Source organism: Oleidesulfovibrio vietnamensis (genome assembly GCF_055388115.1).
In genome coordinates this window covers 1,287,501-1,402,843 of sequence record NZ_AP042419.1, presented here as the reverse complement: position 1 = coordinate 1,402,843, position 115,343 = coordinate 1,287,501, and the positions used below count along the sequence as shown (strand labels likewise).

Below are 115,343 nucleotides of genomic sequence, written 5' to 3'. Positions count from 1 at the left end.
TTCATGCTGTTTCACCTCATTCCACAGCGCGTCTTTTTCTTCAAAGCTCAGTGCCGGAAAATCAAGACCGCGCTGGCGGCACAACGCTTCCATCGCCTCAAACCGTCTCAGAAAACGGGCATTGGTTCCGGCGATGGCCGCATTGGCTTTAATACCTTTGCGCCTTCCCAGCTCCACCAGCGAAAAAAGGTAATCGCCGAATTCAGCTTCCTGCTGCTCTTTAGCACCGTTCTGCAGGGCTTCTTCCCACTCGCGGCGCTCCGAATCAACCTGACGCTCCACGGCACTGTCATCCGGCCAGGTAAAGCCCACACGGGCAGCCTTGGAATGCAGGCGATACGCCTTCAGCAGGGGCGGCAGTCCGGCGGGCAGACTATCGAACACCCCTTTGGGGCGGCCGTCTGCATCACTCTTTTCTCCGCGCTTGATGGCTTCCCAGGCTTTGAGCTGTTCTTCCTTGTTGCGGAAGGTGACCTCGTCAAACACATGAGGATGACGGCGCACCATTTTGGCCGCAACATCCGCCACGGCATCTTCAAGCGAAAATCCGGCGCGGTCCTGATACAGGCGGCCGATAAACGCCATCAGAAACATGACGTCTCCCAGCTCTTCACGCACATCCGCGGCATTGCCGGAACGGATGGCGTCCACCAGTTCAAAAGCCTCTTCCAGCACATAGTCGCACAAAGATTCCGGAGTCTGTTCCCTGTCCCACGGGCACCCGTCGGGGCCTATCAGAGTCTCAAGCACCTGAGTCAGTTCATCCAGCGCCGCAGGTGCGGTATTGCTGCTCATTGAAAATCACCGTTTTTTTAATGCGCTTCCGGCAGACGCCGCAGGTGCGGCCGCACGGCTAGAACGCGTTTTCAGGAATATGTCTGTCGATAAGTTCGGCGGCACGGGCAAGATAGGGCGCCACTCTGGATTCGCGGAGAAACTGCATGTCGGGTACGAATTTGTTCAGCACCGCAAAAATGACCAGGCAGATGATAAGCGCTTTTGCCAGTCCCGCAATGCCGCCGCCCACGCTGTCCAGCAGTCCCCCGCCGGAGGCTTCAAGCAGTTTGCGCAGCCCTACGGCAGCCAGCGTGCACAGCACCATGACGCCCAGAAAAATAAGCACATACGAGACAATTTCGGCCCATCCGGCGGAAACAAACCGCCCCACATACGGCACAGCCTGCATGTAATAGGCATTGGCCAGAAAAAAACCGCCCACAAGCCCCGCAACCGCGGCAACCTCGATCATAAGGCCGCGAAAAAGCCCGCGTATAAGAAAAAAACCACCGATGAGTGCAAAAACAACGTCGAGGATATTCATAGGGGCCCCTGTCGTACTTGCTGAGTTTCACGCACCGGCACCGCGCCGGATGCTCTGGCACGTCTACCAGAATCCGGAAGAAACCGGAAGAATGGAAAAGCACTGCGCATGAAAAATGCCCCTCTTGCCACAACCGGCTGGCTCGGTTACTATGGGTAGATACACTTTCGCGGCGGCGCAGGTGCATGCACAAACACTAACAGTATGCATTGTCTGTAATAACACACTCTATCCGGCCGGTTCAGCAGTCATGAGCAGAGTAAACGTCTCACTACTTCAATCGGGAATGATCCTATCTGAAGACGTAACGGACAGTAACGGCAGAAAACTGCTATGCGCCGGTGATGCAATTACTGAAAAACACCTGCGGATTCTGAAGATATGGGGTGTTGCCGAAGTTGATGTGGAAGGGATTGAACCCGCCGATGCCGCCCGCAGCGCACTGGACGGCCTTGACCCGCTGCGGGTGGAGGCCGCCGCAGCAAGGGCAACGGCCCGGTTTGCCCTGAATGATCTGCAGTACGAACCGGTCTGCATGCTCATGCAGTGTTCCGTTGCCGCGCTGGCAAAAGGCGCGGACCCCGTCGCCCCGCTGCCCGACTATTCGGTGCTTCCTGCTGCGCCCATGCCCTCCGCCCCGCCGGCGCTGGCCGACATGCTGCGCGACGACATGCGGCTGGGTTCGCTGCCGCCGGTATTCCACCGTCTTGTGGATGTGGTCAACGACCCGCGCAGTTCCGCCACAGACATGGCCGAAGTAATTGCCAACGACACAGACCTGAGCGCACGGCTGCTGCGGCTGGTGAACAGTACTTTTTACGGCCTGCGGGCCAAGGTGGACACCATAACCCGCGCTGTTACCATCATCGGCAGCAACCAGCTCGTTTCGCTTGCCATGGGCGCGGTGATGACAACTTTTTTCAAGGGTCTGCCCAACAGCATTGTGGACATGCGCTCTTTCTGGGAGCATTCTGTAGCGTGCGGTGTAGCCGCACGGCTGCTTGCCAGCCTGCACCGCATGCCCAACACCGAACGCTTTTTTGTAGCCGGCCTGCTGCACGACATAGGGCGCCTGGCCGTATACCGGCTGCTGCCTGAGCATTCGCTGTATATGCTGACCGAGTCGCGCCGCAGAGGTATTTCCATGCGGGCCATGGAACGCGAAGTACTGGGGTTCAGCCACGACAGACTGGGCGGCAGGCTGCTGAAGGAATGGCGCTGCCCCGTGTCGCTGGAGCGCAATGTGGCGCTGCACCACACCCCCGGCAGCGGGCACGGCGGTCTGGAGTCGGCCATCATCAATGTGGCCGACATTCTGGCACATACACTGGAATTCGGCACCAGCGGTGAAGTACTTGTCCCACGGCTGCAACAGGCCGTATGGGACGCGCTGGCCCTGCCCGCAGGCACACTGGAACAGGCTGCGGCGCAGATGGATTATCAGGTTCATGAAATTATAAGATTCTTTGAATTGGATGAATAACGAAACGCCATTCAGTCAGGCCAACCTCAAGGCCCGTCTGCGCAGTCTGGAGGAACAGGCCAGATTCACGCTTGATGTTCTGGAAATGGCCTCCACTCTGGGGGACTTTCAGACCAGCATCAACAAGTTGCATGAGCCGTCTTCGCTGCTGCGCGAAGCCATGGAACGCGTGGAGGAACTGGTACGTTTTTCCGCCACTGCCTTCTATCTTGTGGATGAATCGTCATCCGATTTTTCGCTTGCCCTGTGTGCACCCGATACATACGGCGCCATGGTGGACGATGAGCTGGAACATTTGATAGAAACCGGTGTTTTTGCACTGGCCCTGCGCGAAAACAGACCCATCACTGTTTATTCGCGCGACAACAATCACCGCCTTGTGCTGCACGCGCTGGCCACATCCTCGCGCACGCGCGGCATGTTTGTGGGCATTATGCCCCGTTCCGAACGCAACCTTTCGGGTATCCTGCTGTCGCTGCTGTCCATCACGCTCAAGCACTGTGCCAACGCCATAGAAAGTTTCGAGCTGTACCGGCTGTTCCGTGAAAACGAGGCCCTGCAACGTGCCAGGCTGGACCAGCTGCCCGTGGGCATTGTGGATGCCGCACCGGACGGCGCCATTCTTTCCGCCACCGGCGCCCTTATGCAGCAGTTCGGGTTTGCGGCGGAAACCAGCCTCTCTTCACTTACATTGGCAGACCTGCTGTGTCCCGCCTCGCAAAAACAATTACAGGAAGCCATGCAGAACCTGCTGGCATCCGGTGAAACAGGCTCACCGCCACAGATACCGCACCGGCGCCTGAGTCTTACCAGCCGCGAAACCTCTCAGGGTGCTTTTCCGGTAGTGCTGCATCTCACCTTGCAGCATGACGCCAGCGGCTCCTTCTTCCGCGCTGTTTTAGCCTGACCTCCCTGTCCCGTATTGCGTTATCAGGCAGGCGCATATACCATATTTTCAATTCTGCACCCCTAGCCTGCGACGGACCCATGACCACAGAATCCATTGCCGTTCTTGTGATCGATGACGATCCCGCCATTCTTCAGAATATCGTCTGCTATCTGGAAGACTCTGATTTTATCTGCTTCGGAGCCGCCGACGGTGCCGCCGGTATCGAAACATTTGAAAGAGAAAGACCTGACGCCGTCATTGTGGACCTGAACATGCCCGGCATGAACGGACGCGATGTCATCGCACGCATCAACGCACAATCGCCCACCACGCCGGTCATCGTGGTTTCCGGCACCGGTGTCATTGATGAAGCGGTCGAATCCATGCGTGTCGGCGCGTGGGACTTTCTTTCAAAGCCCGTGCGCCGCATGGAAGAGCTGGAAAACGCGGTGCGCGCCGGACTGCGCCGTGCCCGCACCATGCGCGAAAGCAATGAATACAAAGAAACGCTGGAGCGCATGGTTAAACGACGCACCCGCGAACTGCAGCTGGCAAACGACCGGACCGAAGCCATTCTGCTTGCCACCGTGCAGTCGCTCAGCACCGTCATCAACCTGAAAGACGCCTATACCGGCACCCACCAGCAGCGTGTGGCGCTGATAGCCCCGGCCATTGCCGAAGAACTGGGCATGGAACAACGCGCGGTGGAAGCCGTACGGCTGGCGGCACTGCTGCACGATGTGGGAAAAATGGGACTGCCGTCGGAATTTCTTACCAAACCATCGCGGCTGGACGCCAACGAGATGCAGTTTATCCGCCAGCACCCGCAGCTGGGGTATGATATCCTCAAAGACATTCCCTTTGAACTGCCCATACCCGAAATGGTTCTGCAGCACCATGAACGGCTGGACGGCTCGGGGTATCCGCGCGGGCTTGCCGGCGACGACATACTGCCCGAGGCACGCATTCTGGCGGTTGCCGACACCGTGGAAGCCATCTGTTCGCACAGACCATGGCGTCCGGCCCATCCGTTCAGCCATGCGCTGCACGAGCTGACAGCGGGTAAAAACACGCTGTATTGCCCCGATGCAGTGAACAGCTGCATTGACCTGATAACACGGGGCGACCCCCGCCTGACAACTTTCACCGCAACCATCAAGGGACTGCCGTCATGAAGATAGAAGTGAAATGCTTTGCCACGCTGGCCCCGCATACCCCGGCGGAGGGCACCATGGACGTGCCGCCGCAGACATCTGTAAACGACATCATGCGCCAGCTGGGCATAGCGCGTGACGATGTGAAAATAATCTTTATAAACGGCGCTCATGTAGAGCCGGAAGCCCTGCTGAACGAAGGTGACAGGCTCGGACTTTTTCCCGCCGTGGGCGGAGGCTGATCATGACGAGTGCCGATGCCCGTCACGCCGGAGCGCCGCGGGACGACGCTCCTCTGCACACACTTATCATGCAGCACGCTGTCAACGGCAGACTGCGCATGCGGGCGGTGCAGGGCATAGCGCAGGAATGCGGCTGCCATATCCGCCACGTGGAATGTGCTGCACTACTTTCCGGAATCCTGCCGGAACGTTACGCGCGCAACACAAAGCAGTTTTCTCTGGAAGACCAGCGGGCGCTGCTGTTGTCGCGGGTACTGCTTGTGGGACTGGGGGGACTGGGAGGCCATGTTCTCGATATGCTTGTCAGGCTGGGTGTGGGACACATCACGGCAGCGGACGGAGACGTTTTCGAGCCCAGCAACCTGAACAGACAACTGCTCAGTTCCATGTCACGGGTGGGCACGTCCAAGGCGCAGGCGGCCAGAGACCACGCCCGCAATACCAACCCCGCAACCGAACTCACGGTTGTCGATCACTACGTGGATGCTCTTTCGCTGCCGCCGCTGTTGCAGCAATGCCATCTGGTCATCGACGCGCTGGGCGGACTGCAGTCACGTCTTATGCTCCAGAAAGCCGCACAGAACGCCGGAGTGCCGCTGGTAACGGCCGCCGTGGGCGGTTTGACAGGGTATGTGGCCACAGTATTGCCGGACCAGACAGGCCCCGCCGAACTGCTGGGGTCGGGCGGCACCGGTGAACCGGTGGAAGATACGCTGGGCACTCCCGCTCCTGTTGTGGCCTGTGCCGCGGCCCTGCAATGCACAGAAGCGGCAAAAATTCTTACCGGCAAACCGCCGTCGCGCGGTGTACTGTTTTTCGACCTGAACGACAGGACATTTCAGACAGTCATGCTCTGATGAACTACATACCGGACACCGGCTGGAATGACTTCTGGCCACACCAGAAACCACGTCACAGTCCGCACGCCTTGCTCCCCGCTTTTCCCGGCATACCTCATACGCAGCTGCCGCCCTGCATGTCCGGCTTACCGCACAGCCGCAGGGTAGCGTCAGCCATCCCGCCCTGCCGCTTATCCTGCGGCACAACGCCGCGCCGGACAATACCGGCAATAACACTGCAACGGAAAAACAACCACGCTGCTGGCGTCCGGAGCCGGGCAGATACAATTTGCGGCCACCTGCCGCCCTGCCCGGCCGGACATGCAGTATGCAGAACGGCAAAAACAAAGGGCCGGCAAAGCCGGCCCCTTGTGTTGTCATCTGTTCTGCGACGTTTACTGCACCTTGGCAGCCTGAAGCTCTTCCACGGAAAAGTCCCAGACCACGCCGTGGGGGTTCAGTTTTTCCTTCATCATGAAGGCGGGCAGCTGGTCATCCGCAGCGGTAAAGCCTGCTGCGGTGTTAAAGCTGATTTCGTCTTTCAGGGTGGCTATACCCAGCGCGCCGAAATCATCGGGAGTGAACTCGATGCCGTGGCGGGCAGAAACCATATCGCAGATGCACTGCACCGCGTCGGCGGTATCCAGAACGGCAAAAGCCACAAACAGGCACAGCCCGAGCGAATCCACCGTGGCGGTGGCAATCTGCAGCGCCTTGGAGGTTTCCACCTGACCTTCCTTGCCCAGCGGGTTCACGTCACCGCCCACCTTGAGCATGTTCTGGCAGATGGCGTAACCGGCGGTGTGGTCGGCGCCCTGTGTGGTGGTGGCGTAAGTTACACCAACGCCCTTGGCGGCGCGGGGGTCGTATGCGGGCATTGACTGGTTCTTGACGGTAGGCACACGGGTAACCCCGAATGCCTGTGCCGTAAAGCCCACACCGTTGCCGATAATCTTGCCGAGATGGTCTTTTTTGTCGCGGATGCGGTTCACAAGCTCATAAGCGGCTTCGCCGTCGCCCCACGGAATAACTCCGCCGTCCATGGCTATGGCCACGGTGTTGCCTATTTCAATGGTGTCCACACCAAGGTCGTCGCACAGGCGGTCCAGCTTGGCTATCTGGTCGATGTCCTTGATAAGTGCGTTACCGCCGAATGCCCACACGGTTTCGTATTCAAAACCGGAGGTCAGATACTCGCCCTTTTCATCCACGTAGTTCTGCGAGCACTGGATAAGGCAGCCGGCGTGGCAGCCTTCCTTGGTTTTGCCGCCGCGCTTGGAAATGAACTCGGCGATGGTTTCTCCGCTGATGCCTGCCACATGATCACAGCGGCCTTCGCGGAAGTTTTTGGTGGGAAACGCGCCGGCTTCGTTGATGATGTTTACCAGAATAGCAGTTCCGAAGCCGGGCAGCCCCTGACCGGTAACCGGGTGGGCGCGCAGAATTTCGGCCCAGCGCTTGGAAGCAGCCTTGAACTTTTCGGGATCCGCATAGGTGAAGCGCTCTCCGCCGGTGTCGTCCAGCACAACGGCCTTAACTTTTTTAGATCCCATCACAGCGCCCAGACCACCACGACCGGCGGCACGGGCGGTACGGCCCCACGGGTCGGAAAACTGAATGGAAGCGCCGGTCAGACATGCTTCGCCCGCGGGCCCGATAATCATGCCCGAAGCTTTTTTGCCGTACTGTCCGGCAATCATGTCCATGCTTTCGTATGTGCCTTTGCCCACCATATCGGCGGCATCAACAAACTGCACACCGTCTTTGGTGATGATAATGTTGCAGAAAGGTGCATCCGCTTCCGGCTTGTCTTCCAGCACCATAGCAAGAATGTCCAGACGGGCGAGCTTCTGGCAGAAGGTGCCGCCGGAGTTTGATTCCTTGATGGTGCCGGTGAGCGGCGACTTGGCCCCCAGCGAAATACGGCCGGAGTTTGCCGCTGCTGTGCCGGAAAGCAGCCCGATGGCGGCGACAATCTTGTTGTCGGCACTCAGGGCATGGGTATCGGCGGGAACTTCGTCCAGCACCATGCGCGAGGTGAGATTGCGGCCGCCCAGACCGGCGTATTTGCCGGGCTCTTCATAACGGAAGGTCCGCTCTTTAGTGTTGATTCGCAGAATCTTCGGCATTTCATAGCCCCTTAGTTCGAAAGTGTTAGTCCAAGCACACTAATGGTCGGAACAGCCCACAGTTCCGTTTTCCCGTTGCCCCACACAGGGGATATGGGATACCTCTAGGGTTAGCAGAACACTACAACCGCGTGAAATATCATGTCAAAGAGATTATCAAGGCGCACAGGTACTATTAAGTTATTTTTAACCTAAAAGACAGCAAAACAGCCCCGCACAAACCAGAAATAACCAGGAGAAACCAAAATGAACATCGTACTGAGCATTCCGGAGTCAGCAAACAGTTACTGGCGGCAGCTGGGGCAATCCGGTCTGGTGGTAGACGCCCGCATAAACTGTACCGTGCGCGATGTTCTGGAAAAAAGTATCGGTTTTTCAAATGACTACATTGAAAAACGTATTGAGACGGTATTTCTGGACGGACACCCTGTGGACGACATAGACAGCGCTCTTGTACCGGACGGGGCACGCATGGCGCTGGCATCCGCCCTGCCGGGAGCCGCCGGTATAGCCATGCGGCGCAACAGTCCGTATGCGGCGCTGCGGGGCGGCATAACCCATACGCACAGCCGCAACGCTCCGGCAGCGTCAGGCAGCATCGAGCTGGCGCTGTTCAATCTGGTCATGCACGAGCACGCCATACGCATACTGACCGCCGGTGCAAAAGTAAAAACAGACATGCTGGCCGCCATGCTGGAACGCCGCCCCGAAAACAGCGTACGCAGCGTACTGGCAAACGGTGAGCCGCTGACACCGCAGCAGGCCGTACACAAGCTGAACGCACTTGCGGCAGACCGTGTTTACCTGCAACTGGAAGTCACAGGCGGATGCTGAAAAAACGCCGCGGCAGCGTACGAAAAAAGCCGCGGGCGGCAGACCCGGCCCGCGGCATACATGCTGGTTGTTCCGCTGGATGTTCAGTCGGCGGAACCGGGTTCATATCCGGGCAGCACCACGGTGGAAGCACTTTTGTCACCGTTGCCCTTGGGACAGTCGGGCAGCAGATAGCAAATTTCACAGCCGCCCTTAAAGGGATGATGGGTCACCACCGCATATCTGCGGGTAAGCGCCGTGACACTGAGGTTATAAGGAATGCCTTCCGCTTCCAGAGCATCCTGAAGGGCCTCTGTGGGTTTGGGGGCCGGAGCACATCCGGCGTCCTGCACTTCGGGCAGCACGTCCTGAATGGTTGCCATGACAATGGCCTGAGCCAGAGAATTGAACAGGTGCGCATCAGAGGGCGCGGTGTCCCACATGGCATCCACTTCGTTTTCCACGGCTTCGGAAAGCCATGCCACAAGGTATTCTATCTTTCCGGCTTTCACGCGCCGCACAGTCAGTTCTTTGCACCATTTTTCCCAGTTCTCCACCAGACGGTCCATTACCTGACCGCCTATGCGGGTCTCCTGAGCGACGCCCATGAACATTTCAACGTCGAAGTACGGGGTCACTTCAACTGCTTCGCTGGTATATTCAGCCATAATAGGGTCTCCCGAGGCTTGTGTTGTTGCAGGATTCAGAAGGGCGACTTTGCGCGAATAGCGCAGGGCAGTCAAGCCTCAGCGCTGCCGCGGCAGTCTGCAACGCTTTACTTGGCAAAATGAGTGCCGTAGACTATGGATGCCTCCGGATGAAGCGGATGCTCCGGCTGCAGCCGGAACCCCGCGCAGACAGGATACAGCATGAAGCAAGACATCCACCCGCTCATACTGCACAACGTGCCGGAGACCTATCCGCCCGCGCGCCTGTACCTGCTGCCTGTTGTCAGAATTCCCCGCGGTCCTTTCCGCGACCCGCCGTACCTGCCGCAGCCGTATTCACCGCTCACCGCCGACGCAGCCGCCATCACACGCGACACGGTGGCAGACGCGGCGGCAGTGCACGAAGCCGGTTTTGCACAGCGCACCCGACAAGGCCAGCTGCCCGGACATTCCGGCCCGCTCACCCGCCCGGCACCGGCGCCGTCACCCGAACTGTACACAGGCAGACTGGTTGACACATCGTTGTGAACAACGGCATTGCCGTATGCATATTTTTCACCGCAAGGAGCATCAATGACCCACGACTCGCGTTTTCCCGTCAAAATCCGCTATGAATACAAACAGGACGACAAAACAAGCCTGCAGTATGCCCATGGTGTCTGGGGCGGAATCAATCCGCATGGCGAAATCGAAATGAATTTTTATTCGGAAAGTGACAAAATTCCGGAATGGTCGGAACGCGTTGTCATGCAGGACGGCGCACTGGGGCATGAAATGGTTCCGGCAGAATCCGACAGCAAAACCGTGGTCCGTCATATCCACTCAAAGGTGCTTATCAATTACGATACGGCACGCGCCATCTACGACTGGCTTGATGAAAAGCTTTCTGCCCTTGAAATGGAAGAAGATCAGCAAGTTATGTACAGCGCGGGCAAAGGCGGACTGGAGCAGTAACGTGTTGCGGCTTCGCTGAACGCACCGCACGGCGGTATAAGCGCGCCGCGCGGCCCGACACACGTTCTCACCGCCCGCATAAACATAACCGGTTCAGATGCACAAAAAGCGTCCGGAATTTTTCCGGACGCTTTTTTGCGCTGTATCTGCCGTCTGCCCTCCGGAAACGGCGGTTACTGCGGACCGCGGAAACAGAGGGTCAGCTCGTCAGCAGACAGCCGTACCGCAATGCCGGACATTCTGCCACTGGCAGCCCGACCGGCACCGACTGGCACGGACCGGCACCGACAGGCACCGACTGGCACCGACCGGTCTCAGGCCAGCCGGGCAGCCACTGCCGCAGCCACTTTTTCGCCATCCATGGCGGCAGAAACTATACCGCCGGCATAGCCTGCGCCTTCTCCGCACGGAAAAAGTCCGCGCACTGCGGGGTGCTCCAGTGTCTGTCCGTCACGGAGTATCCGCACAGGAGAGCTGGTCCGCGACTCCACCGCCAGCACTTTGGCCTCTGCGGAATCATAGCCTTTGTATCTGCGGCCCAGTTCGGACAAAGCCGCCCGCAGACGCGCGGCAACGAACTCAGGCAGCAGATCATGCAACGGTGCGGAATATATACCCGGAATGTACGATGTGGGCGGTAACACTTCAGAAACGACTCCCCGTACGAAATCGGGTACGCGCTGTGCCGGAGCCTTCTGTGTCACTCCGTCGCCGCAGGCGAACACCGCTTTTTCCGCTGCCGCCTGAAACGCCAGAGCCTGCAGCGGATCGTCCGACGTACACATATCTTCCAGCCGCAGTTCCACCACCAGCCCCGCATTGGCAAAAGGCGCGTTACGCGATGCCAGACTCATGCCGTTAAGCACCAGTTCACCGGGTGCTGTGGAAGCCGGAACCACAAACCCGCCGGGGCACATGCAGAACGAAAAAACGCCGCGCCCCGATGCCTGCGTGGTTATACGGTAACTGGCGGCAGGCAGGGCCGGATGGCGGGGAGTATGGTGATAAAAAATTTCGTCGATGAGCGGCTGCGGGTGTTCGATGCGCACCCCCATGGCAAAGGGCTTGGCTTCCATGGCTATGTTTCTGGCTGCCAGCAGATGAAAAACATCACGCGCAGAATGCCCCGTGGCCAGAATCACGGCATCGGCATAAACAGCTTCACCGCCGGAAAGCCGAACGCCGGTCACACGGTCACCGGACAGCAGCAGGTCAGCCACATGCGCGCCAAAATGGACTTCACCGCCGCAGTCCTGCACGGCTGCACGCATTGCACGCACTATTCCGGGCAGAACATTGGATCCCAGATGCGGGTGTGCGTCTATGCGGATGTCGGGCGAAGCGCCGAACTGCACCAGCAGATCCAGCACGCGGGACACATTGCCCCGTTTGGTGGCCCGGGTGTACAGCTTGCCGTCCGAATAGGTGCCCGCCCCCCCCTCGCCGAAGCAGTAGTTGGAATGAGGATCAATCAACCCTTCGGTGTAGATCTTTTTCAAATCCTTGCGGCGGGCATTCACATCCTTGCCGCGTTCAAGCACCACAGGCTTTATGCCATGCTCCAGCAGCGAAAGTGCGGCAAAATATCCGGCAGGACCGGCCCCCACCACAATAACGCGCTTTGCACCCGGCGGGGCGGGACAAAAAACCTCCGCCGCAGCATCAGGCAGATCTGTGCCCACCTCGACCTGAAAGGTAAACCGCGGGCGGCGCGGACGGGCATCCACCGAACGACGGCGCACACGGATCATGACCGCTGCATCATCAGGCAGACCTGCCTTTTTCAATGCCGCGGCGCGCAGAGCGCCTTGTACATGAACCAGATCCGGATCGAGGGACACTTCAAAAAAAGCTGATTTCATATTGTATTCCTGCCGCTGAAAAAAACATGGAAGCCACCGGTGCACTGCGGAATGTGACGCCACCGGAAAGGCATTCTGAAAGCACATGACCGGCATGCCGGATTATATGACACAGGTACTGATCCGTTTTTGTAACGGAAAGCTGCCGGACCGTCTGCATTGCCGGCTGTGCAGCGGGGGCGCACCTCGGCGCGCAACCGTAATCCCGCGACGGGTCAAACGGGAGGCACCCTATATACATATGCAGCCGCAGAGTCAAAGCCTGCGCCCCGCCGCAGAGGATTGCGCCGCGGGCGAATCGTCCCGCGCGCGGCATCTCCGGCCTGTATCAGCCGGCCCCCTGACACTTTGCACCCTGACACTTTGCACCCTGACACTTTGCACCATGACACTCTGCGCCAATGTATACAGCCCGCAAACACGCGGCCTGAACAGATTGCCGGAATAAAAGTTGCCGGGCAGGCCGAAAGTGGCGCGTTCAGGCGCGGCGCAGCACCCTGCGCAAAATGCCGGTCACCATCTGCAATGCTTCCGGCGCCACAAAACGCGCTACCCCCAGAAAAACCGCCCCAAAGGCCAGCCCGCTGAAAATCAGCCGCACAAACGCCTCCAGCAGGGGGCTGCCGGACAAAGACTGTGCCCACGGCAACACCACAGGGCCGTATATCATGGCACACCAGCCTGCGGCGCAGGCCGGCACGCACGCGGCACCGGTGCGCAGAGCCGTCTGCCCCAGTCCGGCGAACGCGGCACAGCCGTTCCTGCGCATCCATACCGTGCTCAAAGCCAGCGTGTACAACCCCACAGACAATCCTCCTGCCAGTGCCACCCCCACAGCCCCGCCCAGCGGGCCGTCCCAGCGGGCCAGCAGCCAGTACAGCGGCAGACCGCATGCTGTGGCCAGTGTACCGGTCACAGCGGGTGTCACCGTGTCCTGCCGGGCATAAAAAGCCCTGCCCACCACCTGCTGAATACCCCACAGCGGCACGGCGGCCAGCATGACCATCAGCAACGGCGCCGAAGCCTGCGTCTGTGCGGCAGTAAAGCTGCCCTGCTGAAAAATCAGTCGCATGGTCGGTTCCGCGGCTATAATCATCCACGCTGTAACCGGCAGAATGACAAGCAGCGTATTACGCAGCGCGGCCGAAAGTGTCTGCGAAAAACGTGCTTCATCACCACCGGCGGCCAGACTGGCCAGAAAAGGATACGAGGCAACGCCTGCAGCCTGCGCCACAACCCCCACCGGAACCAGCATGATACGCCGCGCGTAGTTAAGCAGACTTACGGCACCCTCTCCGGCCATCGAGCCGAAAATACGGACAAACTGCTCGTCCAGAACCACCACGGACTGCCCTATCATCAAAGGCAGTGCCAGCAGGGCAAACCGCAGCACGCTGCCATGGCGCAGCACGGCATACAGACGCAATCCGCCTGCCCGTACAGCCCATACGGGCAGGGCAAAACTGCCCAGCGCGGCACCGGCAAGCACCCCCCAGCAGAATCCTTCCATACCCGAGCGGATGCCTGCAAGCCCGCCTAGAATTATACAGGCATTATACACCAGCGGGGTAAGCGCAGGAACAGCAAACTGCCGCCGCATGTAGAGCATGGCGGTAAAACAGCTGCCTGCCAGAAAAAAAACCTGAGCGGGCAGTATAATGCGCAGAAAATATGCCAGCCGCCGTGCAGACTCCGCATCAAAACCCGGTGCGGCCAGCGCCGCAAGCCACGGGGCGGCCAGCCACGCCACCCCCGTAAGCAACGCGGCAAAAAGCGTTATCCAGCCGGTGACAGCCGAAAAAAAACGCCAGCCGTCCTGCTCGTCATGCTCAAAACGGGCTGCCAGCAGCGGAATAAGCGTGATGGAAAAATACCCGCCGGCCAGCAGGTAGTTAAGAAAATCCGGAACCACAAACGATGCGAAGTAGATATCCGACTCCAGACTGGCGCCATGAAAATAGGAAATAACTTTATCGCGTATAAGTCCCATGAACCGTGAAAGAAAAATGCTGCCGGCCATAATGGCCGCGGCCAGCCCCATCCGCTGTCTGCCTGATAATATACTCATGCGTTTGCTGCGCCTTATGCTGACAATGCTTATTAGGGGGAACAACACGGCCCGCCCGCAGCGGTTATGCCGCACCCCGCCACGTACCGCAAGCGCACTGCCACGTGATTGCTCCGTTGCGGCACCGTGTCATGAACGCGGCAAAGCCGCAGACAGCTGCCGGACGACATTGTCACAACATGCCGACTGGTTACACAACCATATAAAGTAACGCTCTCTTTGTGGCAGTGTTTCTTATCACAACTACTACTCTTTACACAAAAATCAGCTTTTCCGGATTTAGTGCTTGACTTTTTTATTCACTTTTGGAAAAAAAAGACAACTCATGAAGAGGACGAGAGGGGTCTGGCCCGATGACCGTCCGGCAACCTGCCCGCAAGGCAAGGTGCCAAAGCCAGCCACGGTGAGATGCCGCGGTGCCATGAGGTCGACAGCTGCGACCGGTACCGTTCTGCCTCTCACCATTGTGAGAGGTTTTTTTTATGCAGAGCCTTTGCTCGGCAGTGGGTGGATTTACGGAGTTTGCACGCCCACACAAAAAACAATGATGCTAAAATCCGGAAGCAATGCTTCCCGTGGTCCGCGCCGGAGCGGACACAGCAGGAGAAAACACATGAAGGATTATCTCGGACAGGCTTCAGGCAGCAACGCGCAGGGTGTTGTATACTTTTTGTACCACGATAACTGCGCCGAACAGATGCCCCGCACATATTCCGACCCTCTGGAACTGCTGGGAGACATGACCCTGCTGCGCCTTTCGGAAGAACAGAAAGCCGCCCTGCGTACCATCCTTCATCGGGAAATTGCAGAAAACGGTGCAGAAGCTGTCTGGCGCTCGCGTGCGTATCGCAAGAACATCATTCATTCTTTCGGCAGAATCGTCTAGCACAAGAGCGCTGTACATACGCCAAAGGCGAAGGGCCGGCAGGAAGGTGCTGCCGGCCCTTGTCCATACTCCCGAAAAACATCCCCGCACAACGGTTTCAGGCGCACTCCGGACTGTCAAAGCCCATATCTGCCAGCAACGCAGGCAGTTCGCGGAAATCGTGCATCGTTCTCACCAGCTCCGCCTCCCTGCGCTCTTCAGTACGCCGGTTAAACCATACTCCGCGTATGCCCAGCTGGTTGGCCCCCCAGATATCCGCCATATAGTCATCGCCCACCATCACCACGCAGCCGGCATCCAGCTTCAGGTCGCGCAGCACATGGCTCCAGAATCCGGCCTGCGGCTTGGGGCGGCCGATAAAGCGATAGGTGTAGATTCTGTCCAGCACCTGCCCCAGTCCCATGGTGTCCAAAGAAGCCCGCACCTCATGTTCTTCCGATTCCGCGGCATTGGAAGCAAGCCCCGTTGTCCAGCACGGTGCCAGACTCATGACCACTTCACGGGCATGCGGTGTGGCAGGCACGCCGGACCACCCTTTCTCCCTGCCCAAATACCACGGCATGCTCTCCATCAGCGTACCGCCCCAGTCAAACAGCAGCGCTCGTTTATGCATTGTCGCCTCCTCGGCTTTCAGTGCCCGCGTCGGGGCATCGCGTCAAGCCTGCGGCAGTCATGATGTCTGCACGGCAGGACACGGCACAGCGGGGCGCTCCGGCATACCATAACGGAAAGCATGGGCGTGAAGATGCGGCGGCAGCCGCCCCCTGCCCTTCAGATAGCCGCATCAGAAGATCACCATCGTCACGTCTGCCCGGAATGCACCGACTGCCCATAATGCCCTGACTGCACTGACGGTTCTGGCTGCCTGAGCGAAACAGGACAGAAGCCCCGCCCCGGCACGCCCCTGAAAATCCGCACAGGGTCGATACCCGCGTGGCACCCCATGAGTACACCCACGAGTACACCCCACGATTACCCCCCCACGATTACCCCCATGATCTGGCCGCTGCATTGCAGCATACGGGCAGTGCACACCGGCACTGACTTTCAGGTGGTGGCGGGCATGCCGCGGTACGCGGACAGACAGGACGACAGGTAAGAACGTCGGGCAGCAGAAACAACAAAAGCGCACAGCGAACGCAAAAAAAGGGCCGGAGTAAACTCCGGCCCTGAAGGTTCGGTTGGTGCGACCAGTCGTAGCGACTAGTACATGCCGCCCATACCGCCCATGCCGCCCATGCCGCCCATGGCGGGAGCAGCGGGAGCGTCTTCTTTGGGCTTTTCTGCAATGGCGCACTCGGTGGTGAGCAGCAGAGAAGCAACGGAAGCGGCGTTCTGCAGAGCGATACGGCTTACCTTTTTGGGGTCGATAACGCCGGCGGCGATGAGGTCTTCGAACTCACCGGTGGCAGCGTTAAAGCCGAAAGCGTCTTTGCCTTCCTTCACCTTTTCGCAGATGATGGAGCCTTCGAAACCGGCGTTGGCAGCAATCTGACGCAGGGGCTCTTCGATTGCGCGGCGGATGATGGTGACACCTGCTGCTTCGTCGTCATCAGCGGGCTTCACGTCGTCCAGCACCTTGCAGCAACGGACCAGAGCGGTACCGCCACCGGGGACGATGCCTTCTTCCACTGCAGCGCGGGTAGCGTTCAGAGCGTCTTCCACGCGGTCTTTCTTTTCCTTCATTTCGGTTTCGGTAGCTGCGCCCACATTGATCACGGCAACACCGCCGACGATCTTTGCCAGACGTTCCTGCAGCTTTTCACGATCGTAATCGGAGGAAGTTTCTTCGATCTGAGCGCGGATCATTTTCACGCGGGCCTTGATGGCTTCGCTTTCACCGGCGCCGTCAACGATGGTGGTGTTTTCTTTGTCCACCACGATGCGCTTTGCGTTACCCAGATCGGCAACGGTGGCGTTTTCAAGCTTGATGCCCATTTCTTCGGAGATCACACGGCCGCCGGTAAGGGTGGCGATGTCTTCGAGCATGGCCTTGCGGCGTTCGCCGAAGCCGGGAGCCTTGACGGCCACAACCTGCAGGGTGCCGCGCAGCTTGTTCACAACCAGAGTGGCCAGAGCTTCGCCGTCCACATCTTCAGCGATGATCACGAGCGGACGGTTCATCTTGGCAACCTGCTCAAGCACGGGCAGCATGTCTTTCATGCTGGAAATCTTCTTCTCGTTGATGAGAATCAGAGGCTCGTCCATTTCGCAGACCATCTTTTCAGGATCGGTCACGAAGTAGGGGGACAGGTAGCCGCGGTCGAACTGCATGCCTTCCACGACTTCGAGAGTGGTTTCGAGGCCTTTGGCTTCTTCAACGGTGATAACGCCTTCCTTGCCCACTTTGCTCATGGCTTCGGCAATGATGTTGCCGATGGTGGTGTCGGAGTTGGCGGAAATGGTGCCGACCTGAGCAATTTCCTTCTGGTCGCGGGTGGGCTTTGCAAGGTTGCCCAGTTCCTTCACCAGAGCTTCAACGGCCTTGTCCACGCCACGCTTGATGGCCATGGGGTTACGGCCTGCGGCCACCAGCTTTACGCCTTCTTTGTAGATGGCCTGAGCCAGAATGGTTGCAGTGGTGGTGCCGTCACCGGCGATGTCGGAGGTTTTGGAAGCAACTTCCTTAACCATCTGAGCGCCCATGTTTTCGAACTTGTCTTCCAGCTCGATTTCCTTGGCTACGGAAACACCGTCCTTGGTGATGACGGGTGCGCCGAAGGACTTTTCGATGACAACGTTACGGCCTTTGGGGCCGAGGGTCACCTTGACAGCGTTGGCCAGTTTGTCCACGCCGCGGGCCAGTCTTTCACGGGCCTTGGTATCAAAAACGATTTCTTTGGAAGCCATATTTCTTCTCCTCCTGAAAGGATAGGACTAAGTCAGTGGGAAAGTCAGTTACTGAATGATAGCCAGAATGTCGTCTTCACGCATGACCAGATGGTCAACGCCGTCCAGCTTCACTTCGGTGCCTGCGTACTTGTTGAACAGCACCACGTCGCCGGTCTTCACGGTCATGGCAATTACCTTGCCGTCGTCTGCGGTCTTGCCGGGGCCGACTGCGATCACTTCACCACGGGAAGGCTTTTCCTTCGCGGTGTCGGGAATGTACAGGCCGCCTGCGGTCTTTTCTTCGGACTCAAGGCGCTTAACCAGCACACGATCGTTCAAAGGCTTCAGGTTCATACTCTCCTAACCTCCAGATTATTTAACTCTTTTTGCCCTTTTTTAGCACTCTCTTCACGCGAGTGCCAAAGGAAAGCAGCACATTCACCCACGCACCTGCGGGGGCAGACACGTTAAAAAGCGGCCGGGCAGCCGCGGATGAAGCACCGCATGTTATTCCAATTACCGCAACATGCAGCGGTGCTTAGCTGCAGGGATAATAATCCCCGTTTCCGGTTTGAAAAGGGGTAAATTGCATTTTTTTTGCGGGCACAGCCCCTCAAAGATGTTAACACTCTGTTTTTCAAAATTATTTTTTTATATTTTCCATAAAAAAATGCCACCCCGGGCGGGGGGTGGCACATACACATTCAGGAACAATTCCTGATATTAAGATTTAATCCGGGGCCTGCCCGTCATGATGGCCAGCAGCCCCACAACGGCAAGAATAAAGCAGTAGTAGTTACCGCCGACAACTTCCAGCGGCGATATGCCCGCTATGGAACCGGCAAGCAGCACCTGCGCCGCGTACGGCATGATTCCTTGAAAAACACAGGAGAAAATATCAAGTATGCTTGCGCTGCGGCGGGGGTCTATGCCGTTCTTGTCGGCAATCTCTTTTGCCAGACCGCCGGAAAGAATGATGGCCACGGTGTTGTTTGCCGTGCAGGCATCCGCCACCGAGACAAGCCCCGCAATGCTCAACTCGCCGGTACGGGCCTGATTGTCGCTACGCGAGCGTGCAGTAAGCGCATCTATACGGCCCAGCAGCCACTTGATACCGCCCTGCACTCTGATCAGTTCGCCCAGACCGCCGATCAGCATGGAAAGAACCATGATTTCCTGCATTCCCTTGAAGCCGTTAAAAATGTCCTGCGAAAATCCTATCAGCGAATATTCCGGCATTGTCAGCAGCCCCACAGCGCCCGTAAACACGATGCCGCACGCCAGCACCACAAAGACGTTTACCCCGGCCACGGCCATGCCCAGAATAACCATATAGGGAAGCGCTTTGATAACGCTGTAATCACCGGAAACAGTCACCGCGCCGTCGGCACCCAGCAGGGCGAATCCGGCCACTGCCAGCACGGCCGCGGGCAGGGCTATGTACAGGTTTACACGGAATTTATCTTTCATCTCGCAGCCCTGCGTACGCGTGGCGGCGATGGTGGTATCAGAAATCATGGAAAGGTTGTCGCCGAACATGGCGCCGCCCAGCACAGCGCCCATAAGCAGCGGCAGGCCGATGGTTGTCTGTTCGCCCACGCCCACGGCAATAGGGGCAATGGCGGCTATGGTGCCCATGGATGTGCCCATGGCAGTGGAGACAAAAGCCCCGATAAGAAACAGGCCGGGCAGCACAAAGGCCGGCGGCACAAGATCAAGCCCGAGATTGACCGTGGAACTGACGCCGCCGATGGCCGTAGCCACCGAAGCAAAGGCACCGGCAAGCAGATAGATGAGGCACATGGTGATGATGTTGCCGTCACCCACGCCGCTGATGAAAACCCCGAGCTGCTTGTCCAGACGCTGGCCGCCGCGCAGTTTGCCCAGCAGCAGGCTGAAGGCGATGGCAGGCAGTATGGCTACGGCGGCGGACAGCTGGTAAAAAGCCATTTTCGTGCCGTTGGCCGTCAGCACGGCACCGGTGCCGATAAACAGCGCAAGAAAAAACACAAGCGGCAGCAGGGCCGAAAAAGACGGTTTACTGTTCAAGGTGGTATCCTCCCCCGTTCAGGAATGGCAACGCGGCAGCCCCTTCACTGCTGCTCGCCGGTCGGCGCAACCGGAGCGCTGGCACGATGATGACACACGCCGTGAATCACTATATCAAACTAAGTTGATAAACTGATATATGAGCACTGCCCCCCTGTCAATGAAAAAGCCGCTCCGGAACACCGGAACGGCCACAGGGGATTTTTTGATACAAAAGCAATGGCAATGCGCCATGGCGCATGCGCGCACGGGTGGATGTCAGAACCATGCTCCTGCCCGTGCCGCCCGCGCAGCAGAACCGTTACTGACCGGGCATGCCGCGCAGGTCGGCGGCACGCTGTTCCGCCTCTTCCCAGCGGGTCAGCAGCTCCATGAGTTCTTCTTCAATGGCGGGCAGCCTTGCGGAAAGCACGGCAAAGCGCTCTGGATTGCCGGTATACAATGCAGGGTCTGACAGTTCGGCTTCCGCGGCCGCCTGCTCTTTTTCCAGCGCTTCCATGCGGAGCGGCAGTTCCTGCAGTTCTTCTTCCAGCTGTTTCAGTTCGCGCTGTTCATTAAACGTCAGCTTGCGCGGTTTTTCCTGCTGCCGCTCCGTTCTGGACTGCCGGGAGGCTGCAGGCTTTTCTTCCTGCACCGGCTGCGGGCGCTGGCGCAGCCAGTCATCGTAGCCGCCCACATATTCATTCACGCACCCGCCGCCCTCGAATGCCAGCGTAGAGGTCACCACATTGTTCAGAAAAGCTCTGTCGTGGCTGACGATGAGCACGGTACCCGAATATTCACCCAGCAGTTCCTCCAGCAGCTCCAGCGTTTCCATGTCCAGATCGTTGGTGGGTTCGTCCATCACCAGCAGGTTGGAAGGACGCGCAAACAACCTGGCCAGCAGCAACCTGTTGCGCTCGCCACCCGAAAGCACTTTTACCGGCAGCATGGTCCGCTCCGGTTCAAAAAGAAATTCTTTCAGATATCCCACCACGTGCTTGCGCACGCCGTTGATCTCCAGGGTGTCGTTACCGCCTGCCACGCTTTCGCGTACGCTGGCCTCATCATCCAGAACATTGCGCAGCTGGTCAAAATAGGCGATTTCCAGTCTGGTGCCGTGCCGGATGCTGCCGCAGTCCGGCTTCAGATCGCCCAGCAGCAGCCGCAGCAGCGTTGTCTTACCCGCTCCGTTGGGGCCGATGATGCCCACTTTGTCGCCTCTGGTAACCAGCACCGAGGCATCGCGGATGACCGGCGCCGTGCCTGCCGGAGCGTCGGGCCAGGTGTAGGATATGCCGTCAGCCTCGATAACCAGCTTGCCGCTGCGTTCAGCCTCCTGCATCTGCATGGTCACGGTGCCCTGCCGCTCACGGCGCTTTCTCCGCTCGTCCCGCATGGCCTGCAGCGCGCGTACACGCCCCATGTTTCTGGTACGCCGAGCCTTTATGCCCTGCCGGATCCACACTTCTTCCTGCGCCAGCTTTTTATCAAAGTTGGCCCATTCCTTTTCCTCTATTTCCAGCTGGGCCTGTTTGCGCTCCAGAAAGGTGTCATAATCACAGCTCCAGTCGGCCATGCGGCCCCTGTCCAGCTCGATGATGCGTTTTGCCACCCTGCCCAGAAAGGCCCTGTCGTGTGTCACAAACACAAGCGCTCTGGCCCTGCGCAGCAGAAAATCTTCAAGCCATGCTATGGAACTGATGTCCAGATGGTTTGTGGGTTCGTCCAGCAGCAGCAGGTCCGGATCGCTGACCAGTGCGCGTGCCAGCATGGCACGGCGTTTCATCCCGCCAGAAAGACACGAAAAATCGGCATACGGATCAAGCTGAAGGTGGTTGAGCGCGCTCATGATGTCGCCATGCCGCTCCCAGCCGGAGGCAGCATCCACCGCGGCCTGAGCGGCAGAAACCATGCCGTCGTCGTCCGCGGTTCCGGTCTGGCGCATGGCCCCGTGAAATGCGGCCAGCGCCCTGCCTTCTTCGCCCAGCCCCCCGCATACCACGGAATAGACATCGCCCGTGATATCCTGCGGCACGTCCTGTGCCAGAAAGGCCGTACGCACCCCCTGTCCGCGCACGATCTGCCCCGAGTCAGGCTGCATCACACCGGCAAGCAGCTTGAGAAAGGTGGACTTGCCCTGTCCGTTGCGCCCCATAAGGCAAACCCGTTCGCCCTGCTCTATCTGCACAGTCACCTGATCGAGCAGTTGCGGGCCGTAAAGATTCAATGAAACATCGCGTACGCTGATAAGCGCCATACTATCTCCTTGCGCGGCATGCGCGGGCAGGTTGTAGCGCGTGCGGCCCTCCGGGGCAAGCGCACCTGCATGTGCAGCGTTGCTAACGCTTGCCGCACATGCGGCGAACGATTACGATTACTCCGTGAACCCATCAACCAGAGGAAGGACGCCATGAACACCAGCGATAACGGATCAACGCGCCCGCGGCATCCCGTAGACGCCCTGTCGACTTTTCTTGAAGATACGGCTCGGCAGATACGCCGGCTGGAGCAACAAGCGGAACACGCGCTGCACGAAAAAAACGATCAGCAGGAGTATCGCAGGCTGCTGGCCGAAAAAGCCACAGTGCTCAGCGAACTGCCCGCTCTGGCGGAAGCCCGCGTGGCGGCCCTGCCCGACTCCGTCGCCGGAGCCGTACGGGAACGGCTGGAACGTTTTGCCCAGAGTGCTTCCAACGCGCTGCGCATCGGCTCCATTTTTTACATGTCTGCACTGCTGTATCCGGAACACCACAAGGAAGGCGATAAAAACGATCTTGAACGCTACGCCGACGAAGTACGTGATATCCGCTACTGAAACGGTAGCAGCCAAAAACGGCGCGGCCCCTGCATACACAGCCGGCCGCGCCGTTTATCGCCTTACCTTGCCTCCGCACCGGCGCGGATGCAGCATGTGCAGTGCTATGAACGCATGTTGATAAACTGGAGAGGCACTCCGAAATCGTCATCGCGCAGCAGCTGTATCACATCCTGCAGATCGTCTATTTTTTTACCGGTCACACGCACCTGATCATCCTGAATGGCGGCCTGCACCTTCAGTTTGCTTGCCTTGATTTTCTTTACTATCTTCTGGGCGGTTTCTTTGGAAATACCGTCCTTTACAGCAACACTGCGTTTGACCATGCCCTTTGAGGCTGCCTCAACCTTGCCGAAATCCAGAAACTTGGGATCGACTTTGCGGCGCACACAGTTTGCCAGCAGCATTTCCTGCACGGCACGCATCTTCATGTCATCCGAGGCAAGAATGCTGATGGACGCCCCGCCCTTGTCAAAGCTCAGTTCCGTATTGGACCCGCGGAAATCGTAGCGCGTGTCCACTTCCTTCTTCACGTTGTTGACCACGTTGTCCACTTCCTGCAGGTCAACCTTGCTTACCACGTCAAAAGACGGCATGGCGTTCCTCCCTTATGCTGATGCGCCGCGTTCCTGTCAGGCCGCGGCGTTGTTCTTTTTTTACTGTTGATTGTGCTTCCGGCGCCGGTTCAGGCACCACCGCGTCTTTTGCGGATAATCACCGGCGGCTGGGGTTTCATCACATACTGCCCCGGTTTAGGCTTAAGCGGCGCGGGAGCTTCTCTGGGGACAATACGGAACGCAGGCTTCACCGGCTGCCCGTCCTGATGCATGTCACCCCCGTGCCCCGCATGCGAAGCGACCTTTCTGGCGGCCGCCATCTGTTCGCGCGCTGCATCTTCAAGCAGGCGGCGCACGCGCTGCACACGCTGCGGGCGGGGCTCGCGGCGCAGGCGGGCCGGACGTGCGGCCTCCGTGCGCTGCAACGCGCTGTAGTCAAAGCCTTCCGCGTGCCAACGCGACAACGCACCGCCAAGCACCCGTTCCAGCGTGCGCACCTGCGGTTCATCTTCCTGCGTCACAAAGGTCAGCGCCACTCCGGAATTGCTGGCTCTGCCGGTGCGCCCTGCCCTGTGCACGCAGGCTTCTACCGAGGGCGGAAAATCGTAATTGATCACGTACCCCACCTGCGAGACATCTATACCCCGCGCGGCGATATCCGTGGCCACCATAACGCGGAAAGTCCCCCTGCGAAAACCTTCCAGCGCGGCCCTGCGACGCCCCTGCGAAAGGTTGCCCTGCAGGCAGGTCGCCTCTATGCCCGATTTGACCAGCTGCTGCCACAGGCGGCGTGCACCGTGTCTTGTGCGCACAAAAACCAGCACGGAATCGCGGGCAAAAGCACGCAGAACATATTTGAGCAGCGGAGTTTTAAGATGTTTGGGCACCGGACACAGGCTGTGCCGCACCGTGGGGGCTATGGCGCAGGTGTCAAGCTCTATGCGCACAGGCTGCCGCAGACATTCCTCCGCCAGTTCGCGCAGCGGCGCCGGCATGGTTGCAGAAAACAGCATGGTCTGTTTCCGGACGCGGGTGCAATGCAGAATTTCGCGCACATCGGACAGAAAGCCCATGTCAAACATCATATCGGCTTCATCCAGCACAAGCATGTCCACATGAGACAGATCGGCATGACCTCTGCGTACGTGGTCCAGAAGTCTGCCGGGACAGGCCAGCACAATGTCCACTCCGGTGCGCAGCTGCACGGTCTGAGCGTGCATGCCCACACCGCCGTACACAGTGGCAGAACGCAACCGGCAGAAACGGGCCAGAGTTTTCACTTCTTCATGAATCTGCGCCACCAGCTCGCGCGTAGGGGCCACAACCAGCGCACGCAAGGTGCCGCGGGCACTTTCGCCCTGCAAAAGAAGACGGTGCAGCAGCGGCAGCACAAAGGCCGCGGTCTTCCCTGTTCCCGTTGCCGCCAGTCCCAGTATGTCCTGACCTGCCAGTGCGGGCGGCAAGGCTTTTTCCTGTATCGGCGTAGGGTTGACAAAACCTCTGGCCGACACCGCTTCAATCAGCGCAGGATGCAGGGAAAAACGGGCAAAGCTCACAGCAGCTCCTGTTTTGACATGATCAAGTTCATGAGCGGAAGACCGGCAGCATACCCCGTCGGGCCTCCGGACGCAACGCACCACGTCTGCGGTTCTTTTTTCTGGACACCCGCCGCAACGCAGGGCACTGTGGGCACGCTGGAACCTCCGGCAGGAAAATATCATGAACGACATCCTGAACCAGTGGAATATCACTGCCGCACGCATAGCGGACGAACATGCCATACCGGGCAGTCCGGAACGCTGCATAGAACGCACCGTCATAGAAGACACCCTCGGCAGACTGTGGCTGCTTGAACGTCTGGCAGCCGCGCAGGCACCGCACAGAGAATCCGTGGCCGCACTGCTGCATTCTCTGCATGCGGCTGGAACATGTGCCGTGCACAGTCCGGCTGCGCTGGCGGCAGGCAGAAAAAACGCTCCGTCATTCATAGCCCGCGTCCGCGGTGCCGCATGGCAGCTCAGTCCGTTCATCACCGGCAGTCCTCTGCCCAGACCTGAATACATTGACCACGCATGGCGCGGAGAGGCAGCCGCGGCCTTCATACATGGTCTGCAGACTGCAGGTAAGCAGTCAGAATCCGTCATGGCGGCGCCCACTCCTCCGTTATCCGCCTACATCGATTCGCTGATGCGAACCATGGCCGCCCGCCATCCCCGGTGCCACCGGTCGCTGGCGGAACCTGCCCGGCACGCGGCCGCGGCGGCTGCACGTCCGGTGCGGCCCGCGCTGGCCCACGGCGACCTGCATCCGGTGAACATCATATGGAATACGCGGCCACAGGCAGATGCCCCCTGTGTGCAGGCCATCGCCGGTGTTATAGACTGGGAATTCTGCGGTCTCAAGGACGTGCTGTACGATGTGTCAAACTGTGCCGGCTGCGCTGGTTTCGAGCACCCGAGCGCTCTGGAAAAAGATTTTGTGCTGGCGCTGATGGCCGGTCTGCTGCGCAACAACGTGCTTTCCGCCGAAGAAATAAAAAGCCTGCCTGCCCATATGGTAGCCCTGCGCTTTGCATGGGTAAGCGAATGGCTGCGCCGTAACGACATGGAAATGCTGCACATGGAAACAGAGTACCTGAACATTCTGCTGGATAACGGAGCAAGGCTGGGCAGGCTGTGGGCAGGCTAGCATCTGCCTGTGCAGGCGTGCAAAAAACAACCTCGTGTGGTACATACGGGTACCCTCTGACCACACAAGGCAGAATTTTGCCGCCGCAACCGCAGGAGGACTCATGCTCCGTCATTTCCCGGGAATAATACTGGCTGCCGCACTCATCATCATACCGCTCACGACGCTGTACGCCACAGCAAAACTGCCGCCCGGCAAGCTGCCGGACTCTCCGCCGGAGGGGCTGGCGTATGCCACATTTGCCGGCGGATGCTTCTGGTGCATGGAACCGCCCTTTGACCGGACGCCCGGAGTGATTGAAACAATTTCAGGCTATACCGGCGGCCACACGGAACATCCGAGCTATGAACAGGTTTCCGCAGGCGGCACAGGACACTACGAAGCGCTGCGTGTGGTCTTTGATCCGCGTCAGGTCAGCTATGACACACTGCTGACCATTTTCTGGCGTAACATAGACCCTTATGATGCATCGGGCCAGTTCTGCGACAGAGGCGATCAATACCGGTCCGCCGTTTTCTGGCACGACGACGGGCAGAAAGAAGCAGCCCTGCGTTCCGTGGCGCACGGTCTGCAGGACGGCAGCCTTGACAAAGCCCCCGCCACTGAAATCCTGCCCGCACAGGATTTCTGGCAGGCCGAAGACTACCATCAGGACTACTACCGCAAGAACCCCGTGCGTTATAAGTTCTACCGCTTCAGCTGCGGACGCAACCAACGGCTGGAAGAACTGCACGACAAACGCTGAGCGACAAAAAAAGCAGGCCGGAGAGATATGCCTCCGGCCTGCGTCTGTTACGATGGCAGCTGCGGCGATTCCGCACGCAGCGTGCAAAACGTCGGCAACTGCAGCAGACTGTGTCCTGCGCCGCTCACACCGGACCCGATGGACGCAGCAACGCGGCAGCATTCAGCCGCCGGTCGCCGCTGAAAACCGTAAATACTCCAGTCGTCGCACCGGAACGGCTACTCGTCATAATACTCCGCACGTTCCGCACACGCCGCGTCACGGTCTTCAGCATCTTCATCCGCCCACATATCTCCGGCTGCGCATTTGGGATACAGCCACGACATAAGCAGGTACTCTTCATTACGGTTCAGTTTCCAGTCAGCCAGACTGAGCAGGTCGTATGCATTGCGGATGGCGGACTTGGCCATTTCCTTCACGCTTTCGGGCGAATGTTCGCCGAACCGGTACCCCCCGCGGGCAATGCCCACCAGCAGCCAGTTGACATGTGAGCGTGCCACGGGCAGCCCCTTGCGGACACAACGGTCACGCACATTGCGCGATGTCTGCGTCAGCGAGAAGGCATTTTCCTCCAGTTCATCGGCAATACAGTGCAGCAGGCCCATGAAATGCTCGGGCATCAGTACGGGGTGGTCTGTCTTGCGATGTACCTTTTGCGCAAAATCATAAAGATCCGGATATTTGCTCCTGAACGCGGCGATATTTTCGTCTTCATCCGGCGGTTCGTGTCGCTGCGGGTCGTACAGGTAGCCGGGCACCTGCTGTGAATGCGTGTATTCCGTCAGATTCATGCGTTCAAGAAACGGCATGAATTTACCCAATCCCATCCATTCATGGTCCAGTCCCAGCTCTTTACGCACCAGATAGGCAAGCACCGCCAACGGTACGGGTTTGGGCTGCTTCTGCATATAGTTACGCACCACCTGAGCTCCGCGCCGCACCATCTCATCCACATCAGCCGGGCGCACCACTCTGGCCGGATAGCTTTCCGGCTCGGCATCGCGCAGGGCTTCGCCGATAAACATGTCTTCACGTATGCGCCAGGCACTGGCGGCCGCATACGCCGGCGATGTGAACCCCACCGAGAGCACCAGCGTTTTGCGCGCATGTTCGCGCAAGCGTATAAGCAGCGGGGTAAAATCGGCATCGCCGGACAGAATGATGAACTCATCAAAATAGGTGGGGTGCGACAGAGCATCCAGAGCATCTATGACCAGATGGATGTCCGCGCTGGTCTTACCCTGTTTCGTCAGGGGAGGACAGTCTGTGACGCTGAAGGCATTACGAACAAAATGCGGCCTGAAATCTTGAAATATCTGCGGATTAAGATAACAGCACCGTTTAAGTATGCGCCGCCGCACGCCATCGCCATGCAGCATGCGCAGCGCATGGTGCTCCAGCCAGCGCATCCAGCGCTGCGGGTCGGTGGCAAAAAGATACCCGTACTGGGGGTCCTGTTCTGCAAGGCGGGTGTAAATGTTATCAAAGTCAACAAACAAAGCACTGTAAACTTCTTTAATACTACCAGATGTTTTCATCGACACTCCAGACAAATAAAAAATAAGCAAGCAACATACATAAGCGGGGGCGTATGCTTATATCAAAGCATATACACCGGGCAAGCGTAAAACAGATACATACCATAACAGTGTTCCGCCGTCATGACAAACATATCTGCGATACCGCCTGTATCTGCCGGTGGCACCACTGCCCGCGGCTTATGCTGACTGCCGCTCCGCATTCCCGCAACCGGCAGCCTTGTACAGCAATCATGGCCGCAGTGCATCCGGTGCTGTAAGCAACCGCACGCTGACAACATTACTGCAGTGCAACCCGTTATAAAATGACCGGACACTCTCATACAGAGTTTCCGCCCCCGCCGGACTGCCATATTATATCATATGCAGCCTGCCCTGCAGCACACACTCTGCACGGCAGGCTTTCTTCAGCTGTTTTTTACACACAGCCCGCACGCTGCAATGAAATCCACCCGCGCGTCCCTTTTCTGCAGCACACAAAAAAGCGCCGCAGCGGAATTTCCGCTGCGGCGCCGGATTACGCCGGAACACAGACAGGCGGGCCGCTAGCGCCCTGCCGCCTTGACCGCCACGGCCTCGTGCTTCAAAAAACTTCCTGTAACAGAAGCCGGATCGGCCATGATTTCTTCGGGAGTACCGCTGGAAACAATACGCCCTCCGTATTCACCCCCGCCCGGCCCCAGATCGATGACAGTGTCCGCCGCCATGATGACATCGGTGTTATGCTCGATGACAACCACCGTGGCGCCTCTGTCCACCAGCTGATGCAGCACCCGGATAAGTTTGCCGACCTCGTGCATGTGCAGACCTGTTGTCGGTTCGTCAAGAATATACAGCGTGCCGGGCAGACTGCGTTTGCCCAGTTCCCGCGAAATCTTGATCCGCTGGGCCTCGCCGCCGGACAACGTGGTGGCAGGCTGCCCCAGCCGCAGATATTCAAGCCCCACATCCTCAAGCACGGCAAGCCGTCTTTCAAGCGCAGGGTAATTTTCAAAAAACGCCTTTGCCTGACGCACAGTCATGCCCAGCACATCGGCAATGTTCATACCCTTGTAACGGACTTCAAGCGTTTCATGGTTATAGCGCTTGCCACCGCATACATCGCAGGTCACATAGATATCGGGCAGAAAATGCATCTCCACACGTATCTGCCCGTCGCCGCCGCAGGCTTCGCACCGCCCGCCGCGCACGTTGAAGCTGAACCGCCCCGGTTTGTAACCGCGTTTGCGGGCATCGGGCGTCATGGCAAAAATATTGCGGATTTCATCAAATATCTTTGTGTAGGTGGCGGGGTTGGAGCGTGGAGTACGCCCGATGGGCGTCTGGTCGATGGCCACCAGCCGTTCGATGTTCTCCAGCCCGTCTATGCCCCGTATCTGCCCGGGGCTGTCCACTTTGATGGACTGATGCAGCGCGATATGCTTGTACAGCGAATCAACCACAAGCGAGCTTTTGCCCGATCCGGAAGGACCGGTGACGCAGGTAAGCGCCCCCAGAGGAATTTCACAATCGATATCCTGCAGATTGTTGGTGGTCACCCCGCGCAGGACAATGCTGCCGCTGCCCTGCCGCCGCTTTTCCGGCAGCGGGATGGTCATCTCGCCCCGCAGATAGCGGGCCGTCAGCGAATCCGAATCGCTCAGCAACGACTTCACACTGCCGTTGAACACTATTTCGCCGCCGAGCATTCCCGAACCGGGGCCCAGTTCCACCACCGTGTCGGCTTCCAGAATGGTGGCTTCGTCGTGTTCCACCACAAGTACGGTATTGCCCCTCTGCTGCAGGCTGCGCAGCGTACGGATGAGCCGCTCATTATCCTTGGGGTGCAGGCCGATGGAGGGTTCGTCCAGCACATAGGTAACCCCCACGAGACCGGATCCCAGCTGCGAAGCCAGCCTGATGCGCTGAGCTTCTCCGCCGGACAGCGTGGACATGTTGCGGCCCAGCGAAATATAATCAAGCCCCACATTCTCCATGAACCCGAGGCGGTGAGTCAGTTCCTTGAGCAGCGGCTCGGCAATGACCGCCTGCGATTGTCTGAAATCACGCCCGCGCAGCCATTCAAGCGCACGGGTTATGGACAATGAGCAGAACTGCGAAATATTCAGATCGTCCACTCGGACGGCCAGCGCTTCCGGTTTCAGCCGCGCGCCGTCACATGCCGGACACGGATGCGACTGCCGGTACCGCGAAAGTTCGTCACGCCACTGGCTGCCCAGCTGCATTCCCCTTTCCAGCAGCAGAACCACTCCCGGCCAGCCGGTCTCCTTTTCTCCGTGAAACAATGCATTCCACGCCTTTTCGGAATACTCGCGAAACGGCGTGTCGGCAGCAAACCCCAGTTCTTTGCCCAACGCTTTAAGAGCAGGCTTGTACCGCTCGAATACTTTAGGATTTTTCCACGGCAGCAGGCCACCGGACGCAAGCGACAGGCCCTTGTTGGGGGCGAGAAGATTGGGCTCGAAATAATCGATGCTGCCTATACCGGAACACCGCGGACACGCCCCTTGCGGGCTGTTGAATGAAAAAAGCTGCGGGCTGAGCGGCGGCAGGCTGAGCTTGCAGGTGGGGCACACAGATTCGGTGCTGTGCACCTGTTCTGCCCCGCCGGGAATACTGACGATAAGTCGCCCCTCGCCAAAACGCAGAGCCAGTTCCACAGAATCCGCAAGGCGTCCCCGTATGCCGTCTTTAAGCACCAGCCGGTCCACCACCAGATCAATGGAATGCTTTTTGTTTTTTTCAAGAGCCGGCACCTCGTCCAGCGTCATAACTTCGCCGTTCAGCCGGATACGCACAAAACCTTGTGCTTTCAGCCTTTTAAGCCTGTCTGCATGCGTTCCCTTCTGGTGTTCCACCAAAGGCGCCATGACCATGAACTTGGTGCCCTGCTCCATGGACAGAATATCGGCGATGATCTCGTCCGCGGCACGCGCGGCAATGGGCTTGCCGCACTTGGGGCAATACATCATGCCCAGCCGGGCATAAAAAACACGCAGAAAGTCGTACACCTCGGTCACTGTTCCCACTGTGGAACGCGGGTTACGCGAAGTGGACTGCTGTTCCAGCGATATGGCCGGAGACAACCCCTCGATCTTATCCACATCAGGCTTGTCCATCTGGGGCAGAAACTGACGCGCATAGGCGGAAAGCGATTCCACATAACGCCGCTGCCCTTCGGCATAGACAAGGTCGAACGCAAGGGTGGATTTGCCCGAACCGGACGGACCGCAGACTACGACCAGTTCGTCTCTGGGAATATCCAGCGTCAGGTTTTTCAGGTTGTGCTGACGGGCACCTTCTATATGAATGCAGGGTTTGCTCATGAATTCTCCGTGTGCGCATTAAGCGGCGCCCTGAGAATATTCCGGCGCCGGACGCTTAATGATAATGCCTTACAATAGAAGAGCAAGGGATGAATGTTTTTTATTTGTGTCCGCCATCAAAAGCCCGCACCACAGGGACTCCGGCCTGTCCCGTGCCGGTGCACCGCATCGGACGGCACGCAAAAAACTGTACAGCGCGCAGAAAGACACGGGCGCGCAATACGCGCGCCCGTGAGCATAGCAGAAAGTTCAGCCGCCGCACCAGCGGCGCTACATGAAAAAGTAGGAAAGAACGCCTGCGTAAACCAGCGAAGGCAACAGGTTGGAAAGGGGGATACGCTTGACGTCCAGAAGACCCAGCGCAATGCCCAGAATCATCAGGCCTCCGGTCGCAATAATCTCATTCATCATTGCCGGAGTGAGCATGGGCTGGAGCACACCCGCAAACAGGGTGAGCGCCCCCTGATAAAGAAAAACGGGAACGGCGGAAAATAAAACGCCGGAACCGAAACTGGCCGCCAGCGGTACAGAGGCAAAGCAATCCAGAATGGACTTGGTGTACAGCAGCGTCCGGTCTCCGCGCAGTGCCTCGTCAAACGGCCCCAGTATGGCCATGGAGCCGATGACAAAAAGCAGCGTGGCAGAAACAAACCCGTCAACAAAACGTAAATTGTTTGATTTCAGGCGCTTTTTAAGACGCTCGCCCAGACTGTTCAGTCCCCGTTCAATCTGGAGCAGTTCTCCCGTGATGCCACCCAGAAGAATACTGAACACCAGAATCAGAGGGTTCTGGGTTTTCAGCGCCATCTGCATGCCGATAACCAGCGTCGCCAGCCCCAGACCACAGAAAACAATGTACCGCACCCTCTCGGGCAGACGGTTTCCCAGCAGCATGCCGGCGCAGCTGCCCAGCACTATGGCAATAAGGTTAACCAGCGAACCAGTAGGAAAAACCACGTCGAGCCCCCGCAGTTAAAAAATGGCACATTCAGCCTGCCCGCATGCAGAATCAACGAGTTCTGATAGCGCAAACCATCGGGGAAGTAAACAGGAAATCCCTGCAGCCGCGGCGGACAACCGCAGAAGACCTCTCCACGACAGGCCATGCGGCAAACAAACCGGCCCCGGTCTGATGCCGCACCGTTTCGGTTTTATATCACCTTTTGCACAGCTATAAGACAACAACATGTTATTCTTATCCTTTCCACAGCGCGAGCGGCGTCTCCGGCCCTGAAGCCGAATTACATACAACACGCGTTCCCTGCCTTTTTTACCATCCGGTTATTGACAGCTGCATGCTCTCCATCCTATTAGAACCGTCTCACATTTGCCGGGATGGTGGAATTGGTAGACGCAGCGGACTCAAAATCCGCCGGTGGCAACACCTTGCGAGTTCGAGTCTCGCTCCCGGTACCAGAAATGAAATAAGGCACTTACAGTCAAAAACTGTAGGTGCCTTTTTCTGTTCCACGGAGTAAAACAGCAACATTGCCATTTTGCCCCGCATTTTTATGGAAGGCAGTCACATCAACTGCAGATCCGGCAGACATATCTGCCGGCTGTCAGCGGCTATGGCGCAAACTGCGCCAGTACGTGGTCGACAAACAGACGCACCCGCATGGGGAGCTGTCTTGATCCCATCACCAGATTCACATCATGAACAAACCCGCCGCTCCAGTCGGGAAGCAGGCGTACAAGCCGCCCCGCCTTTTCATCAGGCCGGGCGCGCTCTTTACGCAGCAGGGCCACTCCGTGACCGGCCAGCAGAAAATCGCGGCACATCTCTACAGAGCTGAAACTGTATCGGGGCACAACATCCACAGTCACCTGCCGGCTGCCATTGTGCATGGGCCACCGCCCGCCGAAACGCTGCAGCACAATGCAGGGCATGCGGTGCAGGTCGTCGGGTTCGCTGGGCATCGGATAGCGTTCAAGCAATAAAGGCGAAGCATACAGAAAAGGTTCTATGGTCAGCAGCTTGCGTGTGACCAGAGCAGGCGCAATGGCGTTTCCGGTAACAAAAGCCACATCAAAGGGGGCGGTGCGCATATCCACGGGATGGTCCTGAAACGTCAGCTCAAGACTGATGTCCGGCCATCTGGCTGCAAAATCAAGAAGCACTTTTTTAAGCAGTCCGTCGTAAAGATCAAGAAACATGCATACCCGCACCAGTCCGGAAGGCTTTTGCATATTCAGCACCACAGAATCATACGCCTTCTGCACTTCTTCCAGCACAAAACCGCAGCGGTCCAGCAGGTACGCACCGTTGTCCGTCAATTCGACATTACGCGTATCGCGGTAAAAAAGCAGAACCCCCATACGCTTTTCCAGCAATTTGATACGCCTTGAAAGCGTGGAAACACCTATGCCCAGCGCCTCAGCTGCCTTGGAAAAACTTTTCTGCCGGGCCACTTCCACCAGCAACGGCACGTCGTTCAAAAAGTCCTGCACCATTATGCCCACCATCGGAAAAGAGTTTTCTGCAAGCGTTGTTTATTTTATCCATGAGCATGGTATGAAAGGGCATACTGAAAAGCAATCATCTCCGGAGCCAACTTTCACAATAAAACAAGGAGACGATATGACGATGCAACAGGTACTCGACGGCACAGCCACCTTCATGGAACATCTCGGTCTGAATGAAGAGCCTCTGGGAGTATATTACTCTGATGATAAGCCGGAGAATGCGTTCGGCCCTAAAACGGGTGTTCCCATTTCGCGCGAACTGGAAGAAAGCGGAAAGCTGGATATGCGGGAAGTTATGAAGTCGTTCACCTGTGTCATGGGCAGCATATGGCTGGCCAGAAAAAAGCACGGCGCGGCTTTCATCTCGCAGACAGAGTACGGCTGTCCGGGCGGAGTGTATTACTGCGCCATGCTTCAGCCTCATCTGCGGTTCATTGAGCACTATGTTTCCACGGGGTTTGAAGGCACCCCGCTGCAGGGGGAGCGGTATATGCCCGACCCCGACGCCATGCGCAACTTCATTCTTCGTGTGGCACCACGCAAAGCTCCTGCCCACTACTGCATATTCAAACCGCTGTCACTGTTCAGTGCTCAAGAAAAACCTGAGTTCATCATATTCTTTGCCCGCCCTGAAGTGCTGACCGGCCTGTTCACACAGACTGTTTTCACCACAGGTGATATGGATTGCGTGGCCTCACCTTTCGGCGCAGGCTGCACCAACATACTCGGATGGCCCTTGTACTATAAAGAAAAAGGCATCGAAAAAGCTGTCATCGGCGGATTTGATCCTTCAGCACGAAAATTTATGAAAACAGATGAGCTGACATTCACCGTTCCGCTGAGCTTATACGAAAAGATGCTGGCTGCGCTTCCGGAGTCCATGTTTACCCATGAGACAGACTGGAAAAACGTCCGCAAAAAAGTAGCCCGCAGTGCAAAAGCATGGGGCGAAGAAGAGTAGAACACGGGTCTTGCCCGCAAACGCGCTATATCCGTGCAGGCCTGCACCACAGTGGTGCAGGCCTGCATCAACCGCCCACGGTATAGGTTTTTCTTATATCATCAACCACCATATAACATTCAGGGTCCACATTGCGGGCAATGCGGGCCACTTCACCGGCCTGACGTCTGCGCACCTGCACAAACAGCAGATTTACAACACCATCCCGCCCCTGTCCGTCAAAAACCGTCACGCGAAAACCGGCATCGCGCAGCGTGCAGGCAACCGGCCCACCTTCGCGTGTAAACACGCGCACCACCTGTTCGCCAATCTTAAACACCCCCTCCAGCGTGATGCCTGCATAAGTACCCGACGCAAACCCCAAGGCAAACGCCAGAGATGTCACCGGATCGCTGACCGCACCGATGACGCGTGAAACGGCATACACCCAGATAACGGCTTCGAAAAACGCCACGCTGAACGCCAGCAGACGGCGGCCGCGTATAATCATTACATGTCTGATGGTGCCCAGACATACATCGCACAGACGTGCGATGAAAACAGCCAGCGCAGTCAGCAGACTTGCTGCGGTAATCATATTCACTCCTTCTGCCTGCATTCTCGGCCGCACAAAACCCCGCTGCCTGAAATGCAGCCGGAATGCATAACGCTCTGCAATGTACATAGAAAAACAAAAAGGAAAAAGACGAGAAGTCTTTTCGCGGGCAAAAGACTTAATCTGCATGATATCATCAGGCAACAATCATGGCAACACCGCGCAATGTTTTATCCCGAAACCGGTATAAAACTCTGTGTAGCATTCCTTGAACGTCTGAAACTGTCACCATCGTGAATCACTTTTAAAAACAAAAAAAGCGTGTGTTGATTATTTTTCATGAAAGCTAGCAAAATATTTTTCATATTCTATATCGATATCAAATCAACAGAAACACCATAATGACTACATATCATTTTATCATATGCTGCCAGTCTTTTTGCAAAGCAGAACGTGTCATACAAATGATACAACCAAGACTTTGCGTTAATCATCTGCAATGCATAAGTGCCCGCCATCCATAAAGCACACAGCCATAACCACCGTCATCTCCTTCTCCATGGTACTGTCCTTCAGCCGGGCATCCCCCCCCCCGCACAAACAGCACAAAGTCTGAATCCGGTCCGGCCCGTACAGAACCGCCCCTCTGAGTGCAGCGCATGCCCCGCCATGCGGCACAACCATGCCAGACTCTCATCACCAAACCTGTTCAGCAAGTAATGGCAGTTTGCGCCTCATCTGCCCTGACTGCCCCCTTTTCCATGCCCGAAATAAAAACGTTCCACGACCACAACAGGCAGCACACAACAACAGCAACAAAGCGTCAATACAATGCACTTTGCACAATTCTTACCATACAACACATGTACAACAACCTAAAACCATATCATAACGAATCTAAAAGAACTTATGTATGCAAATGCACACCAAAAACAAAAGCTCCCTCAGTATTATGAAGCCACACTCCACGATAAGAAACCATACGTTAAAAAAATCACAATCAAAAAAGAGTCTTCACCTTGAACATCAAAACTTTAAAAACTTGTCCCACTATTGCCACAACATAAAAAGAGGAGTAGACATGCCAGCCTCTGCGTTCATCGCATATCATTTCAGGAGGCCTTAAATGCATTCTCAAAATGTGGCCTCGGACAGGGAAGGGTTCCTGCCCAAGGCCATTTCTGTTCTCCGTCAGGGATATTCCCGCCAGAACTTCCTGCGCGACCTCGGCTCCGGTGCCACCGTGGGCATAGTCGCCCTGCCGCTGGCCATGGCGTTTGCCATCGCTTCCGGCACCACGCCCGAAAAAGGACTTTTTACCGCCATCGTCGCAGGCTTTCTTATCTCTGCGCTGGGCGGCAGCCGCTATCAGATAGGCGGCCCCACGGGTGCGTTTGTCGTCATCATTTTCAACATCATCTCCAGACACGGTTTTGACGGCCTGCTGCTGACCACCATAATGGCCGGAATCATCCTTATTATTTTCGGTGTGTTGCGACTCGAAACCCTGATCACATTCATTCCCTATCCTGTGACCACCGGCTTTACCGCAGGCATCGCACTGCTCATATTTTCATCACAGATAAACGATTTTCTGGGCATGCGGCTTGATGTGATACCCCCGGACTTTATCGGAAAATGGCAGGCATACTTCGGACATGCTGGTGCCATTGATCCGGTAACCGCAGCTGCCGCCCTGCTGACGCTGGGTATCATCATCGGCGTACGGCAGTTTGTTCCCCGCATTCCCGCTCCGGTTGCGGCCGTGGCAGCCGTATCAGTGCTAGCAGCCGCGTGCGGCGCGCCTGTGGAAACAATCGGCAGCAGATTCGGCGGCATACCGCAGACACTGCCGTCATTTGCCCTGCCCGACTTTTCATGGGCGCAAGTACGCATACTGCTGCCCGACGCGCTTACCGTGGCACTGCTGGCCGGCATTGAATCGTTGTTGTCGTGCGTGGTGGCCGACGGCATGACAGGCAGCCGGCACAACGCCAACACTGAACTGGTAGCACAGGGCACGGCAAACATCGCATCCGCACTTTTCGGTGGCATTCCCGCCACAGGCGCCATTGCCAGAACAGCCACAAACATCAGATCGGGGGCTTTCTCACCTGTCTCGGGCATGATTCACTCTGCGGTACTGGTACTGTTTGTACTACTGCTGGCTCCGGCCGCGGGGTACATTCCGCTGGCATGCCTCGCCGCCGTACTTGTTGTGGTGGCGTGGGACATGAGCGAAATTCACAAATTCATGCGCCTGCTGCGCGCCCCGAAGCCTGATGTGCTGGTCATGTGCCTTACATTCGGACTTACGGTGGCCGTCGACCTTACCGTGGCCGTCAATGTGGGAGTTGTTCTGGCTTCTTTGCTCTTCATGCAGCGCATGAGCAAAGTCACGCGCATCCGCGAATCAGATGGCGAGCCTGCCGCCGAGACATGGGCTGAAGAAGAACCCGTAAGTGATGTCCCGCAGGGGGTGCGCATCTATGAAATTGACGGGCCATTCTTCTTCGGTGTGGCTGATAGGTTTAAAAGCGTTCTTGATATCATGGAAAAATCACCGGCCGTCTTTATATTGCGCCTGCGCAAAGTGCCCACAGTAGACTCCACGGCCATCAACGCTCTGGAACTGCTGCATGCCCGCTGCAAAGCCAACGGAACAGTGCTGCTGCTTTCCGGCCTGCGCAAGGCCCCGCTGCAGGAATTACAGCGGCTCGGAACACTGGACATTATCGGCCGCCGCAACATTATGCCGGACATAAACGCAGCCCTTGAACGGGCACGCGCCATCACCGGCACACATGACAGGACACGCAGGCAGCCGGACCGGCACAGCTCATCCGGCCGCACCGCTTCTTCTCTTTCCTGACAATAATAAAGCGCTCCTTACGGGGCGCTTTATTATTACAGTCCGCTCCGCGGCATCCGGCAGCATATCTCTGCGCACTGCACTCGCCGGCATAAGACCTCCGGCACGCCTGCTGGATATCCGCCCGAAAGCACAACAGCATTTTTCCGGCGGGAATGCACTGCGCAAAAAAAGCAGGCCCTGTTTCCAGAGCCTGCCGTTTGCTGTCCGATATACGCGCTGAAAAATGTTACGCGTTTTTCTTTTTCATGCGGGAATAAACCCCGAGAGCAAGTATGCCCATACCCATGAGGCCCAGAGTGGCGGGTTCGGGCGCAGGAGTGGGTTGCTGACGATGGCTGATGGAAAAATACGAATCCACGGAGGTTTTAGAATTTTCCGGTGTAAGCCAGCCATAGTAGGTTATGCTTTTGTCCAGCTTCAGTGCTTCGACATACGAATCGGGTATGATGCCGTAGCTGCTGCTGAAATCCAGCGTATACCACTCGCCGTCGTATTCAAACCCTTCTGTTGTCACCCCGGGATTGGTCAGGATGAACACATCACTGGTAAGTCCGCCGTTGTTAGGTGTTTCGTAAAAGTCAAATTCAAGAAAGGTGGTAAGAGCTTTTTTCTCTCCGTAATACGGATCCAGAGCCCACAGAGCCAGTTCGGCTTTCACCCTGCCGGAGGTCAGAGTATCAGTTGTCACGGGCATGTTGGTATGGGTCATGGTGGTTGCATAGGCAGCATCACCATCAGTATCAACATTTCCCCATGTATAACTTTTCAGTTCGATGCTGCTGCGCTTTTCCCAAGAACCCCAGCTGAGATAGGTGTAGGCTTTTTCGCCATCAATCTTCTGGCGCCCCCAGTAACCCACGTTTCCGTTACGGCCGGACATTTCCCAGTCGGTGAAACCGATATGGTATGAGTATTGCCAGCTGTTGACCACAGCTGCAGACGCAGCAGATGCCACAAGAATACCCGCCACAAAGACGGCGCACGCAAAAAGAGCACGAATTTTCATGAGCTGATTCCCCCCAGCTTTTAGTAGCCACCCGTTGCAGGCGGCATATCTGACAAGCAATCGCCGTGCCTGTATATTTTTTCCATATAGCGTCAACAGGTTACCACTATGTACTACATCGGAAAACCCATCGGAAACTGTAATACTTTTCGACACCTTCGCCTGCATTATACCACAAATTGACAGCCCGGCAATACCTGAGACTTGTTGGTCAGGCAGTGGCGGTGACAGCCCGGCACCGCCTGCGGGAAAAAGTACGCGCGTTACAGCCTGCACCGGCCTTACGGGCTTCTTACAGCACTGCTCCCGCCTGTCACCACACATAACGCCTGCTGTTCCGGAAAAAACGGCATCAAACGCACACCGCATTGTACCGGTGTATCTCCATGGTTTCGCGCACATGGCAGCAGCATAAAAAAAGGCAGGCTCTGCCATCAGAGCCTGCCGGTATGCGGTGCGACAGGTTCATCAGGAACGCTTCGCAACATTTCTTTTCATACGGGAATACACGCCAAGAGCCACCAGCCCCAGCCCCATGAGCCCGAGCGTTGCAGGCTCCGGCGCAGGTGTGGGTTGCGGCCGATGCGTGATGGTAAAGCTGGTGTCCACCGTAGTGTCTGCATTTTCAGGAGTCAGCCAGCCGTAGTACGTGATGGATGTGTCCAGCCCCAGAGCTTCGATGTAGGACTCGGGGATGACACCGTAACTGCTGCCGAAATCAAGCGTGTACCACTCGCCGCCGTATTCGAAGCCTTCGGTGGTCACCCCGGGGTTGGTCAGAATGAACACGTCATCAGTAAGCAGCCCGTTATTGGGGGTCTCATAAAATGCAAATTCCAGAGCCGTGGACAACGCTATTTCTGAGCCATGGTACGGATCAAGAGCTCTCAGTTCGAGCATGGCCTTGACGGTACCGGATACCAGCGACCCGCCGTAAGTGGGCGAGTTGCTGTGCGTCATGGACATGGCATGCGCGGCATCACCGTTGGTGTGCACAATACCGCTGGTTCCGCTGTCCAGCGAGATTCCGCTCCAGCCGTTCCAGTTATCGCCCCAGTACAGATTCTTGTAGGCCTTCTCGCCATCTATCCAGGTTTTTCCCCACTTAGAAGGTCTGGTCCAGCGGTCGGACATTTTCCAGTCGGTAAAACCGGCGTTGTAGGTGTAGCCCCACGAAGTAACCACGGCAGCAGAAGCAACGGCCGCAAAAAGAAGATTGAAAACAAGAATACCAGTTATTGTAACAATACGAGTGTGCATAACAGCTTCCTTACACAAATAGTAATGAGTTCTTTCCTCGGTAGAGGCACACTGGTTAAGCAAACAGCGTTCCATGCAATCTAACACAATCTAATCTAACATGTTAGGCAAAACCCTACCCATGATTGACTGTATTTTAACTGTAAATAAATCCGACACCAGTTATAACTACCGACATCACCCCCGACAGGAGCAGACACTCATTCCGGATTTTGTGCACAAAAAAAGCGGCCCGCAGGCGGACCGCTTGGCAGATTCAGCACTTGCAGCAACTCAGCTTTTTTTGCGGCGCTGCCACAGGGCGTATCCGCCCATGGCCAGCATACCCAGTCCCATAAGCCCCATTGTTGCGGGCTCCGGAGCATGCGCGGGCTGGGGCATCACATGCGAAATTGAAAAGCTGGTGTCCACCACGGTACTGTCAAATTCCGAGGTAACCCATCCATAATATGTAAGTCCCGTATCCAGCCCGATCCGCTGAATGTAATATTCCGGAATAACGCCGAAGCTCCCGCCGAAGTCCAGCGTGTACCACTCACCGTCATACTCAAAACCTTCAAAGGTGACCTGCGGATTGTTCAAAATAAACACATCGCGGCTCATTCCTTCAAATATAGACTTTTCATAAAAGCTGAAATCAAGTTCGGTGGAAAGCGTTGCAGGCTCACCCGCCACAGGCTCCAGCGCCTGAAGTTCAAGTACGGCTTTCACCGTGCCGGAGACAAGCGCGCTTGTTGTCCATCTGTTGTAGTGCGTCATGGTCATGGCTGCGGCAGGCGCACCGCCTGTGTTCACCACACCGGAAACAGGTGCGTTGAGTTCAATGCGGGACTGAAACAAGGGAAGCAGGCTGGAGCCCCACCAGAGGGTATGGTAGCCGGTCTCGCCGTTCAGATTGACCGGTCCCTTCACCCCGCCGGAGTCTCCGGACTGTGCCCATGTCCAGTCCACAAAACCGGCATCATAAGAATACTGCCAGGAAGTTACCACCCCGGCCGATGCTGACGAAACAAAGATAAGCGTCGCAACAAGCACCATTGCAATCCGACAGACAGTTTTCATGATTCACTCCTGTTACCCTGTACTCTAACGCTACCAAGCCTTCGATATAACAGAAGCAATAGCGGTTCCAAATCGACAATACAAAATTAAAACAACATGTTAACCTTGGAATCGACAAAGAACAAAAAAATGTAAAAAAAAGCGACACATCTTATAATATAAAATAGCCCTTACATTACAGACTGATAACAAACTGAGAAGATAAAGACAGCTGTCGATTATAATTACACCAGTAAAAATACCTGACACTGCCCTGCCTGTACCCGCAGCAAAAACAAAAAGCCCCCGCCGCAAAAACGGCAGGGGCTTACAGAGCTTGTCTTGGCTGTCTGGTGTCACCGGAGGTACTGGCCGCCCGGTGGCGCCGACAGGAGCACATCCAGACTGGCCTGTAAAACTATTCGAGGGTGATGACAGGGCCGTTGAAGCTTACAGAAACGATTTCGTAATGTATTTTTCCTCTCGGGGCGTCCACCACAACTTCGTCGCCTTCCTCTTTGCCCAGAACAGCTTTGGCAACAGGAGAAAGAACCGAGATGCTGCCTTTCACATAGTCAGTCTCGTCGGGACCCACCAGAGTATACACCCGCATTTCACCGGTTTCGAGGTCTTCCAGCTCTATGGTGGCACCATAGGTCACACGCTCGCCGCCAAGCGTTCTCATATCAATGACATTGAAGCGGGCCATGCGGGATTCGATGTTGCCGATACGCGCTTCAAGCATGCCCTGACGCTCACGGGCGGCATCATAGCCTGCGTTTTCGCTCAGGTCGCCTTCTTCGCGTGCTTCCTTGATGGCCTGAATCACTGCGGGACGTTCCTGCTTCAGCCTTTCAAGATCTCGTTTAACCAGTTCAAAGCCTTCAACTGAAATCGGGATGCTGCTCATGTTTGATTCCTTGACATTTCTCGATAGTTTTTTGCCAACGACAATAAGAAAAAACGCCACGCGGCCCATGGGTCGCGAGGCTGTTCGACACTGTCCGAAACAGGTGTTGGCAACCTGAGGGGTAGAACAGAGTTCACCGGAGGTCAAGCCCCGTTCGCAAAATATTTCCTCTAACAGTAAACCGTTTTTCCTGTTTGCGCAGGCAATTCATGGCTGTTCAGGGCATATGATTCATGTTACGTCACAGCCGTAACCGTCGCTTTTTGCAACACGCCTGCGTGCAGCGGCCCGGAGCCGCGCCGCTGACCTTCCACACATGAGGCAAACCGCCGTGACCGGCCCGGACTCGTTATTGCCGCTTATCAAGCTGGCTGCCGCTTTCATCATCATGCTGCTCGCCATCCGCTTCAGGGTGAATCTGGGGCTTTCCATTATCAGCGGCGGTGCCGCCGTAGGGCTGTTTTTCGGTCTGGCTCCTGATATGTGGCTGCCCACGGTATTCACGGGGCTGACCAGCCCGCAGACCCTCATGCTGGCGGCCATAGTGCTGCTTATCCTGCTGCTCAGCGATGTTCTGGAAAAATCAGGCCAGACCCTGCGTCTTATGGATGCGCTGTCCGGCTATCTGAAAAACCCGCGCCTGCGGCTGGTTTTCTTCCCCATGCTTATAGGACTGCTGCCCATGCCGGGCGGTGCTGTTTTTTCGGCCCCCATGATAGGTGCCGTGGCCAGCCGCATGCAGGTTTCAAAAGACACGCTGGCTGCGCTCAACTACTGGTACCGGCATGTATGGGAAACATGGTGGCCGCTGTATCCGGGCATCATTCTGGCGGCATCGCTCTCGGGCATTCCCATAACCACCATCTGCGCCTTCGGTTTGCCGGGCATGGCAATCATGCTGGCCGCAGGATGGTTTTTCATGCTGAGACCGGCGGTACTTTCTCTTCCGCCTGCCACGGTGCAGACAGACAGTACCGTGACGGCAAGCACGCCGAAAGCGGTTCTGCGTCAGGGGCTGCCTTTGCTGGTGGCCATCGGCGGTTCTGTGCTGCTTGAAACGGTACTGGCTTTTTCAGCGCAGGGCATTCCTTTTGAATCAGGCGTCATTGCCGCACTGGCTGCAGGCATACTGACTGCAGCCGTACAGAATAAAGGCAGCGCCGGTATTCTGGCGGCATCGCTGCGCCACAGACATCTGTGGCAGATGGTGCTCGTCATTGCCGCCATATTTGTTTTCAAGGAGATGCTGAACACCACAGGGGCGGTACATCAGCTGGCGCAGCTGGCAGGCGGACGCACAGCCCTTACGGTAAGCTGTATTTTCATGCCTTTTATTGTCGGGGCGGTATCGGGCATTACCATGGCCTATGTGGGGGCCACATTTCCTCTTATCGTGTCACTGGCCGTTCAGGCCGGTCTGCAGGATTCTCTGACAGCCTATGTCATGCTGGCCATATTTTCCGGATTCACCGGCATCATGGCAACGCCGCTGCATGTCTGCTTTGTGCTCACATGCCAGTATTTTCACTGCACCCTGAGCAAAGCGTGGCGCCATGTGGCACTGCCCTGCCTGCTGCTGTTCTGCAGCGGACTTGTATACCATGGCCTGCTGCTTTTATGGCTCAAGCCCTGAACCTCAGCGCCACGAACGCCGCTGCATGCGCCGCAGGATAACTCTGCTTTTGGCTGTGACATAACCGGAATCCGAAACCGGAGAATACCGCCGCGGCGCCGGAAGCACTGATGCCAGACGGGCGCTTTGCGCCGGTGAGAGCGCCGCCGGTTCGACACCGAAAAAATGCCGTGACGCCGCATTGATTCCGTAGATGCCGTCGCCCCATTCTATGACATTCAGGTAAATTTCCAGTATACGCCGTTTTGACAGCGTGGCTTCAAGCCGCCATGTAAGCAGGGCTTCTTTCAGCTTGCGGCTCAGGGTTCTGTCGGGTGACAGATACAGATTTTTGGCAAGCTGCTGAGAAATGGAGCTGCCCCCCGCGGCAAGCCGCCCCTCCCGCAGGTTGCGCAGAAAAGCCTGACGCATGCCTTCCGTATCAAACCCCTCATGATCCCAGAAGCGGTCATCTTCGGCTATGGTCACAGCCCGTACCAACCACGGAGAAATCTGCCCCAGAGGTACCCACCGCAGCTTGGGAACCGGACGCTCCGCCAGCGACTCTCTGAATCTCATGTATTCAGTTGCTGCGGGATTTTCTTTTTTCAGCACGGCAACATCCGGCCAGAAAGCGAAACGCAGCACATCGGCGGCCATCACCGGCAGCACCACCAGCGCAGCCAGCACAAACGTTTTCAGCACACGGCGAACTGTCACCCCCGCATCACCCATACACGCTCCTGCATAAAAGGCGTTGCACACGCACACGGCGTAGCGTACTTTCCCTGTAGTATAGCATAGTTTTGAATATACGCCACCATCAGCCATCCGGACGCAAAAAAAGCCCCGCGCAAAAAAAAGCCCCGGTTGAGGACGGGGCTTTTCTGCGGCACCTTCGTGACCGGGATTATGACACTCAGGATGCGCGTTGCAGCACCGGAGGAGGATCCGCGCTGCCGGTAATATGGATGACAGGATCGCGTCGGGCTGCGCTGTCCGGACAAGGCGGAAGCGCAGCCGGCACAGTTGCTTCACAATCCGGCTGTCACGCTTTCGTTATATGGCATATCAACACACCAAAGCAACAAAAAAGAAAGTCAAACTTTCATTTTTTTTCATTTTCACACATTCAAGCCCTGTTATAGTTCACAAACGAAAAACAGCGCTTACTTGTGCCGGAAACTAATCATTTTCCGGAAGCCGGCACACGGCTAGTATCATGACAGCACTGCTTCCATTCCAGATGCGGCTATTTTTTATGAAAAAACACTTTTTTCCGGTAATCATGGGGCTGGTCAGCCTCATCGCCTTTGTGGCAGCCATGGCGGGGTTCGATTTCACCACCGCCTCGGAATACGCTGCGCAGTTCAGCCGGCAGCAGGCTCTGCAGGTGCGCGTGGCAACCAACGCCATAGAAGACCAGCTGGACATGATCTCCGCATCCGGCGCATCACTTGCTGGGCATGCCCGCTTTGCCATCGACTACGGTGCCACATACCAGGCAAAGCTGCTCAGCGCGCACATCACAAGACAGCCGAACATCCTTGCCTATGTTCTTATGGATACCCCGCACAGCCTTAAAAGCGTGGAGCTGGCTTCCGTCCCGCTTTCCATGGAAGCCGCGGCATACGCGCAGGAATGGATAACGCAAAACTGGAGCAACGCCCCCGAACAACTGGCCGGCAACCTGCTCAAAGCTCCCCTGCACATCACCCCCGAACACCAGCTTGCAGGACTGCTTTATCCTTTTTCGGACGGCAAAAAGCTGCTGGGCATGTCTGCCACGGTTGTCAGCCTCACACGGATAATCAAGCGGTATGTGGCCGACCTGCATGTGGACAACATAGGGCAAGGCTACCTGCTGGCGGATGACGGCACACTGCTTTTCGACCCTGACAGCAACAACATCGGCAAAAACATATTTACCCATATCTATGAAAACGCACCGGAACGGATGCATGTTTTCCGGGAAGTGCTGGCAGCCAGATCCGGCAGCGGCATCTTTGACTTTCCCGACACGGAAAACAGCAAAGCCCAGCAGATGCTGCTGGCGTGGGACACGGTCGATTTCGCAGGACGCAGGCTCAAGGTCTGTCTGGCCGTATCGGGCGATACCGTCAACGAGGTAATGCAGCGTCAGGCCCGCTGGCGCATCGCCGCGGGGGTACTGTTTCTGGTGGGGCTGGTGCTGGCAAGCACACTCATCATCTACCGGTCGGGGCTTGCCAAAGTGCGGGAAAATGAAGAGCGCCTGCAGATGGCTCTTACCGGCAATCAGGACGGGCTGTGGGACTGGAACATACCGGACGGCAGAGTTTACTATTCTCCCCGCTGGAAAGAAATAATGGGACTTGAAACCGACCAGCAGCTGTCATCGCCCGAAGAATGGTCATCGCGCATTCACCGCGCCGACAAAGAAGAGGTGACAGCCCACCTGCAGGAGCATCTGCGGGGCGGTGTCCCTTACTTTCAGACAGAGCACCGTGCGGTGCGCGCCGACGGGGCTGTCATCTGGGTGCTGGAACGCGGAGCCGTCATAAGCCACGACCGCGAAGGGAAACCCGCCCGTCTGGTAGGCACCACCACCGATGTAACAGCGCGGCGGCAGGCCATGATGGAACGCGACATGCTGTTCCGCAACTCCATAGACCTGCTGGCCATCACGGATGTTGAAGGCAACATACTTGAAGCCAATCCGGCATGGGAAAACATGCTGGGCTGGACCGCTGAAGAGCTGCGCCTGCCGCCCTGTTTCGATTATGTGCACCCCGATGATGTACCCAAGGCTGCGGAAAATTTTGCTTTGCTGATGAAAGGCATTCCCGTACGGGCGCATGAAGGCCGTTTTTTAAAAAAAGAAGGCAGCTGGATTTGGCTTTCGTGGAACGTGCTGCCCGACATGCAGCACCGGCGCATCTATGTAACCGCACGTGACATCAGCAGGCAGAAGGCACACGAGCGCAGGCTGCATGAACAGGCATCCACGGACGAGTTGACAGGCATATTCAACCGACGCCGCGTGCTGGACATCGGCAAAGCCGAAATGGCCCGTTCACGGCGCTTCGGACGCCCGCTGGCATGCCTCATGATAGACATAGACCACTTTAAACAGATCAATGACACATACGGACACGTGGCGGGTGATGCCGTGCTGCGGGGGGTCACGGCCACGCTTTCGGCCGGCCTGCGCCAGAGCGATACGCTGGGCCGGCTGGGGGGCGAAGAGTTCATTGTCTTCATGCCCGAAACAGATGCCGAGGGGGCAATGCATACAGCGGAAAGGCTGCGGCAGGCCGTGGAACAGAGCTCGGTGCTGATGGACGGCGAAGGAGCCAGTCCCGGCATTACCGTCAGTCTGGGCGTAACCGTGCTGGCGCCGGAAACGGCATCGCTGGATGCATTCATTGCTGCCGCCGATGCAGCCCTGTACCGTGCCAAGGAAAACGGAAGAAACAGAGTCGAATTTCAGAAATGAACGCAGCCCGCACTGCACTTTTATCTTGACGTTGGCGCTGTAATATGATGCTAGGCTTTTTTTAAATTGATATCCCCCCGGATATGCCAAGGAGAACCACATGCCCGATATGTTCGATCAGGCCAGCGATCTGGAAACGCGGGAGCGTGAAGCCGCCATTTCCATGGCCCGCAGCAGACTGTCCGGCGGTCCCGGTCCGGAATGGATCGACGGCCGTCCTCACTGCCGCGAGTGCGGAGAAGAAATTCCTGCCGCACGTATCAATGCCCTGCCCAACTGCAGCCTGTGCCGCGATTGTCAGCAGGAAATGGAAAATAACTGATTCACAGACGACAATACCGCTGCGCCCTGAGGCTTTTCAGAATGCTCTGTTTTTAAAAGCGCCTTGCCCGATCATTGCATTTCCTGTATTGCCAATATTCTGAAGTCCGTTATCATGGATTTTGGCACACAGCGGGGAACAATGCTCAGCAAACGTTCGCACCATGTGCGACCAGGCATCCTGACAAGGCTTATGCGTAACAGAGATTTTTTCTATTCGGTTGTATGGAACCTGCTGCTCATCACAGCAGGTTCCTGTATTTTTGCGGTTTCTCTCAAAAGTCTGGCCACGCCTCAGCAATTTGTACCGGGCGGGGTTTTCGGCTTTGCTTCGCTTATCTATTACAAAACGGGATGGCTGGACACAGGTACGCTCAACCTGCTTCTGAATATTCCCATTTTTCTTTTCGGGTATTTCAAAATCAGCAAGCGTTTTGTGCTGTACAGCCTGTACGCAACAGTACTCACATCGGTACTGTTTTCGCTGACAAACTTCACCATTCCCATTCATAACCAGCTGTATGCAGCCGTGGCCGCGGGTGCGCTCAGCGGTTTCGGTGCCGGCATAGTGCTGCGCTCGGTGGGGTCCAACGGCGGCATGGACATCGTATCCATCCACCTGATGCAGAAGTATAATATCGGCGTGGGCAAGACGTCGTTTGCCTACAACCTTGTGCTGTACCTCATCACGGCCACGTATATGAATCCCGATGTGGTGGTGGCATCCATCATCATGGTTTTCATCACATCGGCCACGGTGGAATACACGCTGTCGCTTTTCAACCAGCGCAAGGTTGTCTTCATCATTTCGCAGGACGCTGAAGCCATCTCCAACCGCATAATGAAAGAACTGCACCGCGGGGCAACCATACTCAAAGGGTACGGCGCCTACACCCGCACAGAACGCAATGTTCTGATGAGCGTGATAAACAACATCCAGCTGAAAAAACTTGAAGAAATAGTTTTCACAACCGACCCGAACGCGTTGTTCATCGTGGAAAACACGTTTTCGGTAATCGGAACCGGATTCGGCCAGCGCAAACGCTACTAGCCGCAATCCTGACGACCAATACGGAGTTGAGCATGAAACGCAGTGAAATCAACGCTCTGATAAAAGATACCAAAATATTCTTTGACGCTCTGGGGTTCCGCCTGCCCCGCTGGGCCGGATGGAAGCCCGCGGAATGGAAAGGCAAAGGCGGGCTGGAAGTGGTGCAGAACATGCTGGGCTGGGACATAACCGACTATGGTGCCGGCGACTTTGAAAAAAAAGGACTGATTCTTTTCACCATCCGCAACGGTAACCATGCAGCGGGACATCCCAAGCGCTATGCCGAAAAAATCATGGTGGTCCGCGAAGGACAAGTCTGCCCCATGCATTTTCACTGGTCCAAGACAGAAGATATCATCAACCGCGGCGGAGGCAATCTGGTCATCGAACTGTACAACTCCGACAAGGACGAACAGCTTGCCGATACCCCGGTCACTGTACTCATCGACGGCATTCCGCAGACTGTTCCGGCAGGGGGCACTGTCATCCTTGAACCGGGTGAATCAATCTTTCTGCCGCAGGGCATGTACCACCGGTTTTACGGTCAGCAGGGGCGCGGCAAAATACTGGTGGGTGAAGTGAGTTCGGTCAACGATGACAACACCGATAACCGTTTTCTGCACAGCATGCCGCGTTTTCCGCAGATAGAAGAAGATGAGGAGCCCGTGCACCTGCTGGTAACCGACTATCCCGCATGGGTGTAGCCTGCATTTACAGCCCTGCAGAACCTCATGTACTGCCCGTCGTCACAGGCCGTTCCCGCAAGAGAGCGGCCTTTTTTATCCGCATCTCCGCCGGATAAAAAGCAGCCGCAGCGTAATGCATGCCAAAGCGGCAGCGACCGGCGAAAAAGCACCCCTTGCATCTTCCGCTGCGCGGGCACAGTGCGGGCCGCCCGATGCTCCGGCGTGTGGAGAGCAGGCAGCCTGCGGCGGGCAGGCTTATTTTTTACGTATAGGGCAGAAAAGGCGCGGAAAATTATCAGGGCAGCAGACGCAATGCTGCAGGCATCGGCGGCATGGCCCCGTGCGCACCGCACACATACGCGGCCACACTGGCTGCACGGGCATGTATCTGCTCCGGCGGCAGGCCGCACAGCCATCCCAGCGCCAGCGCGGCGGTAAAGGCGTCTCCCGCCCCCACGGTATCCGCCACCTCCACCATTTCGCCGGCATGCTCGTGGCAACTTTCGCCGGTCATCAGCACGCTGCCCTGCGCACCGCGGGTCAGCGCCGCGGCCTGCAACCCGAAACGGGTCACCAGAGCATGCAGCGCCGCACAGCGCGCAGCTGCATCGCGCAGCACATCCGCCACGCCCAGAGCAGGGGCCAGCACGTCCAGTTCTTCTTCATTAAGCTTAAACACATCAGCCAGCTGCAATGAATCCTGCACCACTTCAGGGCTGTAAAAATTCTGCCTCAGGTTACAGTCAAACACCCGCAGCACAGCAGCATCAGCCGCCTGCAGAAACGACCGGACAGCCGCACGTCCGGCCGGAGTGCGCTGACACAGCGTGCCGAAGCAGATACATGCGGCCCCGCCTGTCAGAGTGTCCTCAGCGCGGGCGGCAGGCAGAAAATCCCATGCCACATCATCGGGAAAAACATATGAAGCCGTCCCCTGTGCGGAAAGCAGAACATCCACACGTCCGGTGGGATGCAGCGGGTCAACGCTGATACGGCTTACATCCAGCCCCTGTTCCGCAAGCAGACGGCACGCCCTGCGCCCCGCATCATCATCGCCCACGCGCGAGACAATCATACCCTGCCCGCCCAGTGCATTAAAATGATAGGCGAAATTAGCCGGAGCCCCCCCAAGCTGCGGCCCGTCGGGCAGCATATCCCACAGCACTTCTCCCAGTCCCACGCCAAGCGGTCTGCGCATTGTCGGTCTCCTCCCTCGGCATAACGGTCTCTTGCCGCATGCGCAGAATATGCGATAGGGTCAGTATCATCAATACTCTCAGCCCCAAGGAGCACCCATGCCTCAGGCGGTTATTTTCGATATGGACGGTGTCCTGCTTGATTCCGAACCCATGCACATGCAGGTGCAGGACAATATGGCTGCCGAACTGGGATTCAAAATGACCAGGGCAGAACATCTCGCTTTTGTAGGCATTTCTCCCCTTGCCACATGGGAACAGCTGTGTGCCAGACACGGCCTGCCGCAGAATCCGCAGGAACTGGCGGAGGAACAGGGCCGCCGGTATCTTGCCCAAGCGCTGGAAAAAGCAGTCCCGCGCTCCGGACTGCTGCCCCTGCTGGACTATCTGCAGGCCAGAGACAAGCCGCTGGCCGTGGCATCATCCAATCAGCGCGAAACAGTTGATGCGGTACTGGGCAAGCTGGGAGTGCGCGACTTTTTCCGGGCGGTTGTGACAGGAAGTGATGCAGAACGCAGCAAACCGTGGCCGGATATATTTCTGAAAGCCGCCCGTCTGCTCCGCGCACTGCCCGCAGACTGCCTTGTCATCGAAGATGCCGCCACAGGCGTTGCCGCCGCGCGTTCTGCCGGCATGCGCTGCATCGGACTCTGCGTGCCCGATGCCCCCTTTCAGGACCTGTCATCAGCAGACATCACTGTCTCTTCTCTCGACGAGATCATTCCCCTGCTGAAAAACAAAAGCTGCCGCTGCGGCTGAGAAGCCCAGAAAATTCACCTGCCCTCTGTTCATCAGGCCGCCGGTGCGTTACACTGACAGCTAACCGCATAAAATACGCCATACAGGGCCGTCACCGGCGGCACCATAAGGAGACGCTTATGAACTTCACCGATATTCTTGCAAAACGCCGCTCTGTAAACTTTTTTGATCCTGAAGCCGAAGTCAGCGACGCCCAGATACGACGCATCATAGAAAAAGCAGCGCTGACGCCTTCCAGCTTTAACCTGCAACCCTGGAATGTCATGATTTTCCGGGATTCTGCCGACAAACACACGCTGCGCAAGCTGGCCATGGATCAGCCCAAGGTTTCTGAAGCCCCCGTGGTGCTGGCCATACTGGGCGACCGCAACGGCTGGCAGGAAGGGCACCCCGTGGTGGAACGCAACTTTAAAGAAATGGTTGCCGCTGGCGGTATGAAGCCGGAACAGCACAACTGGTTCATCAACGCCTGCAAGGGACTGTACGGTAAAAATGAAGAAACAGCACAGGCGTTCGCCCTGAAGAATGCAGGATTCTTTGCCATGTCACTGATGTACGCCGCTGCCGATGAAGGACTGGACACACTCCCCATGGACGGTTTCGACCACGACGGGGTCCGCAGTGCGTTCAATATACCTGACAGGTTCTGGATTCCCCTGCTGTTGTGCGTAGGCCACTTTGACAGCAGCAAGACCCTGCTGCCCCCCAAATGGCGCAAAAGCTACGAAGATATCGTGGTCAGCTTCGGCGACTGATAACTGCGGTAGCTGAAGCCCCCGTAAGCACCTTACTGCAAACGGTGCGGGCCGGAAAAAGATCGAAGTCGGAGAAATATCCGGCCCGTTTTTGTGCTTCCGCTGCGCACACAGCGGCCGACAGGTCCGGACAGCACCGCCCGCAGGAGGCAACTGAGCCGGACAGACCCTTTTTTCTTCGCCCCGCCGGACGTTCATCCGGCGCGCGGTTCCGGCAGCGGGCCCATGTGCAGCGCCTGCACATGCCCCTGTCAGCAGAGCACAAAAAATCCGGCTCCGTTTTAAAAACGGAGCCGGATTTCATTTCAGCTGTACCAGATCAGCCCGCTGAAGGAACAGCGGCACAAAGCATGTTTTATCGCAGCGGGCCTGCCATTTCGGCTATACGCAGGCAGGTTTCCGCCTGATTCAGTGTATACAGGTGCACACCGGGTGCCCCGCCGTCCACCAGCCGCCGGATCATATCCGCGGCGAACTTTGTGCCCAGTTCTTTCACGGCGGCCGCCCCGCCCTTGGCGTCGGCCTCTTCCAGCTGCAGATAAAATCTGCCGGGAATATTGGCTCCGCACAACGAAAGAATACGCCTCACCGACTCGAGAGACTGGATAGGCAGAATACCGGGCAGAACAGGACTGGTCACCCCCATGGCCCGCAACTGGGCCACAAAATGAAAATATTCGCGCACATCAAACAGCAGCTGGCAGACAATGAAATCGCTGCCCGCGTCAATTTTCGCCTTTGTCCAGTGCAGATCCTCTGCAAAGCTGGCAGACTCCGGATGCGCGGTGGGATATCCGGCAACACCCACACACATTTCCGGAAACTCGGCGTTCACAAACTCCACAAGGTCGGAAGCATGTCTGAACTCGCCGTCGTCCCAGCTGAAACCGGCATCAGCCGGAGCATCTCCGCGCAGGGCAAGCACATTGTCCACGCCGATATCTCTCAGCTGACTGACAAAGCCGCGTATCTTATCTTTGGTGGCGCCCACGCAGGTCAGGTGCGGCATGGGTTCCAGATCAAGGTCCTGCTTGAACCGGCGGGTAATCTCGAACGTGTTGTCCTGCGTGCCCCCGCCCGCGCCATAAGTCACGGAGCAGAACACAGGGTTCAGAGCCATCAGCCTGCCGACGTTGGCAAAAAATTTCGGCCACATCTCCGGATTTTTCGGAGGAAAATATTCCAGAGAATAAAACGGGCCGTCATGCTGTCCGATCAGGTCTTTGATTTTCACGTCTGAATCCTTGTTACTGCGCAGATGCGCCGTTGCTGTTGTATGCTGCCACGTTACGCCGGCGGGATGCATAGTGCGTCCCTCATGAACGAACGATATATCAAGATAGCCTTATATGTCAATATCGACCTATTGTAATATTTACTTTACCCCCGCGCAGGGTGGACAATCACGCCACATCAGCGTAGCTGAAACAGCGCAAAGCACATAGGCGGCGCGTGTTGCCCCGTACAGGGTAACGCCACCCCGCACGCCGTGCAAGGCGCATGGCGCCCCTGATGCGGCGCGTTTTTTTCAGATTAATCACGGAGAAAATCTATGTTCTGGTGGCAATGGTCTGTTCTTCTGGTTGCGGCGGTGCTTGCTGCCATAGGCTTTCTGTGTCCCCCGCGCGGTGCGGCCGGTCAGGTGCTGCGCATTATTCTGGCATGGATACTGCCCTATACGCTCATCACCGTAGCGTTCTGTACAGGTTACATTCAGTCCATGTGGATGGCCGCCCCGTATCTGGCTGTTGCCTACGGGCTGTACATCAGCTTTGTGCGCAAGCACTTCGGCTGAGCCGCAGCCGGCTGCACACCTCTCTGTATCCGGCGCCATTGCTTCCGGCAGCGCTTTGCCCTATGGTGCATGGCATTTCCGGAGACAACATGCCGCGTTTTCAACTCCCCCGCCGCAGGGCCGCATCACCGCATAAAGACAGCCCCCCGGCCGGAAAGCACCTGCTGCTCCGGCTGGCCGTACTGCTTTGTGCGGTTTTTTTCGTACCTGCCGGTGCCTGCGCGTCCGGAAACGCCACTGCGGGCAGCAACATCAGCCGGATGGCTACCAACGGCACAACCGGCACCCCTCTGCATTGGATTTCAGTAGCGCAGGGACTGGAACTGGCGGAATCCTCTGCTGTTTTCCGCGACACAAGCGGTACAGTGGCCCTGCTGCGCATCGACCCCCGCCACTATAGTCTGCAGCTGTACACCATATCGGAACAGGGGGGACCGCCGCAGACGCCTTCTGAATGGGCGGCGCTGTACAACCTTGATGCCGTAATCAATGCCAGCATGTTTCTGCCGGACGGTTCCACAAGCACAGGATACATGCGCAACGGCACCGCCGCCAACAACAGCCGCATAAACCAGCGGTTCGGCTCTTTTCTGGTGTTCTCCCCTCTGCCCCCGCAGGCTGCGGCAAGCGACGGGCAGCCCCCCGCAGGCGGGACACAGCCTGACCCGTATGCGCCTGCCGCCGCACATACCACCGCAGCGCGGAATACCCCGAATGATGCGGGCAGTGACAATCAGCAACTTCCCGCTGCGGATGTGCTCGACAGATACGCCGACGACTGGCAGACCCTGCTGCCGCGCTACCGTGGCGTTGTACAGAATTTCCGGATGATAAGCGCCGACAGAAAACCTCTCTGGCCGGAAGAGGGGGACAGCTTCAGCATTGCCGCCATCGGCAAGGATACACAGGGACGCATTCTGTTCATTCACAGCCGGGCGCAGACCACGGTACGCGAACTTTCCGAATATCTTCTGGATATCTGTCCTTCACTGGGGGCCACCATGTATGTGGAAGGCGGCGCGCAGGCAGCACTGCACCTGAGTACCCCGGCCCTGACCCGCAGCTGGGTCGGCCGTGCAGGCAGCAGTTTCTGGTATTCCGCCACCGGACAATGGCCGCTGCCCAACATCATCGGCATACGCAAACGCAGTGCACAACTGCGCCCCGCAGCCACATCCCGCTCCCGCTGACATACCGGCAGACAGCAGGGGTGTGCGCCTTGCCGCCGCATGCTCCGGTGTCCGGCACAGCTTTTCCGCCGGTCGCGCATCCGCCCGAGCAGCCCCTGCCCGGCTATCGCCAGATATCGCCAGATATCGCCAGACATCGCCCGACATCGCCCGATATCTACACTGACATCTGCGCAGCATCTGTACTGATATCTGCCCGAATATGCGCGGCTATCTGCACCGCTATCTGTACAGATGCGGCGCAGGTCTTTGCTGCGGTGCACGCACACCTGCCCGCGCCTTCACGGGAAAGATAATGACATGCGCCATCTGATGCCGCGCCGCACATCTGCGGAATCCCCGCCTTGCGGCAGACAGCAGCCTGCCTCATTGCCGCCGCAGGCTCTTTCCGGCACCCCGCAGCAGTGCTGCAGCCTGTTGCAGAACTGAACTCTCCCCTTCCGGTCCCTTCTGCTCACCGTCAACTGCGCATACAAAAAGGCCGCCCGCATGCGGACGGCCTGTCACATACATTAATGCAGCGCCGGAACTGCTCAGCTGGAAAGCCATTGCTGCAAAGCAGCCAGCTGAGCCGCCACCGATGCCGGTCCGGTGCCGCCGTGTGTGCAGCGGCGTTCCACAGCGGCACGGTAATCCAGCACGGCGAAGACATCTTCGCCGATCAGGTCCGATACCGAATGGAATTCCTCAAGGGTAAGGTCTTCAAGCCCTTTGCCCCTGTCTTCTGCCAGCGCCACGGCATTGCCGGTGATATGGTGCGCGTCGCGGAAGGGCACTCCTTTACCGACCAGATAATCGGCAAGTTCGGTGGCATTGAGAAAACCCGCCCGAAGCGCATTTTCCATGCGCCGCGTGTTGAAGCGCAGTGCTTCTACCATGCCGGCCATTATTTCCAGCGAAGCCGAAACCGTCCGGTCCGTGTCGATGAAAGGCTCTTTGTCTTCCTGCAGGTCACGGTTGTACGTCATGGGCAGCCCCTTGAGCGTGGTCAGCAGCGACATGAGCCCGCCGTAGACACGACCGGTCTTGCCGCGCATTATTTCCGCCACATCGGGGTTCTTTTTCTGCGGCATGATGCTGGAACCGGTGGCATAGGCATCAGGCAGAAATATGTACCCGAAGTTGGGATTGGCCCAGAGGATTATCTCTTCACACAGGCGCGACATATGCGCCATGATCAGCGAACCGCAGAACTGTGCTTCCAGCGCGAAGTCCCTGTCGGAAACGGCATCCATGGAGTTGTTGAACACACCGTACATGTCCAGTTCGGCGGCAACGGACTGCGGATCAAGCGGATACGTCGTACCGGCCAGTGCCGCAGCCCCCAGCGGGCATATGCGCACACGCCGGTCGCAGTCTTCCAGCCGGTCGTAATCCCGCCGCAACATCCATGCGTAGGCAAGCAGATGCTGGGCAAGACTGACAGGCTGAGCCGCCTGCAGATGCGTGCAACCGGGCAGCAGCGTGTCTTTGTGTTCATGCGCCTGAGCAGTCAGCGCGGCAATGACACCCCGTACCAGATTCTTCCATACGCGGATTCTGTCCGAAACAAACAGCCGGAAATCAAGGGCCACCTGATCGTTGCGGCTGCGGCCGGTATGCAGGCGTCTTCCGGCGTCGCCCACCAGTTCGGTAAGGCGGCTTTCAATGTTCATGTGCACGTCTTCCATCTCGGTACGCCACACAAACTCACCGGATTCAATCTCTTTGCGTATCTGTTCCAGCCCTTCGGTTATGCGTCCGGCATCCCCGGCGGAAATGACTCCCTGCCGCGCCAGCATACGGGCATGAGCCTTGGAACCGGCGATATCCTGAGCGTACAACGCGCGGTCGTACGAAACGGACTCGGTGTATTCCTCCACCAATCCGGCGGTGCGCTCACGAAAACGCCCGCCCCACAGCTTGCCCGCAGTCATGTCAGCTTCTCCTGCCGTAACCCTGAATGCGCAGACTGTTCAGGCGGATAAAGCCGGCGGCGTCTGCCTGATTGTAAACTTCATCTTCCTCAAAGGTCGCAAGATCCATACGGTACAGTGAATACGGCGACTTGCGGCCCACGGGCACGACATTGCCTTTATACAGCTTCACGCGCACTGTTCCGGTCACGTTTTCCTGTGTCTTGTCTACCAGAGCCTGCAGGGCTTCGCGCTCCGGCGAGTACCAGAAACCGTTGTACACGGCCGCGGCGTAGCGGGGTATCAGGCTGTCGCGCAGATGCAGGGCTTCACGGTCAAGGCATATGCCTTCGAGGTCGCGGTGTGCCGCATGCAGCACGGTGCCGCCGGGGGTTTCATACACACCGCGCGACTTCATGCCCACAAAACGGTTTTCCACCATGTCCAGACGTCCCACACCATGCTTGCCGCCAAGTGTGTTCAGCGTTTTGATGATGGCGGCAGGCGACATGGCCTGACCGTTGATTGCCACGGCGTTGCCTTTTTCAAAATCGATGGTGATGTATTCCGGCTCGTCAGGAGCCTGCTCTACCGGTACTGCCATGATATAACTGCCCGGTCCCGGCTCGTTCCACGGGTCTTCCAGTTCGCCGCCTTCAAAGCTGCAGTGCAGCATGTTTCTGTCCATGCTGTACAGTTTGCGGTTACCGGCAGAAATAACGGGAATATCATTTTCTGCAGCAAAGTTGAGCAGGTCGGTACGGGAGCGGAAATCCCATTCGCGCCACGGAGCAATGACCTTGAGCGAAGGGTCAAGTGCGGCGGAAGCCAGCTCGAACCGCACCTGATCGTTGCCTTTGCCGGTGGCACCGTGGGCCACTGCCTGTGCTCCTTCCGCGTGGGCTATTTCCACCAGACGACGGGTAATGAGCGGACGGGCGATGGAAGTGCCCAGCAGATAGCGGCCTTCGTAAATGGCGCAGGCACGCATCATGGGAAAAATGAAATCGCGGGCGAACTCTTCGCGCAGGTCTTCCACATAGGCTCTGGTGGCCCCTGTGCGCAGCGCTTTTTCATCCACGCCGTCCAGATCTTCCTCCTGCCCCAGATCGGCAGTCAGCGTCACCACTTCGCAATCATATGTCTTGGCAATCCACTTCAGGATGACCGACGTATCCAGCCCGCCGGAATAGGCAAGCACTACCTTTTTGATTTCTTTACCCATGATATATCCTCAGCTCTTTTATTTCCCGCCGGACGCGCGAAGCGCCCTTACTGAAAACGGGGCGCCCCGCGCCCCGTGGTGGTACAACCGTCATCTGCGCAGCAACGGGCGGCGCAGGTTCAGCCCTAGCCTTCCATCACCCACTCGATAAGGGCTTTCTGCATGTGCAGGCGGTTTTCCGCCTGATCCCAGACAATGGAAGCAGGGCTTTCAAAAACATCTTCCGTCACTTCTTCACCGCGGTGCGCGGGCAGACAGTGCATGAATCGGGCATCGGGCGCAGCCTTTGCCATCAGCGCGTCATCCACGCAGAAACCTGCAAATGCCTTTTCGCGCTTTTTCTGTTCTTCTTCCTGCCCCATGGAGGCCCATACATCGGTATTCACATAATGAGCGCCGTCCACGGCCATGGCAGGATCATGCGTGAGAAAAATTTTAGCACCGGCCTGCATGGCAAGCGCCAGCAGGTTTCTGTCGGGTTCGTAGCCTTCGGGGAATGCCATGAACAGCTCGAATTTGAAGAAAATCGCGGCTTCGATCCATGAGTTGGCCATGTTGTTGCCGTCACCCACCCATGCCACACGCACTTTTTCCAGATCAGGGGTGCGCTCGTATATGGTGAGCATGTCGCTCATCACCTGACAGGGGTGCCCTTCGTCCGTCAGCGCATTGATAACAGGAATGCTGCCGTATTCAACGAGTTCGTCTATTTTTTCCTGTCCGAATGTCCTTACGATCATCAGATCGTTGTATCTGGACAGAACGCGGGCTGTATCACGCAGGGGTTCGGAACGGCCCAGCTGACTTTCGGCCGGAGTCATGAAAATGGTCTTGCCGCCCAGCTGATGCACGGCCGTTTCAAAAGACACGCGCGTGCGGGTAGATGCTTTTTCAAACAGCATGATGGCGCTTTTGCCTTCCAGCAGCGTGCTCCTGTGGCGGGAATCTTTCATTTCCTTGGCGCGGCGCAGTACGTCCCATGCCGCCTGATATCCGAGATCCCGAATTTGCGTAAAGTGCTTCGTCATGGCCAGTTCCTTTGTATGAATACTGCTGCGTTCAGGTGTCAGCCCTCAGCCGAAGAGAAACATTTAGGGCCAAAACCAAGGATTTGTAAAGTAAAGTCCGCCCGTCTTTTGGCACAGGTTCCTCTTGCGCACTATTGCAATCTGTGTGAAGAGTTTTTTGTCGCAAAGTTCGGAGGTTTGACGCATGGCGACCATACTTATCGCCGACGACGATCCGGTAACCCGGACCACGTTGTCCATAATGCTAGAGGACGAGGACCACGAGGTATACGAAGCTGCTGACAGCGCCGAAACGCTGGATCTGCTGGAAACAACCGAGCCTCATGTGGTTTTCATGGACATGGTGCTGCCCGACTGCGAAGCCGGAGAAGGCATCACCAAAGTGCGCCGGGCCGCCCCGGCCGTAACCATCATCGCCATGACAGGCCAGCCCGACACGGCCAGATTTTCGGCCATGGCCCGTGATGCAGGATGCAAGGAGTGTCTTATCAAGCCCTTTGAAAAAAACAGGGTGCTTGCCCTGACCCGCAAGGTGCTTGCCGCACGCGGTCACAAAGTCTGACCGCACTCCACCGCAATCAGCTCTTGCCTTTTTGTCCTGTACCTGAGCGGCCTTGTCTGTTTCTGAAAGGCCGCCACGGTTTTTTGCGTCTTCAGCACAACAATGCCGCAAGAGTGCCGCAACAGTTTCATACATGAGCATTCCCTGTATTGACCTGTACAGTGAAGTATGCTCAAAGTCCGCCCATCATGCATACCCAATTTTCCAGCACCCGTCGCGAAAACGCCTCGCGCCGCGATGTCAGCATACTCATTCCCGCTTACAAACCCGACTGGTTCGCCGAGTGTCTCGAAAGTGCGCTGGCCCAGACATGGCCTGTAAAAGAAATCATCATTTCTGATGACTGTCCCACCGACGACATACGGCAGATAGTCAGCCGCTACGAAGCTGACCCGCGCATACGCTACGCCCGCAATGCCGGTCCGAAAGGTCCGTGCGGCAACTATCTCAACCTTGCACGGCTCAGCGATGCGCGCTGGTTCAAATTTCTCGATGACGACGATGCGCTGCTGCCTGACGGGCTGGAGCGGCTCATGCATCATGCCAAGGGCAGAACTTCTGTCGTTACCGGTGCGTGCCAGCTGGTGGATGCGCACGGCGACGCAGGCATGATGCCCGTAGATTCGCCCGAATCGGTAAACGGCCGCAGGCATTTTATCCGGTGCAGCCGCCGCCCGCCCGAAGGCCTGTTCTCGCGCATGCTTTTCCGGGCCGATGTGGTGCAGTCCGTTCTGGATGAAGACCTGCCGCAGTCGCTCATCAGTCTGGACGAAATGCTGGGCCTCATCGCTGCATTTTACGGTGATCCGGCCTATGAACATGCTCCTGTATGCCGTTACCGGCTGTCGCCTGCAGGCTATTCTCGCCTGACCACGCCGCAGGTGCTGCTGGACGACATGGCCTGTGTGACAGTGCCCTTCCGCATGGCGGCGGAACGCAAGTTTCTGCTGCCCAAAGAGCTGGGAGAATGGCGTACCGGCATGTTGACACAATACACGCGCCGCAGCCTGCACAAGTATCTCGACAGCGGCGATCTTGCCGGAATGAAAGAATTTCTGCGACTCATGCGCCAGCGCTTCGGCACCGGCGACACATTGCGCTGCTGCGCGGCTTCCGGCCTGTTGCGGGCTGCGGCCAGCCGTTTTCTGCTGCGCCGCAACCGGTAACCGCAGCGGACATTTCCCTTTGCGCGGACTGTGTCAGGACATCTGAATACACGGCAGGCAACGCGCAGGACGTACAGCACCGCCTGAGAAACAGCCGGTTTCATCAGGCCGTATCCGGTCCGCCGGAAATAGCCAGCCCGGAAAAAGTGCCCGCTGAGCGCAGACAACGGCGCAGACAACGGCGCGAACGACAGAGCCCCCCCTTAGCCTGCAGGCCGCGCTTACCGGTCTGCAGCTTTTGCGCTATCGTCCGGCTTTTTTTCAGCCTGCCCGGCGCCTGTGCTGCGCCTCCTTCATCCGGCTGCCGGTGTCTGCATGTCCGGAGTACCTGATTCCACGCCCCGCGGACATTCTGCACAGGGCATCCCTCTTGTCCGCAGCGCTGCCGCAGCGTATACAGCAGACATGACATCTTTCGCTTCTTCCCACGCAATCCATTCAAGCCCGCTGCGGCACTACCGCCGCCAGCACGCTGCGCGTCAGAACCATGTTTCGTTTCAGGTAGTTGTTGATGAAAGCGATCTATGGATAACTGCCCCGTGCAATATGCACGACCTCGCTGCTGCCACGGTACGGCAGCTGCGCGGCAGCATACACGCATGGTCGGCCCTGCATCCGGAGTTTGCCCACAGTCTGACGCCCGTTGCGCCCGCTGCGGAAGCGCCGCCGGTGATCCGGCGCATGATCCGCGGAGCACAGGTGGCCGGTGTGGGGCCCATGGCCGCCGTGGCCGGCACCATAGCCCAGATGGTGGCCGAAACCCTGCACGCGGAACTGCGTACCCGCAACAGCGCCGGCACACCTGACAACCATGACGTGCTGGTGGAAAACGGCGGGGATATATTCATGATCTCTGCGCAGGACCGCACGGTAGGCCTGCTGCCCGATCCTGCTTCATCGGCGGTTATCGGCTTTGCCGTTCCGGCAGAAGCCATGCCGCTTTCCGTCTGTTCTTCATCGGCCACCATAGGGCACTCGCTCAGTCTGGGCCACGGAGAACTGGCCAGTGTGGCTGCGGCTGATGCCGCCGTGGCCGACGCAGCCGCCACGGCATTCTGCAACATGCTGCGCACCGCAGACGATGTGCAGCGCGTCACCGCCCGTGCCGAAACTCTGAAACAACACGGAGTGCGGGCGGTATTTGTCCAGTGCTGCGGCAAAATAGGCATATGGGGCGACCTTGAACTGACCGCCGTGGCATAAACACAATACGGCGCGCTCCTGCCGGAACGCGCCGCACCGTTTGTGTGGCGGACAGCCGCCGGAATATGCAGACAGGCTCAGCCTTCCAGCCCGTCTTTGATGCTTTTGAAAAGAGCGAGAAGAAAATTATCCGGCACATCCTCACCGTCAATACACAGACTGCAAAGCTGGGTTACGGTGTTGCCGCTGGGGGTGGTGGTGCGCACCACGCGCAGCTCGTGCCTGTGCTGCTGAGTGCCCGCCGCATCCCGCGAATGGATGACAAGCAGCCACTGGCCATTGCTGTACTGCCATTCCATGCCCTGCACTTTCTGCGAACCGGCGTTACGCTCAATAAGCTGTATCAGCATGGCCAACGTAAAAGGCTTGCCCCTGCCGACCACACCGATATATTCGCCCCCGCGGTGTATGACCAGCGGTCTGCCCAGAAACGAAGCAGGCGGGCGCGGCGCGGCACCGCCGCTACGGCCCGAGGATGCCCCGCGGGCGGAACCTTCTGTCCGGTCTCCTGCCGCACGGTACGCACCGCCGGCGCGCAGAAGTTCCATTTCCTGCTCCAGCCTGCGTATGGTCTCTTCATACCGCGCAGCCTGTTCGTCACGCTCATGGCGCAGGGCTGACAGTTCATCACGCAGTGCGCCTATCTCCTGCCGGAATCCCGCCTGCGCTTCAAGCAGGCCCGACATTTTTTCCAGCACTCCGGAAAGCTCCTGCACAAAACCTGCTGACGCGCCGTCAAACCCTGCCGCCCCTGCCCCCGACAGACCGGCATGGTGCACACCGGCGTAGCCGTCACGTTCCGAAAGATGAGCCTCTATCTCTTCCGCCGACAGGTTACGCTCAAACATTTCCCTGATCTCCTTAAAAAGAGTAACGGCCTCGGGCGGATATTTTACTCTCCGCCCTTTTCCTCCGGCAGTGGGAATAAAACGGGCAAACCTGTCCTTGTAGTAGACAATGCTTGATGGCGGCACATCCAGACGGCGCCCGATTTCGCGCAAGCTCAATAGTTCTCTGGCCATGACTACTCAGATGTTGTTCATTAACTGATCACTTACTATAACCACATCATATATATGCCAGTCAAGGATTGTTCATAACTATCATGTACTAAAAAACAACTGAACAACATTAAATATATAAAATAATACGATCAATATCAAAATGTTATGTCCTAAAACTTATCATATAAGCAACAATTGAACTAACATTACGGCTGTCATCCGCGGGGTCTGCCGACCACTGGAAAGTCATAGCAATTCCTGATAAAATATATTCACCGACACTAACAAAGGGATGTACATGGCTCGAAAAACCAAAGAAGAAGCTGAAAAAACCCGTCAGCTTCTGCTGGATTACGCACTGACGGTATTCCTGCGCAAAGGTTACTCCGCAACTACTCTGAACGACATTGCAGAAGAAGCAAACCTGACCAGGGGCGCTGTCTACTGGCATTTTAAAAATAAAGTAGACGTTTTTTCCGCCGTCATGGACAAAGCGTTCGACCCCATTTCAAGGCTGGTCCGCCATATTCTTGAGCGGGGCGGAGACCCCATGTTTGTGCTGACAGAAGTGCTGCAGCACTGGATGCTTAAGCTGGCAGTGGACGACACCATGCAGAAGGCGCTGGAGCTGGTGATGACCAAAACCGAGCACAGCGAAGAACTGTCCGAACACCACGAAAGGGTCATCCGGCAGGATCATGATTTCATACGTAATCTGGAAAGCGTCTTCCGGCGCGGCATAGCGGAGGGGCTGTTCCGCAGCGATCTTGATCCGGCAGTGTGTGCGGCCACCTTCATGGCGTTGTGTTCCGGTCTTGCCAGACTGAACATCAACCATCCCAGCGAACTGGACATGGCAAAGCACTGCACCATGGTTTCAGATATCTTTTTTTCCGGAGTCAAGGCGCCCTCCACCCGCTCCGAGTAATTGTACTACCCTTCATTGCTGTCACTCAGGCGGTACGGTTTGCACGCAAGCCGTACCGCCTGTCTTTTTCCGTTCCGCCGCACCGACCGGCGCCATACAGGGCACCGCCTTTACGGGCACCTCGCCGGTCCGCCGACGTGCCCCTGTCCATAAGCCGCCCTGCCGTGCCCCGCAGCACCACGACGGCCTTTCAGACACGTCCTCACTGCCTCATGGTGCATGCAGAAATCCGTACGCATTGCCGGAACACCCGATAAGGAAACGCATCCGGCAGCAGCGTCACCGCAAGCAACTTTCCCGGCATGAAACAGGCCTGTACGCCTGAACGCCCATGGAAACACGCGACACCGACACCGACACCGACACCGACACCGACACCGACACCGACACCGACACCGACAATGACAACGGCAACGGACACGCGGTCAAGCTTTTACAGAAGGCCGGCAGTCAGAAAAAGCCGGACACGGCAGACGGGGCGGCGGGCGGGCAGCACCAAAAAAGAAAAGGCCCCGCCTGCCGGGAAGAGCGGCTGGGCAGACGGGGCGGGGGAAGTATCCGGCCTGCCCGGGAAGGGAGGAGGCGCGGAATATTCCGGACAGGAAGGTGTGACGGAGAATTTCTTGTCCGGAATACACGGCGGTGAACACTGTGAAGGGGGTCATCCGCCATGTGTAAAGTCATATTTACATTTTTGTCGCATAGTGTAAAGGCCTGCACCGGAAAAAAGGTGGAAACTTTACATTTTACGTCTATCTGCACCTTACAGGCCATGTTTTTTAGGAGGAACAAGACCATCGGTGCTGTACCGGCTGCCGGAACACGCCCAGCACACAGCCAACAAGCCGTACAAACTGACTATTCAAACAATTTTTCACCCAATTTCCGCCGGATGGCGTGCATCATGTCGGGCAGATACTGTTTTTCCTTTTTTGTCAACAATATGTCAGGGTGCCATTCCGTGCCGCCTTGCACAGTTCAAAGGCGCACCGCGTGCAGCACACCGCGCAGTCCGTGCTCCGCAGCCGGACTGCATAACGCAGGGACGGACGGCGGCCTGCACGTTGCCCGCTAACAGGAAAAAGCCGGAGCTTGCGGGATGCCGCAATCCGCAACGGCATTCAACGGCAGCGTGACTGCCGCAACACTCAGGCGGAACACTCAGCCGGAAAACTCAGCCGGACCACACGCGCCGCAGCGGCAAAAAAACAGCGGGGAGCAGATGCTCCCCGCAAATATCCGGACAAAGGATTTCCGCCGTCAGCCGCCCACCGCAGGAGTGCCGAAAAACGCCCCCGCAAGCGGATCACGCGTACTGCGTCGCTGACGACCGGTTTTGCGGACAGATCCGGCGTCCTGCACATTTCCTGTTGCCCCGCCGCCGGTGTGCCCTGCTTTTCCGGATGCAGCCATATGAAGTCTGCCGTCAGCCTCTTCCGTCATTTCCGCCAAGGCGTCATACCTGCCGCCGGTCGGTTCGCCGGTGGAGTCAGCAGGTATTCGTCTGCCGGGGCCATACGCTGCATTGCCCCGCTGAGCGCCCGCCCCTCCATCTGCAGATACCGCCCCGCCCGTGTCAGGTAACATTCCGGAAGATACGCCGGCAGCCTGCGCTCTGTCAGCGGGGCGCAACAGTTCACGCCCCAGCCGCGCAGCATCAGTATAGGACGGATTATCCAGAGCATTCAACGCCTCTTCAACCATGCGCAGCTGCTCCGCCCCACGCGCCGCCGCGGCAGACATGTTCAGACCGGCCGCACTGACGGCGGCACGCAACCGCCCTCTTGCCGCAGGTTCCTCTCCGCGGGTCAGGGCTTCACGTTCCTGCCGCAGTATCCCGAATTCCCTGTCCGACAGCCTGTGGCGCAAAGCCCAGATATCCGTCTGCGGTGTCAGGGCAAGACGCGCGGTGTAAAAGGCATCCCAGTCAGTTTCCAGTCTGCCGTGCTCCGCCCTGCGGGCAGCTGCGGCAGACAGCATATCCCGCAGTTCCTCCGGCGCGTCATACACGGCGGCTGCGCGTCCGGCGGCGTCCGCCGCGCCGGAGAAACGCTCCCAGACAGCTTCCGCCTGCCCTTCGCGTTCCTGCTGCTGTCTGCGCTGCTGTTCCCGCCGCATGTCCCCTGCCATACTGCGGGCCATATCCTCCGCCCGGGTTGCCTTGCTGTCCGGTGCAAGGGGCTCCGGCGGCACACCGCGCTGCACATATCCGCGGGCCAGTTCGTGTGCTCTGGTCACATCCGCGGCAAAGTCCATTTCATGCCGCAGCCGCTGCATATCATCCGGTTCCAGCGCGTCTGTATGCCGCGCCAGCCATTTTTCCGCATTTCGGAGTGCCGCAGGGTCGGGAACACCGGTCAGCAGCTCGCCGCCGAAGGCCATATGGCGGGCCGCCTGCGCACAGGCGGCGGAAACAGCCCGCGCAGCCGCGTTCCGGCTGTCATCAGGGTCCAGACCTGCCAGCGCACCGCCCGCAAGCATTGTCCGGCGCACCTGTCCTACCCGTTCTTCCAGCAGCAGGTCACGTTCTTCCGTCGCTTTTGCCCGTGCCAGCACGCTGATATCCTGCAGCAGCCCGTCAACACGCCGCTGCACGATCTCGTCCGCCAGCACACGGCGGCGCTCATTCAGTGCGCTGTGCCTCTGCTCTGTAAACAACGCCGCTGAAGGATACAGAATCTCATCCAGAGCACCGCGGGCAGCTGACGGCACAGCGGACCGGGCGGCAGCCACGGCTCTGTGCAGGGCATGCTCGCGCGGCGCATCGCCTTCCTCTGACGTGGCCGCACGCAAGGCCGCCTCGGCGTCCGTCGCCGCAAGCAGTACCTGCAGGGTGGTATCCGCGTCCGGGAAGCCACCGCCGGTCTCGCCCGCGCCGGAATCCTCAGGACGCCGCATACTTTCCGCTGCGTCTGAGGTTCCGGTGTCCGCCATGCTTTGTGCCGCACGGGTCAAGGAAGCATCCACGGTCAGTCCGCCCATATCAGCGCCCTCCGCCCAGCAGCGAACCTATGCCGCGGGCCAGCCCGAACAACGAATCATCGCTGCGCGAACGCCGTTGCAAAGACTGTCCGTAAGCCTGACTGCGGTACTGCCATGCACGCTGCCGCCCTTCGTACAGCGCCTCACGGGCCTGTTCCTCAAACAGAGCCTCGTCGCTCAACAACAGGTCCAGCGCGCTTCCCTCATCCACCCGTACCCCCTGCGAGGCCAGCAGTGCACGGCTGCGCCCCTGCTGCACTTCCCCCTTGCTGCGGATACTGTCCGCCCTGCGGGCCGCCTCCTGTTCTTCTGTCCGCGCCCGCTGCTCCATCATCTGCTGCTGATGCCGGTAGTATCCCTCATCGGCCCGGCTGCCGCTAACCAGCGTGCTGCCCACCAGCGCCGCCCCGACCACATTTTCCACTACGCACATATATCCTCCCTGCCGCTGTGACGTATAAAAGCAATCCACCGGCACGCAGGGGGAAGCAGCCCCCCGTGCAGCTGCGTCTGCCGGAAACCCGTCCGCCGCATCCAGCGTCCGGCTGTACGGTTCTGGCTGTCCACCGCATTCACCAGCAGCGGATAACGCCGGTGAAACGCCTCAAGCCAGCATAGTGCATGGCGCAGTATGCCGCGCGAACAAGCCCCCACCTGTGCCGTTGCCACCAGCCACGGCATACCGGCCCTGACGCCGTCCACCTCTGCCAGCCCCGCAATACCGAAAACAGCCACGGGGCGGCACCGGAATACCGGCCCGTGTCCGGCGTCCGCCCCTTCTGCCTGCCGCGTCTTTCTGTGCATGACCACCCATACGTCATCGCTGGCACGCACGCTGGCCAGCACCGCACCTGCGACGCTCAGTCCTGTCATGGCCATCGCTTCCCGTGCGTCCTGCCGGCGCATACGCGCCGTCACATACCGGATATGACGCGGCTGCGCCCTGCGCACCACCAGCTCCTGCGTTACCGCTCCCCCCCTGCCGTGACACACCATCCGTTCCGCCATACGACGCATCATCACCACTCCCCCAGTTCCAGCTGCGCGGTTACGGCAAGCACCGTAAGCGGCAGCGGGTCTTCCTGCCGCAGCACAATATGCGTACGCCCGCTGTGCAGACTTTCCACGGCTATGTCTTTTTCTCCACTGAAAAGCGGCAGCGCCCTGCCGGCTTTGTCCGAGGCCATGCGGAACAGCACTTCTGACAGGGCTGTTCCCTGCGCACCTGCCCGTAACCCCATGGACTCGTGCAGTTCCACGCGCACCCGCGTCACCCTGCGTCTGCGGCCCTGACTGGAACCATCTCCCGTCATCACCTCAAAAGCCGTGGGTACAAGCTCGCTCACATACCCGAGTCCCACATGGACATGCCCTGCGGGAGTATCCAGTTCCACCGTGCCGCCATGCACCTTGCGTGGCGGATGCACCCATCCGTCGCAAAGAATCTGCACCGTCCGGCCTTCCAGATGATCAAGACCCCGGACGGCTGATACCGGTTCACCCACGCGGCTGAGCCCCGCATCCACATAAAACGCGGCGGCCGTGTCCGTGCCGCGCAGCACGGTTTCCAGCCGCTCGATGCTGCGCACCTCTTCCTGCCGTGTGCCGTTTTCATCATGCAGCACCCGCACACGACGCACCGAAAGCCACACTTCATCACCGTCATCGCCGGGAATGGCTGTGACCGCCTCCACAAACCCGTCCGTATCATGCCGGTGCCAGCCGACAACTTCATGTTCACGCAGAAAAGTCATGGCAGCCAGCGTACCGTCTGACAGCGCACACCAGACCACCGAAGCGGGTGACTGCTGGTAGCACCACGAAACAATGCGCCGTCCGCGCATGAGGTGCTCGGCAAGAATGGTCAGATCTCCGGCATCATATCCGTCCGATTCCAAAGCGTAACGGAATTCACGGACAGTGCGTCCGTCGCGCTGCACAAACAGAATGCTCTGTCCGATGACCAGCGGCATGAGACCTGCGGAACCGTGCATGGTGTCCCGGCGCAGCTGTGCGTCCACCGGTGTCAGCGGAGCGTCCCCCGAACCGGAAAGCTGCCATTCGCCACCCGCCGTGCCCACCAGAAGACGACGGGCCGGCATCATCCAGCGGATGCGGTTCACCCTGTCGGCGGCAATGGTCACCGTCACGGCGTCATCATCACGCAGCGGGCTGGATATGTTCATGCTTTCATAGTTGGCCGACTGGCTGCACCAGATGGTCTGAGGCTTTTCGTCTGTTCCGGCAAAACACAGCCGCTGCTGATAGAACTGCACACACCCCGGCCAGCGCCCTTCACCATCAAAGGGATTGCGATACTCCGGCGGCCCCTGACCGAAATCAGGCTCCGCACCGCGGTCTTCGTATGCCGGTACACCGGCGGCCTTGCCTATGTAGCCGTAGCTTCCGCCTCCGGCGATGCTCTTGTACACGCAATAGGCCCCCGCGCCTTCCACCGGCTGCCAGGTCAGACGCACCATGTCGCGTACATTCAGACTGGCCGCAGCGGTCACGTTCACCGCTTCGGACGGCAGACTCTCCTCTCCGCCATCCGGTGCCACGGCTGTCACAACATATGCGTATTCACGCTCGGCAGCGCCTCCGGCAGCGGCCGTCAGCCCCTGCGGAGCAGGCAGGCCCGCCCCGAATTCCAGCAGCGTTATGCGCCAGTCGTCATGAGCATGGCGCGCCAGCTTGCGGGGGGCGCACTGCCTGCATACCAGATACATGACATCGGCAGACTGGCAGTACTGCAGCGACTGCAAGGCGTCACCTTTCCACGGAGTTTCCACACATACGGGGCTGCCGTCGGCGCTTACCACCAGACCGTCATCCTTCCACACCCGCATGACGCCTTCCCCCAGCTCCAGCACGTAGGCCTGTTCCTGACTGAAGACAAAAGGCACCAGACGCACCGCAGCAGACCCCGCCGGCTGCAGGGACAGCCCCGTGCCCATATGACGCATTCCCGGTCTGCGCACCGCGGCACCATGGGGGTACACCGTCATGTTACGCAGCGTTCTGCACCCCGCCGTATACCGCTGCTGGTCAATGCGCGAAGAAAGCAGAGGGGACAGCTCGCCGCCGTTGAAACTGTTGCGCGTCAGGGTGATGCGGCTCATATCCACCTCGCCCGCAGCCAGCCTTCATACTCCTGCGGGTCGGCATGTCCTTCACCCGCATCGGCTGTTCTGGCTGTATCCAGCGCTTTGTCCGCACCGTCACGCAAGCCAGCATACAGTCTGGTACTGCCCGTCAGTGCCACGGCCATGTCCGCGGCCAGCTTGCGGGCCAGCGCCTCTGCAAACAGTGCGGGAAAACAGGCCGTCTCCGTCACGCGCACCGTCATCACCGCGCGGGCGGGACTGGCATCGGTATACAGTATGCCGCCCTCCACCACCTCGAATGTGCGTATGCCGGTTTCATCATCCGCCACGGCTGCTCCTCCCTGCAGCACACCGGCACCATGCTGCAGCACTCTGCGCACCCGCAGACAGTCCTGCGGCAGCCTGTAGGCATGCAGAAATCCGAAAGGCGGCTCCTGAGCCACCTGCGGCAGCACGGCATAACGGGTGGCAAAATTCCAGTGATGCGCCTCCAGCAGTTCGTCCCGTACTTCCGGGTAATACTGGGCGCACAACCTCGCCCCGCGCGATTCCTGCGATAACGAGGCGATTTCCTCGGCCCCGATATAGCGCAGAGCCTTGTTGCATATGCTGACTTCAGACGGCATGAGGCATCTCCTGTTCCGTATCCGCCTCTGCGGACACTGCTTTTTCTGCGATAACTGCGTCTGGCAGGCGGCACGCCTGCAACAGCGCACCGCAGAGACGCGGCGCAAGAGGTATCACCTTTTTGCGCCGCGCCCGGTTACCGGCCGCTCCGCCGCCGTCAGCGGGGAATGAAATCCATAAAGACATCCACAGTGCCCTGCGCCGCAGGGTCATCGGTACCCAGTACGGCGCACACATACCGCGCCGTGTCGGAAGGCACGGGCAGGCGGGCAAGAACATCGCCCGGAGCGGCCTGCAGTCCTTCGGGGTATCTGCGGGCAAACGATACCGGCATGGGGGTAAGGGCATCCTCGCTGTCCCCGTGTTCCAGCTGCAGCGTCAGCTGCTTTTGCGCGCCCATCCGCACGGAAGAGACAGCGCGGACAAGCACTTCCGCTGCGCCGCACATGGACCCCGCGCGCGAAACGCCCCCGTTGCCCGTTGCTGTGCCGTCCGCAGGCAGCGTCTGTCCCGATGCCAGAAATTCACCATTGATGCGAAGGGTATGATTGTACATTGTCATGCTCCGTTGATGCGGCGCGCAGCCCGCACAGAGCTGCGCGCCGCCGGTTATACGCTCAGAGATTTTTCGGTGCCGTCTTCAAAGTTGTAGGAAGTGACAATCTCGATGCCGTTCCAGTGGGTGATGCGTCTGTCCATGTCGCGCCCTGCGGGGTCGACCTGCAATGCACCGCCCTTGTAGCGCTGGAGCAGGTTCTTGGCTTTTTCGTGCATAAAAAGGAACGTACTGCCCGGAGTGGCCCGCACATCTGCCAGCAGGTCATCGATCATATCTGCTGTGGGCACATGCTCGGCGCTGGCATTGACCACGGCAGCCACGCTGTGCCGGTTGGCAATCTGCACGCCCAGATAGGCTTTCAGACGCATTCCGTACACCAGCACCCCCTGATATGCGCCGGAAGCTGCTTTATACAGCTCACCGCCGTTGACGGGCCGGGTGTCGAGAACCGCCCCCTGACGGAAACAGCGGGGGCTGTACAGACCGCAGGTTTCACCGGGCACAAAGCGCACCGCCACAATACTGTAGCAGTTGTCGGCAGCCGAACCGGCGGAAACGGCTCTGCCGTGATCCAGCGCCCACGCGCGGAAGTTGTCGTACAGAATCCTGCGCTCGGCAGACATGCCCGAACGCCTGACAACTCTGGGCAATTTGCGGGCGAAATACTTTTCCCTGCCGCCGAACATGTTGGCCATATCTTCGGGGCACTCTATCTCGCCGCCCAGAATGGCCAGATCCACCTTGCGCAGTTCGCCCGTGACATCCACGGGAGGCAGCGGGGCGTTCATCTGCACCCAGCCAGCGCCCTGCACCTCATCCACCGATTCGTACATGTTCCACAGGTCGTGGCTTGCCTCTTCAAAGGGAATGATGCCCAGAACAGGGGCCTCTTCCGTAAGATCGTCCACCTGCTTCGGTTGTCTGCTGGCGTACAGGCCGGCCAGTTCCTTCAGTGTCTTGCCCATTATCCGCTCCTATCGTGTTCTGAAGACTTCGCGGCGCAGAAAGTCTTCGGTGCTCATGGGGCCGCTTCCGCCACCTGCGGGCATGGCTGCGCCCACCGCGTCCTCGCCCAGCATCTCGCCCACATGGGCCATCATTTCCACAAATGCCGGATGGTTACCCCAGCCAGACTCCACCAGAGGCGTCAGTCTGCCCCGCATACGCCCGTCCAGCGAGACCAGCGCCCTGCGCGCACCGGCAAGACGCTCGTCATAGTTCTGCCCGAACACCTCGCTGCGCAGCACATGTTCGCAGTCCGCACGGCCCTGAGCCGTTTCACGCATGAGCCGCGACACATAAAAATCCGCTGCACGCTGTGCCTGAGCGGGAGAAAGCCCCGCCTCGGCGCAGAACCCCTTGAACTCATCCAGCAGCCCGCCGCTGACAGGCACTTCCTGCGGCAGGGTGATGGCATATTCCTCCACCGTGCGCTGTACCTGTGCCGTGCCTTGCTGCGTCTGCGGCGCTCCGCCGGTTTGCTGCACCTGAGGCGATGCGGCGCTGTGCACCGGAGTCTCCGTGACAATACGCGCCTGCACGGTGCCCCCTGCCGCGGCATCGCCCTCTTTGCCCTGCGTCATCACCTGAGCAGGAGCGTGTTCCTGCGGCGCCATGTGCGCCGCGCCCGGCAAGTTGTTCATACTTTTTCCCCTTCGTGTGCGGGGCAGACGGGCCCATGCCCGCCGTTCCCTTCTGTTTTGCCGGTTATCCGGCCTGTGTTACGCGCCGCCGCCCAGTTGCGTGCCCCTTCAATCTGCAGACGCACATGGCTGGCCGGATCTGCCAGCGCCACATCAGCCATACGGTCGCGGGCGTAATCAAACAGCGCCGCCAGAGCGGGCAGTGCCTGACCGGTGCCGGAAATACGCTGCGAGGCACACGCCGCATCCAGCCAGTGACGCACAACGCGCAGCCCGCTGCCGCACGGCATGCGCAGCACCGCGGCCAGATCGTCAAGATACGCCAGCATCCGCGCCTCGCTGCGGGCCGCCTCCTTTCTTGCCAGCGCAAACTCATCGGCCATAAGGTCCGTCAGACATTGTTCATCCATGCCCAGCAGCCCTTCCAGCATCCCGTCCTGTGCGTGTCCTCCCTCATGCATAGTGTCTCTCCATGACCGCCGCGGCTCTGGCTCCGGCCCTGCGTCCGGCCTCTCTGCCGGCTTCCAGCCCCGCACTTTCCAGCAGTGCACGACCGGCCTGTTCTGCCTGCTTCAGAGCACGCTCCCTGCGCAGCAGCTGCACATCTTCATCGGAGCGCACAATACCCGCCGGAGCACCCGCAATGGACGCCAGCTCATCCACGGCCTGATCGAAATCGATTTTATCGAGCACCTCGGGAGCCATGGCCGCAAACCGCGACACGTCTCCTGCCAGCTGCCGCACCCCCTGTGCCGCCGACAGACGCTGAGCCTGCGCAAGGGCGGAAACGTATTCCACTTTCAGGTCACGGCCGGCCAGCACATCCGGTGCCGGCGGCAGTCTGCCCGCCCGCGCCAGCAGGCCGAACGCCCTGCCGATAAGCGGATCAAGGATGTCGGTCTGATGCCGCTCCACCACCGGCCCCAGAAGCAGCAGCTTTTCCTGACTGCGTTCCATTATTTCCGCGGCAGTCACATTGGATCGCGACTCACCGGCAAAAAGCAGAAACATTTCTGTGAACAACCCTTCGCGGATACTGCGGCGCACGTCCTCTATCTTGTAGGTCACGGCCTGAATGTCCGGCCGGATCTGATACAGCGGCGAAAGCGCGTCAGGCTGGGCCGGATTTACATAGTTCTGTGCACCGGGAATCAGATTCAGCCGCTGCTTGAAGCCCGTGGGTACACGCATGGGCGGATTGACCACCTTGTGCACGGCCAGCAGCTGGCTGCGCGCCATTTCCTGCAGCATCTTGACATCGGGCAGCACATCCATGACCGGTGAATGCCCGTACAGCTGTCCGCCGTTGACTTCCCAGCGGGCGCACAGATGCGGAAACTCCGCATAGCCGGAAACATGCAGCAGCCGGCGAGGCTCCTGAGCCTCCCATGTGAGCGACTCGTACGGTTTGTTAAGGCTGTCCTGCCTGCGCGGGTCGCGTCTGGCCCGCGGACGGACCAGCTGCACCAGCGCCACAGGCGCATAAGGCTGCACCGCGGCAAGGCGGCGCACGGTGCGTGACAGCCTGTCGCTGCCGTATTTCTGCGCAGCCTGCGCCGCTGTCATGCTGAAACGCCGCACCACGGTATCCACTCTGCCCGCGGCATCGCAGGCCCATGCAAAATCGCCGTGCGGCACAACGCAGAAACGCATCACCCGCTGCGGGTCGGCCTCCATATACATATCCGCGCTGCCGTACGCGGCCAGTGCCGTAAACAGGGCATGCGAATTCTGATAAAAATTCGACCCCGCAAGAGCCGCGTACAACGCCGCTTCCACGTCATCCAGCCAGCGGCGCACCTCGGCGGATTCCATAAGCCCCCTGTCTGCAAGGCGCAGGCGGAACCACGGTCTGGCAGGCGGTGTCAGCCCGCCCTGAAGCCCTGCCGCCAGCACCCGCAGGGCACGGGTTGCCGTGGCATCGATGATGCGCTGTCCGCGGCGTCCCTCCGGACGGGCCGTGCCCTCCTGCCATGATCCACCGCCATATCCGGCGCCGGTCACATAATCGGCCACTTCGCGCCAGCGGCTGTCCCACTCCCCCCGCTGCGACTCGATGTACGCCGCTGCACCGCGGGCTTCTTCCAGCGTGCTTATGCTCATGGTCATTGTCCCAGCAGTGTTTTGGACTGCACACCCGCCGGTGAGCTGTCACCCAGTGCTCCGGTGAGCAATGTCGCTCCGGCCCCGCGTGCCTGAAGAGCGGCACGCCTGTCCTGCTCGCGCGTGGTCCGCTGCTGTTGCGCATCACCGGTTTCCACCGGCATCGGCGGTTCCGGCGGCAGCGGCGCAGACGGCACGGAAGCTCCCTTGCCTATTCCTCCGCCTCCTCCCATACGAACCTCCCTGTGTTTTGTGTTGCGGGATGACTGCCCGGCGGCACCGGCGCCGCCACGCATGAAGGCACCCTATACGGTGCTTTACCGCCGCAACGGCTGCAGAGGGGTTGCAGAGGGGTATGAAAACCCTGCCGGAACTGTAGGGGCTGCCTTGACCGCAGACGGTGCGGGGCGGCGGACAGCCCCTGTACAGCAGACTGCGCGGCGCTGCGGACGAGACTGGACAAGTGTCAATGAATGCCGCATGATAGCTTTACCGCACACAACCTGTTTTTTTCGCGCCGCCGCCCGCACCCTGTGGTGCCATGCCGCGCAAACACGGGAGCCGTACTCTGAAAACCCGCGCGCTGTACGCCATTACCGGCATCACCGTTTGCGTCCTGCTGGCCGCTCTGGTCTTTTTTGCAGTACGCCATCTGCCGGAACCTGCCGCCCCGCTGCCCGGACAACAGACGGAAAACGGCCGCCAGTTACGGCGCCGCCTGCTTGAGCAGGGTATTTTCAAACCGTTCACCGGCGATATCGACGCCATCAGACGACGCAAAGTGCTGCGCATGCTGGTGCCGTACAACCGCACAGACTATTTTCTGGACGGCGCCGCCCAGCGCGGCCTTGCCTACGACACCGGCACCGCTTTCGCCGGCTGGCTAAACAAACGGCTGGGACTTACCGGCACACGCCGCATCTCGCTGCTGTTTATTCCGGCAGCCCCCGACGATATGCTGCGCATGCTGCGCGAAGGACAGGGGGATATGATCGGCTACGAATGCCTTGTGCCCGGAACACTGCCCGACGACGTGACCGCAGCCGGACCGTGGTCGCGCACCGCACAGGTTGTGGTGGTCTCGCGGCAGTCCGTGCCCCCCCTGCAATCCCTTGCGGAGCTCTCCGGAAAAACTGTGTATGTGCTGAAAAACAGTGCTGTCGCACAAATTCTGGACGCCACAGCGCGCACTATGACAACCACGGGGATTCCTGTGCGCGGCATGGCGGTGGAAGGCGGACTGACGCAGGAAGACCTGCTGGACATGGTGAGCGGCGGCAGCATAGCCTTTGCCGCGGCAGAAGCGGATAAAGCAGCGCTGTGGGCGCGCGTGCTGCCCGACCTGCAGGTACACGCCAACGCCCCCCTGACAACGAACGCCACCCGCGCATGGCTGCTGCGCAGTGACACGCCGCAGCTGAACACCCTGTGCAACGAATTCATACGGCAGTACAGACGCACCACCGACTATGCATGGCTGCGGCAGAAATACTTCAGCCGCACCACATATGTGGCGGATGGCGGCCGTTCGCAGGAACTTGCCAGACTGGAGGCCACTCTGCCGCTGTTCATAAAGTACGGCGAGCAGTACGATTTTGCCCCGCTGCTGCTGGCTGCGCAGGGGTATCAGGAATCGCGCCTGAACCAGCAGGCACGCAGTCACAAGGGGGCTGTGGGCATCATGCAGCTGCTGCCGGCTACGGCTGCCGCCAGCCCTGTGGGCATCACCGATATTTCAACACCGGAAAACAACATCCATGCCGGAGTGAAGTACCTCGCCCATCTGCGCGACACCTATTTCGATTCCGAAGGCATAAACTATCTGGACCGGATGCTGCTTTCGTTCGCCGCATACAACGCGGGGCCCGGCAATATCCGCAAGGCGCGGCGAGCCACAGCGCAGATGGAACTGAACCCCGATGTATGGCGCAATAACGTGGAAAAAGGCGTCGCTGCCACCATCGGACAGGAACCTGTACGCTATGTGCGCAATATAATAACTTATTATATTGTTTTTCAGCTGGTGCGCGAACATCGCCACATCCGCGATGCGGCTCTGCAGCAGATGGATATCGCGCCGCACTTCACCCGCTGATCTGTGCCGCGCCGTGCCTCCTGCTGCAGCTGCCCCAAACGGCGCGCACCGCTCAAAAAATATCGCTTAAATCAAGACTGTTACGCCATGGCTGCCGCAATCTAATTAAATATAATAGGCCTTGCCCGCAGCACTGGGCATGATGGCTTTGTTGCCTGTTCCGGGTATGAAGAAATATACCGGACAAATGGTCTCCCCCAGCCATATGTCCGCGACAGCCCGGAAAAAAGGGCGTGTCCCGGCAACATTACGGAAAGCCGTCCGGCTTGCCGCACTCCTTGCGCCCCGCCAACTCCCGCTGGCGGGGCGCTCTGCCGTATGCAAAACAGCGGGCCGCCCTTTGCGATGAAGCAACGGGCGGCCCGCTGTTTCTGATGCTGTGCCAAAAAATTATGCTTAACCGGTCATCATAGCCGCAACGTGCCGTTCAAACCGGCCCCCCGTCCCCGGGCCGCAGCCACGCCTGCAAAGCCCTGCCCGTCCGGGGCGGTTCGCAGTTTGCGCCGCTGCGTAGTTACGACCGCTGAAAACGACGCGCCGGCCCTGTTCCCTCAGATACGGCGCCGCAGCCTTCTTCCGCTGTTCCGCGGCCTGCGGCGGTAACGGGCTGGCAAAGCACGGAAGGCAGGCGGGGTTTATCAGAAAGAAACACGCTGAGTGGAAAATAACCGTTATCGGCAGCTGCGGATTGCACCTCTGTGTCGTCCTGAGCGTCTGCTTCTGCCTGACAGATAAATGAGGGGCACGGACCGTTCCAGACTCCGGCAGCTTCCGCGGCGCTTCTTTCCGCCGTTCCGCCTTCGGGCTGTCCGGCATGTTCACCGGCCGGATATTCTTTGCGCGTCAAACGTTCCATACTCAGTCTCCAGATCAGGCTTTATTTTCCGCATACAGCGATTTTTCAGAAAAACCGGACGGAACACGGTCACAGCATCCCGCCCGGAAAACCATCGACACCGCACAACCCGCACAACCGCCGCTGTCTGCGCAGGCGCGACTGCGCAACCGGAAGCATCCGGCGATTCTCAGTGCATAATCGATATAGCGGAGCCTCAGTCAAACGGAATCATTCATTTTGCACCATCTGTCAACATATCCGCGCAGGCCGGGCCGTAATTATAATGCCCCGCACCTGTCCATGACCGGTCAAGTCCCCCGCCTGCCCTCCGGTATAATGCCGCAACAACGCCGCAACGCAGCCCCCGTCTGCCGCTGCCGCGCCCGTGCTGTAATTGCAGGGGCCATGCAACATACACAAAGGAAGGAAGGATGCCCTATTCATCAAAAGAAGAGGCCGCGCAAGGCTGGGCAGACATCATTGCCCGTGCCCGCAGCTGCAGCGCAGGCGCCGCCCGCGAAGCCGTTGCCCAGCTGGGCAGACGCGATCTTTTTTTTCTGCTCACGCGGCTTCTGGGCAGAGAGGAGATGTTCAACGACTGGTGCTTTGCCCGTTGTGCCGAAGTGCAGCGGCAGCCGGACGGAATGCTCGACCTGTGGGCGCGCGAACACTACAAAAGCACCATCATCACGTTCGGGCAGAGCATCAGAGACATCCTTAACGATCCGGAAATAACCATCGGAATATTTTCGCATTCCCGCCCTGTGGCAAAAGGATTTCTGGCACAGATCAAACATGAGTTCGAACAGAACCACGCGCTGAAAACCCTGTATCCCGATGTGCTGTACAGCGACCCCAAAAGGCAGTCTCCGCGCTGGTCGCTGGACGGAGGTCTGGTGGTGCGCCGCAGCACCAACCCGAAAGAAGCCACCGTGGAAGCCTGGGGACTGGTGGACGGACAGCCTACGGGCAAGCACTTCCGCCTGCTGGTATACGACGATGTGGTGACGCGCGAGTCTGTCACCTCGCCGGAAATGATTGCCAAGGTCACGGAATGCTGGGCGCTCTCTCTTAATCTGGGTGCGCGGGGCGGCGCATGCCGCACCATAGGCACCCGCTATCATTACAACGACACATACAAAACCATGATGGACAGAAAGGCAGCCGAGCCGCATATCCATGCTGCCACGGCAGACGGCACGCCTGACGGCCCTTCTGTATTTCTGCCGCAGAATGAACTGGCAGACAAACGCAGACACATGGGGCCTTTTGTTTTCGGCTGCCAGATGCTGCAAAACCCCGTCGCCGACAGAATGCAGGGATTCAGGGAAGAATGGCTGCGCTGGTGGCAGCCCGGGGCGGCAAGCTGGCAGGCCATGAACCGGTATATTCTGGTGGACCCCGCCGCAAGCCGCAAGGAACAGGCCGACTGGACGGTGATGCTGGTTGTCGGGCTGGGGGCGGACGGCAACTATTACCTGATAGACGGCATACGTGACCGGCTGAATCTTACGGGCAGGGCGGGCGCACTCTTCCGCCTGCACCGCACCTACCGGCCGCTGGCAGTAGGGTACGAACAATACGGCATGCAGGCCGACATAGAATATATGCACACCGAGATGGACCGCCGCAACCACCGGTTCGACATCACGCCGCTGGCAGGCAGACTGGCAAAAGCCGACCGTATCCGCAGGCTTGTGCCGCTTTTTGAAGGCGGAAGAGTCTATCTGCCGCGCGTATGTCCCTTCACCGACAGCGAGGGACGTCAGCGCGACCTGAGCCGCGAACTGGTGACGGAAGAATATCTGGCTTTTCCCGTATGCGGCCACGACGACATGCTGGACTGTCTGGCCCGCATAACCGACAGCGCGCTGGGGGCGCACCCCGCGGTGGACAGCAATGCACAGTACGAAAGCACAGCCAACATGGAGTACCCGCTATGGACATGACCGCCGCAAAACACATGGACAAAAACCGCAGCAACGCCGTGCACAGCGCTCCGGATTTCCGGTTGCTGGTGGCACCGCAGACAGGCAGACCGTCCCCGCCGGAAGCTGTGCGGCTGCAATGCCGTCAGCTGCGGGGCATGTGGCGCGAACTGGAAAAAATGCGGCTTACCCGTACCGTGTTTCACGACGGCTACATACGCTCGGCGCAGGATTTCATCAGTATGGCCACGTCGCCTGCGGTCTGGTTTTACGGCGTATACGGGCCATCGGACGCGGAACACTGCACCGCACAAAAGCGTGCGGCGGCATTCTTCTGGCTGAATGCATTCTCGGGCCGCACGGCCATGATCCACTTTGCCGTTCTGTACGGCGGGCTGCGTCATGCGGAGCACATAGGCAGACAGGTGTGCGGATTTCTGCTGGGCCGCCGGCGGCACACTGCATGCGAAACCCCGTATGCAGACTCAGGCACAACGCCCGGCACCGCGCCGCTTGACGCACTGATGGGGCTTACCCCCTGCCGCAACCGGCGGGCCCTGCGTTTTATCCGCAGGCTGGGCTTTGTGCCGGTTGCCACGCTGCCGGGGGCAGTGCGTCAGGGTACCGGATACGGCGACGCGGTACTTACCATGCTGACTGCCGCCTCCGATGCGGCAGACAATATAATGGCGCAGGCAGAAGCCATACCCGATGCTCTTCATATAGACTAAGGTATTCCTAGCCCTGCCAACCAGCCCTGCGGGAACAACATGCCACAATTTCGTCATAGTATACGGTTTGCCGCCCTGCTGGGCACCCTGCTGCTGAGCGCGGTATTTGCCGGCGTGTCAACGCTGGTGGCCCTGTGGGGTACAAACAGCTTTGCCGAAGAACAGGAAAAACAAACCGCTGCCGCCGCCCTGAAGGACACCGTGCTGATAATGGAAGACAGTCTGCGGCACCTCGGTGAACAGGCGCAGCTGCTGGCATGGAGCAACAGGTTGTACAATCTGCTCTACGGCGGAAACTCCGGCACGGCGGAACTGCCTGCCGCCATTGTGGAACGGCCCTATACGGACTTTCAAGCCATTGTACTGCTTGATCAGGAAGGCCGCTTTCTGTTCGGCAGAACGGTTTTTGCCCGCAGGGACGCAGGGGTACAGCCGGACACCCGGCTGCCCGCCCCGCTGCGTGCCTATCTGGAAACACTGGTGCCGCGCATTCACAGAGCATCGCCGCAGTCCGGTACCCGCGGGCTGGCGCGAATACACGGCGAACTGCACATGCTGGCGGCTGTTCCTGTGCTGACGGCACGCATGGAAGGCCCCGCCGCCGGCTGGCTGGCGCTGCTACGCAAAATTGACGAACCGTACATACAGCAGCTTTCCGCACGAAGCGGACTGCGGCTGCAGTTGCACGAAAACACCGCGACCGCCCTGCCCGCCCCGCTGGTTGACCTTGCCGCCATCCGGCGGCTGGGCAGTGCCGCCCCGCCGGTGGTCACGATTTATGAAGGCGATACTTACGCCGGAACAGTGCTGCCGGAACTCAAGGACGGTCTGCCTGTCGCCGTCACCGGCGTGCGCGTTAATTCACTGACACATATAATCCGTCAGATTCTTGCAGAAAATCTTCTGCTCACCGTTCCCGTTGCTCTGGCAGCGTTCATGGCCGGATTTATACTGCTGGACAGACGCGTGTTAAAACGCATCAGCAGTTTTGTCTCCGCCGTCCGGGCTTCCGGCAGCGGCGTGCATGCCGCCGTCAGGCCGTCCGGCAGTGAACTGGATGAACTGGAAATGCTGCTTTCGGCAGCCACGGATACCGCCCTGCGCAACGAGCGTGATACAGCCCGCATTATGGATTCGCTTCCTGTGGGGCTTATGGTGATAGACCCGAAAACACGGGCCATCGTATCGCTTAACAGGGCCGCACAGGAGATGCTCGGATTTACGGAGGACGGTCTGCTGGGCAGAGACTGCAGTTCAGTCGTCTGTCTGGCCACCGACGAACCATGCCCCATGCTCGACACGGTCAACCCGCAGCATCACGTCATCAGAACCATGCGCAGAGCCGACAGGACGGAAATCACAGCCCTGAAATCCACCGCGCACATAAATGACGGCAGAAACGACTTTTTTATGGAAGCCTTCATGGACATCACCGATCTGGAGCGTAAATGGCTTTCGCACCGCAACGAAGCGCAAAGGCTTTCCGCAGCCTTTGCAGGGTTGCCCGCGCCGGTAACCATCATGGATTCGGGCCTTTCCATTATTCAGGCCAACAAGGCGTTCTGGCGGATGACCGGCGCAGGACACAGCGTGCAGAACGAAATCACACCGCTGTCCAGATTCATCCATCCCGAAGACCTGCCTTTGCTGGCGGGACTGGACCGGAGCGCATCGGGCGTATCGGGCGATGCCGTTGCAGAACTGAAACTGCGCATGGTCGATGCTTCGGACACGGTGCACTTTGTACTGATGCGCATGACGGCAGATGCGGCTCCGCGGACCATCGTATACGAAGACCTGACGGCACGGCAGCATTATGAAGAAGAAAGGATGCGACAGGCCTATACCGACCACCTGACCGGCCTGCCCAACAGGCAGTACCTCTATTCAGCCGGGCTGGAGAAAATGGCCGGCGAAGCCGCTCCGGAACAGTCTGCGGGGCTGTGTCTTATCAACATTCAGGGGCTGGACGTGGCCAACAACGCCGCCGGTCTGGCGGCAGGCGATGCCGTACTGCTGCAGGCCGCGCAGCGCATGGACAAAGCCAGAGCAGCGGACCATACGCTGATACGGTACGGAGGAGACGATTTTCTCATAGTCATGGCTGCCCCCTGCACGGCAGATGCCATGAAAACACTGGCCGAAAAACTGCACGAGGCTTTTGAAACGCCGTTCATGACAGGCGGTACGGAATACACCCTGCAGCTGAGCTTCGGCTTTGCCCTGTATCCGGAGCACGGAGACACGCTGGAAGAACTTATCCGCAGGGCGGACATGGCCATGTGCCACAGCCGGTTTCAGGCTGACGGGCAGTTCTGCCTGTACCACAAATCACTGGACACCCTGCGCCAGTATGATGCCGGAAAGACCGGCACCCTGCGGACAGCGCTGGAAAACGGTGAATTTCTGGCCCGTTATCAGCCGGTTGTGGACCTGCGCAGCGGCACCATCACCGGTGCGGAAGCGCTGGCACGCCAAGTGCTGCAGAACGGACACGAATCGCCGCCCGCCGGATTCAAACGCAGTGCAGAGCGGAGCGGCATCATCTGGAACATAGACCTGACCATACTGCAGCAGGCATGCCGCGACGCAGCCCGCTGGCACACGCTGGGCATGCCGGCAGCCATTGCGGTCAACATCTCACCTGCATTTTTTCACCGCCACGACTTTCTGGCCCATGTGGAAGCAGCCCTGAAGGATTCGGGGCTGCCTGCCGGGCTGCTGACGCTCGACATGGAAGAAGCGGTGTATCTGCATGACTACCGTAAGGCGCTGGGCACGCTCGACAGCCTGAAGCACATGGGGGTCCGGCCCGCACTGGGCAATTTCGGTACGGGGTATTCGGCAACGGCCCATCTGCACGATCTTGGCTTTGCAGCCCTGAAAATCGACCATACCATAGCATCCGCACTGCCGGGCGCTCCGGCTGCCGCGTTGCTCCGCTCCGCGGCAGGCGTGGCCGGTTCTCTCGACATTCCGGCTCTTTCCGGAGGAGTGGAAACCGAATTCCAGCGTTCGTTTCTGCTGGGGCTGGGGTACGCCGCCGGTCAGGGGTTCTTATTTGCCCCGCCGCTGCCCGCCGCACAAATGGAAAAACTGTTCACGGAACAGCCGCGCTTTTCCGCCGCACGTTCCTGACTGCTCAAAAATTTCCGGCGGTCTCCTGCACCGTGCGCACCCGTGCGGGCAACAGACCGGCGCTTTCCTTGAGCCGGAGCACACGGGCAAAGGATTCCTCTATACGACTGCGCGGAACCACTCCCCGCTCCACCAGCGACTCAATCATATCGACTACTTCAGGCACTATATCGGCATCGTAGGTCAGATTGTTGCCGAACAGCAGAATATCGACTCCGGCATTCAGTGCCAGCGCCACGGCCTGTTCCAGCCCGTAACGGTCCGTTATGGCTTTCATCTGCATGTCATCGGAAACCACCACTCCCCCGAACCCCAGTCTGCCGCGCAGCAGCCCGGTGATCACGGCACGGGACAGCGTGGCGGGATGATCGGGATCCAGCCGGCTGTTGAAAAGATGGCCTGTCATGATCATCTGCACATGACCGCCGTCCAGCAGACGCCGGTACGGCACAAGCTCGTTTTCGTTCCACGAGGCGCTTATATCCGCCACCCCCAGATGTGAATCAGCGGCCGAGCTGCCGTGACCGGGAAAATGCTTAACACAGCCCAGCACCCCATGAGACGCCATACCCTGCAAGAAAGCCTGCGCATGCCGTGCCACGGCTTCAGAATCAGCCGAAAAGCTGCGTCCCGCCCTGCCGATGACAGGGTTGTCGGGCCGCACGTTAACATCGACCACAGGCGCAAAATTCAGATTCACTCCGACATCATGCAACATGGCTCCCGCACGGCTTCCGGCATCCGCAGAAGCGGCCGAAGTGCCTGCCGCACCCGTTTCCTGCGCCGAAGGCAATGCCGCAAAACCATGACGGGGCGACAGACGGGCAACCCTGCCTCCTTCCTGATCAACCGCCACAAAAAGCGGCGTCTGTGCCGCCTTCTGCAAAGCAGCTGTCAGTGCCGCCAGTTGCCGGACAGACCGGATATTGCGCCGGTCGCTGCCCAGTGCGACGTCACGGTCAAACAGAATGACTCCGCCCAGATTATAGTGGGTGACATCGCGCACTACTGAATCGGCGCCGGACAGGGATTCTCCCCTGAATCCCACAAGCAGCAGTTGCCCTGCCATGCTGCGCAGCGCGGCGCTTTCATCGGCTGACGGGCGGGCGGCAGCAGCGCGTGCTGTCCCGTGAGCAAATATCAGTGTCAGCACTGCCGCCAGCAGCACCTTTCTGCACAGGCGCTTTGAAATTATCTTCATATATATTCCTCTTGTATACACCGTTATCATCTGGCTGAAACATGCCCGCAGACACGCGGCAGCCACAGTAATACAGCCGGCCTTGCCGCACAATGCATTCACCGGCAGATCCGTCCCTCGGCTGAAAACGTTAATCATAATTTTTACCATTTTTTTACCGAAAAGGGCTTCACGGGGGTTCCAACGCGGCTAATTTGTGCTAGTGTGGTCAGCACTCGCAAACCTCTACTTTCATCCCTGGAGGACACAACCATGGAAGAAGGCAAATTCGTGCTTATCGGCGACGCACTGCCCGAAATGCACGTCACCACCACAAGAGGTCCCATGACGCTGCCCGGCGATCTGAAAGGCAAATGGTTTGTGCTTTTCAGCCATCCGGCAGACTATACTCCCGTATGCACCACCGAATTCGTGGCGTTTCAGAAACGGTACGATGAATTCCGCAAACTGAATTGCGAACTCGTGGGCCTTTCCATTGATCAGGTTTTCTCGCACATCAAATGGGTTGACTGGATCAAGGAAAAAATCGGCGTGGAAATTGAGTTTCCCATCATCGCCGATGATATGGGACAGGTTGCCTCGCGCCTCGGCATGATTCACCCCGGCAAGGGGACCAATACCGTGCGCGCCGTCTTCATAGTGGACGACAAGGGCATTGTCAGAATAATCTTTTATTACCCGCAGGAACTGGGCAGAAACATGGATGAAATTCTGCGTGCGGTGAAAGGCATGCAGGTTTCCGACGCACAGTCCGTCGCCATTCCGGCAGGATGGCCCGAAAATGAAATAGTCCGCGATCACGTTATTGTACCGCCGCCCAAAAGCGTGCAGGAAGCACAGAAGCGCCTTACAGAAGGCCACGAATGCTACGACTGGTGGTTCTGCCACAAAAAGCTGTAGCACAAGGCATCACTGGCCGCCATGACGGCACAGGACGCCACATGAACATTCCGCGCGCCCGGCACCGCGACGGCATCCGCTTTTCCGGCGCCGTCCGGTATCGGGCGCGCATCAATGCCCAGCCAGATACTCCTATCTGTCTCATACCGGAGGTTTCTCTCATGTTGTGGAAGCAGTTCTTCACGCCCGTAAAATCATACTCCGTAAAAGAAGCCGCGGAATTTCTGACCGGAAAAAACCCTTCCGATGTCACGGTGCTTGATGTGCGGCAGCCGGGTGAATACCGGCAGGGACATCTGCCCGGAGCGCGGCTTGTTCCCATGGGTGAGCTTTCCGACAGGCTGGACGAACTGGAAAGAGACGGCCCGACGCTGGTATACTGCGCCATCGGCGGACGCAGCCGTGTGGCCGCACAGATGCTGGCCGGCAAGGGATTTAAACATGTCATCAACATGGCCGGAGGCTTCAAGGACTGGGAATCAATGCAGCAGGGCTCCGGCTGGACCAGCACCGGCGACTACACGCAGGGACTTGAGCTGTTTCCCGACGACATAGACGTGCGCAGGGCTCTGGAAGTCGCATGGGGCATGGAAGCCGCGCTGGAAGAATTTTACCGTGACATGGCGGCGCGGGCCCGCGAAGCAGGCAGGGAAACCACCGCGGCCATGTATGACAGGCTGGCCAGATTTGAGGTGGGGCACAAGGCAAAAATAGAAAACCGCTACGCCGCACTGGCCGGAAGCGACGCGGAACTGGAAAAAAAAGCGGCGCAGGTGGTCGAAGGCGGCATGACCACGGAAGAGTATATGCAGCGCAGCGGCATAGACCCTGCAGACCCGGCCCACATAGCCGGTTTTGCCATGATGATGGAAGCGCAGGCCATGGACCTGTACGCGCGTGCCGCGCGCAGCGCGGCAGATGCCGGAACGGCCGCTTTTCTGGAAGACATGGTGCAGGAAGAAAAAAGCCACATGCAGCAGGTGGGCAGGCTGCTCGATTCGCTGCTGGAGGATCAGAACCATGGCTAGACTGCTGCTGCTGGGAGCAGGTCATGCGCACATGACCGTCATGGCGCACCTGCCCGAAATAATTGCCAGAGGACACACAGTGACGGCGGTCGGCCCGCTGAGCAGACATTATTATTCGGGCATGGGTCCCGGCATGCTTGGTGGTGCCTATACGCCGGAGGACATCAGCTTTCCCGTCGAACAGATGATCGAATCGCGCGGCGGCGAATTCATCCGTGACAAAGCCGTGCGCGTTGATGCCGCTGCCAAAACAGTTACGCTGCAAAGCGGCCTTGAGGTGGCATACGATGTCTGTTCGTTCAACACCGGCTCATCTGTTCCCGTTTCCATAGTTCAGCAAGACGCTGCAGACGTCTATACCGTCAAGCCCATCGAAAACCTGCTGGCCGGACGCAACCGCATTCTGGAGCTGGCAGCAAAGGACACGGTACGCATAGGCGTGGTGGGCGGCGGTCCCGCAGCGCTGGAAGTGGCCGGAAACGCTGCCGCCTGCGCCCGCGAATCCGGGGGCAAGGGCGCATCCGTCCGGCTGTATGCCGGAAAACGTTTTCTGCGCGGGCTCACGCCCCGCGTCCGCTCACTGTGTCTGCGCCAGATGCACAGACATAATGTGGAAATACTCGAAGGCAGCTATGCTTCTGGCATTGCCACGGGCAAAGTAACCCTTGAAGACGGCAGAACTTTTGCCGAAGATATCATCTTTGTGGCCATGGGGGTCAAACCCTCTGCCCTTATCACCGCATCGGGGCTGCCCGCAGGTGACGACGGTGGTCTGGCGGTAAACCGTTTTCTGCAATGCGACGAACACCCCGACCTGTTCGGCGGCGGCGACTGCATCTGGTTCAAAGAACGCCCGCTGGACAAGGTGGGCGTGTATGCCGTGCGCGAAAACCCCGTGCTGTACCACAACCTGCTGGCACGGCTGGAAGGCGGAGAACTGCAGCCTTTTGACCCGGGCGGAGACTATCTGCTGATTTTCAATACCGGCGGCGGTACGGGCGTACTGCACAAGTCGGGAGTATCCTTCGGCGGCAGACTGGCTTTTGTCATCAAAGACTGGATAGACCGCCGGTTCATGCGTGAATTCCAGCCTTAGACAGACTACAGACTCTCCGTCAGACGTCCGAAAACCCGCAGCTTGCCCTGCGGGTTTTTTGTTAATAATAGATTCTAATATTTCACCAAAGGTACTCCGATAAATATCCGCTAACAGACAGGAGCCATAATCACCTGCCTTTACCCTCCGGGAGAACATATGGTCACGACAACACACAGCGAACTTATGGAAGTGCTGCTGGGAGCGCAGGACCTGATTGCGCCGGTGGTGGCCGGTCACGGCAGACGCGTGGCCATGTTTTCACGCATGATAGCCGAAGTCATGGACTATACGCCGCAACAGCTGCGCCACATCGACCATGCCGCAAAACTGCACGACATAGGCTGCTTTGCCCTGTCCATTCAGGAAAAAAACGACCTGCACCAGTTTGACGTGCTCTCTCCGCAAAAGCACTGCGCTGTGGGATACCTGCTGCTGGGACGGAGCAGTCTTTTCGGCACGCTGGCCCCCGCCGTGCTGCATCATCACACCCACTACGACCGCCGGACCGGCAACGGCAAAGACGGCACCCCGGTACCGCACGAAGCGTTCATCATTCATCTGGCGGACAGAATCGATATTCTCACAGACGACCGGTTCAGCATTCTGCAGCAGCGCAAAGCCATAACCGAAGCCATAACAGACGGCAAAGGAACGCTGTTTCATCCTCATGTGGTCGAAGCCTTCTGCGAAGCGGCCTACAGAGAAAGCTTCTGGCTGCGGGGGGTGCACGGAGACAGGCGAGGTATGGAAAAACAGGAAGACACCCGTACGCTGAGCCGTGAAGAGCTGCTGGACTTTACGCGCATGCTCACGCTGGCCATCGACTACAAGTCACGCTTTACGGCAACCCACTCGCAGGGAGTGGCCGCCACCTGCGCCGCCATGGGCACGATGGCAGGACTGCAGGATGATCTTACGCTCATTGTGGCAGGGCATCTGCACGATCTCGGCAAACTGATAGTACCCAATGAAATACTTGAAAAAAAAGGCCCGCTCGATGAAACCGAGCGCGCCATCATGAACAGCCATCCCTTTTACACATACTCGCTGCTCAGCGAGGCTGCCGGCCTTGCCCGGATAGCCATGATTGCCGGAATGCATCAGGAAAAGCTCAACGGCAAGGGGTATCCGTTTCATCCCGAACCGGATGCTTTTCCCATGGCATCACGTGTGCTTGCAGTATGTGATGTCTTTACCGCGCTGGCAGAAAACAGACCCTACCGCAAGGGACTGCCCAAAAATGACGTCATCAGCATAATGCGGCGCATGGTAAGCGAAGGTCATCTGGACCCCCAGTGCTTTGCATATCTTACCGCGCATTATGAAACACTGGACGAACTGCGCAGAAACGCACAGCAGCAGGCAGAAAAGGAATACCGAGGTTTCTGGAACAGAACGGAAGCGGTCATGGAAAGCATCGCATAACCGCAGCGCCGGTCCGCACAAAAATAATATCGCCCCGTCGTGCGGCGCGGCTATGGTCATAATAAGGGAATCAGCCCTCGGACGCACCGCGCCAACAGCAGCGGCGCACAACCGCCGGTAACGGCGGAACACGCAGGAGGCGGCCTATGGAAAACACAGCGGTGCAGCCCCGCAACGGCTGCGAGGTATGCGGCAGATACGCCGAAGCCACCGGCAACACCAGAATGCGGGAACTGCGCATGGTCAACGGCCGCTGGCTGTGCAGAGGATGCGCCAAACATCCCCGGATGATCGCAGGCGGCCACATCCGCGAAGACAAGCTTCTGAATCTTATCGAAAACTGGTACGGCTGAGCACAGGAAGCCCGGCTCTGCGAACCCTGAACAGCTTTTTCTCTTTCAAAAAGCACGGCCCGCCACTGCGCAGCGGGTCGTGCTTTTCATTTTTTTTACAAACCGACGCGGCTAGACCCCGTGGCCCGCAGCCTGATCAGCTGCCTGAACAATATGCACATCGCGCTGCGGATAAGGGATGCTGATCCCATTGGCATCAAGCGCTTTTTTCACTTCTTCGATAAGACGGAAGCGCACTGTCCAGTAATCGGCGGTGGCAACCCAGGGCCTTACCACCAGATTCACAGAGCTGTCCCCCAGTTCGGCAACGGCAATGGTGCACGGCGGTTCGGTCAGCAGTTCGGGCTGCGCCCTGACAACGTCTTCGATAACCTTTTTGGCCAGCGCCAGATCATCGCCGTAGCCCACACCGAAGGTCAGGTCCATACGGCGGGTGGGGTTGCCCGTCACGTTCACTATGACATCGCTCATGATTTTGCTGTTGGGCACGATGATGCGCTGATTGTCGGGGGTCAGCAGCAGCGTGGTGGACAGGCTCAGCTTGTCCACGGTGCCCGAAACGCCGGCCACGGTCACATAGTCTCCCAACGTGAACGGTCTGAACAGAATAAGCATGATTCCGCTGGAAAAGTTGGCCAGATTGTCCTTGATGGCAAGACCGACAGCAAGACCCATGGAACCCAGCAGAGCAAGGAAGGATGTGGTGTCTATACCCAGCTGGCCCGCCGCCGCGATAAGCACCGCCACAAGCAGCACATAATAAATCACATTGCGGATAAATCCGGTGAGCAGCCTGTCTATACCCCGCAGTTCCATGCCCTTGCGCACAAGATTGGCCACCCTGCCGCTCAACCATGCACCGGCAAACGCGATAACCAGCGCCACGAGCAGATTTGTCCCGTTACGCGCCAACCATACAATAATCATGTCGCCGTACTCTTCCATCAGTCTGGCGTAATCCATAAGTAGACTCCTTCAATGGTATAATGCTGCACAGCACAGCCCGCCGCCACGGAACGGCCGGTACGTGCATTGAGCCTTCATAGCCCATTCAGCCGGTCATGCACAAGATACATGACGACTATGTCTGCATTCATCTGCCGTTTACACCTGCCCGCCGGCAACACGGGGGCAGACTTCATTGTCTTGCGCGCGGCCCGCGTGGTGATGTACACAGCACCTGCGCCGTGCGGAACATACCTGCAGCGCAGAACCCATAATCCGGGGACACTTGTTCATGCCCATGTTTTTCCTTTCCTTTCCGCCCCTCCGCAGCCTTTGCGGACGCCGGTCATTCTGCCCCCGACCGGCTGCCGCCGCTGCGGCATGTCTGCTGTTGTGCTGCCTGCTGCCGCATCCGGTACTGGCCGCCGGTTCATCCATGCCGGTCATGCAGGTCGGCTTCAAGCTGCTTTCCGCGTGGGATGCCGAATCAGGCGAACGCATCGAGGTCGGAGTCTGGTACCCCAGCACATCGACCGAGCGCAGCGCCAAGGTAGGCGAGCGGACGCTGCAGGTTGCCCGTGACGGCGTGCCGGAGGCCGGACGTTTTCCCACCATTCTGCTTTCCCACATCATGGCGGGCAGTGCGCTGGCGCACCACGACACCGCCCGGGCGCTGGCACAAAAGGGATTTGTGGTCATAGCCCCCACCCACAGACACGACAACCAGCATGACACACGCGTACTGTTCACAGCGCGGCATATTTCGGACAGGCTGGCAGAGCTGACCACCTCGCTGGATTTTGTACGCAAGGAAAAAGACCTCGGGGCAGTGATCGGCAGCAGACGCATAGGCGCCATAGGATTTGATACCGGCGCTGCGGCGGTGCTTATCATGGCCGGGGGCATACCTGACCCTGCCGGCTACCAAGGCTACTGCGCGGGACTGCGCGCGCCTTCGCCCTATTGCTCCCGCTGGGCTGCCCGCAGGCTTTCGCGTCTGCAGCAGGAACTGCCCCCCCTGTTGGCGCGACAGATACAGGTGCCGCATATACGGGCTGCCGCACTGGTCGCTCCGGGCTATGCCTTTCTTTTCGGCAAAGAGCAGCTGGCAGCCATCAGCATCCCCGTCAGGATCATCAGCGCCGAAAACGACGGCATAAACGCCGGTCATGCCGCCGCACTGCGCGAACACATGCGTGTGCCTCCGCTGTATTCGGTGCTGGAAGACGCAGACAGCTTTTCACTGCGCGCCCCCTGTCCTCCCCGTCTGGAACAGCTGGACGACACCATGTGCGTTGATGATGACGACGTTGACCGCGAAGCCATACATCACAGACTCAACACCGACCTGACCGGTTTTTTTCTGCACACGCTGGGTGCCCCAGTGGGAACTCCTGCCCGTAACTGACAGCCCGTACACTGAAACACCGCCGGCCCCCAAAAGGGACCGGCGGTGAAAAACATCCGGCCAGCGCGGTCAGCGGCTGCGCCGGTACTCAAGCAGCGCGGCCAGCGCGGCATCCTGTTCGCGCTTAAGACTGTCATCCACAGCCACCTGCACATCAGCGGGGTACACGGCGTAATAATGCAGCTGGCCGTCTTCTCTTACCCGCATCCGCTCGGTGTATATGGTCTGCACCAGAAACCATTCAAACTCCGGCCCGTGCCGGGGCACCCCCTTTTCCCGCAGAGCTGAAACAGCATTGCGCACCACCCCGCTGCCGCTGCCGTGACGCAGGGCCACGCTCCACAACACATCGTGCACAGGCGGTGACAAAGCGCCCACATCGGGGATAACGCCCCGCCACAACACTTCCAGCAGCGCATCATACTGACGTTCTTTTACAAACCGGTACTGCAGCGACCGGAACGCGGCAGCTCCGCCCTGCTCCATCCGCCGCCATGCGGCGGTAAATGCGCCGCTCCCGGCCTGAAGCCCTGAAAACGCCGAGCGCACAGGCTGCCCCAGCCATTGTACAAACTCGTCCAGCTCTGTACTGCGGCTGCCGCGCAGCCTCCACGGACCGTACCGCATCACACCCGCCTCATGCAGGGGAACCGGAGGCGGCTGAACCTGCCCCGCCCGTTCGTACTCACCCAGAAAAGCCACCCCCAGCCCGCATGATGACGTATCTGCCATGGTGACCCGCGCTTTGCCTGTTCCCCGCGCAAAAACAATGCGTACCTGCCCCGCGGTACGGCTTTCGCCATCATATGCACCAAAATCGCTGCGAAAGGATACCGGTGCACCGTGCAGCTCGCCCGCAGCAAGACGCCCGCGCGCACGCACCTCGCAACCGGCGGGCAGCTCCGGTGCCAGCAGCCGGTCAAGGCCGGTTCCGCCATCCGTACGCTTCACACCGTATGTACCGTCTTCTTCCGCCCCGTCGCCGCATTCGCCTGTACCGTACAATGTCACATCATACAGTCCGGCCCCGGCAGCCACGTCCTGTTCCTGCTGCAACACGGCCGTAACCATCATCCATGCGGTACCGCAATCCTTCTGCCGCCAGACACCCTCGGGCGACCAGCCGGCATACGACGGCAGGCAAAAGCCGCACAGCAGAACGCCCATAAGACAGCCGCACCGCGCGGTACGCCGCACCATGCCGGCCAAGCTTCTGTGGTATGTCATGGAATCTCCCGGCTCCTGTAATTATCCGCTCTTGTAGCCCTGTACGGTCTCCGCGGCAAGCCCGCCGCTTTCTTCCGGCTGCCACGCCTCCCCGCATGGCACCGCGGCACCACGCCCCCCTGCGGCGTACAGTTCTTCCAGACGCGCCAGTATTTCATCCGGCAATCCGCAGCCTTCTCCTCCCGCCTCTCCCTGACGCACGGCTCCGGCCCCTTCCTGTCCGGCGGCCGTCCCCGCCGGTCCGAACAGTCCCAGCGCCCTGCACAGCATATCCAGAGCTTTGAGCTTTGAATGCATCTTAACACGCAGGGTTCCGCCGCGGCTTGTGGTAGTTTCGGCAATTTCGGCCACGGCCGATGCATGCACCGCCGGTATGCCGCATGAGTCTTTAAGCCGCAGCGTGTTCTGCTCCCAGCTGCAGATGTCAGTCATGGAAGAAAATGCCACAGCCGCAAGCTCTTCCAGCACCTTGTCCGGCGTAGGTTCGCCGGAAAACGCCGCAGACGCCGAAGCCTCCTGCCTTCCCTCACCCGCGCCAGGCGCCGTATCCTGCGCCATGTCCCGCTCCGGCACGGGCCGCCGGTTTCCGTTTATCCCGGTCTGCTGCAAAGATTGCAGCAGACCGCGCACCTGCGGGCGCTGCAGCAGCGCCCTGCCGCTGCGCAGCGCCGATGCCGGAGCATACCCTGCTGCCAGCGCGGCCTGCCGGACATCCCCGTGCTTCAGCCACGCACGGGCAAAAAGCTCATACCGCTCCTGCCGCTTCACAATGTCACTCCCCCTGCTGTAAGATATCCTGCAAGGCTGTCTCCGTATCGCCCGCGTCACGTTTTTCCGCAGTCTGCCGCAGCAGGGCCACAGCCCGTGCATCTGCATGCGTCTGCTTTTTCCGCCACGCGGTCAGTCGCTGCTGACGCAGTTCACGCACATCCAGACGCACCTCTTCCAGCACCTGCTGCACAGCCACCACCCGTTCTTCCAGCCGTTCCACCTGTACAGCCGTTCTGCGGCCCTGTGCCAGTTCACCCGCCAGCACCCCCAGCGAGCTTTCCATCTGCTGCACCCGGTACTGCAGTGTGGCCCCCATGGCCATAACACCCGCCACGGCAGTGAACAAACCGGTGAGCGCCGTAAGCGTCACCTTCCTGTCCAGACTCCAGCCGGTACCGTTCACGATGAGCTCCTTGCGGCGTCACGCGGCGTTACCGCCTGCCCCGGCAAAACAGATCCGGAGAGTGTATTTCCGGAACGGGCATCTTTACGGTAAGACCCCATGGACGACCCCAGATAGTAATTGACCACTCCCCCGAATGCCGTTCCCAGTGACCCCAGCAGCAACAAGGCAGGCTCGTTGACGCTCTGCATGGCCATCACCGCGTCCAGCATCCAGAAAAAACCGCACACAACAACCAGTGAAACAACGGCGGCAGCCCACGCCCCGCCATGTCCCGCCCGTGCCAGCGCCACCTCTCTGGCTCTGGCATCCTGCACGTTGGCCAATGCTGTCTGCAGCTGCACCTGCTGCCACTCCAGCAAACGGGCTTCATGCCGGGCCTCCAGTTCGGCCAGCTTAAGCACCGCGTCAGGGTTTTCCAGCGCGCGGGCCACGGTGTCCGGCTCTGCGGGTACCCCCAGATAAGCCCCGAGCAGCGTTCCTGCCGCGCCGGCCACGGCACCTGCCGGGCCGCCCAGTATGCTTGCCAGCAGCGGAGCCGACTTGGCAGCCATCCTGCCCACATCTTTCCACTCCATGATATTTCCCCCATGTCAGGTTGATCCGGTGGCCATGCACCGGCCCGCACCTTACCCCGCCGCGGCAGGGCAAAAGCCCCGCGGCGCCACTGCGGCGTGCCCCCGGCGCTGTCCCGCCCGTGTCCCGCGGCACTTGCCGCATACCGTCAGACTTTTTCATAAAAAAACTCTTCACCGGTTGACCTTTGGGCATACGAGCAATATACATACAAATGCGCATGTATTCCGGGCTGGCCCGGTTTCATGCCTCGCTGCGGTCATGCTCCTCCTCGCCGGCCGCAGCTGCCGGACAGCCGTTCTCCGTTGGCAGCCCCCCTATGCCTCCGGCCGTCCGGCGACACACCCTGACGACGGTCTCCCCTCCCCAAGAATGACCGTTGGCGCCGGGGCACCCAGATGCCCCGGCGCATTTTTTTTGTCCGCACACGGCACCGCAAAAAACCCCGCACCGGAATACTTCCGGTGCGGGGTTGGCGCAGGCTGATACATACAATACGTCCGGGGCAGAACATCGTACCCCCTCCGCAGTCCGAAGCATCAGTAATGTTGAAGATAATCCGTGCAGAGCTGGCAGTGTGCACCACGGCAGGCGGCATAACGGCTGCCACATGTACAGCCGAAGCGGGCTGACCGCCCGGCAGGCAGTTTAAAGTCTGCCTGCGGCATGCCGCGCTGCAGGCAAGCGGGCACGCGTCTATCCGTGCACAGCCGCGCTGACTCCGCCCCCGCTGCCGTGCATGGCGGTGGTGCACAGGTCGAACAGCACCATCACCGGCAGCCGCACATAAAACCAGTCAGTTACCAGCGTACCGTCGGCAAAAGTCCATTCGCCCGAATGCACGAAGTAGGAAAAGAGTGCCGCCTCCATGGAAGATTCCGGCATATCCGGCCTGCGCAACACCCGTTCACGACAGAACAATGTCAGCGTTTCCAGCAGGGCAAAGCAGTTTCCGCTTTCGGCCGCTTCTGCCAGCACACTGCCGAACTGCGCGGCAAAAGGCGTTTTTGCCAGTACCGTTGCTGCGTATGCGCCGGATTGTTCGCAAATTTCCGCCAGTGCCCACTGGCACAGTCTGGCCTCGGCAGAATCGTGTTCTGCAGACCGCAGATGCCGCAACACCTGCTCCATGGCGTGTAAATTGTCCTGAATTACTGACATTTGTTCCCCCTGTGCGCGATTGTTATAAATCACATAATATAGCTTAGACGTATTGTAAAATACGAAAACACATACACAACGGCACAGCCGTATTTTTTTGCACAGGAAAAATGTTGCTTTTATCAAAATGCGAAGTATGTTAGCGCTCAGAAACGCCCCTGAGCACGGTATCCTTCCACGGATATCGCCTGTTCATGCGGGCGTGGGCCATGCGATTCCCCCGATCACAAAAGAAACTGTCTCCCGCCTATTTCTCTTGTGAATATCGCATGGCCCTTCTTTTGCCGGCTGCACACAGTTGGCTCCCCCTATAGTCTTCCAAGGATGACCGGAACACGGCACTCAATTTGCATGCTCAGGCAGTACCCAGAGTAACGACAACTTTCCGACGGAGCCACCATGGCCGACACCAGCCGACAGTATATACGCCTTTTCATGCTTGCCGCCCTGCTCATGCTTGCTACCGCCTGCGGCAGCATACAAAGCACGCTGGACAACGCTCCGGCAGTTCTGGACATTGATCTGGCATCACAAGGCACCCTGTACACCAACGAATGGGTGCACAGACAGGCCGAACCGCAGATAATGGTCCGCCCGCAGGAACCGCCCGACACCCCGCCGCGGGTACTGTTCGTGCCTTTCAGGATGTATCAGGACATGCGCGAAGGCAGCGCCATCGCCGAGCAGGTCTCAGGCATTTTCTGGCAGTCGTGGCTGCAGCAGCGGACCTTCGAGGTGCTGCAGTTTGCTCCGGAGCTGGCTCCGTTTTCACCTGCACGCGGAATTGCCGCAGGCAGAGCCGCAGGCGCCGATCTGGTGGTCAGCGGGTATGTGACGCGGTTTATTGATGCAGGCACTGCCGGTGACAGCAGACTGGCCCTGCAGGTGGACATGTACGACACATTTACAGGCGAACTGGTCTGGTCCATGGCTCATGCGGGATTTATGGAAAACACCGTAAAGCGTGACTATCTGCTGTTCACCCAGCGGAACAGGCTGCCCGCGGAACCGGTCTGGAGCATTGCCACCGTGCTGGCCGCGGATATGGCACGCCCGATTAAAGAATGGCAGGCCCCCCTGCAGGAAGAAGAGCCCGATCCTTTTGCTCCTGCGCCGCTGGCCCCCGGCCAGATGCAGGCCGCACCGCAACCGCAAGGCCCCGTCCCGCAGGCGGATGCTGCACAAAGCAATACCATTTACGATGTCCGCCCCCGGAAAGCATCCGCCCCGCGCACTTTCTAACAAACAGCAAAACTCTGTAAGTACGAGATGTTAAGCGGCGAGAAACATCATATACCGGCGCGTTGTCAGTGACCGGTCACAGCCATAAATCAGTAACACATCCTGATAAGCCTTTTCAGGGCTTGCAATCCGCCCTTTCAATCCTATATTACCTGCGGTACAAACTTGTTTTTCTGACGCACTCAGAAACACGAAAAGCCCCATACATTTTTTTTCGCAGGGTATTCCTGCTGTGTCGGTGGCTGCACGCAGCGGCCAAACGATGCGTGTTTACGCGGAATGATTCGGGCTTTCATGCATACCAGGAGACATAATGATAGGCATTTCAAAGCTGTACTGTGGACAGGTTGAACCCTCCGACGCGCTGCGCTACGGACGAGAATCGGGCAAAATGCCCTCGCACCTGCTTCAGTTCTCCAAAGACAAAAAGCCCGTGGTTGTGTGGAACATGACCCGCCGCTGCAACCTGAAGTGTGTTCACTGCTACGCTCAGGCCGTGGACCCCGAAGGCAACGACGAAATCAGCACCGAACAGGGCAAAGAGATCATCCGCGATCTGGCCCAGTACGGCGCACCGGTCATGCTGTTTTCCGGCGGCGAGCCGCTGGTGCGCAAAGACCTTGTGGAGCTGGCCAAATTTGCCACCGAACAGGGCATGAGAGCGGTTATATCCACCAACGGCACGCTGATTACCAAAGAAAAAGCCCGCGAGCTGAAAGAAGTGGGACTTTCGTACGTGGGGATTTCCCTTGACGGTATGGAAGAGGTGCACAACAAATTCCGCGGTGTGCCCAACAGCTTTAAAAAAGCGCTCGAAGGCATTGAAAACTGTAAGGCCGAAGGGCTGAAAGTGGGCCTGCGCTTTACTATCAACAAGCGTAACGCACCGGAAGTTCCCAAAATATTTGACCTCATCAAAGAACTGGAAATACCCAGAATCTGCTTTTACCATCTGGTATACTCCGGCCGCGGCAGCGAACTGATCAAGGAAGATCTTGATCATGCCGAAACCCGTGCCATGGTTGACCTTATCATGGACCGCACCCGCCAGCTCTTTGAAGAAGGCCACCCTAAAGAAGTGCTGACCGTGGACAACCACGCCGACGGCCCCTATGTGTGGATGCGCATGCTCAAGGAAGACCCCAAGCGTGCCGCTGAAGTATTCGAGCTGCTGCAGTACAACGAAGGCAACAACTCCGGCCGCGGCATCGGCTGCATCAGCTGGGACGGCACGGTGCATCCCGACCAGTTCTGGCGCAACAAGGTTTTCGGCAACGTGCTCGAACGTCCTTTCTCGGAAATTTGGGACGACCCCGAAATCGAGCTGCTGGCAAAGCTGAAAGACAAAAAACAGCATGTCACCGGCCGCTGCGCCCAGTGCCGCTTCCTCAATATCTGCGGCGGCAACTTCCGCGCCCGTGCCGAATCCTACTACGGCGATGTGTGGGCTCCCGATCCGGCCTGCTTCCTCACCGACGAGGAAATCGGCATCAAATAGCCAACTTTCCGCTCCGGCGTGCCAGAACGGGCAGGCCGGAGCGTTTTTTACTGCTGCCTGCAAGTGCAGCAACAGCAAGCCAATTGCAACAGAACCAAAGGAGCAGACACGGTGTCTGATTTTTTCCGGGGCAGAAGGTTGCGCCGCAACGCCCCCATGAGGGAACTTGTACGCGAGCATGACATTTCCGCCCGTCATCTCGTCATGCCCTATTTTGTGGTGGAAACCGACGATGCCGGCTTCCGCAAGCCTATCACCTCCATGCCCGGCATTTTTCAGCTGTCGCTTGCCGAGCTGGAAAAAGACGTGGCCGAAGCCGTGGCACTGGGCATGCGTTCCGTTATTCTTTTCGGCATTCCGGCGGCAAAAGATTACAAAGGCTCGGAAGCATACAACCACGACGGCATTGTCCAGAAAGCCATACGCCGGCTGAAAGAGCGCTTTCCGGATCTTCTGGTAATCACCGATGTGTGTCTGTGCGAATATACCAGCCACGGTCACTGCGGACTGCTGCGGCAGGGCGACACCACCGGTGAAGTGCACAATGACCCTACCCTGACCCTGCTGGCCAAGGCTGCGGTTTCGCACGCCGAGGCAGGAGCCGACATCGTGGCCCCATCGGACATGATGGACGGGCGTGTGCTGGCCATCCGCGAAGCGCTGGATGCCAACGGCTTTTCACATATTCCCGTCATGTCCTACGCCGTCAAATACGCCAGCGCCTTTTACGGCCCCTTCCGCGAGGCGGCCGAATCCACCCCCCAGCACGGCGACCGCAAGACCTATCAGATGGACCCGGCCAACAGCCGCGAGGCCATGCGCGAAGCCGCGGCAGACGTGGCGGAGGGAGCAGACTTCCTCATTGTCAAACCTGCCGGTCCTTACATGGACATCATCCGCATGGTACGGGACAGCTTTGACCTGCCCGTTGCCGCCTATCAGGTCAGCGGCGAGTATTCCATGATCAAGGCTGCCGCCATCAACGACTGGATTGACGGCGACAAAGTGGCCATGGAGTCCCTTACGGGCCTGCGCCGCGCCGGTGCGGATATCATCATCAGTTATCTGACTGTGGAAATGCTGCGCAAAAAGCTTGTTTCCGCATAAAACGCAATGCTCTTCCGGCGCGCCGTCCCTGCGGGGCGTACGCGCCGGAATTTTTCAGCCGACCTGTGCAGCCCTGCACATGCCGTACAGGTACAAGGACACACACATGCACAACGCAAACCACCCGCACGGCAACGGCCACCCGGCAGAAAAAAAAGGCATGGGCGCACATTCCGGCGCAATGAACATGCCCCGCACCCTTGAAGACGGCAGCCCCGCATGCCGCCTCATCGCCTGGGAGGTCACCCGTTCCTGCAACCTTGCCTGCAAGCACTGCCGCGCCGAAGCCCATACCGAACCATATCCCGGCGAACTGAGCACACAGGAAGCCAAAGCGCTCATCGACACTTTTCCTGAAGTGGGCAACCCCATAATTATCTTCACCGGTGGCGACCCCATGATGCGCGCCGACCTGTACGAGCTGATCCGCTACGCCACGGGGCTTGGTCTGCGTTGTGTGCTGTCGCCCAACGGAACGCTGATAACCGGGCAGAACGCCGTGCAGATACGCGAAGCCGGAGTGCAGCGCTGTTCCATTTCCATAGACGGTCCGTCTGCAGAACTGCATGACGAGTTCCGCGGCGTACCCGGCGCATTCGAACAGTCCATGCGCGGCATTGAATTTTTGAAGCAGGCCGGAGTGGAGTTTCAGATAAACACCACGGTTACGCGTGACAATCTTCCGTACTTCAAAGACATCTTCAAACTGTGTGAAAATCTGGGCGCCGCAGCATGGCATATATTTCTGCTGGTACCAACCGGCCGCGCAGCACAGCTGGGCGCACAGGTCATCACCGCCGAAGAATACGAAGAAGTACTCAACTGGTTCTACGATTTCCGCAAGACGACCTCCATGCATCTCAAGGCTACCTGCGCACCGCACTATTACCGCATCATGCGCCAGCGGGCCAAGGAAGAAGGCCTACCGGTGACGCCTGACAACTTCGGCATGGATGCCATGACCAGAGGGTGTCTGGGCGGTATCGGCTTCTGCTTTATATCGCATACCGGACAGGTACAGCCATGCGGCTATCTGGAACTGGACTGCGGCAATGTGCGCGATACGCGTTTTCCTGAAATATGGCGCAAATCGGAATACTTCAGGCAGTTCCGCACGCCGGAAGAATATGACGGCAAATGCGGGCACTGTGAATACCACAATGTATGCGGCGGCTGCCGCGCCCGTGGCTTCACCATGAGCGGCAGCCATATGGCAGAAGAGCCTCTGTGCACCTACCAGCCGCGCAAAAAGCCCGCCGCAGACCGTAAATAAACGTCATGGCTGTGCATACAGCAGCCGGACGCGGCTTCACTCTTAACGATTCACAGGAGCTAGCATGACTGGACCCGCCGTGCAGGATCAGGAGCTGGATCAGTTCGATAAAAAAATTCTGGATATCATCCAGACCGGTTTTCCGCTGGAACCACGGCCGTATGCCGTTATCGGCGATGCAGTGGGCCTGACTGAAGCAGAAGCCCTCGCCCGCGTGCGCGCCCTGAAGGAACGCAGAATAATCAGACGGCTGGGAGCCAACTTCAATTCATGGAAGCTCGGTTTCCGCTCTACACTATGCGCCGCCAAAGTACCTGAAGACAAGTTCGACGAATTTGTGGCCGAAGTGAACAGCCATGTGGGTGTCACCCACAACTACCTGCGCGCCCATGCGTACAATGTCTGGTTCACCTTTATCGGCCCCAGCTGGGAAGAAGTGTGCAGCACTCTGGACAGCATAACGCAGAAAACCGGCATTCCCATTCTGAATCTGCCCGCAGAAGAGCTGTATAAAATAAGGGTTGATTTCAAGATGGATGAAGACCCCGCTGCGGACTGACAACGTCGTACCGTTGCGCTGCGGCATGTTCCCCGCGCAGGACAAGCCGCCCATACGCCGTCATGCAGGGTGCCGACCTTTTTGGGTCGGCACCCTGTTTCCGTCTGCGGCACCGGGCGTGGCGCGCTTCTTTGCGGCGGGGCCGCCCTGCCGCAGCACAATGCAAAAACAGTGTATCCGGCAATATACCGTCATATACAGTTGCTCTTATGACAAAGCCGGACTATACTTTGCGCTCTGTTTTTCTGTACAGTTATCCGCAACATGCAGGCGACAGCGCCATGCACGCCGGAAGCTCCGGCAATGCGCGGGCACCTTTTATCTTCAGCCTACTGAAAGGAACAATCGCATTGAGCGGCATTGTCAAACAGACATACAGCGAACAGGTTGTAGAATACATCAAGGACCGCATTCTCAAAGGTGAACTTTCTCCCGGCGATCCGGTCAAGGAAGCTCTCATTGCGCAGAAGCTTGCCATAAGCAGGGCTCCCGTACGCGAGGCACTCCAGATTCTCGCGCGGGAAGGGCTGATTGTGTATGAACCGCAGAAAGGCAAACGCATTACCGCCCTCACCGCCAAAGAAATACGCGACAGCTATTTTACCGGCGGAGTGCTGGAAGCGGCTGCCGTGGCCGCCGCCCTGCCGCTGTATACCGCACAGGATATCGACCTGATGCACCGCACGGTAAACCGCATGAAAGAAGTGGCCGACACAGGTGCGCCGCTGGACAGCATGACGGGACTGGACAACATCTTTCACGAAACCCTTTTCTCACGCGTGGACAATCCGCTGCTGGTCGAGCTTTGCCGCCGGTCCTGTCAGGGCATATCCAAATTTCTGCTGTACAGGCACTGGATCAAACTGTTTTCAGCACAGGAAGTCTATCTGCGCCACAAAGCGGTGTTTGACGCTGTGGCAAGCGGCGACCCCGCCCTTACAGAAACAGCCATCCGCCATCACTACACAGAGTCCGGAGAACGCATGTCGAACTACGGAGTCGACGTGTTCGACGGCTGAGCGCCGCAGCCCCGTCATCCGCTCCGGTCCTCGGGGCGGTCTCTTTTTTTGCTCCTGCGGCTACCGCCGCACGGCAGCCAATACCGCACATCCCCCGCACGGCCTGCCCCGGAAAACCCCGAAGGCACCGCATCCTGCTGCCCGTCCGAAGACCGCAACAGCTCTGCGTGCTCTGCCGAAGACCACAAAAAAAGGGAGCCGCAGCTCCCTTTCGTTATACATAATCCGGTGACATCAGGCCGTTGCCGTTTCAGTCTGTGCACTGTCGGGCTCGGCGTATCTGCGGTTCCAGCCGGTGATGGCCGAAAAGAGCAGCACGCCGAACAATGCCCATGAATACGGGTTGTACAGCGCGGCGGAAATGGACGGCGCGGCAAGGCCGAAAGATTCCGCGGCGGAAACCACAGCCGCATACCAGGCCGCCACGACAATGTGCCAGGGAAGAATGAAGAAGATGGTGCACACGGCGCAGTCCATCAGGTTTGCACGACGGGCCGGCGCCAGATTGAATTTTTCGCCTATGGGGCGCACCAGACTGGGCCCCACCAGCAATTCTGCAGGAGCGTTGGCGGAAATGGGAATGGATGCCAGCACCGTTACCCCGATAATGGAAAGCTCTGCCTGCCGCACGGTATTGATGATGAATTTTTCGGCAAAGCTCAGAATGCGCTTCATGATGCCGCTTTCCACCAGTATCTGGGTAACGGCAAGAATCAGCAGGGCAAAAATGATGGCTCCCACCACACCGCTTATACCGTCCTGAATGAGTCCGGTGCTTATGCCACGCTTGGCAGGAATGCTGAAAATATCACCGATGAGCAGGTTGCCGTTGAAAACACCCACCACGGCGGCTGCTATGTTGCCGTAAATAAGCGATTCAATGATGTGTCTGCCCATGAGAGCGGAAATGACAACAGTGGCCAGGGCAAGCAGCATCAGCGCGCCGGAAGGATCCATCTGAGCCTGAAGTTCAGGCAGGGGCTTTACCGTACCGCCGCCGCCGAACAGCAGGAATATGGCGCTTGCAATGGTGGCTGCCGCCATGGCCAGCGGAAAACGGCTGCGCACAACATCACGCATGGTGGCGCCCTGCGTGTACGCCGAAACAATTGTAGTATCTGAAATGGGGGCAAGGTTGTCGCCGAAGGCGGCGCCCGAAAGTATGGCAGTGGCCAGCAGGGCAGGGTCAGCGCCGAGGAAGCAGCCCGCAGGAAAAAGTACCGGTGTCAGCGCGATGCATGTGCCGGTGCTGGTGCCGGTGCCAAGAGCAAAAAGCGCCGCAGCGACAAACACCATCAGTGTAAACACAGCTCCCTGCGCACCCGTGGTCATACCCAGCCACAGCAGACCGTTCACCAGCCCGCCGCCTACCATCAGTTTGCCGAAAACACCGGCAAACAACCACGCCGTAACAATCACGATACCTGTTTTATCACCAATGCCGCGCATGGCCGCACGGCAGTACTCGTGCTTGTTTTTGGCAAAAAACAATCCGGCCACAATGGCCAGCCAGCCACAGGCCCAGAAAGGCTTCGTGCCGCCCATCTCCTCCACAGAAAGCCATACCAGTCCGCCGACCAGAACGATAAGGGGCACAAGGCCGCCCCATATGCCGCCATACAGTTCCAGGCGTGTATCCATGTTATGCTGTTCCATCCTGCTTCCCTTTTCATGTATCTGTTGTATGTCGCGGTGCTGTAACCCGCGGTGCTGCAATGCGGGAAAACCCCTCTTCCCTTGCAAAAAAGCCGCACCCGCGCAAAGCGGATGCGGCTCTGAGTCTTATTCCATAAAGGTATCGGTGTACGCATACAGCGCGGGCGAGCCGCCGGTATGCAGGAAAAGCACGTTCGAACCTTCGGGGAAATGACCTTTGCGCACAAGGTCGATAAGGCCGGCCATGGCTTTACCGGAATATACGGGGTCGAGCAGAATGCCTTCGGTGGAAGCAAGCAGTTTGACAGCCTCGACCATGGAACCTGTGGGCAGAGAGTATCCTTCGCCCACGTAACCGTCAAAGCATACCACTTCTTCACGGGCAATGCCGCCGCTTACGCCGACACGTTCTGCAGTGGCACAGGCCAGCTTATGCACCAGCTCTTCCTGAACAGGTTTGGTGCGGCTCACGTTGACGCCGCTTACCGGAATGCCGGAATTGGTGGCGGCCATGCCCACAACAATACCTGCATGTGTGCCTGCGCTGCCACTGGGAACCACCATGTGGTCGATGTTGATGCCCTGTTCAAAGAGCTGCTGCATCATTTCCTGAGCGCAGGCAACATACCCTGTGGCACCTATGGTGTTGGATGCGCCGCCGGGGATAATGTAGGGGTTCCTGCCCTGTTCTTTCAGCGTTCCGGCAACTTTGGTCATTGCCTCCATCATGTCGGAACCGCCGGGAACCACAGTAATGCTTTTGACACCCATAAGGTGGAAAAGCAGGTTGTTGCCCGATCCCTGCGGCTTGTAGCTGCCCTTTACGCGCTCTTCAAGCACCAGATGGCAGTCCATGCCTTCTTTAACCGCCCAGGCAAGAGTAAGACGGCAGTGGTTGGACTGTACAGCCCCGCAGGTGATGATAGTATCAGCACCCTGTTCAAGCGCGTCTGCAATGCAGAAATCAAGCTTGCGGGTCTTGTTGCCGCCGGCACAACCGGGAAGCAGGTCGTCACGTTTGATATAAATCTGCACCTTACCGCCCAGCGCGGCGGAAAAGTTATCCAGTTTTTCGATGGGAGTTGCCTGCTGCACATAGCCGCGGCGGGGGAATTTTGCCAGATTCATGATATCACCTCATCCTGTTACTATTCGGCAATCCTGATGATTGCTTCTATTTCCACATCGGCCTTCAGAGGCAGTGCAGCCACCTGCACGGCGCTGCGGGCCGGATACGGTGTTGAAAAATATTGCGCGTACACTTCGTTGACAGCGGCAAAGTCACTGATATCGGCCAGAAACACGGTTACTTTGACCACGTCATCCAGCGATGCCCCTGCACTTTCTGCCACGGCTTTGATGTTGGCGAAAATCTGATGGACCCGATCGCGGATATCGCCTTCGGGCATGGTGCCGGTCTGCGGATTGATGGGCAGCTGACCGGAAAGAAAAAGCAGGTCGCCGGAAAGTATAGCCTGAGAATACGGGCCTACGGCTCCCGGTGCCTTGGTTGTGGCAATGGCTTTTTTTGCAGACACAACGGCCTCCTTTGCTTGGTAAAAATTTCACATCGCATGTCACAATGTCGAATGTCGACAATTTTCATTCATACGACTGAGCCTGAAAACCATCTCGTGTACAAGCGGTATTCCCGCCGCACGCCTGCACACTACGGTTATCCTCACATATTAGTCAAACAAAATGTCGACATTCGACAATAATTTTTATTCATCATGATAAAAAAACATCATCAATACGTTTAAAAAAGCAATAAAAAAAGAATATTACGAAGGGCACAATACTGCGCCGCCCTTGCTCATTATTTCACATAAACAAGCCTTTCATCGGTGTCAGCGTTCCGGCAAAACACAGCCGTCGTGACCAAGAAAACAGTCCACGACGACATAACAATACGGATAAGCAGGAAAAAAGATCCATCACAATCCGAACCTCGCCTTTGCTGCTGTTTTCCGGATTCTGCGGCCGAATTTTGGGCCGGACTTCCAGCCAGACTTCGCACAGACATCCGGCCGGACTTGCAACCGGTGCCGTCCGCCGGCGGACAAGCTAACAAGCCGGTCGGGCTAGAAAATTATCATCCTCCGCCACGCGGATAATAATAGAAAAAAAGCGCTGATGCAGAACAATACTTACAGACTCAAACCGCCGGCTCATGCTTCCGGCAGCGGGGTCATCACGTCAATCTACCGGAGGTATCGATGAAAAAAACAATCCTGTCCGCATTCCTGTTTCTCATGCTGGTTGCAGCGTTCCCTCTGCATGCTGCGCAAAATGTCACCGTATACGGTGACGACGCCTACCCGCCCTACAGCTACCAGAAAGGAAAAGAAGCCAGAGGCATCTATGTTGATATTCTGAAAAAAGCTTTTGCACAGATGCCCGACTACAATGTGACCATAGAGCTTGTGCCGTGGAAACGTGCAGTCAAGCTGGTGGAAACCGGTAAAGGATTTGCCTTTTTCCCGCCTTATTACCGTCCGGACCTGCGCCCGTGGGTCATCCATTCCGAACCCATTCTGGAAGAAGCAGTTGTCGTATTCTGCCGCGATGACGTGCTGGCCTCTCCCCGCCCTGACTGGCCTGCAGACTACAAAGGGTTGACCGTGGGGACAAACGAAGGCTTTTCACTCGGGCGAAAAGAAGCCGAACAAGGCATAATCACACTGGAAGAGGCCGGTGATAATGACAAAAACGTTATAAAAGTAGCCAACAAACGTATTGACTGCTACCTCAACGACCGCCTTGCCGTACTGCAGACCATTCAGAGTCTGAAACAGGCAGGCAAGTATGTTGAGGGACAGCACGCCGGTATCCTGGAAGGCGCTGTGGTCGAACAGGAATACGGTCACGTGGGCTTTGCCACGGCAGGCTCGTTCCCGTTCCGCGACGACTTTGTCGCCAAATTCAATGAAACCATAAAGAAGATGAAGGCATCAGGCGAAATCGAAGCTATTGTTGCCGGATATAAATAACTGAACAAAGCAGGAAGCCTTCGCACGGAGGCTTCCTGCTCCGGCCCCGAAACAGCTCGGAGGGCATTGTGACAAAAAGCATACAGACTATACTCATCCTGATACTTGTAGCCGTTGTAACAACTATCCTTACGGCTTTCGGTGCTCAGAGCTACTATCTGGAGCAGACCAAGCAGCTCGCCCTGCTGACTAATGAAAGTAACCGTGCAGCGGCACGCCTTGCGGTCAACATGGCGTCCCCCATGTGGGAACTGGATGAAGATCTGGCAAGCGATGTGGTGGCTTCCGAAATGCAGGCAGAGAACGTCCACACGGTGGTCATCTGGGAACCTGATCAGGAAAAAATCTTTTACGGCCGCACCAAAGCAGGAACTGAAGAAGCCGAAGCAGACCAGAGAAGTGGGTTCGGAAAACTGGACCAGTAGCTAAGGTGGACATATAAGAGCCGAAGGAGGCCCTTGATGTCCAAGAAGAGAAGAAAGTTTACCGCCGAGTTCAAGACCCGCGTCGCCCTGAACGCTTTGTCCGGCGAGCACACCCTTTCCGAGATCGCCAGCAAGTATGGCGTTCATCCCAATCAGGTTTCCCAGTGGAAAAAGCAGGCCAAAGAAGGCATTGCTGCTTCCTTTTCAGGCAAGGCCCAGAAAGTCCAGCAAAGCGATGAGGCCCGGATCAAGGAACTGCACGCCAAGATCGGCCAACTCACTGTGGAGAAGGATTTTTTACAACAAGCCTTCGCCAAAATCTGAGCCATGAGCGAAGGCGGGAGATCGTCGACAAGGGCCATCCTGCGCTCAGTGTTCGGCGGCAGTGCGAAGCCCTGAAGCTGCACCGCTCAACGTATTACTATCAGCCGATCGGCGAGTCCGAGTACAATCTGACGTTGATGCAGCGCATCGACGAGTTGTTCATGGAGTTGCCGTTCTTCGGCTCCCGGCAAATGCGCAACATCCTGCGAGATGAGGGACATTTCGTCGGGCGTAATCGTGTGCGTCGGCTCATGCGCAAGATGGGGCTGATGGCGGTCTACCAAAAGCCGCGAACCAGCCAGCCACACCCGCAGCACAAGACGTATCCGTATCTGTTGCGGGGCAAGGCGATCACGAAGCCGAATCAGGTGTGGTGCGCCGACATCACGTACATTCCGATGCGGCGTGGCTTCCTGTACCTCGTGGCGATCATGGATTGGCATAGTCGAGCCGTGCTGTCATGGCGCTTGTCGAACACGATGGACGCTGACTTCTGCGTGGCAGCCCTGGAAGAGGCCATGAACCGATACGGCGTGCCGGATATCTTCAACACCGACCAAGGCTCGCAATTCACGAGCTACGAGTTCACACGGACGCTCAGACAGGCAGGAGCCAAGATCTCAATGGATGGTCGAGGCCGCTGGATGGACAACGTTATGATCGAACGCCTCTGGCGTTCGTTGAAGTATGAATGCGTGTATTTGCGGGAAATTGAGACAGGAAGCGAGCTTCGTCGCACCCTGGCCTGGTGGTTTGAGTTCTACAACAATCGCCGTCCGCACAAGACCTTTGACGGCAGGAAGCCGATGGAGATATATCAACAGTTCAAGCCAGAGGGGGTACCCCCTCTGGCTTGCCCCAGAAAGGCGGCATAGCCAACGAAACTGTCCACCTTAGTTTTGCCGCTGACTGGTCCAAAGAAGTGAACCCACTTCTCAGCTGCCTGAAGGTTCTGACTATATCACAGCAACAAGCGAAGTATTGCACAAAGAATCTGTCATAGGCGTCGCCGGTGTAGCTGTCAGCAAAGCAAACATGCGCGCTGACCTCCGCGCCACCCTGCAAAAAATAGCGTTAACCACCATCACTATAGATGCTCTGCTTATTTTCGCACTCTTCATGGCCATGCGGTCAGTTATCATAAAGCCCCTTAAATCCATCGAAGAATACGTTGTGAGCATCAGTAACGGAAACTATGATGTGGGTTTCAGTGCCGCACGCTTCCTTGGCGAACTCAAGCGGCTGCGTACAGCAGTTGAAACCATGGTAGAGAACCTGAAGCGCAATATATCTGAAATACAGATAAAAGAGAAAGAAGCAGCAAAAGCTGCAGCGGAAGCAAAACAGGCATTCGCCGCTGCTGAAGAATCCAAAGAAAAAGCTGTAAGAGCGCGTCGCGAAGGTCTGCTGGAAGCTGCAGGTGTTCTGAAAGGCATCGGCGGCCGCATAAGAGAAGCTTCGTCTGACCTTTCTGAAAAAGTGGATGCTGTGACGTCACGCAGCGACCAGCAGCGAGAACGGGCCACATCTACGGCCACCGCCATGGAAGAAATGAACGCAACGGTTCTGGAAGTGGCCAGAAGTGCATCGGAAGCCGCACTCAGCGCTGAAGAATCACGTTCAACTGCGGGGCTCGGTTCCTCAAAAGTTGTGGAACTGGTAACGACCATCAAAGACGTGGTGCAGCAGACGGAAAACCTGAAAAACAGCCTGAATGTCCTTGGCAGCCATGCCGAAGGCATCGGGCGTATCATGGGCGTAATTAACGATATTGCCGACCAGACTAACCTGCTGGCGCTCAATGCAGCTATCGAAGCCGCACGGGCTGGTGACGCCGGCAGAGGTTTTGCCGTGGTGGCGGATGAAGTCCGCAAGCTGGCAGAAAAAACCATGCAGGCAACCAAAGAAGTTGAAACCGTTGTCCGTGATATACAAAGCAGCAGCCAGGTAAACATATCCGGCATGGAGCAGACTTCTGAAGTGGTACGCACAAGTACAACCCTGGCAGAAGAAGCCGGGCGGTCTCTGGAGCAGATCGTCCGCACCATAGAAATGACATCAGATCAGGTGCGCAGCATCGCCACTGCAAGCGAAGAACAATCCGCGAGCAGTGAGGAAATTAACCAAGCCATGGTCCACATCAATGACTTGGCAGCAGAAATTGCAGACGATATGGCACTGGCCAATGATGCCATCAATGAGTTGTCGACCTATGCAAACAATCTTGCCGAGTTGATAGAAAAACTGGAACACGACGGAGAAGATAACTGACCCATACGGTTCCGAATACCCTGCGTCCAAAGCTCCCGATACCACGCAGGAGTACTGAAACCCGGTCCCCTTCTTTCACCCTTGGTCTTCTTAGTCGGCAGAAATGCCCTGCCCACTCCGCAACTCAGAAGCTACGCCAATGGAGTTGCTGAAGTTGCCCCCTGCTTAAAGCGAAACGCAACGGGGGATGCAAGGGGAATCATTCCCCTTGCCCGCCGGAGGCGTATTTAGGGTTGCTCAGTAACTGCCTCCGGCGGGCAGGGAGATGATCTCCCTGCACCCGCGATGCGCGGGGTGGCCGGTGGCAGAGAAAAGGCTCCGGCGCGGCGGGCTGTGTTTGCTCTCCCGAATTACGTCATGCCTTGCCGAATCCCGTCAATCGCCCGATGAGCTAGTCCATAAAGCATCGTTGCACGGAAGGCACCCGAACGCCCAACGTATGCCGCAGCTAAGCCCGTATAGCTGCAGATGGCACCCCCAAAGACAGAGTACCCCTGAAAAACGGCGGACAGTTTAAACCAGCAGGACATCAGCCCAATGTCGCCACTGGTGAGCAGGCTACGCACCGGCGACCGGAAACCACACAGCGCCTTTTCAAGCAGAACATAGGCCAAGAAACTCACCCCTTCAGGTGGGCGCAAATCCGCAGCCGTACGCCCGAAGCAGTGGGGCTGACCGGTGCAGGACGGGCGCAACGGGGGATGCAAGGGGAATCATTCCCCTTGCCCGCCGGAGGCGTATTTATGGTTGTTCAGTATCTGCCTCCGGCGGGCAGGGAGATGATCTCCCTGCACCCGCAATGCGCGGCGTTGGAAAGTCGCAGAGAAATGGCTCCGGCGCGGCGGGCGGTGTTTACTCTGCCGAATTACGTCATGCCTTGCCGAATCCCGTCAATCACCCGATGAGCTGGTCCATAAAGCAGCGTTGCACGGAAGGCACCCGAACGCCCAACGTATGCCGCAGCCGTACGCCCGAAGCAGTGGGGCTGACCGGCGCAGGACGGGCGCAACGGGGGATGCAAGGGGAATCATTCCCCTTGCCCGCCGGAGGCGTATTTAGGGTTGTTCAGTAACTGCCTCCGGCGGGCAGGGAGATGGTTGTTCTGATCATGCCACACAATAGTGGAGCATCAATTAAGCCCCTTCAGCCTTACCGGATGGCAGGGAGCAAGGCGGCAGATACGGAGCTAGTGCGCGTGCGGAGGAAGATGGAGGGGTTCAGAAACGACAACAGGCTCTGATCCGTTTTGGATCAGAGCCTGTTGCGCTTTTTAAAGAAAAAGCCTTGGCGACGGCCTACTTTCCCACAAGCTCCCTTGCAGTATCATCGGCGATGGCTGGCTTAACTTCCGAGTTCGGAATGGGATCGGGTGTACCCCAGCCTCCATGGTCACCAAGGCAAATTCGTGGCCGGGCTTGGTGGTCACCGGTAAGGCGGCGGGTATATCTCCCCGCGCCACGTCGACGACTGCCTGGCCGAAATTTTAATTAAATAGGGTGGAAAGGAATTTATGAGAATCAATAAGCCGCACGGGCTATTAGTACTGGTCAGCTGAGCATGTCGCCATGCGTACACCTCCAGCCTATCAACCGGGTAGTCTACCCGGGCCCTTCAGCTCTTAAAAGAGAGGGAGATCTTATCTTGAGGCAGGCTTCCCGCTTAGATGCTTTCAGCGGTTATCCCTTCCGAACATAGCTACCCTGCGGTGCCTCTGGCGAGACAACAGGAACACCAGTGGTTCGTCCATCCCGGTCCTCTCGTACTAGGGACAGGTCCTCTCAAATCTCCTACGCCCACAGCAGATAGGGACCAAACTGTCTCACGACGTTTTAAACCCAGCTCGCGTACCACTTTAAACGGCGAACAGCCGTACCCTTGGGACCTGCTTCAGCCCCAGGATGTGATGAGCCGACATCGAGGTGCCAAACCGCGCCGTCGATATGAACTCTTGGGCGCGATCAGCCTGTTATCCCCGGCGTACCTTTTATCCAATGAGCGATGGCCCTTCCATGCGGAACCACCGGATCACTAACACCAACTTTCGTTCCTGCTCGACATGTCTGTCTTGCAGTCAAGCTCCCTTATGCGTTTGCACTCGACGGCTGGTTTCCAATCAGCCTGAGGGAACCTTTGCATGCCTCCGTTACATTTTGGGAGGCGACCGCCCCAGTCAAACTACCCACCAGACACTGTCTTCCTGCCGGCTAACGGCGAGGAATTAGAGCCTTAGACTGACAAGGGTGGTATTTCAAGGTTGGCTCCACCGATACTGGCGTACCGGCTTCAAAGCCTCCCACCTATCCTACACATGTCAGCCCAAAACCCAATGTCAAGCTATAGTAAAGGTGCACAGGGTCTTTCCGTCTTGCTGCGGGTACACGGCATTTTCACCGCGACTTCAATTTCACCGAGTCACTAGTTGAGACAGCGCGGAGATCGTTACGCCATTCGTGCAGGTCGGAACTTACCCGACAAGGAATTTCGCTACCTTAGGACCGTTATAGTTACGGCCGCCGTTTACCGGGGCTTCGGTTCGAAGCTTCGCTTGCGCTAACCTCTCCCCTTAACCTTCCGGCACCGGGCAGGCGTCAGTCCCTATACGTCGTCTTACGACTTAGCAGAGACCTATGTTTTTAGTAAACAGTCGCCACCGCCATTTCTCTGCGGCTCTCCTGGGCTTATTGAGTAAATCATTCACCCGGAAGAGCACCCCTTATTCCGAAGTTACGGGGTCATTTTGCCGAGTTCCTTAACTAGTGTTCTCTCGAGCGCCTTGGGTTACTCACCCCACCCACCTGAGTCGGTTTACGGTACGGTCTGCATGAACTATACTTAGGAGCTTTTCTAGGCAGCATAGGCTCAACCACTTACGTCCTTGCGGACACCGCATCGTGCCTCGGCCTTAGAGGAAGACGGATTTGCCTGTCTTCCAAGCCTACACACTTGCACCGGCTAATCCAACAGCCGGCTGGCCTACCTTTCTGCGTCCCTCCATCGCGCGATCACACAGGTACGGGAATATTAACCCGTTTCCCATCGACTACGGCTTTCGCCCTCGCCTTAGGGGCCGACTAACTCCGGGCAGATTACCTTTACCCGGAAAACCTTGGGTTTACGGCGAACAGGTTTCTCACCTGTTTTATCGTTACTTATGTCAGCATAATCACTTCTCTACAGTCCAGCTGGCCTTACGGCGCACCTTCGACCCATAGAGAACGCTCCCCTACCGCTCGTCAAAGACGAGCCCGAAGCTTCGGTACCATGCTTAGCCCCGTTACATTTTCGGCGCAGGATCTCTAGACCAGTGAGCTATTACGCTTTCTTTAAAGGATGGCTGCTTCTAAGCCAACCTCCTGGCTGTCTAGGAAATCCCACCACCTTTGCCACTGAGCATGGATTTGGAGACCTTAGCTGTCGGTCTGGGCTGTTTCCCTTTCGACTACGGACCTTCGCACCCGCAGTCTGACTCCCAGGGTACATCTTACGGCATTCGGAGTTTGATAGGGTTTGGTAAGCTGGTAGGCCCCCTAGCCCTGTCAGTGCTCTACCTCCGTAAGACAATCCCTGAGGCTATACCTCAATATATTTCGGGGAGAACCAGCTATCACCGAGTTTGATTGGCCTTTCACCCCTATCCACAAGTCATCCAAATCATTTTCAGCTGATACTGGTTCGGTCCTCCACCAAGTTTCACCTTGGCTTCAACCTGCTCATGGATAGATCACTCGGTTTCGGGTCTACTCCGCTGTACTTGTCGCCCTGTTCAGACTCGCTTTCGCTACGGCTACACTTGCGCTTAACCTTGCACAGCAGAATAACTCGCTGACTCATTATGCAAAAGGCACGCGGTCACATCTTAAAGATGCTCCCACAGCTTGTAGGCAACTGGTTTCAGGTTCTATTGCACTCCCCTAACAGGGGTTCTTTTCACCTTTCCCTCACGGTACTGGTTCACTATCGGTCGCCAGAGAGTACTTAGC

Annotated in this window: 99 protein-coding genes, 1 tRNA gene, 2 rRNA genes and 1 riboswitch (2 of these 103 cut by a window edge); of the genes, 49 read left to right on the top strand and 53 right to left on the bottom strand. The window is 58.1% G+C overall.

Annotated features, from left to right (window positions below):
- A protein-coding gene (gene mazG, locus ACZ5D1_RS06085; RefSeq protein WP_464556239.1) for a nucleoside triphosphate pyrophosphohydrolase crosses the window boundary here: on the bottom strand, nt 1–795 show its 5' portion. It extends 12 nt beyond the left edge of the window; 795 of the gene's 807 nt are visible here — the first part of the coding sequence; it begins with the start codon at nt 793–795; its stop codon lies beyond the left edge, outside the window.
- Nucleotides 796–853: 58 nt separating this feature from the next.
- Entirely contained in the window at nt 854–1,321 is a 468-nt protein-coding gene (locus ACZ5D1_RS06080; RefSeq protein ID WP_011368321.1) for a CvpA family protein, read from the bottom strand.
- Nucleotides 1,322–1,607: 286 nt separating this feature from the next.
- On the opposite strand from ACZ5D1_RS06080, the gene ACZ5D1_RS06075 reads away from it, so the two are divergent.
- From ACZ5D1_RS06075 to ACZ5D1_RS06055, 5 genes are all read left to right on the top strand, one after another.
- Nucleotides 1,608–2,804 carry an HDOD domain-containing protein gene (locus ACZ5D1_RS06075; protein WP_464556237.1) on the top strand — a complete coding sequence of 399 codons (1,197 nt, stop codon included), beginning with the start codon at nt 1,608–1,610 and terminating at the stop codon, nt 2,802–2,804.
- Nucleotides 2,797–3,711 carry a PAS domain-containing protein gene (locus ACZ5D1_RS06070; protein WP_011368323.1) on the top strand — a complete coding sequence of 305 codons (915 nt, stop codon included), beginning with the start codon at nt 2,797–2,799 and terminating at the stop codon, nt 3,709–3,711. Before ACZ5D1_RS06075 ends, ACZ5D1_RS06070 begins: the two co-directional genes overlap by 8 nt.
- 80 nt (nt 3,712–3,791) lie before the next feature.
- The gene (locus tag ACZ5D1_RS06065) at nt 3,792–4,868 is read left to right on the top strand and encodes an HD domain-containing phosphohydrolase (RefSeq protein ID WP_011368324.1); all 1,077 of its coding nucleotides are present in this window, start codon (nt 3,792–3,794) and stop codon (nt 4,866–4,868) included.
- Nucleotides 4,865–5,089, top strand: a complete 225-nt coding sequence (locus ACZ5D1_RS06060; protein WP_011368325.1) for a MoaD/ThiS family protein — start codon at nt 4,865–4,867, stop codon at nt 5,087–5,089. Before ACZ5D1_RS06065 ends, ACZ5D1_RS06060 begins: the two co-directional genes overlap by 4 nt.
- Nucleotides 5,090–5,091: 2 nt before the next feature.
- A complete protein-coding gene (locus ACZ5D1_RS06055; RefSeq protein WP_455696189.1) occupies nt 5,092–5,946 on the top strand; it encodes a ThiF family adenylyltransferase in 855 nt (284 codons plus the stop codon).
- Between the two features lie 377 nt (nt 5,947–6,323).
- Here ACZ5D1_RS06055 and ACZ5D1_RS06050 read toward each other — a convergent pair whose 3' ends face one another.
- Nucleotides 6,324–8,057: an aldehyde ferredoxin oxidoreductase family protein gene (locus tag ACZ5D1_RS06050; protein ID WP_011368327.1), complete on the bottom strand. Its 1,734-nt coding sequence runs from the start codon at nt 8,055–8,057 to the stop codon at nt 6,324–6,326.
- A 246-nt stretch (nt 8,058–8,303) separates the two neighbouring features.
- Here ACZ5D1_RS06050 and ACZ5D1_RS06045 point away from each other — a divergent pair, with 246 nt between their 5' ends.
- Entirely contained in the window at nt 8,304–8,891 is a 588-nt protein-coding gene (locus ACZ5D1_RS06045; protein WP_011368328.1) for a hypothetical protein, read from the top strand.
- 83 nt (nt 8,892–8,974) lie between these two features.
- Here ACZ5D1_RS06045 and ACZ5D1_RS06040 read toward each other — a convergent pair whose 3' ends face one another.
- Nucleotides 8,975–9,538, bottom strand: coding sequence for a hypothetical protein (locus tag ACZ5D1_RS06040; protein WP_011368329.1), 564 nt, complete (start codon nt 9,536–9,538; stop codon nt 8,975–8,977).
- A 201-nt stretch (nt 9,539–9,739) separates the two neighbouring features.
- Here ACZ5D1_RS06040 and ACZ5D1_RS06035 point away from each other — a divergent pair, with 201 nt between their 5' ends.
- A complete protein-coding gene (locus tag ACZ5D1_RS06035) occupies nt 9,740–10,066 on the top strand; it encodes a hypothetical protein (protein WP_011368330.1) in 327 nt (108 codons plus the stop codon).
- Nucleotides 10,067–10,111: 45 nt separating this feature from the next.
- The gene (locus ACZ5D1_RS06030) at nt 10,112–10,492 is read left to right on the top strand and encodes a hypothetical protein (protein ID WP_011368331.1); all 381 of its coding nucleotides are present in this window, start codon (nt 10,112–10,114) and stop codon (nt 10,490–10,492) included.
- A gap of 314 nt (nt 10,493–10,806) precedes the next feature.
- On the opposite strand, the gene ACZ5D1_RS06025 is transcribed toward ACZ5D1_RS06030, so the two are convergent.
- Nucleotides 10,807–12,354: an NAD(P)/FAD-dependent oxidoreductase gene (locus ACZ5D1_RS06025; RefSeq protein ID WP_464556232.1), complete on the bottom strand. Its 1,548-nt coding sequence runs from the start codon at nt 12,352–12,354 to the stop codon at nt 10,807–10,809.
- A 478-nt stretch (nt 12,355–12,832) separates the two neighbouring features.
- Complete coding sequence (murJ, locus tag ACZ5D1_RS06020) at nt 12,833–14,422, bottom strand: murein biosynthesis integral membrane protein MurJ (protein WP_027181264.1); 1,590 nt, start codon at nt 14,420–14,422, stop codon at nt 12,833–12,835.
- Between the two features lie 320 nt (nt 14,423–14,742).
- Nucleotides 14,743–14,850, top strand: a riboswitch (SAM riboswitch).
- A gap of 185 nt (nt 14,851–15,035) precedes the next feature.
- Here murJ and ACZ5D1_RS06015 point away from each other — a divergent pair.
- Complete coding sequence (locus tag ACZ5D1_RS06015) at nt 15,036–15,308, top strand: hypothetical protein (RefSeq protein WP_011368334.1); 273 nt, start codon at nt 15,036–15,038, stop codon at nt 15,306–15,308.
- A gap of 97 nt (nt 15,309–15,405) precedes the next feature.
- On the opposite strand, the gene ACZ5D1_RS06010 is transcribed toward ACZ5D1_RS06015, so the two are convergent.
- Nucleotides 15,406–15,921, bottom strand: coding sequence for an HAD family hydrolase (locus ACZ5D1_RS06010; protein ID WP_011368335.1), 516 nt, complete (start codon nt 15,919–15,921; stop codon nt 15,406–15,408).
- Nucleotides 15,922–16,251: 330 nt separating this feature from the next.
- Between ACZ5D1_RS06010 and ACZ5D1_RS06005 the strand changes: the two genes are divergently transcribed.
- Complete coding sequence (locus ACZ5D1_RS06005) at nt 16,252–16,407, top strand: hypothetical protein (protein WP_464556230.1); 156 nt, start codon at nt 16,252–16,254, stop codon at nt 16,405–16,407.
- 104 nt (nt 16,408–16,511) lie between these two features.
- On the opposite strand, the gene groL is transcribed toward ACZ5D1_RS06005, so the two are convergent.
- The 4 genes from groL to ACZ5D1_RS05985 form a co-directional block, all read right to left on the bottom strand.
- Nucleotides 16,512–18,158 carry a chaperonin GroEL gene (gene groL / locus ACZ5D1_RS06000; protein WP_011368336.1) on the bottom strand — a complete coding sequence of 549 codons (1,647 nt, stop codon included), beginning with the start codon at nt 18,156–18,158 and terminating at the stop codon, nt 16,512–16,514.
- A 48-nt stretch (nt 18,159–18,206) separates the two neighbouring features.
- On the bottom strand, nt 18,207–18,494 hold the full coding sequence (gene groES, locus ACZ5D1_RS05995) for a co-chaperone GroES (RefSeq protein ID WP_011368337.1): 288 nt from the start codon (nt 18,492–18,494) through the stop codon (nt 18,207–18,209).
- 369 nt (nt 18,495–18,863) lie between these two features.
- A complete protein-coding gene (locus tag ACZ5D1_RS05990; RefSeq protein ID WP_011368338.1) occupies nt 18,864–20,189 on the bottom strand; it encodes a Na+/H+ antiporter NhaC family protein in 1,326 nt (441 codons plus the stop codon).
- Between the two features lie 301 nt (nt 20,190–20,490).
- Entirely contained in the window at nt 20,491–22,428 is a 1,938-nt protein-coding gene (locus ACZ5D1_RS05985; protein ID WP_464556228.1) for an ATP-binding cassette domain-containing protein, read from the bottom strand.
- A gap of 153 nt (nt 22,429–22,581) precedes the next feature.
- Here ACZ5D1_RS05985 and ACZ5D1_RS05980 point away from each other — a divergent pair, with 153 nt between their 5' ends.
- Nucleotides 22,582–22,986, top strand: a complete 405-nt coding sequence (locus tag ACZ5D1_RS05980; RefSeq protein ID WP_011368340.1) for a hypothetical protein — start codon at nt 22,582–22,584, stop codon at nt 22,984–22,986.
- A gap of 104 nt (nt 22,987–23,090) precedes the next feature.
- Here ACZ5D1_RS05980 and ACZ5D1_RS05975 read toward each other — a convergent pair whose 3' ends face one another.
- Nucleotides 23,091–23,582 (bottom strand): YajQ family cyclic di-GMP-binding protein, encoded by a 492-nt coding sequence (locus ACZ5D1_RS05975; RefSeq protein WP_011368341.1) that lies wholly within the window; start codon nt 23,580–23,582, stop codon nt 23,091–23,093.
- An 89-nt stretch (nt 23,583–23,671) separates the two neighbouring features.
- Nucleotides 23,672–25,099: a DEAD/DEAH box helicase gene (locus tag ACZ5D1_RS05970; protein ID WP_011368342.1), complete on the bottom strand. Its 1,428-nt coding sequence runs from the start codon at nt 25,097–25,099 to the stop codon at nt 23,672–23,674.
- A gap of 163 nt (nt 25,100–25,262) precedes the next feature.
- On the opposite strand from ACZ5D1_RS05970, the gene ACZ5D1_RS05965 reads away from it, so the two are divergent.
- Together ACZ5D1_RS05965 and msrA are read left to right on the top strand one after the other, a co-directional pair.
- Nucleotides 25,263–26,231 carry a phosphotransferase gene (locus ACZ5D1_RS05965; protein ID WP_455696180.1) on the top strand — a complete coding sequence of 323 codons (969 nt, stop codon included), beginning with the start codon at nt 25,263–25,265 and terminating at the stop codon, nt 26,229–26,231.
- Nucleotides 26,232–26,334: 103 nt separating this feature from the next.
- A complete protein-coding gene (msrA, locus tag ACZ5D1_RS05960) occupies nt 26,335–26,976 on the top strand; it encodes a peptide-methionine (S)-S-oxide reductase MsrA (protein WP_464556227.1) in 642 nt (213 codons plus the stop codon).
- A 218-nt stretch (nt 26,977–27,194) separates the two neighbouring features.
- Here msrA and ACZ5D1_RS05955 read toward each other — a convergent pair whose 3' ends face one another.
- From ACZ5D1_RS05955 to ACZ5D1_RS05945, 3 genes are all read right to left on the bottom strand, one after another.
- Nucleotides 27,195–28,514, bottom strand: coding sequence for an NYN domain-containing protein (locus ACZ5D1_RS05955; RefSeq protein ID WP_011368346.1), 1,320 nt, complete (start codon nt 28,512–28,514; stop codon nt 27,195–27,197).
- A 545-nt stretch (nt 28,515–29,059) separates the two neighbouring features.
- Nucleotides 29,060–31,840, bottom strand: coding sequence for an excinuclease ABC subunit UvrA (gene uvrA / locus ACZ5D1_RS05950; RefSeq protein WP_464556225.1), 2,781 nt, complete (start codon nt 31,838–31,840; stop codon nt 29,060–29,062).
- Between the two features lie 270 nt (nt 31,841–32,110).
- The gene (locus ACZ5D1_RS05945) at nt 32,111–32,797 is read right to left on the bottom strand and encodes a DUF554 domain-containing protein (protein ID WP_011368348.1); all 687 of its coding nucleotides are present in this window, start codon (nt 32,795–32,797) and stop codon (nt 32,111–32,113) included.
- 372 nt (nt 32,798–33,169) lie between these two features.
- Here ACZ5D1_RS05945 and ACZ5D1_RS05940 point away from each other — a divergent pair.
- Nucleotides 33,170–33,256: transfer RNA gene (locus ACZ5D1_RS05940), tRNA-Leu, on the top strand.
- A 153-nt stretch (nt 33,257–33,409) separates the two neighbouring features.
- Here ACZ5D1_RS05940 and ACZ5D1_RS05935 read toward each other — a convergent pair.
- Complete coding sequence (locus tag ACZ5D1_RS05935; RefSeq protein ID WP_464556224.1) at nt 33,410–34,294, bottom strand: LysR family transcriptional regulator; 885 nt, start codon at nt 34,292–34,294, stop codon at nt 33,410–33,412.
- Between the two features lie 127 nt (nt 34,295–34,421).
- Here ACZ5D1_RS05935 and ACZ5D1_RS05930 point away from each other — a divergent pair, with 127 nt between their 5' ends.
- The gene (locus ACZ5D1_RS05930; protein ID WP_464556223.1) at nt 34,422–35,267 is read left to right on the top strand and encodes a DUF169 domain-containing protein; all 846 of its coding nucleotides are present in this window, start codon (nt 34,422–34,424) and stop codon (nt 35,265–35,267) included.
- A gap of 67 nt (nt 35,268–35,334) precedes the next feature.
- Here the strand turns inward: ACZ5D1_RS05930 and ACZ5D1_RS05925 are convergent, their stop codons facing one another.
- Nucleotides 35,335–35,844 carry a DUF2179 domain-containing protein gene (locus ACZ5D1_RS05925; protein WP_011368361.1) on the bottom strand — a complete coding sequence of 170 codons (510 nt, stop codon included), beginning with the start codon at nt 35,842–35,844 and terminating at the stop codon, nt 35,335–35,337.
- 1,084 nt (nt 35,845–36,928) lie between these two features.
- Between ACZ5D1_RS05925 and ACZ5D1_RS05920 the strand changes: the two genes are divergently transcribed.
- Nucleotides 36,929–38,674: a SulP family inorganic anion transporter gene (locus tag ACZ5D1_RS05920; RefSeq protein ID WP_464556221.1), complete on the top strand. Its 1,746-nt coding sequence runs from the start codon at nt 36,929–36,931 to the stop codon at nt 38,672–38,674.
- A 229-nt stretch (nt 38,675–38,903) separates the two neighbouring features.
- On the opposite strand, the gene ACZ5D1_RS05915 is transcribed toward ACZ5D1_RS05920, so the two are convergent.
- From ACZ5D1_RS05915 to greA, 4 genes are all read right to left on the bottom strand, one after another.
- Nucleotides 38,904–39,683: a THxN family PEP-CTERM protein gene (locus ACZ5D1_RS05915; protein WP_464556220.1), complete on the bottom strand. Its 780-nt coding sequence runs from the start codon at nt 39,681–39,683 to the stop codon at nt 38,904–38,906.
- Nucleotides 39,684–40,151: 468 nt separating this feature from the next.
- Entirely contained in the window at nt 40,152–40,943 is a 792-nt protein-coding gene (locus tag ACZ5D1_RS05910) for a THxN family PEP-CTERM protein (protein WP_011368364.1), read from the bottom strand.
- Between the two features lie 273 nt (nt 40,944–41,216).
- Nucleotides 41,217–42,005: a THxN family PEP-CTERM protein gene (locus ACZ5D1_RS05905; RefSeq protein ID WP_011368365.1), complete on the bottom strand. Its 789-nt coding sequence runs from the start codon at nt 42,003–42,005 to the stop codon at nt 41,217–41,219.
- A gap of 397 nt (nt 42,006–42,402) precedes the next feature.
- A complete protein-coding gene (greA, locus tag ACZ5D1_RS05900; protein ID WP_011368366.1) occupies nt 42,403–42,894 on the bottom strand; it encodes a transcription elongation factor GreA in 492 nt (163 codons plus the stop codon).
- A gap of 331 nt (nt 42,895–43,225) precedes the next feature.
- On the opposite strand from greA, the gene ACZ5D1_RS05895 reads away from it, so the two are divergent.
- Nucleotides 43,226–44,527 carry a DUF401 family protein gene (locus ACZ5D1_RS05895; RefSeq protein WP_011368367.1) on the top strand — a complete coding sequence of 434 codons (1,302 nt, stop codon included), beginning with the start codon at nt 43,226–43,228 and terminating at the stop codon, nt 44,525–44,527.
- A gap of 3 nt (nt 44,528–44,530) precedes the next feature.
- Here the strand turns inward: ACZ5D1_RS05895 and mtgA are convergent, their stop codons facing one another.
- Complete coding sequence (gene mtgA, locus ACZ5D1_RS05890) at nt 44,531–45,241, bottom strand: monofunctional biosynthetic peptidoglycan transglycosylase (protein WP_011368368.1); 711 nt, start codon at nt 45,239–45,241, stop codon at nt 44,531–44,533.
- A gap of 526 nt (nt 45,242–45,767) precedes the next feature.
- Here mtgA and ACZ5D1_RS05885 point away from each other — a divergent pair.
- The 4 genes from ACZ5D1_RS05885 to ACZ5D1_RS05870 all read left to right on the top strand — a co-directional run bounded on the left by ACZ5D1_RS05885 (nt 45,768) and on the right by ACZ5D1_RS05870 (nt 50,060).
- A complete protein-coding gene (locus ACZ5D1_RS05885) occupies nt 45,768–47,984 on the top strand; it encodes a diguanylate cyclase (protein WP_011368369.1) in 2,217 nt (738 codons plus the stop codon).
- A gap of 100 nt (nt 47,985–48,084) precedes the next feature.
- A complete protein-coding gene (locus tag ACZ5D1_RS05880) occupies nt 48,085–48,306 on the top strand; it encodes a TraR/DksA family transcriptional regulator (RefSeq protein WP_011368370.1) in 222 nt (73 codons plus the stop codon).
- Between the two features lie 114 nt (nt 48,307–48,420).
- The gene (locus ACZ5D1_RS05875) at nt 48,421–49,356 is read left to right on the top strand and encodes a YitT family protein (RefSeq protein ID WP_011368371.1); all 936 of its coding nucleotides are present in this window, start codon (nt 48,421–48,423) and stop codon (nt 49,354–49,356) included.
- 32 nt (nt 49,357–49,388) lie between these two features.
- Nucleotides 49,389–50,060: a D-lyxose/D-mannose family sugar isomerase gene (locus ACZ5D1_RS05870; protein ID WP_464556218.1), complete on the top strand. Its 672-nt coding sequence runs from the start codon at nt 49,389–49,391 to the stop codon at nt 50,058–50,060.
- 277 nt (nt 50,061–50,337) lie between these two features.
- On the opposite strand, the gene ACZ5D1_RS05865 is transcribed toward ACZ5D1_RS05870, so the two are convergent.
- Nucleotides 50,338–51,240 carry a carbohydrate kinase family protein gene (locus ACZ5D1_RS05865; RefSeq protein ID WP_464556217.1) on the bottom strand — a complete coding sequence of 301 codons (903 nt, stop codon included), beginning with the start codon at nt 51,238–51,240 and terminating at the stop codon, nt 50,338–50,340.
- A gap of 97 nt (nt 51,241–51,337) precedes the next feature.
- On the opposite strand from ACZ5D1_RS05865, the gene ACZ5D1_RS05860 reads away from it, so the two are divergent.
- Nucleotides 51,338–51,997: an HAD family hydrolase gene (locus tag ACZ5D1_RS05860; RefSeq protein WP_464556215.1), complete on the top strand. Its 660-nt coding sequence runs from the start codon at nt 51,338–51,340 to the stop codon at nt 51,995–51,997.
- 119 nt (nt 51,998–52,116) lie between these two features.
- Complete coding sequence (locus ACZ5D1_RS05855) at nt 52,117–52,752, top strand: nitroreductase family protein (RefSeq protein WP_464556214.1); 636 nt, start codon at nt 52,117–52,119, stop codon at nt 52,750–52,752.
- A gap of 355 nt (nt 52,753–53,107) precedes the next feature.
- On the opposite strand, the gene ACZ5D1_RS05850 is transcribed toward ACZ5D1_RS05855, so the two are convergent.
- Nucleotides 53,108–53,986 carry a methylenetetrahydrofolate reductase gene (locus ACZ5D1_RS05850; protein WP_027181282.1) on the bottom strand — a complete coding sequence of 293 codons (879 nt, stop codon included), beginning with the start codon at nt 53,984–53,986 and terminating at the stop codon, nt 53,108–53,110.
- A gap of 318 nt (nt 53,987–54,304) precedes the next feature.
- On the opposite strand from ACZ5D1_RS05850, the gene ACZ5D1_RS05845 reads away from it, so the two are divergent.
- Both ACZ5D1_RS05845 and ACZ5D1_RS05840 read left to right on the top strand, forming a co-directional pair.
- Nucleotides 54,305–54,547 (top strand): hypothetical protein, encoded by a 243-nt coding sequence (locus ACZ5D1_RS05845; RefSeq protein WP_011368377.1) that lies wholly within the window; start codon nt 54,305–54,307, stop codon nt 54,545–54,547.
- Nucleotides 54,548–54,636: 89 nt separating this feature from the next.
- Nucleotides 54,637–55,737 (top strand): hypothetical protein, encoded by a 1,101-nt coding sequence (locus ACZ5D1_RS05840; protein ID WP_464556212.1) that lies wholly within the window; start codon nt 54,637–54,639, stop codon nt 55,735–55,737.
- 533 nt (nt 55,738–56,270) lie between these two features.
- On the opposite strand, the gene argH is transcribed toward ACZ5D1_RS05840, so the two are convergent.
- From argH to argF, 3 genes are all read right to left on the bottom strand, one after another.
- Nucleotides 56,271–57,653: an argininosuccinate lyase gene (gene argH, locus ACZ5D1_RS05835; RefSeq protein WP_011368379.1), complete on the bottom strand. Its 1,383-nt coding sequence runs from the start codon at nt 57,651–57,653 to the stop codon at nt 56,271–56,273.
- A gap of 1 nt (nt 57,654) precedes the next feature.
- Nucleotides 57,655–58,857 carry an argininosuccinate synthase gene (locus tag ACZ5D1_RS05830; protein WP_011368380.1) on the bottom strand — a complete coding sequence of 401 codons (1,203 nt, stop codon included), beginning with the start codon at nt 58,855–58,857 and terminating at the stop codon, nt 57,655–57,657.
- Nucleotides 58,858–58,982: 125 nt separating this feature from the next.
- Entirely contained in the window at nt 58,983–59,885 is a 903-nt protein-coding gene (gene argF, locus ACZ5D1_RS05825) for an ornithine carbamoyltransferase (protein WP_011368381.1), read from the bottom strand.
- A 184-nt stretch (nt 59,886–60,069) separates the two neighbouring features.
- Here argF and ACZ5D1_RS05820 point away from each other — a divergent pair, with 184 nt between their 5' ends.
- The 3 genes from ACZ5D1_RS05820 to ACZ5D1_RS05810 all read left to right on the top strand — a co-directional run bounded on the left by ACZ5D1_RS05820 (nt 60,070) and on the right by ACZ5D1_RS05810 (nt 62,816).
- Nucleotides 60,070–60,447, top strand: a complete 378-nt coding sequence (locus tag ACZ5D1_RS05820; RefSeq protein ID WP_027181286.1) for a response regulator — start codon at nt 60,070–60,072, stop codon at nt 60,445–60,447.
- 188 nt (nt 60,448–60,635) lie between these two features.
- Nucleotides 60,636–61,613, top strand: coding sequence for a glycosyltransferase (locus ACZ5D1_RS05815; protein ID WP_011368383.1), 978 nt, complete (start codon nt 60,636–60,638; stop codon nt 61,611–61,613).
- Nucleotides 61,614–62,018: 405 nt separating this feature from the next.
- The gene (locus tag ACZ5D1_RS05810; RefSeq protein WP_464556535.1) at nt 62,019–62,816 is read left to right on the top strand and encodes a UPF0280 family protein; all 798 of its coding nucleotides are present in this window, start codon (nt 62,019–62,021) and stop codon (nt 62,814–62,816) included.
- Nucleotides 62,817–62,893: 77 nt separating this feature from the next.
- Here the strand turns inward: ACZ5D1_RS05810 and ACZ5D1_RS05805 are convergent, their stop codons facing one another.
- Nucleotides 62,894–63,838 (bottom strand): MerR family transcriptional regulator, encoded by a 945-nt coding sequence (locus tag ACZ5D1_RS05805; RefSeq protein ID WP_464556211.1) that lies wholly within the window; start codon nt 63,836–63,838, stop codon nt 62,894–62,896.
- Between the two features lie 280 nt (nt 63,839–64,118).
- On the opposite strand from ACZ5D1_RS05805, the gene ACZ5D1_RS05800 reads away from it, so the two are divergent.
- Nucleotides 64,119–64,748 carry a TetR family transcriptional regulator gene (locus ACZ5D1_RS05800; RefSeq protein WP_464556209.1) on the top strand — a complete coding sequence of 210 codons (630 nt, stop codon included), beginning with the start codon at nt 64,119–64,121 and terminating at the stop codon, nt 64,746–64,748.
- Nucleotides 64,749–66,008: 1,260 nt separating this feature from the next.
- On the opposite strand, the gene ACZ5D1_RS05795 is transcribed toward ACZ5D1_RS05800, so the two are convergent.
- The 11 genes from ACZ5D1_RS05795 to ACZ5D1_RS05745 form a co-directional block, all read right to left on the bottom strand.
- Nucleotides 66,009–67,730 (bottom strand): hypothetical protein, encoded by a 1,722-nt coding sequence (locus tag ACZ5D1_RS05795; RefSeq protein ID WP_464556207.1) that lies wholly within the window; start codon nt 67,728–67,730, stop codon nt 66,009–66,011.
- A 1-nt stretch (nt 67,731) separates the two neighbouring features.
- On the bottom strand, nt 67,732–68,163 hold the full coding sequence (locus tag ACZ5D1_RS05790; RefSeq protein WP_011368389.1) for a hypothetical protein: 432 nt from the start codon (nt 68,161–68,163) through the stop codon (nt 67,732–67,734).
- Complete coding sequence (locus ACZ5D1_RS05785; RefSeq protein WP_011368390.1) at nt 68,154–68,750, bottom strand: hypothetical protein; 597 nt, start codon at nt 68,748–68,750, stop codon at nt 68,154–68,156. The genes ACZ5D1_RS05790 and ACZ5D1_RS05785 overlap by 10 nt, the downstream gene beginning before the upstream one ends.
- Nucleotides 68,750–70,852: a phage tail protein gene (locus ACZ5D1_RS05780; protein WP_273238396.1), complete on the bottom strand. Its 2,103-nt coding sequence runs from the start codon at nt 70,850–70,852 to the stop codon at nt 68,750–68,752. The genes ACZ5D1_RS05785 and ACZ5D1_RS05780 overlap by 1 nt, the downstream gene beginning before the upstream one ends.
- Complete coding sequence (locus tag ACZ5D1_RS05775) at nt 70,849–71,463, bottom strand: phage connector family protein (RefSeq protein ID WP_027181294.1); 615 nt, start codon at nt 71,461–71,463, stop codon at nt 70,849–70,851. The genes ACZ5D1_RS05780 and ACZ5D1_RS05775 overlap by 4 nt, the downstream gene beginning before the upstream one ends.
- Nucleotides 71,464–71,621: 158 nt before the next feature.
- Complete coding sequence (locus ACZ5D1_RS05770; RefSeq protein ID WP_464556205.1) at nt 71,622–72,020, bottom strand: hypothetical protein; 399 nt, start codon at nt 72,018–72,020, stop codon at nt 71,622–71,624.
- Nucleotides 72,021–72,073: 53 nt separating this feature from the next.
- Entirely contained in the window at nt 72,074–72,988 is a 915-nt protein-coding gene (locus ACZ5D1_RS05765; protein ID WP_011368394.1) for a major capsid protein, read from the bottom strand.
- A 9-nt stretch (nt 72,989–72,997) separates the two neighbouring features.
- Nucleotides 72,998–73,666 carry a hypothetical protein gene (locus ACZ5D1_RS05760; RefSeq protein WP_011368395.1) on the bottom strand — a complete coding sequence of 223 codons (669 nt, stop codon included), beginning with the start codon at nt 73,664–73,666 and terminating at the stop codon, nt 72,998–73,000.
- Nucleotides 73,663–74,127, bottom strand: a complete 465-nt coding sequence (locus ACZ5D1_RS05755) for a hypothetical protein (RefSeq protein WP_011368396.1) — start codon at nt 74,125–74,127, stop codon at nt 73,663–73,665. Before ACZ5D1_RS05755 ends, ACZ5D1_RS05760 begins: the two co-directional genes overlap by 4 nt.
- Nucleotides 74,120–75,769, bottom strand: a complete 1,650-nt coding sequence (locus tag ACZ5D1_RS05750) for a portal protein (RefSeq protein ID WP_011368397.1) — start codon at nt 75,767–75,769, stop codon at nt 74,120–74,122. Before ACZ5D1_RS05750 ends, ACZ5D1_RS05755 begins: the two co-directional genes overlap by 8 nt.
- Nucleotides 75,770–75,771: 2 nt before the next feature.
- Nucleotides 75,772–76,002 carry a hypothetical protein gene (locus ACZ5D1_RS05745; RefSeq protein WP_011368398.1) on the bottom strand — a complete coding sequence of 77 codons (231 nt, stop codon included), beginning with the start codon at nt 76,000–76,002 and terminating at the stop codon, nt 75,772–75,774.
- A 308-nt stretch (nt 76,003–76,310) separates the two neighbouring features.
- Between ACZ5D1_RS05745 and ACZ5D1_RS05740 the strand changes: the two genes are divergently transcribed.
- Nucleotides 76,311–77,864: an MltF family protein gene (locus tag ACZ5D1_RS05740; RefSeq protein ID WP_464556203.1), complete on the top strand. Its 1,554-nt coding sequence runs from the start codon at nt 76,311–76,313 to the stop codon at nt 77,862–77,864.
- A 514-nt stretch (nt 77,865–78,378) separates the two neighbouring features.
- Here ACZ5D1_RS05740 and ACZ5D1_RS05735 read toward each other — a convergent pair.
- Entirely contained in the window at nt 78,379–78,720 is a 342-nt protein-coding gene (locus ACZ5D1_RS05735; RefSeq protein ID WP_011368400.1) for a hypothetical protein, read from the bottom strand.
- Nucleotides 78,721–79,133: 413 nt separating this feature from the next.
- On the opposite strand from ACZ5D1_RS05735, the gene ACZ5D1_RS05730 reads away from it, so the two are divergent.
- The 3 genes from ACZ5D1_RS05730 to ACZ5D1_RS05720 are packed head-to-tail and all read left to right on the top strand — an operon-like array spanning nt 79,134 to nt 84,499.
- Nucleotides 79,134–80,651, top strand: coding sequence for a hypothetical protein (locus ACZ5D1_RS05730; protein ID WP_464556201.1), 1,518 nt, complete (start codon nt 79,134–79,136; stop codon nt 80,649–80,651).
- On the top strand, nt 80,642–81,361 hold the full coding sequence (locus ACZ5D1_RS05725; protein WP_464556200.1) for a hypothetical protein: 720 nt from the start codon (nt 80,642–80,644) through the stop codon (nt 81,359–81,361). Before ACZ5D1_RS05730 ends, ACZ5D1_RS05725 begins: the two co-directional genes overlap by 10 nt.
- Before the next feature lie 39 nt (nt 81,362–81,400).
- Nucleotides 81,401–84,499 (top strand): EAL domain-containing protein, encoded by a 3,099-nt coding sequence (locus ACZ5D1_RS05720; RefSeq protein ID WP_464556198.1) that lies wholly within the window; start codon nt 81,401–81,403, stop codon nt 84,497–84,499.
- A 4-nt stretch (nt 84,500–84,503) separates the two neighbouring features.
- On the opposite strand, the gene ACZ5D1_RS05715 is transcribed toward ACZ5D1_RS05720, so the two are convergent.
- Nucleotides 84,504–85,700, bottom strand: a complete 1,197-nt coding sequence (locus ACZ5D1_RS05715) for a glycoside hydrolase family 3 protein (protein ID WP_464556197.1) — start codon at nt 85,698–85,700, stop codon at nt 84,504–84,506.
- Between the two features lie 252 nt (nt 85,701–85,952).
- On the opposite strand from ACZ5D1_RS05715, the gene ACZ5D1_RS05710 reads away from it, so the two are divergent.
- From ACZ5D1_RS05710 to ACZ5D1_RS05690, 5 genes are all read left to right on the top strand, one after another.
- Entirely contained in the window at nt 85,953–86,600 is a 648-nt protein-coding gene (locus ACZ5D1_RS05710) for a peroxiredoxin (RefSeq protein ID WP_011368405.1), read from the top strand.
- Nucleotides 86,601–86,641: 41 nt separating this feature from the next.
- Nucleotides 86,642–87,628: a rhodanese-like domain-containing protein gene (locus ACZ5D1_RS05705; RefSeq protein ID WP_051363825.1), complete on the top strand. Its 987-nt coding sequence runs from the start codon at nt 86,642–86,644 to the stop codon at nt 87,626–87,628.
- Nucleotides 87,621–88,724 carry an NAD(P)/FAD-dependent oxidoreductase gene (locus ACZ5D1_RS05700; RefSeq protein WP_027181302.1) on the top strand — a complete coding sequence of 368 codons (1,104 nt, stop codon included), beginning with the start codon at nt 87,621–87,623 and terminating at the stop codon, nt 88,722–88,724. Before ACZ5D1_RS05705 ends, ACZ5D1_RS05700 begins: the two co-directional genes overlap by 8 nt.
- Before the next feature lie 159 nt (nt 88,725–88,883).
- Nucleotides 88,884–90,152: an HD domain-containing phosphohydrolase gene (locus tag ACZ5D1_RS05695; RefSeq protein WP_464556195.1), complete on the top strand. Its 1,269-nt coding sequence runs from the start codon at nt 88,884–88,886 to the stop codon at nt 90,150–90,152.
- A 146-nt stretch (nt 90,153–90,298) separates the two neighbouring features.
- Nucleotides 90,299–90,505: a hypothetical protein gene (locus ACZ5D1_RS05690; RefSeq protein ID WP_464556193.1), complete on the top strand. Its 207-nt coding sequence runs from the start codon at nt 90,299–90,301 to the stop codon at nt 90,503–90,505.
- Between the two features lie 111 nt (nt 90,506–90,616).
- On the opposite strand, the gene ACZ5D1_RS05685 is transcribed toward ACZ5D1_RS05690, so the two are convergent.
- Nucleotides 90,617–91,468: a mechanosensitive ion channel family protein gene (locus ACZ5D1_RS05685; protein ID WP_011368410.1), complete on the bottom strand. Its 852-nt coding sequence runs from the start codon at nt 91,466–91,468 to the stop codon at nt 90,617–90,619.
- Between the two features lie 274 nt (nt 91,469–91,742).
- Here ACZ5D1_RS05685 and ACZ5D1_RS05680 point away from each other — a divergent pair, with 274 nt between their 5' ends.
- Nucleotides 91,743–92,858: an alpha/beta hydrolase family protein gene (locus ACZ5D1_RS05680; RefSeq protein ID WP_464556191.1), complete on the top strand. Its 1,116-nt coding sequence runs from the start codon at nt 91,743–91,745 to the stop codon at nt 92,856–92,858.
- Between the two features lie 69 nt (nt 92,859–92,927).
- Here the strand turns inward: ACZ5D1_RS05680 and ACZ5D1_RS05675 are convergent, their stop codons facing one another.
- From ACZ5D1_RS05675 to ACZ5D1_RS05655, 5 genes are all read right to left on the bottom strand, one after another.
- Nucleotides 92,928–94,085, bottom strand: a complete 1,158-nt coding sequence (locus ACZ5D1_RS05675) for a VgrG-related protein (RefSeq protein ID WP_273192986.1) — start codon at nt 94,083–94,085, stop codon at nt 92,928–92,930.
- Between the two features lie 21 nt (nt 94,086–94,106).
- On the bottom strand, nt 94,107–94,853 hold the full coding sequence (locus ACZ5D1_RS05670; RefSeq protein ID WP_464556189.1) for a terminase small subunit: 747 nt from the start codon (nt 94,851–94,853) through the stop codon (nt 94,107–94,109).
- Nucleotides 94,854–94,857: 4 nt separating this feature from the next.
- Nucleotides 94,858–95,259 carry a hypothetical protein gene (locus tag ACZ5D1_RS05665; RefSeq protein WP_011368415.1) on the bottom strand — a complete coding sequence of 134 codons (402 nt, stop codon included), beginning with the start codon at nt 95,257–95,259 and terminating at the stop codon, nt 94,858–94,860.
- Nucleotides 95,256–95,837, bottom strand: coding sequence for a hypothetical protein (locus tag ACZ5D1_RS05660; RefSeq protein WP_464556187.1), 582 nt, complete (start codon nt 95,835–95,837; stop codon nt 95,256–95,258). Before ACZ5D1_RS05660 ends, ACZ5D1_RS05665 begins: the two co-directional genes overlap by 4 nt.
- Before the next feature lie 694 nt (nt 95,838–96,531).
- Nucleotides 96,532–96,996, bottom strand: a complete 465-nt coding sequence (locus ACZ5D1_RS05655) for a hypothetical protein (RefSeq protein ID WP_011368417.1) — start codon at nt 96,994–96,996, stop codon at nt 96,532–96,534.
- 399 nt (nt 96,997–97,395) lie between these two features.
- On the opposite strand from ACZ5D1_RS05655, the gene ACZ5D1_RS05650 reads away from it, so the two are divergent.
- The 6 genes from ACZ5D1_RS05650 to ACZ5D1_RS05625 all read left to right on the top strand — a co-directional run bounded on the left by ACZ5D1_RS05650 (nt 97,396) and on the right by ACZ5D1_RS05625 (nt 103,694).
- Complete coding sequence (locus ACZ5D1_RS05650; protein WP_464556185.1) at nt 97,396–98,238, top strand: hypothetical protein; 843 nt, start codon at nt 97,396–97,398, stop codon at nt 98,236–98,238.
- A gap of 313 nt (nt 98,239–98,551) precedes the next feature.
- A complete protein-coding gene (gene ahbC, locus ACZ5D1_RS05645; protein WP_011368419.1) occupies nt 98,552–99,736 on the top strand; it encodes a 12,18-didecarboxysiroheme deacetylase in 1,185 nt (394 codons plus the stop codon).
- Between the two features lie 111 nt (nt 99,737–99,847).
- Nucleotides 99,848–100,843: a porphobilinogen synthase gene (hemB, locus tag ACZ5D1_RS05640; protein ID WP_011368420.1), complete on the top strand. Its 996-nt coding sequence runs from the start codon at nt 99,848–99,850 to the stop codon at nt 100,841–100,843.
- Between the two features lie 106 nt (nt 100,844–100,949).
- Nucleotides 100,950–102,116, top strand: a complete 1,167-nt coding sequence (ahbD, locus tag ACZ5D1_RS05635; RefSeq protein WP_011368421.1) for a heme b synthase — start codon at nt 100,950–100,952, stop codon at nt 102,114–102,116.
- A 64-nt stretch (nt 102,117–102,180) separates the two neighbouring features.
- Nucleotides 102,181–102,675, top strand: coding sequence for a siroheme decarboxylase subunit alpha (ahbA, locus tag ACZ5D1_RS05630; protein ID WP_051363829.1), 495 nt, complete (start codon nt 102,181–102,183; stop codon nt 102,673–102,675).
- Nucleotides 102,676–102,956: 281 nt separating this feature from the next.
- Nucleotides 102,957–103,694: a GntR family transcriptional regulator gene (locus ACZ5D1_RS05625; RefSeq protein ID WP_155891337.1), complete on the top strand. Its 738-nt coding sequence runs from the start codon at nt 102,957–102,959 to the stop codon at nt 103,692–103,694.
- Between the two features lie 234 nt (nt 103,695–103,928).
- Here ACZ5D1_RS05625 and ACZ5D1_RS05620 read toward each other — a convergent pair whose 3' ends face one another.
- The 3 genes from ACZ5D1_RS05620 to ACZ5D1_RS05610 all read right to left on the bottom strand — a co-directional run bounded on the left by ACZ5D1_RS05620 (nt 103,929) and on the right by ACZ5D1_RS05610 (nt 106,888).
- The gene (locus tag ACZ5D1_RS05620) at nt 103,929–105,350 is read right to left on the bottom strand and encodes a Na+/H+ antiporter NhaC family protein (protein ID WP_011368424.1); all 1,422 of its coding nucleotides are present in this window, start codon (nt 105,348–105,350) and stop codon (nt 103,929–103,931) included.
- 126 nt (nt 105,351–105,476) lie between these two features.
- Entirely contained in the window at nt 105,477–106,478 is a 1,002-nt protein-coding gene (gene cuyA, locus ACZ5D1_RS05615; RefSeq protein WP_273193011.1) for a D-cysteate sulfo-lyase, read from the bottom strand.
- A gap of 20 nt (nt 106,479–106,498) precedes the next feature.
- Nucleotides 106,499–106,888: a RidA family protein gene (locus tag ACZ5D1_RS05610; protein ID WP_011368426.1), complete on the bottom strand. Its 390-nt coding sequence runs from the start codon at nt 106,886–106,888 to the stop codon at nt 106,499–106,501.
- A 681-nt stretch (nt 106,889–107,569) separates the two neighbouring features.
- On the opposite strand from ACZ5D1_RS05610, the gene ACZ5D1_RS05605 reads away from it, so the two are divergent.
- The 4 genes from ACZ5D1_RS05605 to ACZ5D1_RS05590 all read left to right on the top strand — a co-directional run bounded on the left by ACZ5D1_RS05605 (nt 107,570) and on the right by ACZ5D1_RS05590 (nt 111,363).
- Complete coding sequence (locus ACZ5D1_RS05605) at nt 107,570–108,343, top strand: substrate-binding periplasmic protein (protein ID WP_027181313.1); 774 nt, start codon at nt 107,570–107,572, stop codon at nt 108,341–108,343.
- A 68-nt stretch (nt 108,344–108,411) separates the two neighbouring features.
- A complete protein-coding gene (locus ACZ5D1_RS05600) occupies nt 108,412–108,768 on the top strand; it encodes a hypothetical protein (protein ID WP_464556183.1) in 357 nt (118 codons plus the stop codon).
- Between the two features lie 36 nt (nt 108,769–108,804).
- A protein-coding gene (locus ACZ5D1_RS05595; RefSeq protein ID WP_455697365.1) for an IS3 family transposase occupies nt 108,805–109,967 on the top strand; the annotation gives its coding sequence in 2 pieces (ribosomal slippage) (nt 108,805–109,080 and nt 109,083–109,967; 1,161 coding nt in all).
- Nucleotides 109,968–110,127: 160 nt separating this feature from the next.
- Complete coding sequence (locus tag ACZ5D1_RS05590) at nt 110,128–111,363, top strand: methyl-accepting chemotaxis protein (protein WP_464556182.1); 1,236 nt, start codon at nt 110,128–110,130, stop codon at nt 111,361–111,363.
- Between the two features lie 1,282 nt (nt 111,364–112,645).
- Here ACZ5D1_RS05590 and rrf read toward each other — a convergent pair.
- Nucleotides 112,646–112,760, bottom strand: a 5S ribosomal RNA gene (rrf, locus tag ACZ5D1_RS05585).
- 119 nt (nt 112,761–112,879) lie between these two features.
- A 23S ribosomal RNA gene (locus tag ACZ5D1_RS05580) occupies nt 112,880–115,343 on the bottom strand; it runs 467 nt beyond the window's last position.

Coding starts and splice junctions, on each gene's coding strand:
- groL (WP_011368336.1), bottom strand. CDS start 18,158: ATGGCTTCCAAAGAAATCGTTTTTGATACCAAGGCCCGTGAAAGACTG.
- ACZ5D1_RS05965 (WP_455696180.1), top strand. CDS start 25,263: ATGAACGACATCCTGAACCAGTGGAATATCACTGCCGCACGCATAGCG.
- ahbC (WP_011368419.1), top strand. CDS start 98,552: ATGATAGGCATTTCAAAGCTGTACTGTGGACAGGTTGAACCCTCCGAC.
- ACZ5D1_RS05880 (WP_011368370.1), top strand. CDS start 48,085: ATGCCCGATATGTTCGATCAGGCCAGCGATCTGGAAACGCGGGAGCGT.
- ACZ5D1_RS05975 (WP_011368341.1), bottom strand. CDS start 23,582: ATGCCGTCTTTTGACGTGGTAAGCAAGGTTGACCTGCAGGAAGTGGAC.
- ACZ5D1_RS05730 (WP_464556201.1), top strand. CDS start 79,134: ATGCCCTATTCATCAAAAGAAGAGGCCGCGCAAGGCTGGGCAGACATC.
- ACZ5D1_RS05680 (WP_464556191.1), top strand. CDS start 91,743: ATGCCCATGTTTTTCCTTTCCTTTCCGCCCCTCCGCAGCCTTTGCGGA.
- ACZ5D1_RS05710 (WP_011368405.1), top strand. CDS start 85,953: ATGGAAGAAGGCAAATTCGTGCTTATCGGCGACGCACTGCCCGAAATG.
- ACZ5D1_RS05870 (WP_464556218.1), top strand. CDS start 49,389: ATGAAACGCAGTGAAATCAACGCTCTGATAAAAGATACCAAAATATTC.
- ACZ5D1_RS05935 (WP_464556224.1), bottom strand. CDS start 34,294: ATGGTGCAGGACTTTTTGAACGACGTGCCGTTGCTGGTGGAAGTGGCC.
- ACZ5D1_RS06030 (WP_011368331.1), top strand. CDS start 10,112: ATGACCCACGACTCGCGTTTTCCCGTCAAAATCCGCTATGAATACAAA.
- ACZ5D1_RS05805 (WP_464556211.1), bottom strand. CDS start 63,838: ATGGCCAGAGAACTATTGAGCTTGCGCGAAATCGGGCGCCGTCTGGAT.
- ACZ5D1_RS05875 (WP_011368371.1), top strand. CDS start 48,421: ATGGATTTTGGCACACAGCGGGGAACAATGCTCAGCAAACGTTCGCAC.
- ACZ5D1_RS06050 (WP_011368327.1), bottom strand. CDS start 8,057: ATGCCGAAGATTCTGCGAATCAACACTAAAGAGCGGACCTTCCGTTAT.
- groES (WP_011368337.1), bottom strand. CDS start 18,494: ATGAACCTGAAGCCTTTGAACGATCGTGTGCTGGTTAAGCGCCTTGAG.
- ACZ5D1_RS05590 (WP_464556182.1), top strand. CDS start 110,128: ATGCGCGCTGACCTCCGCGCCACCCTGCAAAAAATAGCGTTAACCACC.
- ACZ5D1_RS05685 (WP_011368410.1), bottom strand. CDS start 91,468: ATGGATTACGCCAGACTGATGGAAGAGTACGGCGACATGATTATTGTA.
- ACZ5D1_RS06005 (WP_464556230.1), top strand. CDS start 16,252: ATGAGTACACCCACGAGTACACCCCACGATTACCCCCCCACGATTACC.
- ACZ5D1_RS05860 (WP_464556215.1), top strand. CDS start 51,338: ATGCCTCAGGCGGTTATTTTCGATATGGACGGTGTCCTGCTTGATTCC.
- ACZ5D1_RS05830 (WP_011368380.1), bottom strand. CDS start 58,857: ATGGGTAAAGAAATCAAAAAGGTAGTGCTTGCCTATTCCGGCGGGCTG.
- ACZ5D1_RS06015 (WP_011368334.1), top strand. CDS start 15,036: ATGAAGGATTATCTCGGACAGGCTTCAGGCAGCAACGCGCAGGGTGTT.
- ACZ5D1_RS05775 (WP_027181294.1), bottom strand. CDS start 71,463: ATGCCGTCTGAAGTCAGCATATGCAACAAGGCTCTGCGCTATATCGGG.
- ACZ5D1_RS06055 (WP_455696189.1), top strand. CDS start 5,092: ATGACGAGTGCCGATGCCCGTCACGCCGGAGCGCCGCGGGACGACGCT.
- ACZ5D1_RS05660 (WP_464556187.1), bottom strand. CDS start 95,837: ATGGAGTGGAAAGATGTGGGCAGGATGGCTGCCAAGTCGGCTCCGCTG.
- ACZ5D1_RS05815 (WP_011368383.1), top strand. CDS start 60,636: ATGCATACCCAATTTTCCAGCACCCGTCGCGAAAACGCCTCGCGCCGC.
- argH (WP_011368379.1), bottom strand. CDS start 57,653: ATGACTGCGGGCAAGCTGTGGGGCGGGCGTTTTCGTGAGCGCACCGCC.
- argF (WP_011368381.1), bottom strand. CDS start 59,885: ATGACGAAGCACTTTACGCAAATTCGGGATCTCGGATATCAGGCGGCA.
- ACZ5D1_RS05650 (WP_464556185.1), top strand. CDS start 97,396: ATGGCCGACACCAGCCGACAGTATATACGCCTTTTCATGCTTGCCGCC.
- cuyA (WP_273193011.1), bottom strand. CDS start 106,478: ATGAATCTGGCAAAATTCCCCCGCCGCGGCTATGTGCAGCAGGCAACT.
- ACZ5D1_RS05905 (WP_011368365.1), bottom strand. CDS start 42,005: ATGAAAACTGTCTGTCGGATTGCAATGGTGCTTGTTGCGACGCTTATC.
- ACZ5D1_RS05725 (WP_464556200.1), top strand. CDS start 80,642: ATGGACATGACCGCCGCAAAACACATGGACAAAAACCGCAGCAACGCC.
- ACZ5D1_RS05910 (WP_011368364.1), bottom strand. CDS start 40,943: ATGCACACTCGTATTGTTACAATAACTGGTATTCTTGTTTTCAATCTT.
- ACZ5D1_RS06045 (WP_011368328.1), top strand. CDS start 8,304: ATGAACATCGTACTGAGCATTCCGGAGTCAGCAAACAGTTACTGGCGG.
- ACZ5D1_RS06065 (WP_011368324.1), top strand. CDS start 3,792: ATGACCACAGAATCCATTGCCGTTCTTGTGATCGATGACGATCCCGCC.
- ACZ5D1_RS05885 (WP_011368369.1), top strand. CDS start 45,768: ATGAAAAAACACTTTTTTCCGGTAATCATGGGGCTGGTCAGCCTCATC.
- ACZ5D1_RS05810 (WP_464556535.1), top strand. CDS start 62,019: ATGACATCTTTCGCTTCTTCCCACGCAATCCATTCAAGCCCGCTGCGG.
- ACZ5D1_RS05605 (WP_027181313.1), top strand. CDS start 107,570: ATGAAAAAAACAATCCTGTCCGCATTCCTGTTTCTCATGCTGGTTGCA.
- ACZ5D1_RS05705 (WP_051363825.1), top strand. CDS start 86,642: ATGAACATTCCGCGCGCCCGGCACCGCGACGGCATCCGCTTTTCCGGC.
- ACZ5D1_RS06075 (WP_464556237.1), top strand. CDS start 1,608: ATGATCCTATCTGAAGACGTAACGGACAGTAACGGCAGAAAACTGCTA.
- ACZ5D1_RS05755 (WP_011368396.1), bottom strand. CDS start 74,127: ATGCATGAGGGAGGACACGCACAGGACGGGATGCTGGAAGGGCTGCTG.
- ACZ5D1_RS05690 (WP_464556193.1), top strand. CDS start 90,299: ATGGAAAACACAGCGGTGCAGCCCCGCAACGGCTGCGAGGTATGCGGC.
- ahbA (WP_051363829.1), top strand. CDS start 102,181: ATGACTGGACCCGCCGTGCAGGATCAGGAGCTGGATCAGTTCGATAAA.
- ACZ5D1_RS05820 (WP_027181286.1), top strand. CDS start 60,070: ATGGCGACCATACTTATCGCCGACGACGATCCGGTAACCCGGACCACG.
- ahbD (WP_011368421.1), top strand. CDS start 100,950: ATGCACAACGCAAACCACCCGCACGGCAACGGCCACCCGGCAGAAAAA.
- ACZ5D1_RS05780 (WP_273238396.1), bottom strand. CDS start 70,852: ATGAGCCGCATCACCCTGACGCGCAACAGTTTCAACGGCGGCGAGCTG.
- ACZ5D1_RS06060 (WP_011368325.1), top strand. CDS start 4,865: ATGAAGATAGAAGTGAAATGCTTTGCCACGCTGGCCCCGCATACCCCG.
- ACZ5D1_RS05720 (WP_464556198.1), top strand. CDS start 81,401: ATGCCACAATTTCGTCATAGTATACGGTTTGCCGCCCTGCTGGGCACC.
- ACZ5D1_RS05760 (WP_011368395.1), bottom strand. CDS start 73,666: ATGAACAACTTGCCGGGCGCGGCGCACATGGCGCCGCAGGAACACGCT.
- ACZ5D1_RS05765 (WP_011368394.1), bottom strand. CDS start 72,988: ATGGGCAAGACACTGAAGGAACTGGCCGGCCTGTACGCCAGCAGACAA.
- ACZ5D1_RS05795 (WP_464556207.1), bottom strand. CDS start 67,730: ATGGGCGGACTGACCGTGGATGCTTCCTTGACCCGTGCGGCACAAAGC.
- ACZ5D1_RS05655 (WP_011368417.1), bottom strand. CDS start 96,996: ATGTCAGTAATTCAGGACAATTTACACGCCATGGAGCAGGTGTTGCGG.
- ACZ5D1_RS05930 (WP_464556223.1), top strand. CDS start 34,422: ATGACGATGCAACAGGTACTCGACGGCACAGCCACCTTCATGGAACAT.
- ACZ5D1_RS05715 (WP_464556197.1), bottom strand. CDS start 85,700: ATGAAGATAATTTCAAAGCGCCTGTGCAGAAAGGTGCTGCTGGCGGCA.
- ACZ5D1_RS05955 (WP_011368346.1), bottom strand. CDS start 28,514: ATGAAAACATCTGGTAGTATTAAAGAAGTTTACAGTGCTTTGTTTGTT.
- msrA (WP_464556227.1), top strand. CDS start 26,335: ATGCTCCGTCATTTCCCGGGAATAATACTGGCTGCCGCACTCATCATC.
- ACZ5D1_RS05790 (WP_011368389.1), bottom strand. CDS start 68,163: ATGTGCGTAGTGGAAAATGTGGTCGGGGCGGCGCTGGTGGGCAGCACG.
- mtgA (WP_011368368.1), bottom strand. CDS start 45,241: ATGGGTGATGCGGGGGTGACAGTTCGCCGTGTGCTGAAAACGTTTGTG.
- ACZ5D1_RS06040 (WP_011368329.1), bottom strand. CDS start 9,538: ATGGCTGAATATACCAGCGAAGCAGTTGAAGTGACCCCGTACTTCGAC.
- ACZ5D1_RS05925 (WP_011368361.1), bottom strand. CDS start 35,844: ATGATTACCGCAGCAAGTCTGCTGACTGCGCTGGCTGTTTTCATCGCA.
- ACZ5D1_RS06035 (WP_011368330.1), top strand. CDS start 9,740: ATGAAGCAAGACATCCACCCGCTCATACTGCACAACGTGCCGGAGACC.
- ACZ5D1_RS05735 (WP_011368400.1), bottom strand. CDS start 78,720: ATGGAACGTTTGACGCGCAAAGAATATCCGGCCGGTGAACATGCCGGA.
- ACZ5D1_RS05700 (WP_027181302.1), top strand. CDS start 87,621: ATGGCTAGACTGCTGCTGCTGGGAGCAGGTCATGCGCACATGACCGTC.
- ACZ5D1_RS06080 (WP_011368321.1), bottom strand. CDS start 1,321: ATGAATATCCTCGACGTTGTTTTTGCACTCATCGGTGGTTTTTTTCTT.
- ACZ5D1_RS06025 (WP_464556232.1), bottom strand. CDS start 12,354: ATGAAATCAGCTTTTTTTGAAGTGTCCCTCGATCCGGATCTGGTTCAT.
- ACZ5D1_RS05920 (WP_464556221.1), top strand. CDS start 36,929: ATGCATTCTCAAAATGTGGCCTCGGACAGGGAAGGGTTCCTGCCCAAG.
- ACZ5D1_RS05865 (WP_464556217.1), bottom strand. CDS start 51,240: ATGCGCAGACCGCTTGGCGTGGGACTGGGAGAAGTGCTGTGGGATATG.
- greA (WP_011368366.1), bottom strand. CDS start 42,894: ATGAGCAGCATCCCGATTTCAGTTGAAGGCTTTGAACTGGTTAAACGA.
- ACZ5D1_RS05840 (WP_464556212.1), top strand. CDS start 54,637: ATGCCGCGTTTTCAACTCCCCCGCCGCAGGGCCGCATCACCGCATAAA.
- ACZ5D1_RS05745 (WP_011368398.1), bottom strand. CDS start 76,002: ATGGGAGGAGGCGGAGGAATAGGCAAGGGAGCTTCCGTGCCGTCTGCG.
- ACZ5D1_RS05740 (WP_464556203.1), top strand. CDS start 76,311: ATGCCGCGCAAACACGGGAGCCGTACTCTGAAAACCCGCGCGCTGTAC.
- ACZ5D1_RS05620 (WP_011368424.1), bottom strand. CDS start 105,350: ATGGAACAGCATAACATGGATACACGCCTGGAACTGTATGGCGGCATA.
- ACZ5D1_RS05985 (WP_464556228.1), bottom strand. CDS start 22,428: ATGGCGCTTATCAGCGTACGCGATGTTTCATTGAATCTTTACGGCCCG.
- ACZ5D1_RS05675 (WP_273192986.1), bottom strand. CDS start 94,085: ATGACATACCACAGAAGCTTGGCCGGCATGGTGCGGCGTACCGCGCGG.
- ACZ5D1_RS05845 (WP_011368377.1), top strand. CDS start 54,305: ATGTTCTGGTGGCAATGGTCTGTTCTTCTGGTTGCGGCGGTGCTTGCT.
- ACZ5D1_RS05625 (WP_155891337.1), top strand. CDS start 102,957: ATGCACGCCGGAAGCTCCGGCAATGCGCGGGCACCTTTTATCTTCAGC.
- ACZ5D1_RS05800 (WP_464556209.1), top strand. CDS start 64,119: ATGGCTCGAAAAACCAAAGAAGAAGCTGAAAAAACCCGTCAGCTTCTG.
- ACZ5D1_RS06070 (WP_011368323.1), top strand. CDS start 2,797: ATGAATAACGAAACGCCATTCAGTCAGGCCAACCTCAAGGCCCGTCTG.
- ACZ5D1_RS05980 (WP_011368340.1), top strand. CDS start 22,582: ATGAACACCAGCGATAACGGATCAACGCGCCCGCGGCATCCCGTAGAC.
- ACZ5D1_RS05695 (WP_464556195.1), top strand. CDS start 88,884: ATGGTCACGACAACACACAGCGAACTTATGGAAGTGCTGCTGGGAGCG.
- murJ (WP_027181264.1), bottom strand. CDS start 14,422: ATGAGTATATTATCAGGCAGACAGCGGATGGGGCTGGCCGCGGCCATT.
- ACZ5D1_RS05770 (WP_464556205.1), bottom strand. CDS start 72,020: ATGTACAATCATACCCTTCGCATCAATGGTGAATTTCTGGCATCGGGA.
- uvrA (WP_464556225.1), bottom strand. CDS start 31,840: ATGAGCAAACCCTGCATTCATATAGAAGGTGCCCGTCAGCACAACCTG.
- ACZ5D1_RS05855 (WP_464556214.1), top strand. CDS start 52,117: ATGAACTTCACCGATATTCTTGCAAAACGCCGCTCTGTAAACTTTTTT.
- ACZ5D1_RS05750 (WP_011368397.1), bottom strand. CDS start 75,769: ATGAGCATAAGCACGCTGGAAGAAGCCCGCGGTGCAGCGGCGTACATC.
- ACZ5D1_RS05915 (WP_464556220.1), bottom strand. CDS start 39,683: ATGAAAATTCGTGCTCTTTTTGCGTGCGCCGTCTTTGTGGCGGGTATT.
- ACZ5D1_RS06010 (WP_011368335.1), bottom strand. CDS start 15,921: ATGCATAAACGAGCGCTGCTGTTTGACTGGGGCGGTACGCTGATGGAG.
- ACZ5D1_RS05785 (WP_011368390.1), bottom strand. CDS start 68,750: ATGATGCGTCGTATGGCGGAACGGATGGTGTGTCACGGCAGGGGGGGA.